General features: G+C 70.8%; 102 protein-coding genes and 2 pseudogenes (2 of these 104 only partly in view). 45 read left to right on the top strand and 59 right to left on the bottom strand.

What is annotated here, in order from left to right:
• Positions 1–609, top strand: partial view of a GMC family oxidoreductase gene (locus ACO0M4_RS33380; protein ID WP_430374819.1) — the final stretch only. 975 nt of this gene lie to the left of the window's left edge; 609 of the gene's 1,584 nt are visible here — the last part of the coding sequence; the start codon falls outside the window, past its left edge; it ends in the stop codon at positions 607–609.
• Between the two features lie 24 nt (positions 610–633).
• Here ACO0M4_RS33380 and ACO0M4_RS33375 read toward each other — a convergent pair whose 3' ends face one another.
• Positions 634–2,613 (bottom strand): heavy metal translocating P-type ATPase, encoded by a 1,980-nt coding sequence (locus tag ACO0M4_RS33375; RefSeq protein WP_430374818.1) that lies wholly within the window; start codon positions 2,611–2,613, stop codon positions 634–636.
• Positions 2,614–2,720: 107 nt separating this feature from the next.
• On the opposite strand from ACO0M4_RS33375, the gene ACO0M4_RS33370 reads away from it, so the two are divergent.
• Complete coding sequence (locus tag ACO0M4_RS33370; RefSeq protein ID WP_430374817.1) at positions 2,721–3,104, top strand: ArsR/SmtB family transcription factor; 384 nt, start codon at positions 2,721–2,723, stop codon at positions 3,102–3,104.
• Between the two features lie 50 nt (positions 3,105–3,154).
• Here the strand turns inward: ACO0M4_RS33370 and ACO0M4_RS33365 are convergent, their stop codons facing one another.
• The 5 genes from ACO0M4_RS33365 to ACO0M4_RS33345 form a co-directional block, all read right to left on the bottom strand.
• The gene (locus ACO0M4_RS33365) at positions 3,155–3,949 is read right to left on the bottom strand and encodes a carbon-nitrogen hydrolase family protein (RefSeq protein WP_430374816.1); all 795 of its coding nucleotides are present in this window, start codon (positions 3,947–3,949) and stop codon (positions 3,155–3,157) included.
• Positions 3,950–4,148: 199 nt separating this feature from the next.
• The gene (gene aspA, locus ACO0M4_RS33360; protein ID WP_430374815.1) at positions 4,149–5,558 is read right to left on the bottom strand and encodes an aspartate ammonia-lyase; all 1,410 of its coding nucleotides are present in this window, start codon (positions 5,556–5,558) and stop codon (positions 4,149–4,151) included.
• A 53-nt stretch (positions 5,559–5,611) separates the two neighbouring features.
• Positions 5,612–6,712: an asparaginase gene (locus tag ACO0M4_RS33355; protein WP_430374814.1), complete on the bottom strand. Its 1,101-nt coding sequence runs from the start codon at positions 6,710–6,712 to the stop codon at positions 5,612–5,614.
• Positions 6,709–8,190 carry an amino acid permease gene (locus ACO0M4_RS33350; protein WP_430374813.1) on the bottom strand — a complete coding sequence of 494 codons (1,482 nt, stop codon included), beginning with the start codon at positions 8,188–8,190 and terminating at the stop codon, positions 6,709–6,711. The genes ACO0M4_RS33355 and ACO0M4_RS33350 overlap by 4 nt, the downstream gene beginning before the upstream one ends.
• Positions 8,187–8,948 carry a FadR/GntR family transcriptional regulator gene (locus tag ACO0M4_RS33345; RefSeq protein WP_430374812.1) on the bottom strand — a complete coding sequence of 254 codons (762 nt, stop codon included), beginning with the start codon at positions 8,946–8,948 and terminating at the stop codon, positions 8,187–8,189. Before ACO0M4_RS33345 ends, ACO0M4_RS33350 begins: the two co-directional genes overlap by 4 nt.
• A gap of 177 nt (positions 8,949–9,125) precedes the next feature.
• On the opposite strand from ACO0M4_RS33345, the gene ACO0M4_RS33340 reads away from it, so the two are divergent.
• Positions 9,126–10,580 (top strand): glyceraldehyde-3-phosphate dehydrogenase, encoded by a 1,455-nt coding sequence (locus ACO0M4_RS33340; protein WP_430374811.1) that lies wholly within the window; start codon positions 9,126–9,128, stop codon positions 10,578–10,580.
• Positions 10,581–10,807: 227 nt separating this feature from the next.
• Here the strand turns inward: ACO0M4_RS33340 and ACO0M4_RS33335 are convergent, their stop codons facing one another.
• A complete protein-coding gene (locus ACO0M4_RS33335; RefSeq protein ID WP_430374810.1) occupies positions 10,808–12,211 on the bottom strand; it encodes an NAD(P)-binding protein in 1,404 nt (467 codons plus the stop codon).
• Between the two features lie 398 nt (positions 12,212–12,609).
• Positions 12,610–13,281: a TetR/AcrR family transcriptional regulator gene (locus ACO0M4_RS33330; RefSeq protein WP_430374809.1), complete on the bottom strand. Its 672-nt coding sequence runs from the start codon at positions 13,279–13,281 to the stop codon at positions 12,610–12,612.
• Positions 13,282–13,322: 41 nt separating this feature from the next.
• Between ACO0M4_RS33330 and ACO0M4_RS33325 the strand changes: the two genes are divergently transcribed.
• Both ACO0M4_RS33325 and ACO0M4_RS33320 read left to right on the top strand, forming a co-directional pair.
• Positions 13,323–13,502 carry a CGNR zinc finger domain-containing protein gene (locus tag ACO0M4_RS33325; RefSeq protein WP_430374808.1) on the top strand — a complete coding sequence of 60 codons (180 nt, stop codon included), beginning with the start codon at positions 13,323–13,325 and terminating at the stop codon, positions 13,500–13,502.
• Between the two features lie 97 nt (positions 13,503–13,599).
• A complete protein-coding gene (locus tag ACO0M4_RS33320) occupies positions 13,600–15,213 on the top strand; it encodes an adenosine deaminase family protein (protein WP_430374807.1) in 1,614 nt (537 codons plus the stop codon).
• 66 nt (positions 15,214–15,279) lie between these two features.
• Here the strand turns inward: ACO0M4_RS33320 and ACO0M4_RS33315 are convergent, their stop codons facing one another.
• From ACO0M4_RS33315 to ACO0M4_RS33300, 4 genes are all read right to left on the bottom strand, one after another.
• The gene (locus ACO0M4_RS33315) at positions 15,280–15,897 is read right to left on the bottom strand and encodes an N-acetyltransferase family protein (RefSeq protein WP_430374806.1); all 618 of its coding nucleotides are present in this window, start codon (positions 15,895–15,897) and stop codon (positions 15,280–15,282) included.
• Between the two features lie 103 nt (positions 15,898–16,000).
• Positions 16,001–17,392 (bottom strand): pyridoxal phosphate-dependent decarboxylase family protein, encoded by a 1,392-nt coding sequence (locus ACO0M4_RS33310; protein ID WP_430374805.1) that lies wholly within the window; start codon positions 17,390–17,392, stop codon positions 16,001–16,003.
• A 65-nt stretch (positions 17,393–17,457) separates the two neighbouring features.
• The gene (locus ACO0M4_RS33305) at positions 17,458–17,637 is read right to left on the bottom strand and encodes an alpha/beta fold hydrolase (protein WP_430375346.1); all 180 of its coding nucleotides are present in this window, start codon (positions 17,635–17,637) and stop codon (positions 17,458–17,460) included.
• Between the two features lie 169 nt (positions 17,638–17,806).
• Positions 17,807–18,598, bottom strand: coding sequence for an alpha/beta fold hydrolase (locus ACO0M4_RS33300; RefSeq protein WP_430374804.1), 792 nt, complete (start codon positions 18,596–18,598; stop codon positions 17,807–17,809).
• A 157-nt stretch (positions 18,599–18,755) separates the two neighbouring features.
• On the opposite strand from ACO0M4_RS33300, the gene ACO0M4_RS33295 reads away from it, so the two are divergent.
• Positions 18,756–19,670, top strand: coding sequence for a LysR substrate-binding domain-containing protein (locus ACO0M4_RS33295; protein ID WP_430374803.1), 915 nt, complete (start codon positions 18,756–18,758; stop codon positions 19,668–19,670).
• 51 nt (positions 19,671–19,721) lie between these two features.
• Here the strand turns inward: ACO0M4_RS33295 and ACO0M4_RS33290 are convergent, their stop codons facing one another.
• Together ACO0M4_RS33290 and ACO0M4_RS33285 are read right to left on the bottom strand one after the other, a co-directional pair.
• The gene (locus tag ACO0M4_RS33290) at positions 19,722–20,414 is read right to left on the bottom strand and encodes a response regulator (RefSeq protein ID WP_430374802.1); all 693 of its coding nucleotides are present in this window, start codon (positions 20,412–20,414) and stop codon (positions 19,722–19,724) included.
• 55 nt (positions 20,415–20,469) lie between these two features.
• Entirely contained in the window at positions 20,470–22,137 is a 1,668-nt protein-coding gene (locus tag ACO0M4_RS33285; protein WP_430374801.1) for an ATP-binding protein, read from the bottom strand.
• A gap of 242 nt (positions 22,138–22,379) precedes the next feature.
• Here ACO0M4_RS33285 and ACO0M4_RS33280 point away from each other — a divergent pair, with 242 nt between their 5' ends.
• The 3 genes from ACO0M4_RS33280 to ACO0M4_RS33270 are packed head-to-tail and all read left to right on the top strand — an operon-like array spanning position 22,380 to position 25,150.
• Positions 22,380–23,195, top strand: coding sequence for an ABC transporter ATP-binding protein (locus tag ACO0M4_RS33280; protein ID WP_430374800.1), 816 nt, complete (start codon positions 22,380–22,382; stop codon positions 23,193–23,195).
• Complete coding sequence (locus ACO0M4_RS33275; protein WP_430374799.1) at positions 23,185–24,060, top strand: ABC transporter permease; 876 nt, start codon at positions 23,185–23,187, stop codon at positions 24,058–24,060. The genes ACO0M4_RS33280 and ACO0M4_RS33275 overlap by 11 nt, the downstream gene beginning before the upstream one ends.
• Before the next feature lie 55 nt (positions 24,061–24,115).
• Positions 24,116–25,150 carry an ABC transporter substrate-binding protein gene (locus tag ACO0M4_RS33270; RefSeq protein WP_390015519.1) on the top strand — a complete coding sequence of 345 codons (1,035 nt, stop codon included), beginning with the start codon at positions 24,116–24,118 and terminating at the stop codon, positions 25,148–25,150.
• Positions 25,151–25,191: 41 nt separating this feature from the next.
• Here ACO0M4_RS33270 and ACO0M4_RS33265 read toward each other — a convergent pair whose 3' ends face one another.
• The 7 genes from ACO0M4_RS33265 to ACO0M4_RS33235 form a co-directional block, all read right to left on the bottom strand.
• Positions 25,192–26,217 (bottom strand): hypothetical protein, encoded by a 1,026-nt coding sequence (locus tag ACO0M4_RS33265; protein WP_430374798.1) that lies wholly within the window; start codon positions 26,215–26,217, stop codon positions 25,192–25,194.
• Positions 26,214–27,284 (bottom strand): trypsin-like serine peptidase, encoded by a 1,071-nt coding sequence (locus ACO0M4_RS33260; protein WP_430374797.1) that lies wholly within the window; start codon positions 27,282–27,284, stop codon positions 26,214–26,216. The genes ACO0M4_RS33265 and ACO0M4_RS33260 overlap by 4 nt, the downstream gene beginning before the upstream one ends.
• A gap of 52 nt (positions 27,285–27,336) precedes the next feature.
• The gene (locus tag ACO0M4_RS33255) at positions 27,337–28,485 is read right to left on the bottom strand and encodes a trypsin-like peptidase domain-containing protein (RefSeq protein WP_430374796.1); all 1,149 of its coding nucleotides are present in this window, start codon (positions 28,483–28,485) and stop codon (positions 27,337–27,339) included.
• Positions 28,482–31,670, bottom strand: coding sequence for an ATP-binding protein (locus ACO0M4_RS33250; protein ID WP_430374795.1), 3,189 nt, complete (start codon positions 31,668–31,670; stop codon positions 28,482–28,484). The genes ACO0M4_RS33255 and ACO0M4_RS33250 overlap by 4 nt, the downstream gene beginning before the upstream one ends.
• Positions 31,651–32,766 carry a hypothetical protein gene (locus ACO0M4_RS33245; RefSeq protein WP_430374794.1) on the bottom strand — a complete coding sequence of 372 codons (1,116 nt, stop codon included), beginning with the start codon at positions 32,764–32,766 and terminating at the stop codon, positions 31,651–31,653. The genes ACO0M4_RS33250 and ACO0M4_RS33245 overlap by 20 nt, the downstream gene beginning before the upstream one ends.
• Positions 32,767–32,905: 139 nt before the next feature.
• Positions 32,906–33,883: a hypothetical protein gene (locus ACO0M4_RS33240; RefSeq protein ID WP_430374793.1), complete on the bottom strand. Its 978-nt coding sequence runs from the start codon at positions 33,881–33,883 to the stop codon at positions 32,906–32,908.
• Positions 33,884–34,099: 216 nt separating this feature from the next.
• A complete protein-coding gene (locus tag ACO0M4_RS33235; RefSeq protein WP_430374792.1) occupies positions 34,100–34,288 on the bottom strand; it encodes a DUF6381 family protein in 189 nt (62 codons plus the stop codon).
• A 264-nt stretch (positions 34,289–34,552) separates the two neighbouring features.
• Between ACO0M4_RS33235 and ACO0M4_RS33230 the strand changes: the two genes are divergently transcribed.
• The 3 genes from ACO0M4_RS33230 (at position 34,553) to ACO0M4_RS33220 (ending at position 36,837) form a co-directional block, all read left to right on the top strand.
• Complete coding sequence (locus ACO0M4_RS33230) at positions 34,553–34,723, top strand: hydrophobic protein (protein WP_430374791.1); 171 nt, start codon at positions 34,553–34,555, stop codon at positions 34,721–34,723.
• 10 nt (positions 34,724–34,733) lie between these two features.
• Positions 34,734–35,543 (top strand): VOC family protein, encoded by an 810-nt coding sequence (locus ACO0M4_RS33225; protein WP_430374790.1) that lies wholly within the window; start codon positions 34,734–34,736, stop codon positions 35,541–35,543.
• A gap of 193 nt (positions 35,544–35,736) precedes the next feature.
• Positions 35,737–36,837 (top strand): hypothetical protein, encoded by a 1,101-nt coding sequence (locus ACO0M4_RS33220; protein ID WP_430374789.1) that lies wholly within the window; start codon positions 35,737–35,739, stop codon positions 36,835–36,837.
• A 71-nt stretch (positions 36,838–36,908) separates the two neighbouring features.
• Here ACO0M4_RS33220 and ACO0M4_RS33215 read toward each other — a convergent pair whose 3' ends face one another.
• The gene (locus tag ACO0M4_RS33215; RefSeq protein ID WP_430374788.1) at positions 36,909–37,661 is read right to left on the bottom strand and encodes a TetR/AcrR family transcriptional regulator; all 753 of its coding nucleotides are present in this window, start codon (positions 37,659–37,661) and stop codon (positions 36,909–36,911) included.
• Positions 37,662–37,831: 170 nt separating this feature from the next.
• Here ACO0M4_RS33215 and ACO0M4_RS33210 point away from each other — a divergent pair, with 170 nt between their 5' ends.
• Positions 37,832–39,289, top strand: coding sequence for a serine hydrolase domain-containing protein (locus ACO0M4_RS33210; RefSeq protein WP_430374787.1), 1,458 nt, complete (start codon positions 37,832–37,834; stop codon positions 39,287–39,289).
• A gap of 55 nt (positions 39,290–39,344) precedes the next feature.
• Here the strand turns inward: ACO0M4_RS33210 and ACO0M4_RS33205 are convergent, their stop codons facing one another.
• The 3 genes from ACO0M4_RS33205 to ACO0M4_RS33195 form a co-directional block, all read right to left on the bottom strand.
• Positions 39,345–39,581 (bottom strand): hypothetical protein, encoded by a 237-nt coding sequence (locus ACO0M4_RS33205; protein ID WP_100601615.1) that lies wholly within the window; start codon positions 39,579–39,581, stop codon positions 39,345–39,347.
• Positions 39,582–39,704: 123 nt separating this feature from the next.
• The gene (locus tag ACO0M4_RS33200; protein WP_430375345.1) at positions 39,705–40,220 is read right to left on the bottom strand and encodes a DUF6328 family protein; all 516 of its coding nucleotides are present in this window, start codon (positions 40,218–40,220) and stop codon (positions 39,705–39,707) included.
• Positions 40,221–40,253: 33 nt separating this feature from the next.
• Positions 40,254–42,836: an ATP-dependent Clp protease ATP-binding subunit gene (locus tag ACO0M4_RS33195; protein WP_430374786.1), complete on the bottom strand. Its 2,583-nt coding sequence runs from the start codon at positions 42,834–42,836 to the stop codon at positions 40,254–40,256.
• 931 nt (positions 42,837–43,767) lie between these two features.
• Here ACO0M4_RS33195 and ACO0M4_RS33190 point away from each other — a divergent pair.
• Positions 43,768–43,944 carry a hypothetical protein gene (locus ACO0M4_RS33190; protein WP_430374785.1) on the top strand — a complete coding sequence of 59 codons (177 nt, stop codon included), beginning with the start codon at positions 43,768–43,770 and terminating at the stop codon, positions 43,942–43,944.
• A gap of 243 nt (positions 43,945–44,187) precedes the next feature.
• Here ACO0M4_RS33190 and ACO0M4_RS33185 read toward each other — a convergent pair whose 3' ends face one another.
• The 3 genes from ACO0M4_RS33185 to ACO0M4_RS33175 form a co-directional block, all read right to left on the bottom strand.
• On the bottom strand, positions 44,188–44,553 hold the full coding sequence (locus ACO0M4_RS33185; protein ID WP_430374784.1) for a hypothetical protein: 366 nt from the start codon (positions 44,551–44,553) through the stop codon (positions 44,188–44,190).
• Positions 44,554–44,664: 111 nt separating this feature from the next.
• Positions 44,665–44,880, bottom strand: a complete 216-nt coding sequence (locus tag ACO0M4_RS33180) for a hypothetical protein (protein WP_430374783.1) — start codon at positions 44,878–44,880, stop codon at positions 44,665–44,667.
• Positions 44,881–45,175: 295 nt separating this feature from the next.
• Positions 45,176–46,174, bottom strand: a complete 999-nt coding sequence (locus ACO0M4_RS33175; protein ID WP_430374782.1) for a PLP-dependent cysteine synthase family protein — start codon at positions 46,172–46,174, stop codon at positions 45,176–45,178.
• Between the two features lie 327 nt (positions 46,175–46,501).
• On the opposite strand from ACO0M4_RS33175, the gene ACO0M4_RS33170 reads away from it, so the two are divergent.
• Positions 46,502–47,125, top strand: a complete 624-nt coding sequence (locus tag ACO0M4_RS33170; protein ID WP_430374781.1) for a hypothetical protein — start codon at positions 46,502–46,504, stop codon at positions 47,123–47,125.
• A 120-nt stretch (positions 47,126–47,245) separates the two neighbouring features.
• Here the strand turns inward: ACO0M4_RS33170 and ACO0M4_RS33165 are convergent, their stop codons facing one another.
• The gene (locus tag ACO0M4_RS33165; protein WP_430374780.1) at positions 47,246–47,470 is read right to left on the bottom strand and encodes a hypothetical protein; all 225 of its coding nucleotides are present in this window, start codon (positions 47,468–47,470) and stop codon (positions 47,246–47,248) included.
• Positions 47,471–47,578: 108 nt separating this feature from the next.
• Here ACO0M4_RS33165 and ACO0M4_RS33160 point away from each other — a divergent pair, with 108 nt between their 5' ends.
• On the top strand, positions 47,579–48,373 hold the full coding sequence (locus ACO0M4_RS33160) for a HipA family kinase (protein ID WP_430374778.1): 795 nt from the start codon (positions 47,579–47,581) through the stop codon (positions 48,371–48,373).
• Complete coding sequence (locus ACO0M4_RS33155) at positions 48,370–49,008, top strand: TetR/AcrR family transcriptional regulator (RefSeq protein WP_430374777.1); 639 nt, start codon at positions 48,370–48,372, stop codon at positions 49,006–49,008. Before ACO0M4_RS33160 ends, ACO0M4_RS33155 begins: the two co-directional genes overlap by 4 nt.
• A 285-nt stretch (positions 49,009–49,293) precedes the next feature.
• Here ACO0M4_RS33155 and ACO0M4_RS33150 read toward each other — a convergent pair whose 3' ends face one another.
• From ACO0M4_RS33150 to ACO0M4_RS33130, 5 genes are all read right to left on the bottom strand, one after another.
• On the bottom strand, positions 49,294–50,340 hold the full coding sequence (locus tag ACO0M4_RS33150; protein ID WP_430374776.1) for an NAD(P)-dependent alcohol dehydrogenase: 1,047 nt from the start codon (positions 50,338–50,340) through the stop codon (positions 49,294–49,296).
• A gap of 23 nt (positions 50,341–50,363) precedes the next feature.
• On the bottom strand, positions 50,364–51,632 hold the full coding sequence (locus ACO0M4_RS33145) for a cytochrome P450 (RefSeq protein ID WP_430374774.1): 1,269 nt from the start codon (positions 51,630–51,632) through the stop codon (positions 50,364–50,366).
• Positions 51,633–51,692: 60 nt separating this feature from the next.
• Entirely contained in the window at positions 51,693–53,096 is a 1,404-nt protein-coding gene (locus ACO0M4_RS33140; protein WP_430374773.1) for an NAD(P)/FAD-dependent oxidoreductase, read from the bottom strand.
• Positions 53,093–53,311, bottom strand: a complete 219-nt coding sequence (locus ACO0M4_RS33135) for a ferredoxin (protein WP_430374772.1) — start codon at positions 53,309–53,311, stop codon at positions 53,093–53,095. The genes ACO0M4_RS33140 and ACO0M4_RS33135 overlap by 4 nt, the downstream gene beginning before the upstream one ends.
• Positions 53,312–53,809: 498 nt before the next feature.
• Positions 53,810–55,198 carry an IS1380 family transposase gene (locus ACO0M4_RS33130; RefSeq protein WP_430374771.1) on the bottom strand — a complete coding sequence of 463 codons (1,389 nt, stop codon included), beginning with the start codon at positions 55,196–55,198 and terminating at the stop codon, positions 53,810–53,812.
• Between the two features lie 331 nt (positions 55,199–55,529).
• On the opposite strand from ACO0M4_RS33130, the gene ACO0M4_RS33125 reads away from it, so the two are divergent.
• On the top strand, positions 55,530–56,336 hold the full coding sequence (locus tag ACO0M4_RS33125; RefSeq protein ID WP_430374770.1) for an SDR family oxidoreductase: 807 nt from the start codon (positions 55,530–55,532) through the stop codon (positions 56,334–56,336).
• Positions 56,337–56,372: 36 nt separating this feature from the next.
• A complete protein-coding gene (locus tag ACO0M4_RS33120) occupies positions 56,373–57,257 on the top strand; it encodes a helix-turn-helix transcriptional regulator (RefSeq protein ID WP_430374769.1) in 885 nt (294 codons plus the stop codon).
• 1,486 nt (positions 57,258–58,743) lie between these two features.
• Here ACO0M4_RS33120 and ACO0M4_RS33115 read toward each other — a convergent pair.
• The 4 genes and pseudogenes from ACO0M4_RS33115 to ACO0M4_RS33100 all read right to left on the bottom strand — a co-directional run bounded on the left by ACO0M4_RS33115 (position 58,744) and on the right by ACO0M4_RS33100 (position 62,930).
• A pseudogene (locus ACO0M4_RS33115) lies at positions 58,744–59,445 on the bottom strand (IS5 family transposase).
• 79 nt (positions 59,446–59,524) lie between these two features.
• A complete protein-coding gene (locus tag ACO0M4_RS33110; protein WP_430374768.1) occupies positions 59,525–59,962 on the bottom strand; it encodes a hypothetical protein in 438 nt (145 codons plus the stop codon).
• Between the two features lie 227 nt (positions 59,963–60,189).
• The gene (locus ACO0M4_RS33105; protein ID WP_430374767.1) at positions 60,190–61,059 is read right to left on the bottom strand and encodes a S1 family peptidase; all 870 of its coding nucleotides are present in this window, start codon (positions 61,057–61,059) and stop codon (positions 60,190–60,192) included.
• Between the two features lie 485 nt (positions 61,060–61,544).
• The gene (locus tag ACO0M4_RS33100; protein WP_430374766.1) at positions 61,545–62,930 is read right to left on the bottom strand and encodes a M14 family zinc carboxypeptidase; all 1,386 of its coding nucleotides are present in this window, start codon (positions 62,928–62,930) and stop codon (positions 61,545–61,547) included.
• Positions 62,931–63,191: 261 nt separating this feature from the next.
• Here ACO0M4_RS33100 and ACO0M4_RS33095 point away from each other — a divergent pair, with 261 nt between their 5' ends.
• Together ACO0M4_RS33095 and ACO0M4_RS33090 are read left to right on the top strand one after the other, a co-directional pair.
• A complete protein-coding gene (locus ACO0M4_RS33095) occupies positions 63,192–63,395 on the top strand; it encodes a hypothetical protein (RefSeq protein ID WP_430374765.1) in 204 nt (67 codons plus the stop codon).
• 103 nt (positions 63,396–63,498) lie between these two features.
• Complete coding sequence (locus ACO0M4_RS33090) at positions 63,499–64,524, top strand: phosphotransferase (RefSeq protein ID WP_430374764.1); 1,026 nt, start codon at positions 63,499–63,501, stop codon at positions 64,522–64,524.
• 130 nt (positions 64,525–64,654) lie between these two features.
• Here the strand turns inward: ACO0M4_RS33090 and ACO0M4_RS33085 are convergent, their stop codons facing one another.
• A complete protein-coding gene (locus ACO0M4_RS33085) occupies positions 64,655–65,797 on the bottom strand; it encodes a PP2C family protein-serine/threonine phosphatase (RefSeq protein WP_430374763.1) in 1,143 nt (380 codons plus the stop codon).
• Positions 65,798–66,138: 341 nt separating this feature from the next.
• Positions 66,139–67,128, bottom strand: a complete 990-nt coding sequence (locus ACO0M4_RS33080) for a phospholipase D-like domain-containing protein (protein ID WP_430374762.1) — start codon at positions 67,126–67,128, stop codon at positions 66,139–66,141.
• Between the two features lie 1,176 nt (positions 67,129–68,304).
• Here ACO0M4_RS33080 and ACO0M4_RS33075 point away from each other — a divergent pair.
• On the top strand, positions 68,305–69,072 hold the full coding sequence (locus ACO0M4_RS33075; RefSeq protein WP_430374761.1) for a hypothetical protein: 768 nt from the start codon (positions 68,305–68,307) through the stop codon (positions 69,070–69,072).
• A 194-nt stretch (positions 69,073–69,266) separates the two neighbouring features.
• On the opposite strand, the gene ACO0M4_RS33070 is transcribed toward ACO0M4_RS33075, so the two are convergent.
• On the bottom strand, positions 69,267–69,668 hold the full coding sequence (locus ACO0M4_RS33070) for a carboxymuconolactone decarboxylase family protein (protein ID WP_430374760.1): 402 nt from the start codon (positions 69,666–69,668) through the stop codon (positions 69,267–69,269).
• 125 nt (positions 69,669–69,793) lie between these two features.
• On the opposite strand from ACO0M4_RS33070, the gene ACO0M4_RS33065 reads away from it, so the two are divergent.
• Together ACO0M4_RS33065 and ACO0M4_RS33060 are read left to right on the top strand one after the other, a co-directional pair.
• A complete protein-coding gene (locus ACO0M4_RS33065) occupies positions 69,794–70,681 on the top strand; it encodes a LysR family transcriptional regulator (protein WP_430374759.1) in 888 nt (295 codons plus the stop codon).
• Between the two features lie 285 nt (positions 70,682–70,966).
• The gene (locus tag ACO0M4_RS33060) at positions 70,967–72,139 is read left to right on the top strand and encodes an FAD-dependent oxidoreductase (RefSeq protein ID WP_430374758.1); all 1,173 of its coding nucleotides are present in this window, start codon (positions 70,967–70,969) and stop codon (positions 72,137–72,139) included.
• 85 nt (positions 72,140–72,224) lie between these two features.
• Here ACO0M4_RS33060 and ACO0M4_RS33055 read toward each other — a convergent pair whose 3' ends face one another.
• Positions 72,225–72,965 carry an SOS response-associated peptidase gene (locus ACO0M4_RS33055; protein WP_430374757.1) on the bottom strand — a complete coding sequence of 247 codons (741 nt, stop codon included), beginning with the start codon at positions 72,963–72,965 and terminating at the stop codon, positions 72,225–72,227.
• A gap of 345 nt (positions 72,966–73,310) precedes the next feature.
• Between ACO0M4_RS33055 and ACO0M4_RS33050 the strand changes: the two genes are divergently transcribed.
• The 3 genes from ACO0M4_RS33050 (at position 73,311) to ACO0M4_RS33040 (ending at position 75,636) form a co-directional block, all read left to right on the top strand.
• Complete coding sequence (locus ACO0M4_RS33050) at positions 73,311–74,249, top strand: heavy metal-binding domain-containing protein (RefSeq protein WP_430374756.1); 939 nt, start codon at positions 73,311–73,313, stop codon at positions 74,247–74,249.
• 69 nt (positions 74,250–74,318) lie between these two features.
• Positions 74,319–75,152: a heavy metal-binding domain-containing protein gene (locus ACO0M4_RS33045; protein WP_430374755.1), complete on the top strand. Its 834-nt coding sequence runs from the start codon at positions 74,319–74,321 to the stop codon at positions 75,150–75,152.
• A 49-nt stretch (positions 75,153–75,201) separates the two neighbouring features.
• The gene (locus ACO0M4_RS33040; protein WP_430374754.1) at positions 75,202–75,636 is read left to right on the top strand and encodes a hypothetical protein; all 435 of its coding nucleotides are present in this window, start codon (positions 75,202–75,204) and stop codon (positions 75,634–75,636) included.
• A 45-nt stretch (positions 75,637–75,681) separates the two neighbouring features.
• Here the strand turns inward: ACO0M4_RS33040 and ACO0M4_RS33035 are convergent, their stop codons facing one another.
• The 3 genes from ACO0M4_RS33035 to ACO0M4_RS33025 form a co-directional block, all read right to left on the bottom strand.
• Positions 75,682–77,217 carry an MFS transporter gene (locus ACO0M4_RS33035; protein WP_430374753.1) on the bottom strand — a complete coding sequence of 512 codons (1,536 nt, stop codon included), beginning with the start codon at positions 77,215–77,217 and terminating at the stop codon, positions 75,682–75,684.
• On the bottom strand, positions 77,214–77,843 hold the full coding sequence (locus tag ACO0M4_RS33030) for a TetR/AcrR family transcriptional regulator (protein ID WP_430374752.1): 630 nt from the start codon (positions 77,841–77,843) through the stop codon (positions 77,214–77,216). Before ACO0M4_RS33030 ends, ACO0M4_RS33035 begins: the two co-directional genes overlap by 4 nt.
• Positions 77,844–78,071: 228 nt before the next feature.
• On the bottom strand, positions 78,072–78,518 hold the full coding sequence (locus tag ACO0M4_RS33025; protein ID WP_430375381.1) for a hypothetical protein: 447 nt from the start codon (positions 78,516–78,518) through the stop codon (positions 78,072–78,074).
• Between ACO0M4_RS33025 and ACO0M4_RS33020 the strand changes: the two genes are divergently transcribed.
• Positions 78,399–79,388: a DUF2218 domain-containing protein gene (locus ACO0M4_RS33020; RefSeq protein WP_430374751.1), complete on the top strand. Its 990-nt coding sequence runs from the start codon at positions 78,399–78,401 to the stop codon at positions 79,386–79,388. The two genes, ACO0M4_RS33025 and ACO0M4_RS33020, sit on opposite strands and share 120 nt — an antisense overlap.
• A 122-nt stretch (positions 79,389–79,510) precedes the next feature.
• On the opposite strand, the gene ACO0M4_RS33015 is transcribed toward ACO0M4_RS33020, so the two are convergent.
• Positions 79,511–79,921 carry a Fur family transcriptional regulator gene (locus tag ACO0M4_RS33015; protein ID WP_430374750.1) on the bottom strand — a complete coding sequence of 137 codons (411 nt, stop codon included), beginning with the start codon at positions 79,919–79,921 and terminating at the stop codon, positions 79,511–79,513.
• Positions 79,922–80,552: 631 nt separating this feature from the next.
• On the opposite strand from ACO0M4_RS33015, the gene katG reads away from it, so the two are divergent.
• A complete protein-coding gene (gene katG, locus ACO0M4_RS33010; RefSeq protein ID WP_430374749.1) occupies positions 80,553–82,769 on the top strand; it encodes a catalase/peroxidase HPI in 2,217 nt (738 codons plus the stop codon).
• 170 nt (positions 82,770–82,939) lie between these two features.
• On the opposite strand, the gene ACO0M4_RS33005 is transcribed toward katG, so the two are convergent.
• Both ACO0M4_RS33005 and ACO0M4_RS33000 read right to left on the bottom strand, forming a co-directional pair.
• Positions 82,940–83,665 carry a DUF6333 family protein gene (locus ACO0M4_RS33005; RefSeq protein ID WP_430374748.1) on the bottom strand — a complete coding sequence of 242 codons (726 nt, stop codon included), beginning with the start codon at positions 83,663–83,665 and terminating at the stop codon, positions 82,940–82,942.
• Positions 83,666–83,870: 205 nt separating this feature from the next.
• Entirely contained in the window at positions 83,871–84,314 is a 444-nt protein-coding gene (locus ACO0M4_RS33000) for a MarR family winged helix-turn-helix transcriptional regulator (RefSeq protein WP_430374747.1), read from the bottom strand.
• Positions 84,315–84,480: 166 nt separating this feature from the next.
• On the opposite strand from ACO0M4_RS33000, the gene ACO0M4_RS32995 reads away from it, so the two are divergent.
• The 5 genes from ACO0M4_RS32995 (at position 84,481) to ACO0M4_RS32975 (ending at position 89,985) form a co-directional block, all read left to right on the top strand.
• Positions 84,481–85,518: an SMP-30/gluconolactonase/LRE family protein gene (locus ACO0M4_RS32995; protein ID WP_430374746.1), complete on the top strand. Its 1,038-nt coding sequence runs from the start codon at positions 84,481–84,483 to the stop codon at positions 85,516–85,518.
• A gap of 148 nt (positions 85,519–85,666) precedes the next feature.
• Positions 85,667–86,134: a hypothetical protein gene (locus tag ACO0M4_RS32990; protein WP_430374745.1), complete on the top strand. Its 468-nt coding sequence runs from the start codon at positions 85,667–85,669 to the stop codon at positions 86,132–86,134.
• Positions 86,135–86,586: 452 nt separating this feature from the next.
• On the top strand, positions 86,587–86,964 hold the full coding sequence (locus ACO0M4_RS32985; RefSeq protein WP_430374744.1) for an SH3 domain-containing protein: 378 nt from the start codon (positions 86,587–86,589) through the stop codon (positions 86,962–86,964).
• Between the two features lie 543 nt (positions 86,965–87,507).
• Complete coding sequence (locus tag ACO0M4_RS32980; protein WP_430374743.1) at positions 87,508–88,275, top strand: Pr6Pr family membrane protein; 768 nt, start codon at positions 87,508–87,510, stop codon at positions 88,273–88,275.
• 297 nt (positions 88,276–88,572) lie between these two features.
• Positions 88,573–89,985: a DEAD/DEAH box helicase gene (locus ACO0M4_RS32975; RefSeq protein ID WP_430374742.1), complete on the top strand. Its 1,413-nt coding sequence runs from the start codon at positions 88,573–88,575 to the stop codon at positions 89,983–89,985.
• 361 nt (positions 89,986–90,346) lie between these two features.
• Here ACO0M4_RS32975 and ACO0M4_RS32970 read toward each other — a convergent pair whose 3' ends face one another.
• Positions 90,347–90,898: a GNAT family N-acetyltransferase gene (locus ACO0M4_RS32970; protein WP_430374741.1), complete on the bottom strand. Its 552-nt coding sequence runs from the start codon at positions 90,896–90,898 to the stop codon at positions 90,347–90,349.
• Positions 90,899–91,126: 228 nt separating this feature from the next.
• Between ACO0M4_RS32970 and ACO0M4_RS32965 the strand changes: the two genes are divergently transcribed.
• Genes ACO0M4_RS32965 through ACO0M4_RS32955 form a run of 3 tightly spaced genes read left to right on the top strand, consistent with a single transcriptional unit; the run spans position 91,127 to position 94,028 of the window.
• Positions 91,127–91,771, top strand: coding sequence for a TetR/AcrR family transcriptional regulator (locus ACO0M4_RS32965; RefSeq protein ID WP_430374740.1), 645 nt, complete (start codon positions 91,127–91,129; stop codon positions 91,769–91,771).
• Positions 91,768–92,484, top strand: coding sequence for a VC0807 family protein (locus ACO0M4_RS32960; protein WP_430374739.1), 717 nt, complete (start codon positions 91,768–91,770; stop codon positions 92,482–92,484). Before ACO0M4_RS32965 ends, ACO0M4_RS32960 begins: the two co-directional genes overlap by 4 nt.
• 8 nt (positions 92,485–92,492) lie before the next feature.
• Positions 92,493–94,028: an FAD-dependent monooxygenase gene (locus tag ACO0M4_RS32955; RefSeq protein WP_430374738.1), complete on the top strand. Its 1,536-nt coding sequence runs from the start codon at positions 92,493–92,495 to the stop codon at positions 94,026–94,028.
• A 244-nt stretch (positions 94,029–94,272) separates the two neighbouring features.
• Here the strand turns inward: ACO0M4_RS32955 and ACO0M4_RS32950 are convergent, their stop codons facing one another.
• The 4 genes from ACO0M4_RS32950 to ACO0M4_RS32935 all read right to left on the bottom strand — a co-directional run bounded on the left by ACO0M4_RS32950 (position 94,273) and on the right by ACO0M4_RS32935 (position 99,126).
• Positions 94,273–94,800, bottom strand: a complete 528-nt coding sequence (locus ACO0M4_RS32950; RefSeq protein WP_430374737.1) for a hypothetical protein — start codon at positions 94,798–94,800, stop codon at positions 94,273–94,275.
• Positions 94,801–94,938: 138 nt separating this feature from the next.
• A complete protein-coding gene (locus tag ACO0M4_RS32945; RefSeq protein ID WP_430374736.1) occupies positions 94,939–96,771 on the bottom strand; it encodes a protein kinase domain-containing protein in 1,833 nt (610 codons plus the stop codon).
• Between the two features lie 196 nt (positions 96,772–96,967).
• Complete coding sequence (locus tag ACO0M4_RS32940) at positions 96,968–98,095, bottom strand: haloacid dehalogenase-like hydrolase (protein WP_430374735.1); 1,128 nt, start codon at positions 98,093–98,095, stop codon at positions 96,968–96,970.
• 194 nt (positions 98,096–98,289) lie between these two features.
• Positions 98,290–99,126 (bottom strand): N-acetyltransferase, encoded by an 837-nt coding sequence (locus ACO0M4_RS32935; protein ID WP_430374734.1) that lies wholly within the window; start codon positions 99,124–99,126, stop codon positions 98,290–98,292.
• A 453-nt stretch (positions 99,127–99,579) separates the two neighbouring features.
• Here ACO0M4_RS32935 and ACO0M4_RS32930 point away from each other — a divergent pair, with 453 nt between their 5' ends.
• The gene (locus ACO0M4_RS32930) at positions 99,580–100,995 is read left to right on the top strand and encodes a M64 family metallopeptidase (RefSeq protein WP_430374733.1); all 1,416 of its coding nucleotides are present in this window, start codon (positions 99,580–99,582) and stop codon (positions 100,993–100,995) included.
• 84 nt (positions 100,996–101,079) lie between these two features.
• Positions 101,080–101,247: pseudogene (locus tag ACO0M4_RS32925) on the top strand (transcriptional regulator); the annotation flags it as partial.
• 22 nt (positions 101,248–101,269) lie between these two features.
• Here ACO0M4_RS32925 and ACO0M4_RS32920 read toward each other — a convergent pair.
• Positions 101,270–101,590, bottom strand: a complete 321-nt coding sequence (locus ACO0M4_RS32920) for an NIPSNAP family protein (protein ID WP_430374732.1) — start codon at positions 101,588–101,590, stop codon at positions 101,270–101,272.
• Between the two features lie 108 nt (positions 101,591–101,698).
• On the opposite strand from ACO0M4_RS32920, the gene ACO0M4_RS32915 reads away from it, so the two are divergent.
• The gene (locus ACO0M4_RS32915) at positions 101,699–102,004 is read left to right on the top strand and encodes an ArsR/SmtB family transcription factor (RefSeq protein ID WP_430374731.1); all 306 of its coding nucleotides are present in this window, start codon (positions 101,699–101,701) and stop codon (positions 102,002–102,004) included.
• Between the two features lie 113 nt (positions 102,005–102,117).
• Positions 102,118–103,287, top strand: a complete 1,170-nt coding sequence (locus ACO0M4_RS32910) for a RimK family alpha-L-glutamate ligase (protein WP_430374730.1) — start codon at positions 102,118–102,120, stop codon at positions 103,285–103,287.
• Here ACO0M4_RS32910 and ACO0M4_RS32905 read toward each other — a convergent pair.
• Positions 103,250–104,041 carry an SDR family NAD(P)-dependent oxidoreductase gene (locus tag ACO0M4_RS32905; RefSeq protein ID WP_430374729.1) on the bottom strand — a complete coding sequence of 264 codons (792 nt, stop codon included), beginning with the start codon at positions 104,039–104,041 and terminating at the stop codon, positions 103,250–103,252. The two genes, ACO0M4_RS32910 and ACO0M4_RS32905, sit on opposite strands and share 38 nt — an antisense overlap.
• 242 nt (positions 104,042–104,283) lie before the next feature.
• On the opposite strand from ACO0M4_RS32905, the gene ACO0M4_RS32900 reads away from it, so the two are divergent.
• Positions 104,284–104,790 (top strand): SRPBCC domain-containing protein, encoded by a 507-nt coding sequence (locus tag ACO0M4_RS32900; RefSeq protein ID WP_430374728.1) that lies wholly within the window; start codon positions 104,284–104,286, stop codon positions 104,788–104,790.
• Positions 104,791–104,804: 14 nt separating this feature from the next.
• Here ACO0M4_RS32900 and ACO0M4_RS32895 read toward each other — a convergent pair whose 3' ends face one another.
• On the bottom strand, positions 104,805–105,419 hold the full coding sequence (locus tag ACO0M4_RS32895) for a GOLPH3/VPS74 family protein (RefSeq protein ID WP_430374726.1): 615 nt from the start codon (positions 105,417–105,419) through the stop codon (positions 104,805–104,807).
• Positions 105,420–105,642: 223 nt separating this feature from the next.
• Here ACO0M4_RS32895 and ACO0M4_RS32890 point away from each other — a divergent pair, with 223 nt between their 5' ends.
• Positions 105,643–106,791: a hypothetical protein gene (locus tag ACO0M4_RS32890; protein ID WP_430374725.1), complete on the top strand. Its 1,149-nt coding sequence runs from the start codon at positions 105,643–105,645 to the stop codon at positions 106,789–106,791.
• A gap of 51 nt (positions 106,792–106,842) precedes the next feature.
• Here ACO0M4_RS32890 and ACO0M4_RS32885 read toward each other — a convergent pair whose 3' ends face one another.
• From ACO0M4_RS32885 to ACO0M4_RS32875, 3 genes are all read right to left on the bottom strand, one after another.
• Positions 106,843–107,259, bottom strand: a complete 417-nt coding sequence (locus ACO0M4_RS32885; protein WP_430374724.1) for an SHOCT domain-containing protein — start codon at positions 107,257–107,259, stop codon at positions 106,843–106,845.
• 210 nt (positions 107,260–107,469) lie between these two features.
• A complete protein-coding gene (locus tag ACO0M4_RS32880; RefSeq protein ID WP_430374723.1) occupies positions 107,470–107,667 on the bottom strand; it encodes a hypothetical protein in 198 nt (65 codons plus the stop codon).
• A 134-nt stretch (positions 107,668–107,801) separates the two neighbouring features.
• Entirely contained in the window at positions 107,802–110,471 is a 2,670-nt protein-coding gene (locus ACO0M4_RS32875; protein WP_430374722.1) for a LuxR C-terminal-related transcriptional regulator, read from the bottom strand.
• A gap of 537 nt (positions 110,472–111,008) precedes the next feature.
• On the opposite strand from ACO0M4_RS32875, the gene ACO0M4_RS32870 reads away from it, so the two are divergent.
• Both ACO0M4_RS32870 and ACO0M4_RS32865 read left to right on the top strand, forming a co-directional pair.
• The gene (locus ACO0M4_RS32870) at positions 111,009–111,719 is read left to right on the top strand and encodes a hypothetical protein (protein WP_430374721.1); all 711 of its coding nucleotides are present in this window, start codon (positions 111,009–111,011) and stop codon (positions 111,717–111,719) included.
• Between the two features lie 98 nt (positions 111,720–111,817).
• Positions 111,818–112,824 carry the 5' portion of a glycoside hydrolase family 15 protein gene (locus ACO0M4_RS32865; RefSeq protein ID WP_430374720.1) on the top strand. The gene runs 856 nt beyond the window's last position, so 1,007 of the gene's 1,863 nt are visible here — the first part of the coding sequence; it begins with the start codon at positions 111,818–111,820; its stop codon lies off the right edge, out of view.

Raw genomic sequence — 112,824 nt, 5'->3', positions numbered from 1 at the left:
CAGTGGTGGGAGATCGGCGTGTTCTACGACACCGAACCGGGCCTGGACCGACCGGACTTGATGTTCCACTACGGCCAGGTGCCGTTCGACATGAACACCGCCCGGCACGGCTACCCGACGTCCGAGAACGCCTTCTGCCTCACCCCGAACGTCACCCGGGCCCGCTCCCGCGGCACGGTCCGGCTGCGCACCCGCGACTTCCGCGACAAGCCGAAGGTGGACCCCCGCTACTTCACCCACGACCACGACGTCCGGGTGATGACCCGCGGCCTCCGCCTCGCCCGGGAGATCGCCGCCCGACCGGCCCTCGCCGCCTGGGCCGGCGCCGAACTCGCCCCCGGCCCCGACGTCACCACCGACGACGAACTCCTGGACTACATCCGCACCACCCACAACACCGTCTACCACCCGTCCTGCACGGTGAAGATGGGCGCCGACGACGATCCGCTGGCCCCACTGGACGCCCGCCTGCGGGTCAAGGGCGTGCAGGGTCTGCGGGTCGCCGACGGCTCGGTGATGCCGGAACTGGTCAGCGTCAACCCGTGCATCACCACGATGATGATCGGCGAGAAGTGCGCCGACCTGATCAAGGAGGACGCGGTCCGCTGAGCGCCCCGGCCGGGCCGCAGTCCGTCACCCGGCCCGGCCGGCGGCCCGCCGCCACGCCGCCTCGCGCAGCAGCCGCAGCCCGTTGAGGCCCACGATGACCGTCGACCCCTCGTGCCCCAACACGCCGAGCGGCAGCGGTAGTTCACCGACCAGATCCCAGACCACCAGCCCCGAGATGAACACCGAAGCGATCACCAGATTCTGTACCACCAGCTTCCGCGCCGCCCGGGAGAGCGTCACCACCGCCGGCACGGTGGCCAGTTCATCCCGCACGATCACCGCATCCGCGGTCTCCAACGCCAGATCCGACCCGGCCCGCCCCATCGCGACGCCGGTGTGTGCGGCGGCCAGCGCCGGGGCGTCGTTCACGCCGTCGCCCACCACCAGCACCTTCCGTCCGGCCCGCTCCTGCTCCCGGACGGCGGTGACCTTGTCCTGCGGCAGTAGCCCGGCCCGGACGTCGTCGATCCCGGCCTCCGCGGCGAGCCGGGCGGCGGCCCGCGGATTGTCGCCGGTGACCAGCATCGGCGTCTGCCCGGTCAAGGTCCGCAGCGCGCCCACGGTCGCCACCGCGTCCGGCCGTAGCCGGTCCGTGATCCCCAGCACCCCAGCCGGGGCGCCGTCCCGCACCACCAGCACCGTGGTGTGCCCGGACTCCTCCAACTCGTCCACCAGCGCCAGGACTTCACCGTCCACCGGTCCGCCGCCCGCCAGCAGTCGGGTCGGCGCCCCGACCTCGACCAGGACATCGTCGACCCGGGCGCGGACGCCGGTGCCGGGAGTGGCGGCGAAGTCCTCGGCGCCGGGAAGTGCGCCGTCGCGGTCGCGGGCGGCCCGTACGATCGCCCGGGCCAGTGGGTGCTCGCTCGGATGCTCGGCGGCGGCCGCGCAGGTCAGCAGCGCGTCCTGGGACAGTCCGGCGCCGGGCAACGGCCGGATCGCGGTCACCCGGGGCGTGCCCTCGGTCAGCGTTCCGGTCTTGTCCAGCGCGACCGCGTCCACCTGCCCGAGCCGCTCCATCACCACGGCCGACTTGACCAGGACCCCGTGCCGCCCGGCGTTGGCGATGGCTGACAGCAGCGGCGGCATGGTCGCCAGCACCACCGCGCACGGCGAGGCGACGATCATGAACGTCATCGCCCGCAGCAGCGCACCGGTCAACTCCGCCCCCAGCAGCAGCGGAACGGCGAACACCGTCAGGGTGACGGCCACCAGGCCCACCGAGTACCGCTGCTCGACCTTCTCGATGAACAGCTGGGTCGGCGCCTTGGTCTCGGACGCCTCCGCGACCATCGCCACGATCCGCGCGAGGACCGAATCCCCGGCGTCCCGCTCGACCCGGACCCGCAGCGCGCCCAGGCCGTTGAGGGTGCCCGCGAACACCTCGTCGCCGGGCTCCTTGAGGGCCGGCAGCGGCTCACCGGTGATGGTGGCCTGATCGACCTCACTGGCCCCCGCCAGTACCCGGCCGTCCGCGCCGATCCGCTCACCGGGCCGCACCAGGATCGTGTCGCCCACCACCAGATCGGCGGTAGCCACCGTCTCCTCGCCGTCGTCGCCGGTCAGCCGGGTCGCCGTCGCGGGCGCGAGGTCCAGCAGCCCGTGCACCGAGTCCTGGGTCCGGGCGGTGGCCAGCGCCTCCAGGGCGCCGGAGGTGGCGAAGATGACGATCAGCAGCGCACCGTCCATCAGCTGGCCGATCGCCGCCGCCCCGAGCGCCGCGACGATCATCAACAGGTCGACGTCGAGGGTCCGCTCCCTGAGTGCGCAGAGCCCGGCCCAGGCCGGCTCCCAGCCGCCCGCCGCATAGGCGACGGCGTACAGCGGGCTCCAGGACCAGGCGGGGGCGCCGGTGAGCTGGAGCGGCAAGGCGACCAGGAACGCGAGGGTGGCCAGGGCGGCCCAGCGGGCCTCGGCCAGTGCCCATACGCGGGTGCGCCGCGGGGTGGTCCGGGGGGCGGCGGTGACCGGTGGTGGGGGTTGCAGGGTGGTGGCTACAGGCATGACGGAACGACCCTTCGCGGGCAGGAACGGGCGACGCCATCACCGTACAGGAATGAATGAACAACTCTTCATTCATTCTGGTGACCGGGATCCTTAGGATGGCTCTCATGGGCCACGGAATTGATGACAAGAGCAGCGCCACCACCCGCGAACGCCTGGACGCCGTAGGAGCCGCGGACGTCGCCGCCACCCTCCAGGCCCTCTCCACCCCCTCCCGGCTGCGCATCCTCGCCCGTCTCCAGGAGGGACCCTGCTCGGTGGGGGACCTCGCCGCCGCCGTCGGCATGGAACAGTCCGCCTGCTCCCACCAGCTCCGCCTGCTGCGCAACCTCGGCCTGGTCACCGGCGAACGCAACGGCCGCTCGATCGTCTACGCCCTCTACGACCACCACGTCGCCGAACTCCTCGACCAGGCCCTCCACCACGTCGAGCACCTCCGCCTCGGCCTGCGTGACATCCCGTCAACCACCCAGGAACCACTGGCCGGTTGAACGACGCGGGCCCCGGCCGGATCCCTCCGACCGGGGCCCGCGCGGCCCGCCTACAGCCGCCGGTTGTCCAGCACGGCCACCGCCCGCCGGACCCGCTCGGCCTCCGCCGGGTCCACCTCGCCCAGCAACAGCCCCGGCGCACCGCCCAGCCGCGCCCGCACCGTCCCGTCCGGGCCGACCAGCGCACTGTGCCCCACACCGGTCGGCGCCTTGGTGGGCGCCTCCGGATCGACGTCCTGGTCCGGCGCCGCCTGGCCCACCGCCGCCAGCCACACCGTCGCGTCCAGCGCCCGGGCCCGCACCAGCAGGTCCCACTGCTCCCGCTTGCCCGGCCCGGCACCCCACGAAGCCGGCAGTACCGACACCGTCGCCCCGGCGTCCGCGTGGGCCCGGAACAACTCCGGGAACCGCAGGTCGTAGCAGGTCGCCAGGCCCACCCGGACGCCGTCCACGTCGATCGTCACCACCCGCTCGCCGGACGCGACGGTGTCCGACTCGCGGAAGCCGAAGGCGTCATAGAGGTGGATCTTGTCGTAGGACTCCTCCACTCCGGGCCCGGTGGCCAGCAGGGTGTTGGCCACCCGGCCGTCCGGTGCCGGGGTGAACATCCCCGCCACCACGGTCACCCCGGTCTCCCGGGCCACCGCCCGCACCCCCTCGGCCCACGGCCCGTCCAACGGTTCGGCGACCAACCCGAGCGGCGCCCCGAAGCGCACCATCGCCGCCTCCGGCAGCACCGCCAGCCGCGCGCCCTCGGCGGCGGCCCGGCGCACCAGGTCCGCGACCTGCGCGAGGTTCTCCTTCGGTTCGGTCGAAGAGGTCATCTGGCACAGCGCGATACGCATCGGAGCCTTCTCCCGTCGTGTCCGGTCCCGCGGCCCGCGCGGGAATCGTGCGGGCCGCCTTGACCAGGACGGTACGCCGTGCGGCCGCCGCGCCACAGCTTCCCCCCGCCAGGACGCGGAAGCCCGGCCCGCGACGGACGCGGGCCGGGCTTCCGACGGGGAACCGGGGTGACGGGCGGCCGCCTCGGCCCCGGCCGGATCAGGACAGGGTGCCGCTCGCCCCGGCGATCTCCTCCGGGCGGAGCAGTGCGGCGAGCCGCTCCTCGGGCAACAGCCCCCGCTCCAGCACCAGTTCGGCGACCCCGCGCCCGGTGGCGAGGGCTTCCTTGGCGATCGCGGTCGCCGCGGTGTAGCCGATGTGCGGGTTGAGGGCGGTGACCAGACCGATGGAGTTCTGCACGCTCGCCCGCAGGGTCTCCGTGTTGGCGGTGATGCCGGCGACACAGCGCTCCGCGAGGGTGCGGCAGGCCGCTCCCAGGTGGGTGATGCTCTCCGACAGGGAGTGCAGGATGATCGGTTCGAAGGCGTTGAGCTGGAGCTGCCCGGCCTCCGCGGCCATGGTGATGGTGACGTCGTTGCCGATCACCTCGAAGGCGACCTGGTTGACCACCTCCGGGATCACCGGGTTGACCTTCCCCGGCATGATGCTCGAACCGGCCTGCACCGGCGGCAGGTTGATCTCCGCGAGCCCGGCCCGCGGGCCGGAGGAGAGCAGCCGCAGATCGTTGCAGCTCTTGGAGAGCTTGACCGCGATCCGCTTGAGGACGCCGGACAGGTGGACGAACGCCCCGCAGTCCTGGGTGGCCTCCACGAGGTTGGCCGCGGTCACCAGCGGCAGCCCGGTGATCTCCGCCAGATGCCGGCGGGCCACCTCGGCGTAGCCCTTCGGCGCGTTGAGCCCGGTCCCGATGGCGGTGGCACCGAGGTTGATCTCGTGAATGAGGGTGACCGCCTCGGCCAGTCGGCTCTGGTCCTCCTCCAGCATCACCGCGTACGCCGAGAACTCCTGACCCAGCGTCATCGGCACCGCGTCCTGGAGCTGGGTGCGGCCCATCTTCAGGACGTCCCGGAACTCCTCGGCCTTGGCGGCGAACGCCTCGCGCAGCACGGTCATCGCGGCCAGCAGCTCCCGCACCGCGTACACCGTGGCGACCTTAACGGCCGTCGGGTAGACGTCGTTGGTGGACTGGCTGAGGTTGACGTGCTCGTTGGGGTGCAGTCGCGCGTAGTCGCCCTTGGCGTGGCCCAGCAGCTCCAGCGCGCGGTTGGCGATCACCTCGTTGGCGTTCATGTTGGTCGACGTTCCGGCGCCGCCCTGGATCACGTCGACGATGAACTGGTCGTGCAGTCGCCCGTCGCGGATCTCCCGGCAGGCGGCGGCGATCGCGTCGGCCTGCTCCGGGGCGAGGAGGCCGAGGTCGGCGTTGGCGCGGGCGGCGGCCTCCTTGACGGCGGCCAGCGCGTCGATCAGGTGCGGGTATCCGGAGATCGAGGTGCCGGTGATGGGGAAGTTCTCCGAGGCGCGCAGGGTGTGCACGCCCCAGTAGGCGTCGGCGGGTATCTCGCGGTCGCCGAGCAGGTCGTGTTCGCGGCGGTGGCCGGACGTCATGACGGGAGGTTCCTTCGTGCGGTGGGATGAGGGGTGAGGGGGAGGGGGGTGTGTCACGCGGCCGGCTGCCGTGGACGGGGGTGGTCGTCGTAGGGGCGGACGGGCGGCGAAGCGATCGCCCGGAGAAAACCGACCTCCGTCCCGCCGCCCAGGACTGGGGTGGTGGCGAACGGAGCGAGCACCGTGGCGGGCACACCGCAGCGGGCCAGTGCCGCGGCCGTCACCGGCATCCGGGCGCGGTCCGCGCCGTCGGCGATCTTCACGCCGACCGCCCGGCCGTCCGGCAGCGCCGCGATCTGCACGCCCTCGAAACCGTCCTTGGCCAACAGCCCGGGCAGCGCCCGGACCAGCCGGGCGACGTCGCGGTCATGGCCGGAGACCATCTCCGGGTGGCTGCGCACGGCGTGTGCGACCCGGCCCTCGTCGGTGTCCGGGGCGGCGGTGGCCAGCCGGGCCGCGGCCCGGGTCAGACCGAGCAGCGAGACCGCGAACAGCGGTGCGCCGCAGCCGTCGACGGAGACCCGTGCGATGCCCTGCCCGGTGAGCTCCTCCACGGTCGCGGCCAGCTCCCACTGGAGCGGATGCCCGGGGTCGAGGTAGGTGTCCAGCCGCCAGCCGCGGCTGCGCGCCGTTGCCAGCATGGCGGCGTGCTTCCCGGAGCAGTTCTGGGCGAGCCGACTGGGACCCAGACCGCGGGCCAGCCAGGCGTGCCGTTGGGCGGTCCCGTAGGGCAGGTCGGGAACGTTGCCCAGGTCGTCCTCGGTCAGGCCGGCGTCGTGCAGGATGCGCCGGGCGGTCGTCAGGTGACGCTCCTCGCCGGAGTGACTGGCCGCGACCAGGGCCAGCGCCGCGTCGTCCAGCGGCGGCAGCCCGGCCCGCAGCAGACCGACCGCCTGGAGCGGTTTGAGCGCCGAACGGGGGTAGAACGCGGCCTCGGCGTCGCCCTGTTGGTACGCCACGGTGCCGTCCGCCGCCAGCACCACCACCGAACCGTGGTGGACGCCCTCGACGAGACCGTCGCGGACGACCTGGGCGACCGGGACGTGGTGTGGAGTGCGCAGGGGCGGCGGATCACCCGCGGCCCGCCCCGCGACGGCGCCGCCGGAAACCGTGCCGCCGACCGTTTCAGCGGTGGTGCCGTGCCACGTGCTCATGCGCCACTCCCGGGCCCGGGCTCGGCCCCGGCCTGGAGGGCGGCGACCCGGCGGCGGACCAGGAACCAGCCGCCGACCAGCGCGGCCGCGATCACCGGCAACGACAGCACGGTGGTCCGACCGGCGCCACCGTCGGCCCACATCAGCACCAGCACCAGGGCGAGGAAGACCAGCGTCACCAGCTCGGTCCACGGGGAACCGGGCAGTCGGTAGCCGGGGCGGATCAGCTGCCCGGCCCGGGCCTTCCGCCAGAACAACAGATGGCAGATCATGATCATGGCCCAGGTGCTGAGGATGCCGATCGCCGCGAAGTTCAGCACGATCTCGAACGCCTGGCTCGGCACGAGGTAGTTGAGCCCCACTCCCAGCACGCAGAAGCCCGAGGTGAGCAGGATCCCGCCGTACGGCACCTGGCTGCGACTCATCACGCCGGTGAACCGCGGCGCGGACCCGGACAGCGCCATCGAGCGCAGGATGCGCCCGGTGGAGTAGAGACCGGAGTTGAGGCTGGACATCGCGGCGGTGAGCACGACGAGGTTCATCACCCCGCCCGCGGCCGGGACCCCGAGCCGGGAGAGCACGGTGACGAAGGGACTCTCGCCCGACGAGTACGCGTTCCAGGGCAGCAGCATGGTCAGCAGCACCACCGTGCCCACGTAGAACAGGGCCACCCGCCACATGATCGAGTTGATCGCCCGGGGCACCACCTTCGCCGGCTCGGCGGTCTCGCCGGCCGTGACCCCGACCAGTTCCACCGAGGCGTAGGCGAAGACCACCCCCTGGACGACCAGCAGCATCGCCAGCGAACCGGTCGGGAAGAACCCGCCGTTGTCGATGATCAGCGAGGGCCCGGGGGAGTGCCCGTCCACCGGGTGGTGGGTGGCGAGCAGATAGATGCCGATCAGCATGAACAGGGTGAGCGCGCCGACCTTGACGATCGCGAACCAGAACTCCAGCTCACCGAAGATCTTCACCGAGATCAGGTTCACGGTGAGCACCACCGCCAGCGCGATCAGTGCGATCACCCACTGCGGGACGTCGGCGAACATGCCCCAGTAGTGCGTGTAGGTCGCCACCGCGGTGATGTCGGCGATCCCGGTGGTCGCCCAGTTCAGGAAGTACATCCAGCCCGCGACGAACGCCCCCTTCTCGCCGAGGAACTCCCGGGCGTAGGAGACGAACGCGCCGGACGACGGCCGGTACAGCACCAGTTCGCCCAGGGCCCGGACGACGAGGAAGGCGACGACGCCGCACAGCGCGTACGCCAGGGCCAGCGACGGTCCCGCGGTGGCGAGCCGGCCGCCCGCCCCCAGGAACAGGCCGGTCCCGATGGCGCCGCCGATGGCGATCATGTTGATGTGCCGGGAGGTGAGCGACTTGCGGTAGCCGGCGTCGCCGGCGTCCACGTGCCCGCCACCCGTAGGAGGCCGCCGCTCCGCGCCCGATGGATCCGTCTCGCGTACCGAGGGCTCGTTCATCCGCGCTCCTCGCCTTCGGTGCCGTCCGTGGTGGGGGCCGCACGGTGCGCCGTCCCGACGATGGTGGACAGCGTCGACTCGACCCGCGCGAGGTGGTGCTGCATCGCTTCGACGGCGTCCTGCTCGGAGCTGTCGGCGAGGGCCTCCACGATGGCCCGGTGCTCCCGGTTCGCCTGCTCGCGGCGCCCGCCGACGTCGTTGAGGAACGCCGACTGACGGGCCAGGGCGTCCCGGATCTCCTCGATCACCCGCCGGAAGACCGGGTTCCGGGCAGCCTCGGCGACCGTCAGGTGGAAGAGCGTGTCCATGGCGACCCAGGCGGTGGTGTCGGTCTCCCGCTCCATCCGCTCCAGGAGGTGGGTCAGGTGGTCGAGGTCCTCCGGCGTCCGACGCACCGCCGCGTACCCGGCGACCGGGACCTCGACGTGGCGACGGACCTCCAGCAGGTCACTGGCCGTGTAGTCGCCGAAGGTCGGATCGGCCACCGCGCCGTCCGAGACGACGAAGGTGCCCTTGCCCGTGCGGGAGACGGTGAGCCCCATCGTCTGGAGCGCGCGGAGCGCCTCGCGGAGCACCGGCCGGCTGACTTCGAGGCGGCGGCACAGCTCGGCTTCGGAGGGGAGCTTGTCCCCGACGGCGTAGTCGCCCCGCTCGATTGCTCCGCGCAGATGGCTCAGCACGGCCTCCATCGCGCTCACGCGGCGGGGGACGGGGGCGGAGGGTATGTCGCCAGCTGTCTGGCTGTCTGACAGGTTCACCCGGGGATCGTCGGCCGCGGGCGGGGGAGCTGTCAAGGGAGGGGACGCGACGGGTTCACCCCGAGCGCGCGGAGCGTTCATTCGGCGGGCGCTCCCCTCGGGGGCACCCCTTGGAGGGGTCGAACTGGAGTGGGGTTAGCATATGAGCACCGCCTAGCTCGATCGAGAGATAAGCCTGTGACTGTCAACGACGACTCGTTCACCAACTGGAAGAACCGCGAGGAGATCGCGGAGTCGATGATCCCGATCATCGGGAAGCTGCACCGGGAGCGGGACGTCACCGTCCTCCTCCACAGCCGCTCCTTGGTGAACAAGTCGGTGGTCAGCATCCTCAAGACCCACCGCTTCGCCCGGCAGATCGCCGGCGAGGAGCTGTCGGTCACCGAGACGCTGCCGTTCCTCCAGGCGCTCACTGCGCTCGACCTCGGCCCCTCCCAGATCGACCTCGGCATGCTGGCCGCGACCTACCGGTCCGACGACCGCGGTCTGTCGGTGGCGGACTTCACCGCCGAGGCTGTCGCCGGCGCCACGGGCGCCAACAAGATCGAGTGCCGCGAGGGACGCGACGTCGTCCTCTACGGCTTCGGCCGCATCGGCCGCCTCGTGGCCCGCCTCCTCATCGAGAAGGCCGGCTCCGGCAACGGCCTGCGCCTGCGCGCCATCGTCGTCCGTGGCGGCGGCGGCCGGGCCGACGAGGACCTGGTCAAGCGCGCCTCGCTGCTGCGTCGGGACTCCATCCACGGCCAGTTCCAGGGCACGATCACCGTCGACGAGGCGAACAGCACGATCATCGCCAACGGCAACGCGATCAAGGTGATCTACGCCAACGACCCGACCGAGATCGACTACACGGCGTACGGCATCAAGAACGCCATCCTGGTCGACAACACCGGCAAATGGCGCGACCGCGAGGGCCTGTCGAAGCACCTGCGCCCCGGCGTCGACAAGGTCGTCCTGACCGCCCCGGGCAAGGGCGACGTGCCCAACATCGTGCACGGCGTCAACCACGACATGATCAAGCCGGACGAGCAGATCCTGTCCTGCGCCTCCTGCACCACCAACGCGATCGTCCCGCCGCTGAAGGCGATGGAGGACGAGTACGGCGTGCTGCGCGGCCACGTGGAGACCGTCCACTCGTTCACCAACGACCAGAACCTGCTGGACAACTACCACAAGTCGGACCGCCGTGGCCGTTCGGCGCCGCTCAACATGGTCATCACCGAGACCGGTGCCGCGTCCGCCGTCGCCAAGGCGCTGCCCGACCTCAAGGCGAAGATCACCGGCAGCTCGATCCGGGTCCCCGTGCCGGACGTCTCGATCGCCATCCTCAACCTCCAGCTGGCGCGCGAGACCACCCGCGAGGAGGTCCTCGACTACCTCCGTGACGTGTCGCTGACCTCGCCGCTCAAGCGCCAGATCGACTTCACCAGCGCCCCCGACGCGGTCTCCAACGACTTCATCGGCTCGCGCCACGCGTCGATCGTCGACGCCGGCGCCACCAAGGTCGACGGCGACAACGCGATCCTCTACCTCTGGTACGACAACGAGTTCGGCTACTCCTGCCAGGTCATCCGCGTCGTCCAGTACGTCTCCGGGGTGGAGTACCCGACCTACCCGGCGCCGGTGGCCTGACTCCGGCTCTAGGATCCGCAACTCCGCCACCGACGAAGGCTGTTCGTCAGCAGCGGCTTGGGATCCTCTTCGGGGGTTCATTGGCTCAGCTAGCGGTCCGCGCTGCCCGCGTTCCGTACCGTTCCCGATATGGCGGTACGGAACGCGGGCAGCCGCCGCTGCACAGGCACGCCTCCCCTGCTTGGAATCGGCCGTGGGATGACGGCGTGCGGGGGGGGCGGAGGCGGTCAGCCGACCGCCGCGACCGCGTTGGCTTGCTGGAGAAGTTCCTCCAGCTTCAGCTTCTGGGCCTGGAACATGGGCAGGAGCGCGGTCCACTGCTCGGGCGAGAGCTCCGGCATCCGCCGGCCCATGAGCCTGCATGTGCCGAGCCATTCGACGAGTGCCGGGTCGGCGGTCCACCGCTTGAACCGCTCCTGGATGTCGCTGAAGAACTGAATCCAGTCCAGGGCGGAGTTGGGGTGCGGCGAGGGTGCGCACAGCGCGTTCTTGGTGTCGTCGTCGGCGTAAGCCGCCTCGACGTGGGCGGTGAGTGCGGCGCTGAACACCTGCTGGCAGGGAACGACCGCCTGCAACGTGATGCGCGTTTGGTCGAACACCGGTACTTCCGGGCGTCGTTCCAGGCCATCGGCGGTGCAGTCGATGTAAAGGGTCCCGGCCTCGGCGGGCAGGGTGGCCTGGTCGAGTTCGATCGCGTGCTCGTCGATGCGCTTGACCCTGCCGTGGCGGACGACGTCGTCGAGGCGGCGTAGCTGCGCGAGTTCGGCGCGGGCGACGGTCGCACAGCGGAAGGCGGTCGGCTCGATGTCGGGCGACAGTCGCAGCAGCAGGCCGCTGTCCTCCAGCCGTGCGAACAGGTCTTGGACCGTCTGGGCGTCGGCCACCGCCTTGAGGCGAGCCGCGTCCGCTTCGCCGCCGAGATTCCCGGGCTGCCAGTGGGCGCGGTCGAGCAGCCAGGAATCGCGGGGCATGATCCAGGTGATGTCGGACGGATCGGTGCCGCGGCTGAGCAGCCAGAGGCAGGCGTCGATGCCGGTCTTTCCCGCCCCGACGACGGTGTAGTGGGACGGCTGGTCCTGGAGGGCGGGCAGCTGGTTGGGAGTGATCAGGCGGACGCCGGAAGCGACCTCGTACGTGGGCGGCACCATGGCCGGCACCGTGACGTTCATGTAGGTGGCGTCCACGGTCCGCCGTTTGACGGTCACCTCGAAGCCGGCCCCGCTGACGATGGAGTGGAAGCGCTGGACGTCGGGCCGCTGTGGATCCGGGCCGTCGTAGAACGACTTGGGGAAGTAGGAGACCCGGCCGGTCGGCAGGAGCGTCTTGTGCATCACCTGGTCGAAGTAGGCCAGGATCTCGCTGGCCGAGGCCAGCTCGTGCAGTCCGGCGTTCCAGCCGTCCTGGTCTATCGCGCCGCTGCCCAGCTTGCGGGAGTTGACGCCGTAGAAGGCCGAGGGCTGGTGCAGGCGCACGAAGGGGTAGGCGACCGTCCAGTGACCGCCGGGCTGGTCGTAGCGGTCGACGATGGCCACCGTCGCGTCGGTTTCGGCGATGAGGGTGTCGGCGAAGGCCATGCCCATGGCCCCGGCTCCGACGATCAGGTAGTCGACCTCAAGAACTGTCGGATTCAACGGATTTGGTCCTTTCCTTGGTTGCTTCCTTGGGTGCTTTTCGAAGGTGGGGAGCCGGCCGCACTCGGTGCGGCACGCAGTTCTCCGACGGATGCCTGCGGCACCTCCAGGGAGGGGAAGCGCCCGCCTTCGTCCAGGCCGTTCCACTACAGCGAGACGTTTGAGTGCGACGGAGCGAACGCCGCGGTACGCCACGGCGTGTGAAGATCTTTCGGGCGTGCGAAGTCCAGCCGGCAGGCGCAGCACGCCAGCCCGCCGCGCGCAGGCATGACAGCAGGGGGCCTTGACCGCACGCGGTGTCTCACACCGCTGCGGTCACGACTGCGTGCAGATCAAGGCCCCTGCACAGGGCGAGACATCGGAACCCGCATGGAGCACCACGGGGTTGGCGAGAACGCTCAGGAACTGGCGGGGTTCAAGCCGGCAACCTGCTCTTCCTCGGTGGTCGTGAGGGCGACCACCGGCATGTCCGTCAGCCCGGGGCGAACGCGCAGACCGTCCAGGACGATCGTCAGGTAGCGCCTCCACACCGCGTTCGAGACCGGCTGGGTGTGCTGAATCGCGCAGCTCACCATGTAGAAGATCAGGGGCAGGTCGGTCGTCGCCAAGTCCGCGCGCAGCGGGCCGGCTTCCTGGGCGCGGCGCATGACCGCGTCGGCTGCGGGCACGAACTTGCGGCGGGCATGTGCCACCTGGGGGCGGCCCCCGACCTTGGAGAACACCACTTCTCGCAGTCCGCGATCGGCTGCCATCTGCTCCAACGTCATGGTCAGCAGGCCGACGAACCCCTCCCAGGGGTCGTCATGCGTCAGAGCCTGCTCGGCGCACGCCACCAAAGCATCGACACGTTCTTCGAACAGCTCGTTGATCAACGCCTGCTTGTTGCCGAAAAGCCGGTAGGAAGTCGCCACTCCGACTCCGGCATGGCGAGCGATGTCGTCGAGGTTCACCCCCAGCCCGCGTTCGGCGAACACCTCCCGAGCGGCTTCGAGGGTGCGCTGCCGATTGGCCTCGGCATCGCGTCTCAGGCGCCGTGCGCCACGGGGCGCGGATGAATCCGTTCCGTCCATGACCTGACACTAGCACTATCTGGAGTTGCCAACTCCAGATAGTGCCGCGCCGGGCACGCGAGGGAGGGCGTGCGGAAGGTGCCGCCCTGTCCGCGGGTGCCGGCGACGGGCTGTTCGTGGACACCAGTCGCGGCGGACGGCGCCGCTGGTGCTCCATGGCGACCTGTGGGAACAAGGTGAAGAAGGCCAACCTCAAGGCGGCCCGGACCTGCTCCGACTGAGCATCGGCGCAGGTCGGCGGCCGGCGTTGCCGGCCCGTCCGCCGGAATTGCTGAAAAGTGCCTGGCCAGAACTTCGTCGGAACGTGACGATGCGAACGTGAAAAATGATCACCCTCGTGCCACGCGCCGTCGCCGGATTCTCCGGACCACTCTGGCCGCCCTCAGCGTATTGCCGTTGATATCCGCGCTACCCGCGGCCGCGCAGTCGCCCAACGCCCCCCTCCCGCAGTCGCCTTCCGCCCGACCGCTGACCACGGCCGAGGCGCGCACCGCCGCCTACCTGGAGTCCGTCCGTCAGGATCCGGCGCGGCTGGGCAGCTTCTTCCGGCAGCTGCCGAAGGGCGGCGACCTGCACAACCACCTCTCCGGCGCGGTGCCGACCGAGTACCTGATCACCCTCGCCGCCGAGGACGGACTGTGCATCGACGAGAAGACGATGACGGCGGTTCCGCCGTCGTGCGGACCGGGGAAGCGGCCGGCGGCGGACGCCCGGACCGACCGGGCCTTCCATGACGCCCTGGTGCGGGCCTGGTCCATGGAGGACTTCCCGGCGGGCGAGTCGGGGCACGACCACTTCTTCGACACCTTCGGCAAGTTCGGCGAGGTGACCTGGCGCCACCGCGGCAAGTTGCTGTCGCGGGTCGCCGACGGCATCGTCGGGCAGAACCAGTTCTACCTGGAGACGTTGGTCACCCCCGCCTCCGAGGAAGCCAAGAAGGTTGCCGACGCGATCGGTTGGCACGGCGACTTCGACCGTATGCACCGGGCACTGGTCGCCGACGGCAAGCTGGACCGCCTGGTGGCCACGGCCCGCAAGGAAGCGGACGACGCCGACGCCGAGTTCCGCAAGACCTCCCGCTGCGGCACCTCCCACCCCGCGCCCGGGTGTCGGCTGACGGTGCGGTGGAACTCCCAGGTCTCCCGGGGCAGCACCCCCGAGCGGGTCTTCACGCAGATGGAAGTCGGACTGCGCCTGGCCGAGCAGGACCCGCGGTTCACCGCGGTCAACTTGGTCCAGCCCGAGGACGGCGAAAGCGCCCTGCGCGACTACAGCCTCCAGATGCGGATGCTCAACTACCTGCACGGCACCTATCCGCGCGCCCACATCACCCTGCACGCCGGTGAGCTGTGGCCGGGCCTGGCCAAGCCGGCAGACCTGAAGTTCCACATCAACGAGGCCGTCAACGTCGCCCACGCCGAACGCATCGGTCACGGCGTGGACCTGGTCCACGAGGACGACTGGCAGCAGTTGGCGCGGACCATGGCCGCCCGCCAGGTGGCCGTAGAGGTCCCGTTCACCAGCAACGCCCAGATCCTCGGGGTGAAGGGCGCCGAGCACCCCTTCGCGACCTACCGCGCCTACGGGGTGCCGATCGTGCTGGCCACCGACGACCCGGGCATCTCCCGCATCGACATCAGCCACGAGTACCAGTACGCCGCCACCACGTACCACCTCGGTTACGGCGAGCTGAAGGACCTGGCCCGGGCCTCCCTCCAGTACTCCTTCCTCTCCGGCCGCAGCCTGTGGCAGGGCAACCCGACACGGTCCGGCTACCACCCGGTCGCCGCCTGCCGCGGACAGCTCCCCGGCAGCGGAACCCCCGGTCTCGCCTGCCGGCACCTGCTCGCGTCCAGCCCCAAGGCGGCCGTCGAGTGGCGGCAGGAGGCGGCCTTCGCCTCCTTCGAGGGGAGCGTCACCGCCCGCCGCTGAGTGGCGTCCGCCCCTGGGCCCCGGCGCACCGTGTACGACGGGGCGCCGGGGCTCCGCGCTGCCCGCTCAGCGGGACGCCTCCGAGCCGGTCGCCTCCGGGCCGGTCGCCTCCGAGCGGAAGTCGAGCAGGTAGAAGACCTTGTCCCAGCGGCGCTCGCCGATCGCGACGAAGCCGGGGAGCCGGCCGTACTCCCGGAAGCCCAGCGACCGGTACAGGCGCAGGGCGTGCGCATTGTCGGCACGGGCGTCCAGGGTCAGCACCTCGATGCCGGCCTGCCGGGCGTCGTCGATCAGCGCGGCGGTCAGCGCCCGGCCGGTGCCGCGGCGGTGGGCGGTGCCGGCCACCGCGAGCTTCTCCAGATCGGCGTGCGGGCGGTTGGTCGGGCGGCTGTAGCGCAACCAGTAGCCCAGGCCGATCAGGGTCCGCCCGGCGTAGGCGGCCCGCAGCGCCCCGTCGCCGGACGTGGCCGCGGCCAGCGCCCGCTCGACCAGTGCGGCCACCTCGTCGCGCCCGGGCGGGTCGACCCAGCCGAGCGGCGCGCCCTCGGCGACCAGGTCGGCGAGTATCCGATGCGCCGACTCGGCGAAGCCGGCGGCCAGTTCGGGGTCGGCCAGCACCGCGTGGGCGTCCAGGACGACGGGCTCGGGGGCGTTCTCGGGGTCGTTGATCATGAGGGGTCGCATGGGCGGCAGCTTAGGGCCTGTCCGAGGGATCGTGCCGGTGTGTCGGACGGGGGCGAGTGGGGCCCGCTGTCGGCTCGTGTCCACTGTCCAACCTGGGGTTCCGTCACGGCGTCGGCAGCTTCCGCACCGTGGTTTCCAGGGCCGTGACGATCCGCCGGACGTCCTCGGCGGTGGTCCGCCAGTTGCTGAACGCGGCGCGGAGGGCGGGCACTCCCGCATGCACGGTGGGGGTCAGGAAGACCTCGGCGGCCAGGGCGTCGGCCAGGGCGGCGAGGCGTGCGGCGGTGGGGGAGTCGGTGAGGGTGAAGCAGACGACGTTCAGGCGGACCGGGGCGAGCAGCCGCAGGCCGTCGAGGGAGGCGACCGCCTCGCCCAGGGTGCGGGCGCCGTCCGCGCAGCGTTCCACGATGTCGCGGTGGCCATCGCGCCCGTAAGCGCGCAGCGTGAACCAGGCGGGGAGGGCCCGTAGTCGGCGGGAGTTCTCCGGGGTCAGATGGACCAGATCGGGGGTGTCGCCCAGCGGGCCCAGATAGGCGGCGGCGTTCTGGAAGACCCGGGCCTGGAGGTCACGGCGCCGGGTGAACTGGACCGCGCTGTCGTACGGGACGTTCAGCCACTTGTGCAGATCGACGCAGAGCGAGTCGGCCAGGTCGAGACCGTTGGCCAGGTGGGCGTGGTGCGGGGAGAGCGCGGCGAAGGCGCCGAACGCGGCGTCGACGTGCAACCAGCAGCCGTAGCGGTCGCGGAGCGCGGCGAGGGCGGGCAGGTCGTCGAAGTCGACGGTGTTGACGGTGCCGGCGTTGGCGACGATGACGCAGGGGCCGTCGGCCTCTTGGAGGGCGCGTTCCAGGGCGGCCGGGTCCACCGCCTCCCGATCGGGGAGGGTGGGGACGGTGACCAGCGCGGACCGGCCGAGGCCGAGCATCGACAGCCCCTTGGCCACGCTGGAGTGCGGGGCGCCGGAGAGCACCCGCACCGGGCCGAGCGCGGCCACCCCGTCCTCGGCCGGGGAGACGCCGCGCCGCTCCCCGAGCCATTCGCGGGCGATCGCCAGCCCGACCGTGTTGGACATGGTGGCACCGCTGACCAGCGCGCCCTCATGGGCGTCGGACAGCCCGAAGAGCGTGCGCAGCCAGCCCACCGTCTCCCCCTCCAGATGCGCTCCGGTGGCGTCCAGGGACGACATGGAGTTCTGGTCCGCGGTGGAGGTCAGCCAGTCGCCGGCGAGGGCCGCCGGGGTCACGCCGCCGGTGACGAAGCCGAGGTAGCGCGGGCCGGCGCTCGCCGACAGCCCGGGTTGCCAGCGCGCCCGGAAGTCCTCCAGCGCGTCCCGGAGTCCGGTGCCCCGCTCGGGCAACGGCCGCGGTTCCGGGGCCGGCCGTGCGGGGACGACCGGCGCGTCGGCGAGCCCGTCGAGGAGGGCCGCGGCCTGCTGCCGGGTGGTCTCCAACAGGTCGGGCAGCGTGGCGAGGTCGGCGGCGAGAGGGGGATGCACAGTGCGCTCCGTTCGTCGTTTCGGGACCGTTCGCGGCCGACGCTAGCGGGGGGTGCGTCCCCGCCTCATGGTCCAATGCGGGAAAAGTGGACCGAAATCGGGGGCGGGGGAAGGGTGAGCGGGCCGCCGTGGTCGATGGTGCCGCCGGAGCCCGAGTAGTCCGGCGCGACCACCGTGAAGCGGTCGGCGACGGCCTCGGTCAACGGGAGCCACTGCTGGCGGGTGGCGCCAGTGCCGTGGACCAGTTACCAGTCCCGGGCCGGTCCCGGTCGGTCGTACTCGACGCTGGCCGCGCCGCCGCTGAGGGGTACCCGTGTGACGGGCATGGGAGGTCTCCTTCTTGGGTGGGTTGTGCGGACCGCCTGCCCGGACCGTCCGTGCGGGGGCCCGGGCAGGCGGGGGTGGGGCGGGTGTTCAGGCGGTGGCGTGGGTGGCCGGTGCGATCCGGGCGAGCGCGGCGCGCAGTGTGGCGTTGAACTGGTCGGGGTCTTCTTGGTGGGGCATGTGGCCGGCGCCGGTGATGACGGTGAGTTCGGCGCCGGGTGTCAGGGCGGCGCAGGTCCGGGCCACTTGCAGGGGGATGGAGGTGTCGAGTTCGCCGTGGATGTAGTGGATCGGCACCTGGAGTGCGGGCAGGATCGGCCGCGGGTCGTAGCTGCTGGCGGCGATGAAGTGCTGGTCGATGTGGACGCCGGAGTCGAGGATCTGACGGACCGTCCAGTCGATGAGGGCGGGGGAGGTGCCGGGTGCGTACCATCCGGGCACGCAGTCGGCGAGCGTGCCGGCCCGGTCCAGGCGCAGACCTTCCCTCAGCTCCGCGATCGGCATCCCGGTGGACGGCCAGTACGCCGGCCCGTCCACGGCGATCACTCCGCTGATCAACTCGGGTCGGCGGACGCCCAGTTCGGTGGCGAAGGTCGCGCCGATCGACGAGCCGACAACCACCGGTCGGTCCAGTCGCAGCGCGCCGATCAGGGCCACCAGGTCGTTGACCACTCCGGCGGTGGTGTTGCCGCGGACCGGGCGGGCCGACCGCCCGCAGCCGCGCCAGTCGACCGTGACCACCCGGTGGTCCCGGGTGAAGTCGGGCAGCTGCGCGCCCCAGGTCCGGGCGCTGGTGCCCCAGCCGTGCAGGAACAGCAGCGCGGGGCCGCTGCCCTCGTCCTCGTAGTAGAGGGTGGTGTCGTTGACGTCCAGGTGCGGCATGGCGGCCTCTTCTCGCTTCAGGGGTCCGGGAGGGCCCGTGGTTCGTGATGTGCCAAGCCAACCGCGATCAGGTCCGCCGACCAATGAGCGATCCGCGCCTACACTGATCGCGAACAGTGATCAATGCCGGTCACGGCGAACAGGGGGACCACGGGCCATGGAGCTCCGACAGCTGCGCTACTTCCTCACCGTGGCGGAGGAACTGCACTTCGGCCGGGCCGCCGAGCGGCTGCACATCGTGCAGTCCGCGGTCAGTCAGCAGCTGCGCCGGCTCGAACGCGAACTGGGCACGGAACTGTTCGCCCGCTCCACCCGCGTCGTCCGCCTCACCGAGGCCGGCGACCGGCTCCTCCCCTACGCCCGGGAGATGCTCGCCCTCCAGGCCCGCGCCCGGGAGGCCATCGACGAACTCCGCGTCGAACAGGCCGCGACGGTCCGGCTCGGCACCAGCTCCGGACTGGGCGCACGGCTGGACGTCCTACTGGCCGCGTACGCCCGGCTCGCCGGCCACGCCCCCCTGGAACTCGTCACCGGCAGCACCGAGGAACGCCTCGCGAAGGTGCGTACCGGCGATCTGGACGCCACCTTGCTGCGCGGCGAACGGACCGACCCCGACCTGGAGTTCCTGCCGCTGTGGCAGGACGCGCTGATGGTGGCGCTGCCCGCGCGCCACGAACTCGCCGCGCGGGAGACCGTCGAGCTGGCCCGGCTCGCCGAACTGCCGCTGCGCATCTCCCCGCCTGCCCGCAATCCCGCGCTCCACGACCTGGTCATGCGCTCCTGCCGGGAGGCCGGCTATGAGCCCCTCCAGGGACCGGAGTTCACCAATGCCCAGGACACCCTCGCCGCCATCGGCTACGGCAAACCGTCCTGGACGGTCTTCTACGCCCCGCACGCCGACCAACTCCCGGTCCCCGGCGTGGTGTTCCGCCCCCTGCGCGAGCCGACGCCCACCATGCGGGCCTACCTCGCGGTGCGGTCCGGCCCGCCGCGGGCCGGTCTGCGCGCCCTGATCGAAGCCAGCTACGCGGCGGCCGACCGCGACGACGACCCAGCCAGTGCGAGCCGCTGACGACGCCCGGCGGCCGTGGGCCCGCCCGGGCGTTGACCCACCGGACAAGCCCTAACTCGCCCGCGCCCAGGCGTACCGGTGTTCCGGACGCCCGGTGTCGCCGTACTTCAGGGTGAGGCGGATGTGGCCGGTGCGTTCGAGGTGCTTGAGGTAGCGCTGGGCGGTGGAGCGGCTGACCCCGGCGCGCTCGGCGACCTCGTGGGCGGAGAGCGGCAGCCCGGCCTCGTCCAGAATGCGGCGGATCAGGTCGACGGTCGCCGCCGAGTGGCCCTTGGGCAGTTCGGAGTGCGGGGTGTCCGGGGTGCGGAGCGCGGCGAAGATCCGGTCCACCTGCTCCTGGCCGGCCTCGCCCCGACCGCCGACGCCCTCGACGGTGCGGCGGAGCGCGGCGTAGCCTTCCAGCTTGGCCCGCAGCCCCGCGAAGCCGAACGGCTTGACCAGGTATTGCAGGGCGCCGTACCGCATCGCCGCCTGCACCGTGGCCACGTCCCGGGCCGCGGTCACCATGATCACGTCGGAGTGGTGGCCCATCTGGCGCAGCCGCCGCACCAGGGTCAGGCCCGTCTCGTCCGGCAGGTAGTGGTCGAGCAGGACCAGGTCGACGTGGTGGCGCTCCAACGTGGCCAGCGCGTGGGCCGCGGTGTGGGCGCGACCGACGACCCGGAAGCCGGGCACCTGGGACACGTACGCGGCATTGATCTCCGCGACGCGGAAGTCGTCGTCCACGACAAGGACATCGATCACGGTGACTCTCCTGTGGCCGTGAGCTGACGAATGGGCGAGCCGGCGCGAAGCGCCGTCATCTGGGGGTGGAGGTCGGGTGGCGGGAGGGCGAGCCGGCGGGTAGCGCCGTCATCTGGGGGCGCACCAGGCGTTCGGGTGCCAGCGCTTCGGGCAGGACGACGGTGAAGACCGCGCCGCCGCCCGCACGGGCGGTGACCCGGGCCATCCCGCCGTAGCGCTCGGAGAGTCGGCGCACCAGCGCCAGGCCGATGCCCCGGCCCCGGGACGCGACGGTGGCGCGCTTGGTGGACCAGCCCTCGGCGAAGATCTGCTCCCGCATCTCGGGCGGCACACCGGGCCCGGTGTCGCTGACCCGGACGACCGCGGTGGTGCCCTCGGCGCGCAGCTCCACCTCGACGAACGGTTCGACGCCGCGCCGCTCGGCGGTGGCGTCCAGCGCGTTGTCGATGAGGTTGCCCAGGACGGTGACCAGGTCGCGCGGGTCCACCACCGTGTCCGGCAGCAGCGTGACGGGCGATACCCGCAGGGAGACGCCGCGCTCGGCGGCGATCGCCGCCTTGCCGACCAGCAGCGCGGACAGCAGCGGGTCGTGCACCCGCTCGGCGATCTGCTCCGCGGACGCCCGGTGGGCGCTGGCCACCTCGGCGACGAACTCCACCGCCATGTCGTACCGGCTCAGTTCGAGCAGCCCGCGCACCGTGTGCAGCTGGTTGGCGTGCTCGTGGTCCTGGGCGCGCAGCGCGTCCAGCAGGCCCTGAGTGCTGTCCAACTCCCGGCCCAGCAGCTCCAGTTCGGTGCGGTCCCGCAGGGTCACCACCGCGCCGCCGTCCCGGGTCGGAACGCGATTGGCCACCAGCACCCGGCCGCCGCTGATCGCCAGCAGGTCGCTGCCGGCCACCCGACCGGCCAGCACGTCGGTGGTGCGACCCGGTGGCAGCACGTCGTCGAGGTCCCGGCCCGCGGCGCCGGCGTCGAGGCCCAGCAGCCGCCCCGCCTCGTCGTTGACCAGTCGGATCCGGCCCCGTCGGTCGAAGGCCACCACCCCTTCCCGGATGCCGTGCAGCATCGCCTCCCGCTCGTCCAGCAGCGCCGAGATGTCCGCGGTGGCGACGCCGTGCGTACGGCGGCGCAGGCTCCGGGCGACCACCACCGCGGCCAGTACCCCGGCTGCCAGCGCCGCGCCCGCGTACCGCAGCAGCCCCGGGATGGCGCTCAGCAGCAGCCCGTGCACGCTGTCGTAGGCGATGCCGACCGAGACCGCGCCGACGATCTCGCCGCTGTCGTCGCGCAGCGGCACCTTCGCGCGGGCCGACCGGCCCAGGGTGCCGGTGTCGATCTGGCGGACCTCCTGGCCGGCCAGGGTCCGGCTTGGGTCGGTGGAGACGTGGTGGCCGATCTCGGCGATGTTGGTGTGCGACCAGCGGACTCCGTGGGTGTCCATCACGACGATGTACAGCGCGCCCGTCGCCCGCCGGATGCGCTCCGCGGTGGTCTGTACCGGGCCGCGCGGGGCCGGCGTGGTGGCCTCCACGTTGCGGGCCAGGTCCGGGTCGGCGGCCGTGGTCTCGGCGATGGCCAGGGCCCGGCGCATCGCCTGGTCGTCCAGGGCGTGGCTGAGCGGGGCCAGGAACAGCCCGGTGGCCAGCACCATCACGCCGGTGGTGATGGCCAGCTGGGCGGTGAGGACCTGCGCGAAGACGCGACGGGGCCAGTGGATCCGCATGCGGTCCCCCTTGTCTCGGCGGCCCTCTGCACGATGCGGAACCGACACTGCCTGTTTGTGGTGCTGCCTGTTGATCTGGCGTTAACGCAACGTAAGCCGCCGAGGCCCGGCTGCCCAGCCCCCGTCGAACTTTTGTTGTTCTAGCGTGAGCAAAATGGGCACAACAGGGTTTGCGCGCAGAAAGACAGCTTGCGCCCACAAGGCTGCCGCTGTGGCCCGGCTCACTCCTAGCCTCCCGGTCCATGAACAGCCACACGAGCCCCGCCATCGAGCTACGGGGGGCGAGCAAAACCTTCCGCACCCCCTCGGGCGGACTGCACACCGCCGTCCGGGACCTGGACCTGACCGTCGGCCGCGGCGAGTTCGTCGCCGTGGTCGGGCCCACCGGATGCGGTAAGTCCACCACCCTGACCCTGGTCAGCGGCCTGGAGGAGCCCACCGAGGGCGAGGTGCTGGTGGCCGGCGAGCCGGTCCGCGGCATCGGTGACAAGGTCGGCTTCGTCTTCCAGCAGGACGCCGTCTTCCCCTGGCGCACCGTGCTCTCCAACGTCATGGCCGGCCCGCGCTTCCGCGGCGTCCCCAAGTCCGAGGCCAGGGAGCGGGCCCGCGAATGGCTCGCCCGGGTCGGACTCGCCGCCTTCGAGGACCGCTATCCGCACCAGCTCTCCGGCGGCCAGCGCAAGCGCGTGGCACTCGCCGCGACCTTCGTCAACGACCCCGAGATCCTGCTGATGGACGAGCCGTTCTCCGCGCTCGACGTGCAGACCCGGGCCCTGATGTCCGACGAACTCCTCGACCTGTGGTCCGGCACCGGCGCCTCCGTCGTCTTCGTCACCCACGACCTGGAGGAGTCCATCGCCCTCGCGGACAAGGTCGTGGTGATGACCGCCGGCCCCGCCACCGTCAAGGAGGTCTTCACGATCGACCTCCCGCGGCCCCGCCGGGTCGAGTCGGTGCGGCTGGAGCCGCGTTTCATCGAGATCTACCGGGAGATCTGGTCCTCGCTCGGCGAAGAGGTCCGGATCACCCGCGAAAGGGGTGCCGCCCATGTCGCCTGAGACCGTCACCGCACCGGCCGCCACCACCAAGGCCGGCCCCACGGGGGAGCGCAGCCAGGCCCGCGCCCGCGCCGCCCGCAACCACAAGATCCTCGTCTACGTGAGCCGGGCCGCGCTCCTGGTCGGCCTCCTCGCCCTGTGGGAGGGGCTGGCCCGCGCCGCCGTCATCGACCCGTTCAACTTCTCGATGCCGTCGAAGATCTGGGACCAGATCACCCAGTGGGCGCTCAACGGCACCCCGCAGGGCACCCTGTGGGAGCAGGTCTGGTACACGCTCTACGAGGCGCTGCTGGGCTGGATCATCGGCGTCATCGGCGGTGTCCTCCTGGGCATCGCGCTCGGCCGGGTCCGCTTCCTGGCCGATGTCCTCGGCCCGTACATCAAGGTCCTCAACGCGCTGCCGCGGATCGTGCTGGCCCCGATCTTCCTCATCTGGTTCGGCCTCGGACCGGCCTCCAAGGTGGCCTCCGCCGTCGTCCTGGTCTTCTTCCCGGTGTTCTTCAACGCCTTCCAGGGCGCCCGCGAGGTCGACCGCAACCTGGTGGCCAACTCCCGGATCCTCGGCGCCAGCAACCGCCAGGTCACCCTCCAGGTCGTCATCCCCTCCGCCACGTCCTGGATCTTCACCAGCCTGCACGTCAGCTTCGGCTTCGCCCTGATCGGCGCCATCGTCGGCGAGTACATCGGCGCGACCAAGGGCCTGGGCCTGCTGGTCTCGGCCTCCCAGGGCACCTTCAACGCCGCCGGTGTCTACGCCGCCATGGTGATCCTCGCCGTCGTCGCCCTGCTCGCCGAAGGACTGCTGGCCTTCCTCGAACGGCGGCTCTTCCGCTGGAAGCCGGCCGACAGCGGCGCCGACCGCTGACCCCGCTGCCGCCCCCCACCACACCCGCACCGCCCCACCTCACAAGGACGTGACCATGCGTACCCCACTCAAGATCTCGGCCGCGGTCGCCGCCACCGCGCTCGCCCTGACCGGTCTCACCGCCTGCGGCGGCGGTTCCACGGGCGGCTCGTCCGCGGACGCCAAGGACGGCAAGCTCCAGATCATGGTGGGCGGCCTGGACAAGGTCATCTACCTGCCGGCCCGACTCACCCAGCAGCTCGGCTACTTCAAGGCCGAGGGCCTCGACGTCACCCTGCTCACCGAACCCGCCGGAGTCCAGGCCACCACTTCCCTGGTCTCCGGTGACGTCCAGGGCGTCGTCGGCTTCTACGACCACACCCTCGACCTCCAGGCCAAGAACAAGCAGGTCGAATCGGTGGTGCAGCTGGCCCACGCGCCCGGCGAGGTGGAGGTGGTCTCCAACAAGGCCGCGTCCGAGCTGACCTCGGCGAAGGACTTCAAGGGCAAGAAGCTGGGCGTCACCGGGCTGGGCTCGTCCACCGACTTCCTCACCAAGTACCTGGCGGTCAAGAACGGCGTCCAGGTCAACGAGTTCACCCCGGTCGCGGTCGGCGCCGGCCAGACCTTCCTCTCGGCGCTGGAACAGGGCTCCATCCAGGGCGGAATGACGACCGACCCGACCGTCGCCCAGGTCGTCAACAAGAAGATCGGCAAGGTGCTCGTCGACATGCGCACCCCCGAAGGCTCCCAGCAGGCGCTGGGCGGCCCCTACCCGTCCTCCAGCCTCTACATGAACACCGACTGGGTGAACAGCCACAAGGACACCGTCCAGAAGCTCGCCAACGCCTTCGTCAAGACCCTGAAGTGGATGTCCACCCACACCCCCGAGCAGATCGCGGAGAAGATGCCCGCGGACTACGCGCAGGGCGGCAAGGAGCTCTACGTCCAGTCCATCAAGGACACCCTGCCGATGTTCACCAAGGACGGGGTGATGCCGGCCGACGGCCCCGCCACCGTCGAACGCGTCCTCAAGGCGTTCAACCCCACCCTCAAGAACGCCACCATCGACCTGAAGAAGACCTACACCACCGAGTTCGTCAAGAAGTGACGGTGCATCAGAAAGCGTCGCCGGCGTGAACTCCGCCGGGATCAGGTGCCAAAGCCCATGTGCACGTGGTCCCGGTGGGTGTCGTCCGAGAAGAACTGGCCGGCCGTCCCGCCCGACAGCAGGTACGGCCCACCGACGTTGTACGACCCGGCTGCCGCCGCCGCACGCATCAGCGACTCGACGAGCCGCCGCGGCGTCGCCGGATCGACCACCGCACGCCCGTCGATCCGCCACACGTCGACCGCCCGCCCCCGCGGATGGTCGCTGGGCCGGTCGGTCCCGAACACCGTCAACGGATGCCCGGACCGCACCACGCTCACCCCCAGCCGGTGCTTCCGCGCCAGCTCCAGCAGCGCCTCCAGCACGCTGGTGTGCACCGCACCGCTGCGCACGTCCGCCGCGGCCGCCGGTGGCAACTCGATCGCCGGAGCCGCCGCCAGCACCCGCCGGGCCGCCTCGCCCGGCGCCGCCGACGGCGCACCGGGCGCCGCCGGACGCAGCGCCGTCACCACCCACCGCGGCCGGGCCCGGCGCAGCCGGACGTCCACCGTCGTCCCGCCCGCCACCACCGCCCCGTCGGCCCGCCGCACCCACTGCCGGCACACCACCAGCACACTCGCCGCGTCCGCCAGGATCCCCCCGTACTGGGCGTCCACCACCTCCAGCACCGCCTCCGTACCCGCGGGCCGCAGCGGCCCCGCCTGGTCGACCAGCGACGGTGCCAGCCCCAGTGCCCCGACCCGCGCCCGCGCCGCGCCCCGCTCCCCGGCCGGCCACGCCCCGATCGCCCGGACCAGCCCCACGGCCCGCACCTTCACCTCCGGCCGCACGTCCCCCGCGCTCGGCCGCCACACCCCGACCTCCGGCAACCGGGACACCGGCCCCGTCGTCGTCGTACGCGGCCGCGCCGACGACGGCGCCCCCGCGGAACCCCCGCCCGCACATCCCTCGACGCCCCACAGGACGGCCGGCGCCACCTTGAGCAGGGCCCGCCGGCGGGGCCGCACCCCACCGGGCACCCCGTCCGTCCCGGTTGCCCCGTCCGCGTCTTCCCGCAGGACGCTCATACGAAGTTGACCTCTCCCCGTACCAACAGTGGGTCCTCCACCAACTGCCACAGCGGCACCGCATAGTTGCCCAGTCCGTAACGGCCGCCGAAGTGCAGGCCGAGGACGCGGTGGTCGGTGAGGTCGATGACCGGTGAGCCGCTGTTGCCGCCCAAGGTGGAACAGTCGTGGCGCATCACGTTCCCCTCCGGTTCCAGGCCGGTGGTCATCCCGGGCTGGAGCCGCTTGACGTTGTAGACGTCCATGAAGATCCGGCGCATGGACTCCGGCTCGTTGCGGCGCCCGTCCCAGGCCGGATAGCCGACGCAGTACACCGGGTGCCCCGGAAGGTCCGGGGGCGCGTCCGCCGCGACCGCCAGGGGAGCGGGCAGCGCACTGCCGCCGAGGTACGGGGCGATCCGCAGCAGCGCCAGATCGACGTCCTCGTGGATCCCCAGGACCTCGGTGACCTCGTACGACGGTCCGCCGTCGGCGGGCTCCGGACCGGATCCGTACTCCTCGCCCAGGTCGAGGGCGGCGCTCAGCCCCTGCTGGAAGGTCCAGCCCTCGCCCGCGGTCCGGGCGAACTCCACCGCCACATGACGATTGGTCATCACCGTCTCCGGTCCGACCAGGAACCCCGTCCCCAGCCAGTCCAGGCTGAGGTGCCCGGAGACCTCCACCCGGCCGACCCGGGCCAGGGATTCCCGGATCGCCGCCCGGTGGGCGTCCAGCAGCGCCCAGTCGCCCTGCTGCGGCGCGAAGTCCTGGTGCCGGACGAGGATGGCCGGCCGCCCTTCGAGCAGGACGATCGCCTCCATCCCGAAGGACTCGTCGTCGCTGATGTCGTCGGCCCGTCCCTCGGCGAGCTTCTCCAGGCCGATGGCGCCGGCCGACAGCACCCGGGTGCGCTCCTGCCGGGCGTACTGCGAGATCTGCCCGGCCGGCAGCTCTTCCGCGGGCAGTTCCACGGCGGACTCGGGCTCCTCCCAGGACAGTTGGTCCCGCACCCGCGCCGCCACCGCGCGCAGATCGGAGAAGACCCGCTCGGGCCTGGTCGCCACCGGTGATCGGCTCCGCTTGTCCATCTCGTCCTCCTCGGTCGGGTCGGCGGGGCCGTGCGGCGGCCCGTCGGCCGGCTCAGCCCCCGCCGCCGCCCTGCGCCGCGGTGATCTCGGCGTGGACGTCCGGGGCATGGGTCTCCAGGTGATGCAGCACGCTGGTCATCTGGGTGCCGACGTTGACGAACGCGGTCGTCCGCCCCTGGAACAGCACGTCCTCCACCCGCCGGGTCCCCCGGTGCAGCGCCACCACCCGCCAGTCGTCGGTGAGGACCGGGGAGCCGGAGGAGCCGCCACGGGTGTCGGTGAAATAGCGGACGTCGTGCTCGTCCGCCTCGTAGACCAGGTTGTTGCGCAGTGCCACCCGCTTGGGTTGGCCGCCGGGGTGCTGGATGATGTTGACCGCCACGTAGTCGCCGTCCGCGACCCTCAGCGGTCGCCGGGCCAGCTTCAGCACCGGGCGGTCGGGCGGCGTGGACAGTCGCAGCACCGCGTAGTCCAACTCCTCGTCCACCGCGGCGAGTTCGGTGACCTCGGCCTCCTCCACGCCGGTGTCGTCGGGGTCGCCGGACTCGCTGTCGTACCCGAACCGGGCGCGGGTGTGCCGGGCCTGGAGCCGTAGGTCCTCGGGGGCCGCCAGGGGCCGTTCGGCGCCGGTCCCGGTACGGGCGTTGACCACGTGGTGGTTGGTCATCAGGAGGGTGGGGGCGATCAGCCAGCCGGTGCCGGCGTGCGGGAAGCCGTTCGGCTGGAGCGGGGCGCCGTCCTCGTACGGCGGCACCTTGAGCCGGGCGACCGCGGTGCCGGCCAGCTCGCCGCCGCGCAGGAAGCCGATGGGGACGGTGTCGTCGCGGTGGACGATCTGTTCCTTGAGCTCGGGGGCCGGGCGGTCGGCCAGGACGTCGGGTTCGCCGCCGGCGTGCCGGGCCACCTCGTCCAGGGCGCGCTGGAAGACCTTCAGCGGCTCGGCCTCGGTGGTCTGCGCCACCGCGTTGCGCAGCCAGATCTCCAGCGGGACCGAACCGTCCACCAGGCGTTCCACCTGGTTCATCTGGGCCAGGTCGGAGTGGAGTTGACGCATCGGCGCGGCCAACATCGGCAGCGTGCCGCGGTACTTGGGCATGATGCCGTCGAGCAGCAGCGGGCGCACGGTGGGGTCGGTCAGTCCGCTCTCCAGTGCGGCGTCCCGTAGGTGGAGGATCTCGTCCTGGGAGAGGTAGCAGGTCATCGGTGATCAGGCCCGGCCGGGCCGCTCCCTTCGTCCGGCCGGTGGCACCCGGCCTGTGGTGCCGCGGCCCCCTGCGGTGTCGTCCGGCCGTGCGTCCCCACGCCCATCGCCGCGGCCACCCCGGACACCAATTCGCCGCTGCGGTCGGGGACGGCCAGCAGCCGGCGGGCGAGCGCGTTGAGGGTGCCGCGGTCGCGCGCCAGACGCAGGATGCCGGTGATGCCGGTGGGGTGGGAGGCCGGTTCCGGGGCGGGGTGGGTGGGGGCCGCGGCGCCGGCCTGCATGCCTGCCCCCGCCCCGAGGCCCGGCCGAGGCGGAGGCGGGCCCGGAGGCGCGGGATTCGGCGCCGCCGGTTCGGCCCACGGGGGTGGCCCCGACGGCCCCGCGGCCTCGTCCAGGATCTCCATCACCGACCCCAACAGCGCCGGCTGCCGGCGGGTCGCCCGACACATCGCGGCACCCAGCGTGTCCAGCGTCCCGTCGTCCGTCGGCAGGCCCACGACGTCCAGGGCGTGGGTGAGCGCCCCGGGGTCCTGACCGTAGATCTGTGAGGCGACCGCACGGACCAGCGCCGGCTGATCGGCCAACACCCGGTCGGGCAACTCCCTCAGCTGCGTGGCGAGTTGGTGGCCGGCCTGGACGCCGGAGCGGGCGGTGTCGCCGGTGGCGGCCGGCAGTCTGGCCCGCGCCAGCCGGGCGCCCATCGCTTCGAGGTCCTGCCCGAGGTCGACCGCGACGTCCTCCGCCACCCGCAACTGACGGTCCGCGTCCGCCAGATCACCGGCCTCCTCGGCCAGCCGCGCGGCGAGCAGCAGCAGTTCCAGCCGCCGCTCGGCGCACCCCGCCCGCTCCGCCTGCCCGACGGCGTCCGCCACCGTCCGCCGGGCCTCGTCGCGCCGCCCGAGCCGGTTGAGGGCGTCCGCCATCAGGGAGTGCAGCGGGCTGCACGGCGTCCACGGCCGCCGCTGCCCCAGCCGGGTCAGCGCCGCGTCCGCGAACCCCTGCGCCAACAGGTCCTCCGCCTCGCGGGCCGCGATCCGCTCCCAGTCCTCCTGGTCGGCGCCCGCGGCCACCCGCTCTGGCGCCCCACCGCCGAGCCGGGCGGTCAGCAGCCCCGCGGCCCGGGGCGACATGTCCTGCTGCGCCCCGGCCAGGAACCGTTCCACGCCGGGCAGCCAACGTTCCTCCACCGACCGCGGATCCTCGTCCAACCGCAGCCGGTGGTAGATCTCCTCGGCGCGCGCCTCCACCCCGTCCCGTGCCGCATAGTGCGCCACCGCCCGCCGCTCGACCTCGCGCATCACCTCGGTGCGGTCCCCGCCGGGCAACCGCAGCATGATGGCGCGGACGTCGCCGCGGTAGCGCACCGTCTCCGGTCCGGTCGGCTCGACCATGTCCAGCCGGCTCAGCTCGGCGAACAGCCGGTGCGCCGCCTCCTCGGTCGCCACCTGCAGTCCGCACGGCCCGGCCAGCACCTCCCGGATGATCTCGGGGCTGATCACCCGCAGCGCCAGCCCCGGATACGCGAGCCGCCGCACGTCCTCGTTGGCGATGTGGCTGAGGATCCGGTCGTAGAGGATGCCCTGGACCAGCATCTGGTCGACGCGGTGGAAGACCTCCTCGCGGCGCTCGGGCAGGCTGCGGATCAGGTCGCCGGTCCGCTCGGACGCGCTGCCGGCGAGCGTCGCGGCCCGGGCGGCCAGCCGCAGGCTGAGCGGATGCCCGCCGACCCGCTCGGCCAACGCCCCGGCCACATCGGGGTCGTCGACGCCCAGGGAGCGCAGCAGGGCGACCGCGGCTGGCCGTTCCAGCTCCCGCAGCTCGATCTCGCCCAACGCCACGGTACGGGACGGGTGGCCGACCGGCGCCCGCCCGGAGACGAGCATCCGGAACCGCGGATAGCCGCTCTGGAGCGAGGTGCAGATCGCCCACATCCGGCCGAGAACCGGCGAGCCGCGGTACTGCGCCGCCTCGAAGGAGTCGACGGCCAGGACGAACGGCGGATCGTGCTGACCGGCCGCGGCCACCGCGCGGACCAGGACGTCGGCCACCCGCCGGACCAGCCCGGTCTCCCGCTCGGTGGCCAGCAGTTGGAACTCCTGCGACGAACTGCGGCCCAGCACCCGAGTGGTGGCCAGCTGGCGCAGCTGGGCGCACCGCTCCTGCTCCTCGCGCTGGGTGGCGGCCGCCTGCTGGCACTCGTCCGCCAACGCATCCAGTTCGGCACGGAACGACGGGTACTGCACGCCGAGTTGGCGCGCCGCCTCGGCGATCAGGGTGACCGGCTCCTGGATGGAGAGGGTGGGCCGCTCGAAGTCGATGTACGCGAACGGGAACGCGGCCGGCCCGCCGTACGGGGGCCCGCCGGCCGGCCCGGCCACGTCGTCCAGCAGGAACTTGGCCAGCAGCGTGCTCTTGCCCATGCCGCCCGGCCCGTGGATGACCAGCGGCGGTACGAAGGCCGCCCGGGCGTCCGTGCCGCGCGGCCGGTCGGCCGGTGCCGTCCCCCCGTCGGCTCCGGAGGCGTCCATGTAGTCGATATAGGCGCGCAGTTGGCTCAGTTCGCCGGAACGGCCCTGGAACGGCGACGCCACCAGCCGCCGGAGCGGCGCCAGTAGCCGGGCCCGTTCCAGTGCCGCCTGGAGCTCGGCGGGGTCCGGCAGGCCGCTGACGCCGGGGATCCGGGAGAGCCACAGCACCGCCTGGAGGGTGTCGGCCAGTTCGTCGGCGGACCAGTGGGCCGGGCGGTCGGCCGTCGGGGGCAGGTTGCCCTGGAGGTAGGCCAGGCAGAGGGCTTCCGGGCCGCCGGGTGCGGTGGGGAACTGCTCGCGGTTGGCCTCCAGGGCGTGCCGGGCGACCGCCGGCCCGGACATGCCGCCCAGCGCGGTCTCCCTGACCTCGGGCTTCAGCGCCCACCTGGTGTGATCCCAGACGCCCAGGGCGGTGCAGTCGTCGAGCAGCGCCAGCACCGCGCCGCCGCTCGGGCGGTCCTCACCGGGCAGCCGCAGCCGCCGCGGGTCGAACGAGGCGAGCAGGCAGGCCGCCTCCCGGTAGGCCCGACGGGCGTCCGGGACGGCCTTCGGGGTCGGCTCCTCGGTCCGCAGTTCCCGCCGCAGTCGGGCGCCGAACTCCTCCCGCAAGCGGGAGCGGGCGAGGCGGTCGGGGTCAGAGGGAGCGGAAGACATGGATGGCCTTCTCCGTCGCCGTGCAGACCCTGCGCATATAGCTCTCGCCGTCGTCGTCCCGGGCATGCGCGGCGTGCAGCACCTCCGTCACCGCCTCCTCGACGAGTCCGGAGATCTCCGCGGGGTCGGCGTCGTCGAGGCGGGCGGGCGGCGCCTCGCGGAAGAGTTGGTCGAAGAAGCTGTGCAGGTCCTGCGGTTCGACGATCCGGGCGGTGTCCCAGCACAGGCTGCCCCGCAGGTCGTAGGGGAGTTGGCGCATCGCCCGGCCGTAGCCGAGCAGGACCAGGCGGGGTGCCTGGTCGCCGCGGATGGCGGCGTGTTCGTAGATCGCCAGCGCCAACTGGCCGATGAAGTCCCAGACGTCGGAGTGCGGATCGAGCTTGTCGCACTCGTCGAGGACCAGCCAGTAGCGCTCGTCGGCGGCGGTGGCCCGACCGACCACCCAGTGCACCGCGTCGCTGAGCGACGGCAACGGATCGTTGAGCGCGGTGGGGTCGAACGGCTGGGTCCCGGAGTGCGCATCGGTGACGAACTCCGCGAGCCGCGCGAGCACCTGCCGGGCGGTGGAGGTGCGCGACAGGGTGACCCGGGCCGGGCGGAACCCGTTGTGCTGCCCGACGTGGCGCAGGAAGTGGTAGGTGTACGACCGTCCGCTGTCCGGTTCGCCGTCCACCAGCAGCACCGACTTCTCCGGGTCGGCGAGGAAGCGGCGCAGGGTCTCCCGCAGGTCCTCGCGGTCGATGAACGCCTCCGTACCGCCCTTGAGGACACAGGTACGGAAGGTGTCCTGAGTGGCGTGGACCCGGGCGTCCTCGCGCAAGCGGCTCAGGAACTCCCTCGCCCGTCGGATCTCCGGGCGGACCACCAACTCATCGATCGTGCTGACCACCTCGACGAGCTTCACCTGCCGCTGGATGGTCCGGCGCGAGGCGTACACCAACGACCGGGCGTTGTCCCCGCTGACGTGGGTGAGGGGGAGGGCGCCGATGAACTCCTCGGAGAACCCGTACTGGACGAGTTGGGTGTGCGGGTCGACGGTGTTGAGGAGATATCTCTCCAGCCACATCGTGACGAGTTCCCATTCCGTCTCGCTCAACGGCATGCCGCACCTACCCGGCCGGCTCGCGGGAGAGGACGTCGGGCCGCTCCCTGACTCCCCGTCCATCGTCCTGTTTGTCATGCTTACATCCGGTCTACCCTGGTGCAAGGCGTGGCACGGAGTCGGAAGTCCCCGCTCAGGCAAGCTGGCCGAAGGTGCGGTCGACGGGTTCCCGGACCGCCGACTGCGCCAGGTACTGGCTGATCCCGTGGTGGTTCTCGCTGTTGTTGGTGACCAGCGCATCGGTGATCAGCTCCGACGGGGTGTACTCCGGCCGCAGGGTGTGCCCGAGCGCCACCAGGTCCCGCAGGTCCGACACGTTGCGCCAGGCCCGCACCCCGTCCGGCACCGCGGGCGGCCGCGCCAGCTGGTCCTGCACCTCGGTGATCGCCAACGGCGACCCCACCGTGACCAGCAACTCCACCTCCCGCTTGTGCTCCCGCAGCACCTCGTAGGCGGCCACCGACCCCAGACTGTGGCCGATGACCACCAGCGGCCCGTCCGCCGGCGGCGGCAGCGCCTCCTCGACCACCTGCCGGATCGCCGGCCCCTTGCCGCCGAAGAAGTACGCGTGGACATCCTTGAAAGTACGCCGAACCAGCTCCCGGAACGCCGCCGTCCGCAACGGCCGGGGCAGCGGCAGCACCTCCAGCGGCAGCGCGCCGCGGTCCCCGTTCTCCGCGGTGCCACCGCCGGTCTCCGCCTCGCCCAGGGTCTCCGCGAGATAGGTCATCTCCCGTAGCCAGCCGACCAGCGCGCCCTGGACGGCCACGTCGTGCGGGCCCTCGGGGGTGCGGCCCTCCAGCCCCGCGGCGCCGGTTTCCCGCCAGGCTTCGCCGACGGTCCGCGTCACGAACTCCTCCGGTGGGTCGAACATCCCGGACGCCGCCGCGGTCGCCGATTCCCCCTCGATCACCGGCCCGCCGTCCAGCGCGTCCACCTGGAAGTCCGGCAGCGGGTGCGCGTACTGCAACGCTGCCCAGTACGCCATGCGGGACGTGTCCGCCATGTCCCGGCCGAAAAGCGCCTGGTCCCATTGCGACTTGAGCAATCCCGAACGGACCTTGTTCCCGTTGCCGTGCACGTAGACCACGGTGGGCCGCCTGCGGTGCATTTCCGCCTCCTGCCGCCGTTCCTCCGCCGCACCTCCTTCCCGGTGGTGCGGGTGGCGCACCGGCACCCGTCCGTAAGCCACTCGAACAGCCGGGTGCGGCGCGCGGCCGGCGGCGCGGTCAGTCGTCCGGGAGCCCGGCCGCCTTGCGGGACCGCTTGTCCCGCACCGGCTCGATGCCCGCGCCCCGCCGGCCGGGGACCGGCACCGGGCGGGGGATCACTCCGAGGGGTAGATGTCCCCGCTCCGCATGGCGCTCTCCTGCTCGCTCCGGCTCTGTAGCCGGCGGGACTTCTCCTGGAGCCGCTGCCGTTCCTTGGGATCGCTGGTGCGCTGCGCGGCGTCGGCCAGCTCCTTGGCCTTCTCCCGCATGTGCTGAAGGCGTTCGCGTGTCTCTTCCGATCCCATGACCGTTCCTTCTCGTCCCGTGCCGGTGCCCGGCGTGCCGATACCCGGCGTTCCCGGAGGTGCGTCGTGGCCGGCGCCCGCCCGGGAAGCCGCTGCTACCAGCCAAACAGGGCCCGCTGCCGTCGGCACCTCGAAGCGTCACGCTGCGCCGTCCGCCCGGTCACGGAGACCGGACCGGGTGGGGTCCGACCCTGAGAGGGGCGGACCGCGGAAGCGCATAATGGTGGCCAGGTAGGGAACCAGCCCGTCCGGAGGTGGGTCCCGATGGCCCCTCTGCTCCTCGTCCTGCTCCTCGTGCTGCTCTTCGCGGGCGCCGCTTTCGCCATGAAACTGCTCTGGCTCGTCGTCCTCGCCCTGGTGGCCGTCGTGCTGATCGGCTTCCTCCGCCACTCGTCGGGCCCGCGCGGCACCCGGGGTCGCCGCCACCCCGGGTAGGCGCAGTCCGATGCCTGCCACCAAAGCCCGCAACACCACTGCGGCCATCGGCGGCGCCCCGTGCTGGGTGAGCCTGATGACGCACGACCCGAAGGGCGCGCAGGACTTCTACGGGCGGGTCCTCGGCTGGCGCTTCCGCCCCGGCACCCTGGAGGCCGAGTTCGCCATCGCCCTGGCCGAGGGCCAGCCGGTCGCCGGGATCGGCGCGCTGACCCCCCAGTGGCACGTTCCCATCGCCTGGACCCCGTACTTCGCCGTGGAAAGCGCGAACGAGACCGCCGCCCGGATCCGCGAGCGCGGCGCCACGGTCGCCGTCGGCCCGCTCGAAGTCGGGAAGGGACGCGCCGCGCTCGCCGCCGACCGGGACGGTGCGGTGTTCGGCCTCTGGGAGGGCCAGACGCTCTCCTGGGCCGTCGGGCAGGGCGGGGCACCCATGTGTCTGGAGCTGCGCACCCGCGACGCCTTCGAGTCGGCGATCTTCTACGGGGAGGTCTTCGGCTGGGCCCCCGACCGGCCCGGCGGCTGCGACATCACCTATGAGCACGACGAGGTGGTGGTGCGCGACGACGGCGGGCACACCGTGGCCGCGCTGCGCGGCGGCGCCGTCGAAGCCGCCCCGGACCCGCACGTCCGCCCCCGCTGGCACGTGTACTTCCCCGTGCACGACATCGAGAAGGTCACCACGGCCGCCGTGGCCGCGGGCGGTCTCACGCTACCGGTGACCCCGATGGTGGACGGCGGCGGCTGCGAGGCCGTGATCCGCGACCCCCAAGGCGGTCTCTTCACCGTTGCCACCGCGCAGGGCTTCTCCCAGAGCTGATTCCGCCCCGCCGACACGCCCGGTCGTTCCCCTGGCCCGCGGCGTGTCTCCACCGGATGGCCCGCCAGCGTTGGCGCCCGCGGCCAAGAGGGACGTTGGCTAACCACAGCAGGCACAACCAGCATGCACAACGCCCGATGAGCGCCGGCACCTCCGGTGCGGACGCTCCCACCTAGTTCAGTGGAGTAGCTACATGTCACCTGAACCAGCTCCTCGTGGGGGCCAAGCCGATCTGTCCCCGACGGAGCACGGCGCATACGTTCCGCCCACCAGCCAGGAGAACGTCTCGTTCCGCACCCTCGTGTGGACGGCGGCCACCACCCGACCCGTAGAGGAAGTCGCCGCTCTCGTGGAGCTGCTCAAGCGCAGTGGCGACGACCCCAACCCCGGCGACGAAGCGCTGCGGGTGGCGGCGATGACCCGCCCGGTGAGCGAGGTCGGGCCGCTACTCGCCCTGCTCGGCGAGGCCCCGCACACCGCGGAGGCCAGCTACGAGGCGCTGCGGGCCGCGGCCGTGGGCAGATCCGTCGACGAGGTCGCCGAGCTGATCAGGCTGTTCGACCGGGCCCAGGACGGCCACGTCCCGACCGCGGAACCCTCGGACGGCGACCACTTCCCCGACGGCCACGCCGACACCGCGAGCATGGCCACCACGACCCTGCCCTCGCTCAGCGACCCCTACGCCGATCCGTACCCCGACCCCTACGGCCACCCGGGGGCCGACCACGGCTATGCCGCCCACGGGTCGGCCGCTCCCGGTGAGCCGGCGATGCGGGACGCCACCCACTGGGACGCCCCGCCGCGGCCCCAGCGCGCCCCCTGGCCGGGTGCCAACGCGCCGCAGGGCGGCGGCTGGCAGACGGCCGGGGCGCCCGCACCGCCCGCTCCCGCGGTCGGCGGTGTCCTGCGGTCCGCACTGCGCTGGCCGGCCGCGGCGACGCTGGCTCTGTGCGGGCTGAGCCACCTGCCGGTGGGGGCCGCGGAGACCCAGGGCGGCGCGTCGGACGCCCTCTCGATGGCCATCGCCGTGGTCTACCTGCTGCTGGCCGGCTGCCTGGCGATGCGCGACACGGCGGCCGTCTGGACCGCGAGCGCCGCGGCCGCGGTCACCGTGATCATCCTGCACGCGCTGTCCCGGGCCGGCGTCCTGGTCCAGCTGCGCAGCAGCCTCGGCGGCGCCTCGATGTGGCCGGAGCTGCTGGCGGTCGGGCTCGCGATCCTCAGTGCCGGCCTGGCCGGTGCCGCGCTGCTGCTGCGGCCGCGCCGGGTGAGCCCCGCGACGGCCGGTGCGTGAGCGGCGCGCGGATGCGGCGGCCGTCCCTTGGGGGGCGGCCGCCGCATCGCGTGTCCGGACCGGTCGCCCGGCTACACGGCCCGGTTCCCGACCGTGCCCGCCAGACCGTCCAGCACGCGCTCCAGTCCGTAGGCGAACTTCTTGTCGCGGATCGTGCGCGGGTCCTGGTCACGTAGCTCCGCGTACCGCTCGCGCAGCTCGGGGTGGTCCGCGGCGGCCTCCTCGGCGGACGGCCACAGGTTCGCCACCCATTCCCGCTCGCTCTGGCCGCTGCGGGCGACCGTGGTCAGCCAGGACGCCTCGTTGATGCTCATCCCGATGACGTACGCGGTGAGGGTGGAGACCGCCAGGTCGGCCTCGTCCGAGGGCAGTCCGGCGGCCTTGAAGAGGCCCAGCATCCCCTCGGAGACCTGCATCAGGTTCGGCCCGAGTTGGGACATGCCCACCTCGCCTAGCACCGAGGCCATCCACGGGTGCTTCAGGATGGTGGCCCGCAGGCTCTGCGCGCACTTGGCGGTGTCGGCCCGCCAGTCGGTGGGGGTGTCGGCCGTCGGCACCACGATCTCGCCGTAGACCTCGTCCACGACCAGTTCGATCAGCTCGTCCTTGTTGGCGACGTGCGAGTAGAACGAGGTGGCCCCGGCGTTCAGCCGTGTTCCCAGGCGCCGCAGGCTCAGGGCGCCGATCCCCTCCTCGTCGAGCAGTCGGACGGCCTCCGCGACGATCTGACTCCGGCTCAGCGCGGGCTGGTCGCGCTTGCGCCGCTCCGGGCGCGTCCACACCGACGGGACGGGCTGCTTGTTGTTGGCCTTGCTGGCCGCCATGACCGGCTCCTCTCTTCGGGGACCAGGGTAGCCCGTTCTCCGTACGACGTGCGTACTTGCGAACAGCGTTCGGTGTCCGTACAGTGTTCGACAGAACGAGCGGTGCTCGACAACGACAGACCGTCGTCGTCGGATCGCCGTCACACCGACGCCACAGTGGGGGAGAAGCCATGTCGAAGAACCTGAGCCGCGAAACGGTCGAGCGCACGGACCGTGAGGTCACCGAGTCGAAGGAGACCGCGACCGCGTTCGACGGCGCCCGGTGGCAGGCGCGCCTCGACGCCCTGCTGAACCGCCACCGCGTCCCCGGCGCCACCCTGGCCGTCCTCGTCGACGGGGAGATCCACGAACTGGCCAGCGGGATCCTGCACCGCGAGACCGGCGTGGCGACGACCACCGACTCGGTCTTCCAGATCGGCTCGGTCAGCAAGGGCTACACCGCCGCCCTGGTGATGCTCCTGGCCGACGCCGGCAAGCTGGACCTGGACGCACGCGTCATCGACATCCTGCCGGAGTTCGCCATCGCCGATGCGGAGGCCACCCGCACGATCACCGTCCGGCAGCTGCTCAACCACACCAGCGGCATCCAGGGCGACCACGTCGAGGACACCGGCCGCGGCGACGACTGCCTCGCCCGCTACATGGCAAGCGCCCGGACCGTGGGCATGACCAACCCGCCCGGCGCCACGATGTCCTACTCCAGCACCGGCTACAACGTCCTCGGCCGCATCGTCGAGGTGATCACCGGCACCACCTGGGACGAGGCCCTGAAGGACCTGATCTACCAGCCCCTCGGACTGGCGCACACCATGACCCTGCCCGAGGAAGTGCTGCGGTTCCGCGCCGCCATGGGACACATGGGCGAACCGGGCGAGCACCCGGTGCCGACCCCGAAGTGGGACATGATGCCCCGCTCGGCCGGCCCCTACGGCGGGATCAGCGCCACCGCCGCCGACGTGGCCCGCTTCGCCCGGCTGTTCGTCGACGGCGGCACCGCACCGGACGGCACCCGGGTGCTCTCGGCCGAGGCCGTCGAAGCCATGCTGGCGCCCGAGGTCGAGATGCCCGACAAGTGGTTCCTCGGCGCCCACTGGGGCCTGGGCTGGGGCCTGTTCGAGTGGGACGGCGTCCGCGGGTTCGGCCACGACGGCAGCACCTTCGGACAGCTCGCCTACCTGCGGGCCCTCCCGGAGAAGGGCCTGGCGATCGCGCTGCTGACCAACGGCGGGGCCGCCGCACCCAAGGTCTTCGAGACGCTCTGCCGCGAACTCACCGCCGAACTCGCCGGGGTCACCATGCCGGAGTTCGGACCGTCCCAGGAGCAAGTGTCCGTCGACCCGCGGCCGTTCACCGGCGGCTACCGCCGCGAGGGATTCCTCATGACCGTCACCGACCGCCCCGAAGGCGAAGGCGTGCTCCGGCTGACCTACGAAGGCGCCGACGGCCTGGCGGGCACCTTCGACCCGCTCCACTGGAACCTCGTCCCGGTCTCGGACACCCCGACCAAGACCGTCTTCGCCGGCCGCCGCAACGCCGATGACGGCTGGATCCCGGTCGTCTTCTACGCCCTCGCGGACGGCAGCCGGTACGTGCACTTCGGAGTGCGGGCCACGGCCAAGTCCTCGTAACCGGCCAGGAAGGACGGCGGGGGTCCGGGCGGCAGTCGCCCGGACCCCCGCATCGTCACGCCACGCTGTCGGCCAGCTCGCTGACCCCCCGGATCCGCGCGCAGTGCGCACAGCAGAAGGAGCGGCCGCCCGCCTCCAGCCCGTGCCCGAGGATCCGGCACTGGCAGTTCTCGCAGGTCGGCGCGAGCAGATGCGCGGCGCACTCCACACAGTCGAAGGCATGAACCTCGCTGTCGATGTGCACTTCGAAGCCCCGCGCGTAGTCGTTCCCGCAGACCTCGCAGACCGTCATGGTGATGCCTCCATTCCGCGGCTCCGTGGGAGGCGCCGGGCCCGCGGAGCCGCCCGCCGGCCCACCGGCGCGCCCCACACCCCTCCTCCATCGTCGCACCGCCCCCGCCGGCCCGCAGGGCACTCACTCCGACGACGAGTAGTGGCGCAGCACCCAGGCGGGCAGCACGAACCAACACACCACGAACCACAGCACCAGACCCGTCACCACCCATGGCGCGGCGCTCCCGCTCAGCGCCAGCCGCAGGATGAGCAGCAGCGCCGACGCCACCGTGCCCAGCAGCAGTACCACCCCGACCAGCGCCAGGCGCGACGCCCACAGCACCGTCTGCGGCTTGAGCCGGTGCCCGGCCACCATCCGGTGGAAGGTCACCGTCCCCACCAGCGCACCGGTCGTGGACGCCCCCAACAGCAGGGTGATCACATAGAGCGTCCGGTCCGCCGCGCTCAGAGTGGCGAACCGCTGGGTGAAGACGACGGTGAGCAGGAAGCCGAACAGGATCTGCACGCCGGTCTGGATGACCCGCACCTCCTGGAGGAGTTCGTTCCACCGGCGGTCGGCGCGCTGCTCCTCGGTCTCGTTGCGGCCACGCGGCCAGATCAGCTCCGACTCGCTGCCGTCATCCCGCTGACCGTTCAGTTCAACTCCTCCGGGTCCCCGCGGCCGCGCCGCTCACTTCGTCCGCTCCACCGGGCCGGCCCGGAACGCCAGCTCGTCGTCCGTGACGTCCACCTGCACCCGGTCCCCGGACGACAGTGCCCCGTCGAGCAACATCCGCGACAGCCGGTTGTCGACCTCGCGCTGGATGGTCCGGCGCAGCGGCCGGGCCCCGTACTCGGGCTGGTGCCCGCGGCGGGTGAGCCAGTCCACGGCGGCCGGGGAGAAGTCGACGGAGATGTCCTGGGCGTGCAACCGGCGGCGGGTGCCCTCCAGGAGCAGGCCGGTGATCTGGTGCAGCTGCTCGTCGGTCAGCTGGCGGAAGACGATGATCTCGTCCAGCCGGTTGAGGAATTCGGGCCGGAAGTGCCCGCGCAGAGCGCCCAGCGCCCGCTCCCGGGCACCGTCGTCCACGCCCGCCTCCGCCGGCCCGAAGCCCAGCACCCCGCGGCCGCCGCTCAGCGCCTCCGAGCCGAGGTTGCTGGTCATCACGATCACGGTGTTCTTGAAGTCCACCGTGCGCCCCTGAGAGTCCGTCAGATGCCCGTCGTCGAGGACCTGCAGCAACATGTTGAAGACGTCCGGATGCGCCTTCTCCACCTCGTCCAGCAACAGCAGGGAGTACGGGTGATGGCGGACCGCCTCGGTGAGCTGACCCGCGTCCTCGTGACCGACGTATCCGGGCGGCGCACCGATCAACCGGCTGACCGTGTGCCGCTCCTGATACTCACTCATGTCGAGCCGCACCATCCGGTCCTCGCTGCCGAACAGCGCCTCGGCCAGCGCCCGCGCGAGCTCGGTCTTGCCCACCCCGGTCGGGCCGAGGAAGAGGAAACTGCCGATCGGCCGGTCCGGATCGGCCAGGCCGGCCCGCGACCGCAGCACCGCCTCCGACACCGCCGTCACCGCGTCCCGCTGCCCGATCACCCGCGTCTGCAGCCGTCCCTCCAACCCCAACAACCGGTCCTTCTCCTCCTCCGTCAGACTGCTCACCGGCACCCCGGTCTGCCGCGACACGATCTCCGCGACGTCCTCGGCGGTGACCTCCACGATCCGCCCGTCGCCGCCCACCGGTCGCTCGCCCTGCGCGTCCTGGACGGTCTTGATCTGCTCGCTGAGCGCGGTGATCCGGTCCCGCAGCTCGGTCGCCCGCTCGTACTGCTCCGAGGCGACCGCCTGGTCCTTGTCCCGGACCAACTGCTCCACCTCGCGCTCCAGATCGCGCACGTTGGGCGTCTTGGTCGCCGACCGCAACCGGACCCGGGCACCCGCCTGGTCGAGCAGGTCGATCGCCTTGTCCGGCAGGAACCGGTCGGTGATGTACCGGTCCGACAGCTCCACCGCCGCCAGCACCGCCTCGTGCGCATACCGCACCTGATGGTGCGCCTCGTAACGGTCCTGGAGCCCGCGCAGGATCTGCACCGTGTCGGGCACGGTCGGCTCGGGCACCAGGATCGGCTGGAAGCGTCGGGCCAGCGCGGCGTCCTTCTCGATGTACCGCCGGTACTCCTCCAGCGTGCTGGCCCCGATGACGTGCAACTCCCCGCGCGCCAGTGCCGGCTTGAGCATGTTGCTGGCCTCCAGCGCACCGCCGTCCCCGGTGCCACCACCCGCCCCCACCACGGTGTGCAACTCGTCGATGAAGACGATCAGCGAGTCGGAGTGCGCCCGGACCTCCTCGATGATGTTGTTCATCCGCTCCTCGAAGTCACCGCGGTAACGGGTCCCGGCCACCACCGCGGTCAGGTCCAGCGCCACGATCCGCCGCCCGGCCAACGTCTCGGGAACGTCCCCGTCGGCCAGCCGCTGCGCCAGCCCCTCCACGATCGCGGTCTTCCCCACGCCCGCGTCGCCGACCAGCACCGGATTGTTCTTCCCCCGCCGCGACAACACCTCGATGGTCTGCTCGATCTGCTCCTCCCGCCCGATGACCGGATCGATCCGACCCGCCCGGGCCAGGTCCGTCAGATCCCGGCTGTACTTGTCCAGCGTGGGCGTCTCGTGATGCGGTACGGCACCGTGCTCGGCGCTCGACCCCGACGGCTGGTGCGCGCCCACCCCGCCGTGCCCGCCCGTCGCCGCCTGCGGATCGAAGTGCGCGAGGTGCAGGATCCGCCCCGCCGCCGAATCCGGATTCGAGGCCAGCGCTTCGAGCACGTGCTCCGGCCCGATGTACGACGCCCCCGTGCCCCGCGCCAGCTCGTGCGCCCCCAGCAACGCACGCTTGACCGCCGGGGTCACCGCGACGCTCTTCTGCAACGGCCCCGACCCGGCATTGCGGTCGATCTCGGCCGCCAGCACATCCGGATCGGCCCCCGACTGCCGCATCAGGCTCCGGGTCGGCTCGGAGCTGAGCGCCGCCCGCAACAGGTGCTCGGTGCCCAGCTCGGGACTGCCGTGTTCGGCCGCGTACGCGGCGGCGGAGGTCACCAGGTCCCGGGCCGGCCCGCTCATCAGCCGCGCGATATCGGCCTGCCGCGGCATCGAGGTCCCTCCCTCCTCACCGGGCGACTGTGCCGAACGCCCGAAGAACCGCGCGAGAAAGTCACCGAACGAGTCCGGGCCATCACCCTCCGGACCCGTGAATCCGTTGCTCATGTGCGTCCGTTCCGCTGTCACGACGGTGCCGCGACACGCTGCCTCGTCAGGTGCGCAGTGCTCATTCCCTGTGCCGTCGCCCGGTGCGTCGTCGCCGCGACGTGCGACACCTCTGCTTCAGGATCAATGCCACCGGGACCGTTCGCACCTCCGGCACGTCCCCGCCCACCCCCGACGGCCGACCACGGAACCCGCCCCGCACAAGCCATCCCACTGCGCCACCCCCGCACGAGCCGCCCGCCCACGCCCCTCGAACGACTCCCCCGAATGGCGCCCCCGGCCCCGACCGACTTGGCTTGCTCCCACCGTCACCCGAGCGCTGCACGGCCGCGCACCGGAGCCCACCACAGCGGCCCACCGACGGGTAACCGTCGTCGGCACGGCACCGGAGGGGGAGCGGCGGGCGGAAGAGGGGGTACGTCCCGGCCGGAGACGGGCAACGCCTGCGCCTGGACTTCCTGCCGGAATTCCACCGAACGGCCCCCACCACCCTGCCCGCCCTCACGACCGCTACGGCCTGTGCCTGTGCCTGTGCCTGTGCCTGGGCTTGGGGTTGGGCTTGGGGTTGGGCCTGTGTCTGGGCTTGGGCCTACGGAGGGTCTCCCGCTACGTCGTCGTCCACCTCCAACAGCACCAGCCGCCCACCCCCCCCCATGACCGGCGGCGAGCAGTTGCCGGCCGACTACGCACTGGCCGGCCGGACCTCCCGCACGCTCGCCCTCCGCGTCGACGAGCCGCTACATCGCCGCGTCGAGGCCCAGATGGCCGTCGACAACCCCCTGGGCCGGTACGGCTGCACCGGCCAACACCATCCGCGCCCCCGCTCGCCCGGCCGTTCGCCACTTCGGGTTGCTGCGGGCGGAAAGGCATTCAAGGGCCCGATCGGCCCGCTATCTTTGTCAGCTTCACAATCCCGGAATGGGAGGAAGGTATGAGCACCGTGCCATGGACCATCGAACGTATTCGTGAGGCGCTCGCCAGCCCGTCTCTCGCCCGGCGATTCGACGCGGAGCTGGGTCGGGCGCCGGCCGACGAACTGCTGGAGGTCTTCGCGAAGTGGCAGCGGATCGCGGGCGGCCTACGGGCCCAGGCGACCACTGAGATCTGAGGGGCCGGGTGTCCGCGGAGGCCGAGCGCATCCGCGGACACGAGGGGCACGCCGACCACCCCGACGCCTGTCGGGGACGTACGACGGGCCCAACCACGGCGACGTACGCCCCCGACCTCACCCACTGGTCTCCCGGACCAACTGGCTTCCAAGACCAACGCAACACCGCCCGAATGGTCACCGTGCCCCCGGGCCCGCACCGACGCAGCGCCCCGCGCTCCGAGCCTTGCCCAGCACCCTGTTTCACTGTCTGTCAGCAGCCCGGAGTAGCGGAACCGCGGTCGCCACCACGAACAGGCCGAAGAGGGTGAGGGGGAGCAATCCCACCGGGCGCAACAACCAGGTCGGATCCGCAAGCAGCTGCGGCCAGTTGACGATCCAGTTCGCGAGGACGTCCAGGGTCATCACGGCGGCCGCCAGGCGGATTCCTTCCGAACGCACCAGTCCCACCAGTACGACGGCCAGCGGATCGAGCACCGTCAAGCCGACGAAGAACACCTGCAACGGCACCGTGGCGAACGCCGCGTAGACGTGGATCCCACCGCGCGCAAGATCCAGGAAATGCGCGCAGGCCCCTTCGGAGAACCCGAGCACATACGCCGCGAGCACCCATCGTGCCCACCGCGGAAGCACCCGCCACCGCTCACGCGGTCCGCCCGGCCACCCACTCCGTAGTTCACCCCTCATCGGACGAACCTATATCGGACGTCCGGTCGGAGGTCAGGCGCGGCAGCGCAGCATCTCCAGCGGGGAGTTGGCGAGGAAGTCCGCCCAGAAGTCCGCACCGAACTTGCGCACGCCGGCGTCGGGCACCTCCAGCGGGACCCAAGTCAACTCGCCGAATCCGGCCGTCCGCAGACACTCTTCGTAGACCTCGTGGCGCGGGAGAGTGGTGACGAACCCGATCGGCGGGGCGAGCAGCGCCGTGATCCGCACGCGCGGTCCGGTCTCGGCCTTCCCCGCACCCGGGGCACGCCACGGCCTCTGGCGGGCAGTCTCTCCGCACCCCGGCAGACCGTCGCACTGGCAGAAGCCACAAAGATGCGGACAGCGTCCCGGGCTGTCCGCTGTCCGCCGCCCGCTGCGGCGAATCAGGCGAACTCTCGGCCCCCTCATCCAAGGAGTGCGAACGATGCCCGCTCGTGCCACTTCGCGCCGTCATGCACCATGAGGTCAACTGACGCGGCCCGGGACGTGAAGCGGCATGCTGCCATCTCGGAAGTCCGGCCTGTTACGCCCCGCCGGCCGGCAGGTCGTCGCCGATTTGCTCGCGCAGCCACTCGTCGTCGTACACCTTGCTCAGGTAGTTGCGGCCGGAGTCCGGAATCACCACGACCACCAGATCGTCCGGACCGAGCCCGGCGGCGACCCGGAGTGCCGCGGCCACCGCGGTCCCCGCCGACGTGCCCACCAACAGCCCCTCCTCGCAAGCCAGTCGACGGGCGGTCAACAGCGAGTCGCGGTCGTTGATCCGCTCGAACCGGTCCACCACATCGGTGTGGAACGACTCCGGCCAGGAGTCGTCGACCGTCTCGGGATGACGGAACAGGCCGATGCTCTCCACCGCGTACGCGGTGCCGGGCCCGCCCGAGTAGACGGAAGCCTCCGGGTCGGCGCCGATCACCCGGACCCGGCCGCCGCTGACCTCCTTGAGGTAGCCGCCGGTGCCGCTGATCGTGCCGCCGGTGCCGACGCCCGCCACCAGATGCGTGATCCGTCCCTCGGTCTGCCGCCACAGCTCCGGGCCGGTACTGCCGTGGTGCGCACGCGGGTTGGCGGGATTGTTGTACTGGTCGGCCAGCCACGCGCCGGTAGTGGTCCGGGCGATCCGCTGCGCCGTCGACCGGGGGTGGTCGGGGTGCTCACGGGGCACGTCGCCGGGGCAGACCACCACCTCGGCCCCGTAGGCGCGCAGCACCGCCACCTTCTCGGCGCTGCTCTTCTCCGGCAGGGTGAACACACAGCGGTAGCCGCGCTGCGCCGCCACCATGGCCAGGCCCACCCCGGTGTTGCCCGAGGTGGTCTCCACGATGGTGCCGCCCGCCCGCAGCAGCCCGGCGTCCTCGGCGGCCCGCACCATGGACAGTGCGATGCGGTCCTTGACGCTGCCGCCCGGGTTGACGTACTCCAACTTCGCGTAGACCGGCGCGGAAAGGCCCACGGTGATCCGGTTGAGCCGTACCAGCGGGGTGTTGCCGACCATGTCGACAAGGGATTCGTAGACGTCCATCGCAGCAGTCTGCCGGAAAGGCCGAAGCCCGCGGGCCACGTGTCGCAGGGTTCGCTGGGGGCGGTCCACTGCGATCAGCGGCGCGACTGGAGCGAGCCGCGACCAGGCTCGCGACCGGAGCCGCGACCAGCCGGGCGGCCGGAGCCGCGTCGGTGCCCGGGCTTGCCGGGTGACCGTGCCTGAGATGCCGTCGGCGGTAGGCGCGTTGGGTTGAGTTGATGCGCCGATGCATAGCCATTAGTCGTCCGTTAGTAGAACGCCAACCAGCTCCTCGAAGCTGATTGTTGTCCGGGAGCGAGACGAGAGAACAGAGCAACGGGAGACCAGATGAACACCGCCACCAACCGCCTCCGCGGCCGCGCCGGCCGCCGTATTGCCGCCGCCCTCGTCACCGCCGCGGCGCTGGGCCTGGGGGTCACCGCCTGCGGGCAGGGCTCCGGGCCGGCGGCCGCTGTCAGCTCCTCGCCCTCGACCCAGCCCACGAGCAGCTCCGCTTCGAACGACTCCGGCGCGCAGGGCCAGAACGGCGGCAAGTCCGCCACGGCGCCGTCCACTGCCCGGGGCGCGGGCCACGGCGGGGGTTCCGGGACCGGCGGCAGCACCGGCGGCAAGTCGGCCTCCGGCGGGGGCGGCGTCGCGCACGCGGGTAACCACCGCACGATCGTCGGCACGCTGCAGTACCTCGCGCCCGGCAAGCTGATCGTCAAGCCCCAGGGCGGCGGCATGGAGCAGGCGTTCTTCGTCGCCAACGCCACGCGGATCCTCGGCGCGGCCGCGATCTGCTCCGTCGACGACGGCCGCGTGACGATCGGCCACGACGGCTACGGCACCTCGAAGTGCACCGTGGACCAGCTGGAGAAGGCCGCGAAGACCAGCAGCGTCACCGTCCGCGTCACCATGAACCCCAAGTCCGGTGCCGCCGAGACCGTCGAGGAGAAGTACCACCCGTAAGCCCCCGCACCCCCCGCACTCTGCGCGCCCGGTGGGCCCTTCGCCCCACCGGGCGCGCGAGCCTGCGATCTCCCGGGCCGGGCCGGGCCCCGTGCCGGGTGATCGCAGGACGGTCCGCGCCTATGCGGACGGCGAGTTCTTTCCGGCGTGGCGGGCACGTGCGTGCTCCAGGGCCGCGTCGAAGTCGCGCTGGGTGTCCTCACACCAGTGCAGCAGGTCGGCGAGGACGTGCTGCAGGGTCTCGCCGGGACTGCGGCGCCAGCCGTCGCCCGAGAGCGTGTACGTCTCCAGAGCCGCGTTGGCTCGTCTCACCGCGGCATCGTGCCCGTCCACCGTCATCGCCATCGTCCCCTCCCGTGGAAGCTCGCAAAAACTATAGCGCGCTGTATATTTGCAATGCATTTCACTTTTAGGCGAGGCGGGCGCGAGCCACCGGGGCAGAGGCAGGAACGTATGGAGACACCCTCGGACGGGCTGCGCACGGTGACGGCCGTCCGGTATGTGACCCCGCTGCGGGGCGGCGGCTCCGTCCCGGGTGTCGTCGAGGCCGACGACCTGGGGACGTACGTGGTCAAGTTCACCGGCTCGGCACAGGGGCGCAAGGCGCTCGTCGCCGAGGTCATCGTGGGCGAGCTGGCACGTCATCTCGGGCTGCGCGTACCGGAGTTGGTGCTGGTGAACTTCGACCCAGCGGTCGCCGCCGAGGAACCGCACGAGGAGGTGCAGGACCTGCTGCACGCCAGCGCGGGACTCAACCTCGGCATGGACTACCTGCCGGGAGCCGCCGACTTCACGCCGGGCGTGCCGGACGTCGACCCGGTGGAGTCCGCCAGGATCCTCTGGCTGGACGCGTTCACCGCGAATGTGGACCGCACGGTGCACAGCTCGAATCTCATGACGTGGCCGACCTCCGGCCACCAAGAACCCCGTCTGTGGCTCATCGACCACGGCGCGTCGCTGGTGTTCCACCACCGGTGGGAAAGCGCGGCGGACGCGGTCGGCAAGGCGTACGACTTCCGGTCGCACGCGCTCGGCTCGCCCGGCCTCGACATGGCAGCGGCAGACGCCGAGTTGGCACACCAGGTGACCCCGGAGCTGTTGCGCCGGGTCGTCGCCGCCGTACCGGACGCCTGGCTGGCCGATGAGCCAGGGTTCGGCACCCCGGACGACCTCCGCGACGCCTACGTGACCCACCTCGCCTCCCGCGCACGGGTGTCCGCCCGATGGCTCCCCAAGGAGATGCCGTGACTGAAGGGCTGCGGGAACGGAAGAAGCGGCAGACGCGGCAGCGGATCTCCGAGGCGGCCCTCCGCCTGTTCGTGGCGCGAGGCTTCGACAACGTCACCATCGTCGAGGTCGCGGCGGCGGCGGACGTCTCGGTCAACACCCTCTACAACTACTTCGAGGCCAAGGAAGACCTCGTCCTGCCGCCGGACGAGGCGTCCCCACAGCGGCTCGCCGACATCGTGCGCACCCGGCAGCCCGGCGAGTCCGCCGCACGGGCGGTGCTCGGCCGGCTACGGGACGAACTGCGGCGCCGTGACCGGAAGGTGGGCCTGACCGCGGGTTTCGGCCCCGTATTCGAAATGATGCGGGCCGCCCCCACACTCACCGCCCGCCTGGAGGACCTCGGCCGGCAGATGACCGACGCACTCACCACGGTCCTGGCCGAGGAGGCCGGAGCCGCGCCCGACGACCAGACACCGCGCGTGGTCGCCAGCCAGATCGGCTGGTTCCACTCGCTGGTCTATGGCGAGATCGGCCGGCGCATCGTGGCGGGCGAGAAGCCCGCCACGATCGCCGAAGCCCTCCTGGAACTCCTCGACGTCGTCGAGGAGACGCTGGGCGAACGAGCGCTCGGCTACGCCACCCGCGAGGACTGACACCGCCGGTCCGCCCGCCACCGACGACAGGCACAACGCCTGCACAACCTCTCCCTCGGCGACTGACCGCGCACGCCCGAACACCGCTTCAGCCAGCGTGAACACGGCCTTCTGCAACACCCGGCGGCCAGAATGGGAAGACGAACACTGCTGTTACTACGCCCGCTGCTGACTGTGTCGTTGGCCACCGGCCCGGTCCAGCGATCGCACCGGTCACCGTCTCCATGACGTTTCCTCCGACAGTTACGGCCTGCGGCACCGGCCCGGTCACGTTGAGGGCAGTACTCACGGGTGGGGGGTGATGACGGCGCGTCCTTGGATCTTGCCGTCGTGCAGGAGCTGGTATGCCTCGTTGGCGCGTTCCAAGGGGAAGTGCTCGACCAGCATCTTGATCTTTTGCTGCTGGGCGAGAGTGATCATTTCCATCAGTTCGGGAAGGGAGCCCCAGTAGGGCGAGGCGACCGAGCACTCGTGCGGCGGGCTCGCGAAGTTGACGGGCAGGGCTCCGCCGCCGAGACCCACGATGGTCAGGTGGCCAAGCATCCTGGACACCTGAGCAGCCATCCGCAAGGTCGGATCTATGCCGACCATGTCGAGCACGAGCTGAGCGCCCTGTTGTCCTGTCATGTCCTTGATGCGTGTGACCGCCTCCTCGCCCGAGAGCAGAGCCTCGTCCGCACCCATGCGCTTAGCGGTTTCCAACTTGCCGGCATCGGTGTCCACGGCGACGACGGTGGTCGCCGCGCTGAGCGCTCGGACCATCTGGATGGCCATCTGGCCCAGCCCGCCCACCCCGATCACCACCGCGGTCGAACCCGGCCCCAGCAGGTGCACCGATCGCTTGACGGCGTGATAGCTGGTCAGCCCCGCGTCGCTGAGCGGGGCAGCCTGGCGGGGGTCGAGGGTGCCCAGTGGAATCAGGAATCGCGCCGCCGGGACCATCAGGTACTCGGCCATTCCGCCGTCGTGACCGCCACCCAGGCCCCCGCCCTGGCCACTGGCCTTCTGGCAGTAATTCTCCCGGCCCTCCCGGCAGTTGATGCACGTCCCACAGCCCCAGGGACCGTAGACCATCACAGGGTCTCCGGGCGCGAACCCAGTGGCCCCCGGCCCCAGGCTCTCCACCCATCCCGCATTCTCATGGCCGAGCGTGAAGGGCAGTTCTGTGGCGAACCCAGGTGGTGGTCCGGGTGCCTCCATGATGTGCAGATCTGAGTGGCACGCCCCGGCACCCCCGACCTTCACCAGGACCTGCCCCGGCCCGGGCTCGGGCACCGGCACCTCGCGCAGCTCGGGCGGTTGCTGCCATCCGACGAGTTGAAAAGCCTGCATAGCGATCCCTCACGCACGCTGATTCAGTCGCGGATCCCGTCGATGTCGACCAGGACGTGGCGCGGGCCACGGAAAATCTGGTTGTGGCGGTACGGCGGTGGGTCCTCTACGAGCCGGGGATTCTCCACCCGGCGGACGAACTCACTGACCGCGACTTGGACTTCGAGCCGCGCGAGCGGAGCGCCGAAGCAGAAGTGGATGCCCTGGCTGAATCCGAGGTGCTGGTTGTCCCGGCGTTCGAGGTCAAGCTCGTCAGGGTTGGCGAACCGCTTCGGGTCGCGGTTCGCCGAGCCGTATGCCAAGAAGATCGGCGCGCCCTTTGGGATGGTGGTGCCTGCGATGTCGATGTCTTCCACGGCGGAGCGGGTGTGCCAGAACTGGACCGACGACTCGAAGCGCAGCAACTCCTCGACCCCGGGCACGATCAGCTCGGGCCGGCGGCGCAGCTTCTCGAGCGCCTCGGGGTGCCGTAGCAGGGTGAGCACGCTGTGGGCGATGAGATTGACCGTGGTTTCGTGCCCGGCGAAGATCAGGAGCAGGGTGTTGCTCGCGAGCACGCCCTTGGACATCCGTCCCTCCGGGCCGTCCTCGTTCACCATCGCCGAGAGCATGCCCGAGCCGGGCTGCTGGGCGTACCGGTCGAGCAACTCAGCTGCGAACTGCCCGAACTCCTGCACGGCCTGCTGCCCTCCGGCCTGTCGGCTCCGGATCTCTTCGGAGGCGGCCTCGGGGCCGAAATCCAAAGCGTCCAGGGCCGTCTCGATCCAGCTGTGGAAGCGTGGCTCGTCTTCCAGTGGCACGCCCAGGATTTTGCAGATCACGGTCACCGGCAGGGGGTAGGCGAACTCGTCGACGGCATCGATCCGGGTCTTGCCCTGCATGCTGTCCAGGAGGCCGTCCACGATGCGGCGGATCTCGGGCTCCAGGTCGGAGATCAGGTGAGGTGAATGGGGAGGGCCGACGAAGTGCGGCATCATCATCCGGCGATCTCGATCGTGCTCGGGCGGGTCGCAGGTGATGATGGTCGGCTCGGTCAGCGCCTCCCTGATCGGCTCGGCCACCGGCTCCGCGGAGCCCTCTGCCTGGGCCGCGACCGGGACGGGACACTTTCTTGGATCCGAACTGACCCGGGGGTCGTGGAGCAGCGCGACGACCTCCCGGTAGGTGCTGACGACATAGGTTCCATCCGGCTGCCGCGCCACCGGTGTCTTACGCAGTTCCTCGTAGAAGGGGTACGGATTGGCGCGGTTGGCGTAGCGGAGGGCCTGCTGCCAGGGGGTTTCCTCGACCACGAGGCTCCCCTCCTTCTTCCTGTCGATGCTGTCCGCTTGCACGCCCATCCGGCGGGCGCGTCAACGAGGGCGTGGCCGGAACTCGGCCCTCCGCTCGCTCGGGTCGTGGCCGGTCAGGACGACGTCGGGGATCGCCGTCGGGACGCCGGGTTGCGGGAACTCGGCTGGCATCGGCTTCATGTCCGGAGGCTGGTCCCAGCCTGGCGGCGGAGGCGGGAACGGACCCGATCGCTCGATCAGGTTCCCGTAGTGCTCCAGCCACTTGCCGTGATCGAAGGTGACGGCGGCGACGATGCGGCCGCGGCGGCCATAGGCGGCCGCGAAGCGGCGCTCCTTGATGGACCCCTGTGTGAAGACGATCTCGTCAGCGAAAGGCGGCACGCCGACGGACTTGATGTTGACGCCGAACTGACCGGACCAGAAGCCGGGCAGCAGCAGATGCGGGCGATAGAGGGGCTCGAGGTTCACCATGTTGTGGGCCGCTACCTCGGCGCCGAAAACGGCATTGTCCCAGTGCTCCATCGCGAGGAACTGGTACTCGTAAAGCACATGGGGCGCGCGCGCCACGTCCCCTGCCACGTAGATGCTGTCGGTGACCACGCCGTTGACGTCGAAGGCGCGACCGCCGGCGTCGCAACCTACGCCCCAGAAACCGGAGGCCAGCCCGGCGCCCTCCAGCCATTCCACGTTGCGGATCGACCCCAGCGAGGCCACCACCACGTCGGCTTCGATGGTGGTTCCGTCCGAGAGATGAGCACGCCGCACGTGTCCGCCGGAGTCGCCCTCCAGCGACGACACGCCCAGCCCGCAGCGCAGGTCCACGCCGTGGTCGCGCTGCATCTCCGCGGCAATCTCAGCGATCACCCCGCCGAGCGCGCCGACCAGCGGCGCCGAGCCCCGCTCCACGACGGTCACCGGGAGATCGAGTTCCCGGCAGACCGAGGCCACCTCCGACCCGATGAACCCGGCGCCGATGACCAGGACCCGCGACGGCGGTGCGGCCAGCGCCTTTTGCAGTTGGGCGGCATCATCACGCGACCGAATCGTGTGCACCCCGTCCAGGGCTGCCTCGTCCGGGTTCGGCCACTGTCGCGCCCGGGTGCCCGTGGCGATCAGCAAGCGGTCGTACGGGATGTGCTCGCCGTCGGCCAGACGCACCTGCTTGGCGGCCCGGTCCAACCCTGTGGCTGCCACCCCGAGCCGCCATTGCGCATTCACTTCTCGCAGGCGGGGCAGCTTGGTGTGATCAGCCGGCACCCAGCCTTTGAGCACCTGCTTGGACAGCGGGGGACGGTCGTAGGGCTCGTACGGCTCGTCCCCAATGATGGTCAGAGATCCGGTGAAGCCCTCCACACGCAGGGCTTCAGCGGCCCGCAGTCCGGCCAGGGACGCACCGACGATGACAATCCGGCCATTGGCCCTGAACTCGCGCACCAGCTCTGCGACCGTCGCCCGCACGGTCATGACGTCTCGCTCTCGTCTGCGCCGTCCAAGCGGTCGATCACGATCGCCTGCACGGGACACGCCGCAGCGGCTCGCTCAACCTGCAGGCGCCGCTCGTCATCGGGGTTCGGCTCGTAGGTGAGCGCCTCCTGGCCAGTCAATCTGAAGTCCTCGTGCGCCAAATACACGCATTGTGCGTATCCCTGGCACCGATTCAGGTCCACGGCGATCCGCATGGGCAGACTCCTTCCGACTCTGCCGCCCAGCTGGACAGCCCACCCGTCGCCCCCGGCTGAGCACCCGTATGTTTCGATCTTCTCCGCCACGGCGGTGCATACGGCCGGTGAGCGTCACGGTCCGAAGGTCGCGGTCCGATCCGATGGCATCGGCATCAAGATTGCCCCGCCGTTCGCCTAAAAACATCCTTGCCCCGTCTTCCGACGACCGCAAATTCGCTGTTCCGGAAAACACCTCTCAGGTCAGCTGTAGTTCTTGATCTCTGGCTGTGCCGTGCAGGCCCAGGGGGCTTCCGAAGTGCTTGCCCGCCCTGGAAACGGTCACCGTCATTATGAGCCCGGATCCACCGGCTTGATTCCCGGTTGATCGTTTCGGGGTCGTGCAGGCCGTGTTGGGGCTGAGTTGCGGATTCGGGCGTGGGGTGGCCGCTGGTCTGCCCAGCTCTTCCACTTTGTCCACAGGTCTCGGGCCCTTTCGGGCAGGTCGGTCAGGGAGCGTCAGAGGGCCGGCGGCGCATGCACCGTGCTGAACAGCTGGGTGAAGTCCTCGCTCCAGGGCCAGCGTTCGGGCAGGTGCAGGGTGAGGCGGCGGGCGGAGCGGGCCAGGCGGGCGGGCACGTTGATCAGGCGGTCACGGATGGTGGCGGTGGTCGCCCTGGCGTGGAACGCGGAGGCCAGGGCGCCGGCGGCGCGGGTCAGGTTGTGTGCCAGGGCCGCCAGGGCGAGCCACGCGGCATTGGCCTGGAAATGACCGGACGGCGCGTGGGCGAAGCCGCTGTTCTTGACATCGGCGATCACCTGCTCGACGACAGCGTGCCGGCGGTGATCACGCTCGGCATCCCTCAAGGCGAGCGGGGAGTCGGTGAACGCGGTGTGGTAGCGCCAGGTGTCGAAGAGCGTGCCCTGCCCGGCGGGGACGGTACCGGCGCTCAGGCGCTTGACGCGGCGCACGATCAGTCGGGCGGTGACCTGCTGTTTCTTCGGCTTGGAAGTGAAAGCGGTGTAGAGGATCTCGGCTATCTCGGCGTCGGAGATCCAGCACTGGCCCTCCTCGTCCCAGACCGCTTGGGGATATTTGATCGGTGTCCAGGCGTCCTCGTCGATGCGGGCGTTGGTGGCCTTGGCGGAGGCGTTCATCCGCATGGTGATGGAGAAGCGGGCACCCAGGGCCCGGCAGGCGTTGATGACGTCGGCGCCGTAGAACGCGGAGTCCGCCCGCAGCACCAGCAGGCCGCTGGCGCCGCAGGCGCGTGCGGTGCGGATGGTCTCAGCGACGAACGCCGCCGCCCCGCGCGCGGAGTTCGAGGGTCCCTTGCGCAGCCTGGTGGCGGCGATCACGGGGGCGGACAGGGGCGTGGAGACGACGCCGAGCAGCGCATTCAGGCCCTTGACCTTGCTGTATCCGTAGCCAGCGCCCTGTTTGGCGTAGCCGTGGGTGCGGCGGATGGTGTCGTCGATGTCCACGTATGCGGCCTGGTCCGCGCCGGGCAGCAGCGGGGTGTGACGGGCCAGTTCGGGCAGGAACCGGCGGGCCACGGCGTGCAGTTGCTTCACATGCCCGTGGGTGAAGGAGCGCAGGAACGACCCCAGCGTGGACGGGGCCCGCACTCCGGAGAACAGGCGGCCCATCGCACCGTGCCGCAGCCGGTCCATGTCGTCGATGCTGTCGGCGCCCGCAGCCATGCCGCCCACCAGCGACATCAGTTTCGCCGCAGGGAAGGCGCCGGTGCCGTCCTTCGAGGCGGGCAGCCTGACGTGCTCCCCGACCAGCGCGGGCAGACCGCACCGCTCGGCCAGCCGCACCACCGGCTCCAGCCCGCCGTACGCGATCAGGTTCGGATCATCGAACGCGGATGAGACCGCCGCCGCGGCATGGGAAGATTGCATCTCGGAAGTGCCTTGCCGATCGTGCCTGATGTGGTCCTAGAGAAACCCCATCATCGCAGGTCGCAAGGCACTTCTTCGTTTCTGGAAGAACCATCCACGGGCATCAAGCCGGGTGATCCGGACTCAGCGCACCAGGCAAGGGGGTTCTGACAGTACCTGGATCACCAGGGTCTCCCAGACGTCCAAAACGCCTGTCAACCTGGTTGAGTCGAAAGCACCGACAACACTCCATGGACACGCACTGCAGCTTTACCTCCATCAGTTCAATTCAGCTGCCCCGAATGCGCGACCGTGTCGGCGCATTGTTCCACGGCAGAAGGGACGGAGATCAATGGCGGACGCCCAATTCACCACTCGCACAGAACTTTTCGATCTGAGTGGGAAGTACGCCCTTGTCACTGGCGGCACCAGGGGCATTGGGATGATGATAGCGCGCGGCCTTCTCCAGGCGGGCGCCCGCGTTGTCATCAGCTCACGCAAGGCAGACGCGTGCGCGGAGGCACAGCATCTACTGTCCGAATTCGGCGACGTTCAAGCAATTCCCGCCGACCTGTCCAGGCACGACGAGTGTCAGCGCCTCGCTGATCTTGTCAAGGTCGACTCGGAACGCCTGGACATCCTTGTCAACAACGCGGGAGCGATGTGGCGCGAGCCGCTGGCGACGTTCCCGGACGAGGCCTGGGACGCAGTGATCGACCTCAACCTCAAGTCGCCGTTCTGGCTGGTGCAGGCGCTGCTTCCCGCACTTCGCAGGGCGGGCACCGCCGGTGATCCCGCGCGGATCATCAACATCGGCAGTATCGCCGCCATCCACGTCGCCCAGTCGCCCAACTACTCGTACGCCAGCAGCAAAGCGGCACTCCATCAACTCACCAGAGTGCTTGCCAGAGAGCTGGGCCCACAGCATGTCACGGTGAACGCGGTAGCACCGGGAGTGTTCCCGTCACAGATGATGGCGTCCACGCTCGATGCCATCGGCGACACGATCGCGGCGGCGGCCCCTCTGCGCCGGCTCGGCCGCGACGACGACATGGCAGGTATCGCCGTGTTTCTCGCCAGCCGGGCCGGGTCCTACCTCACGGGCACCATCATCCCGGTGGACGGCGGCATCGCGACGACCGCAACGGGTACCCCGTAGACTGCGGAACGGGCTTACGGTGAGGGGACTGCCACGATGGATCTACGCACCGAGATCCGGGAGTTTCTCAGCTCGCGTCGCGCCCGCATCACACCCGAGCAGGCGGGCCTGCCCGCTTACGGCGGCAATCGTCGGGTCAAAGGTCTGCGTCGCGAGGAGGTAGCGCTACTGGCGGGGGTGTCGGTCGACTACTACGTGCGCATGGAGCGCGGCGGCCTCGCCGGTGCCTCCGATGGCGTGCTCGACGCGTTGGCCTCTGCCTTGCAACTCGACGAGGCCGAGCGCGGCCACCTGTTCCGCCTCGCGCGCCGATCCAGGGCGCCCGGCGGCCCACGTCGGCGCAGGCCTGCCGTGACGGTGCGCTCGACGCTGCAGCAGGTGCTCGACGCGATCTCCGATGCGCCGGCCTGGATCTGTAACGGACGTTATGACGTGCTCGCCATGAATCAACTCGCCCGCGCGCTGTTTTCACCGGTGCTGGCCGACCCGCGACGGCCCGCGAACACGACGCGGTTCGTCTATCTAAACCCCGAGGCGGCCAGGGATTTCTTTGTCGACTACGACCAAATTGCCGGTGACGCGGCCGCGAAGCTACGCATGGAAGCCGGCCGCAATCCGCACGACGAGGAGCTGATCGCCCTGGTCGGCGAACTGTCAACGTGCAGTGAGCTATTCCGGCAGCGGTGGGCGTCTCAGGACGTGCGGCTGCACCGGTCCGGACGCAAGCGGGTGCACCATCCGATCGTGGGCCGGCTCGACTTGGACGTCGAGTCCCTGGAACTGCCCGCCGAACCCGGCCTGCACCTCAACGTCTACACCGCACCCGCGGGCACGCCGACCGCTGACAATTTGGCGCTCCTGGCGTCGTGGGCGGCCACCCGACAGACGCTGGCGACCGAGCTCGAAGCACACAACGGATAGTCCAACCCCTTCAGCCGTACTAGGGTCCGTCTCCCCGACCAGCGCGGGCAGACCACACCGGTCGGCCAGCCGCACCACCGGCTCCAGCCCGCCGTACGCGATCAGGTCCGGATCATCGAACGCGGATGAGACCGCCGCCGCGGCATGGGAAGATTGCATCTCGGAAGTGCCTTGCCGATCGTGCCTGATGTGGTCCTAGAGAAACCCCAACATCGCAGGTCGCAAGGCACTTCTTCGCTTCTGGGTGAACCATCCACGGGCATCAAGCCGGTGGATCCGGGATGAGCGTTTGCGGAGGCAATACAGCCCAGCCGCCCGAGCAGGCTGAAGCCGCTGCGCTGATCATGCCCTGATACGCCCGGTCGCCGCCCGGAGATGTTGTGAGCTTCAACGACGCTCTACAGAGGGCGTCCGCTCCGCGTACGCGGAGATGCTCCGTGGTCGCCATTGATCTGGTGATTCTGGTTCTCCGCGCACGCTTTCAGCGCCTCATGACCAGCATGCACCTTGTTAGCCCGCAGGGTTGCTTCATCCCGCAAAGCCCGGCGTCGAGTCTCCCGGGTCGGCTCGCCAACGGCCAGTAAACGAGTGAAACCTGGGCTTTATCGGCCTCGCTGCCGCCCTGTGCTGCCAAGCACCTCATGCGCCTCACCACATAGGACACGGTCTTAGAAGCGTTAACCACATATCGTGGTTGACCCTGTGCGCGCAAGGTTTGATCCTCGATCCAACTCTCCTCGCGGTGCAGAGATGGTTTTCGATTGAATCGGGCATGGTCCCTCTTTCGCGAGGGCGGTGTTAATTCCCTCTCGAAGGGAGGTCTAGCGGTTGCTCCTTGGGGCGTGTCTCGCTGTGGCTTGTCCACGATGGCTTGCCGCTGATCCTCTCGGCTTGCGTCGTCCGGATAGGACACGTGCCGCCAGCCGGTTGCCGAGATGAAGAACGTCACGCCCAGGGCGTATACGTCAGCCTCAGCCGTCGGTACCGCGGTACCGATCTCCAAGATGCTCTGAGAGGGCGGTTCGTTAAGTGATGTCCCTTTCCAGGTGATGCTTGGGGCAGGGGTGCTGGCCGCGGCGCCGGCTACTGCTTCCTGGTGAAGTTGCCGGTGTCGGCTTCGGTGAGGATGCCGAGTTTGACCAGGCGCTTCAGCTTCGCCCGGGTGCCTTCGACGTTCTTCGGCAGCACTTCGTGGCCGAGGGCCTGGCATACGTCTCGGGCCCGCAGGGGGCCGGTCGCCTCGTTGAAGACAGCGAGGATGCGCGGGTAGTCCGGGTGCTCTGGTGTCTCCGGCGGGGATGCGGGGATGCGGGGAGCCGGTCGGCGAGGTCGGTGACGGTCTTGCGGGTGATCGCGAGGCGCTCAAGGCGTGTCTCGGCCTCCCGCAGCCGGGCCCGCAGGTCGTCGACCTGCGCGCGAAGGTCGACGGCCAAGGCCCGGGCGGCGTCCTCTTGGAGGTCCAGTGCCTCCAAGAGGGAGCGAATGTTCATGCGCTCACCGCCTCTTCGCGCCAGGTGGAGGTGTTCGCACCGGTGAGGCGGCGGATCATGACGTGGGACTTCGCCCAGTAGACGCGGGAGGCGGACGAGGCGGTGCGGTGCTCGTAGTAACGGGCCAGGAAGCCCTGGTCGACCAGGGCTATGCGGACGATATCGCCCGTGCACTCGGCAACCTGGTCCAGCAGGACGATGCCCGCGGTGTTGTCGTGGATGTTCGCGGCGAGGACGACGACCGCGATGACCAGGCCGAGGACGTCCACGGCCAAGCCGCGCTTGCGGCCCGACACACGCTTGGCCGGATCGTGGCCGGTCGTGGAGGCGGGGACCCCGACGGCCGCGTGGACACTCTGCGTGTCCAGCACCACCAGGGTCGGGTCCTCTCATCGCCGGGCGCGTTCACCGACCTGGCAGCGCAGGAGCTCATGAATGACCTGGTCGGTTCCGTCGTCCCGCCAGGCGGCGAAGTAGTAGTACGTCGCACTCTTCTGCGGCAGGTCGTGCGGGAGGTAGGCCCACTGGCAGCCGGTCCGCCCCTGGTAGAGGATCGCGTTCACGGTCTCCCGCATGTCGTAGGCGCCCTGATGACCGCTGACCGAAGGGTGCCGGTCCTTCCACGCGGTGATCACCGGCTCGATCAACGACCACTGCTCGTCCGATAAGTCGCTGGGATACGGCTTCCGTTCACTCACCCCGCCAACCCCAGCAGACCTGCACCGCGGACCCACAGACTCCACCAAACCCCACACCATCAGGCGACCACAGAGCGACTCAAAGACTCACGAACCGCCCTCTCAGGGTTTCGTCTGGCCGCGGATTCCCCTGCTCCAGGCGCTTGACCTGTCCGTGAACCCGGGTCAGCGTCTCGTTCACCTCCTGAGCCGGGGCAACCACAGCGTTAGGGGCGATCATCAGGGCCTCGGACCAGCGGTTGCGGTAGGTGTCCTTGGATTCTCCCAGCGCCCGAATGTCCTCGTCCGCGGGCGCACGGTCTCGCATGACGTAAAGGTGACGACTGAGGGCCGTGGCGAACTGCCGTGCATCCCGGTGCAATTCCGAATAGCAGCTTCGTCGCAGCTCACGGTTGTCGCGGGCCTCCTGGATGGCTTGGGTCATCGCCAACTCGCGCCTCTTCGCCCGGTCGGCACCCCGTTGGGTGAGCAACGCACCCCCGAGCGTCCCCGCTACACCAGTCACCGCGATCAGCACCGCCCCAACGTCCATGTGCCACCGTAGACCGCACCCTCCGGTGGCACATGGAGAGGGGCGCAGCTCGCCACCGGTACGGATCCGCGGAGACCCGGTAACGGCGGTACGGTCCCGTGCACATGGCGTACGTGGAGCACCTGGTGCACGGGACCTGGTTCCTTGCGGCGCGCGTCAGCGGTGTCCGATTAATGGTTCACGGACAACGGCTCACGGCAAGCGGCTTGCGGTCAGTGGCGGACGCCCGACGGCTTGGGCAGGGTGCAGCCCGCGGCGTTCAGGTCGAGCTTGTTGCCGGTGCCGAAGCACTTGGGGATGGTGTAGGTCTCCTGCGCGTACCCGATGCCGTTGTGGACGGTGACGTTGCCGCTCTCGTCCACCTCGCACGGGTTGTTGAGGGTGCAGCGCTCGCCGTTCTCGTTGATGGTGTTGTTGATGGCGGTGACCTTGCCGGTGGAGTTGTCGACCACCGGCGACCCGGAGGTACCACCGATCACCTTGCACTCCGGGGTGTAGCGGACCGAGTCCTTCCAGGTCCAGTCGCCCTCCTTGAGGGTGGGCGCGAACCCGTCGATGCTGCAGGTGTAGGTCTTCTTCCAGTAGCCGGAGACGACCGTGATCCCGGCACCCTTGGTGGGGTGGTCGGTGGACAGCTCCAGCGGCTTGATGCCGTACTTCTGCTCGATCTCCGCGTACGTCGAGCCGGTCTCGTACAGCGTCACGTCGGTGTCGGTCATCGTCGCGTAGGTAACCTTGGTGGCCTGGATCGTGCCCAGGTCGCCGGCGGCCTTGTCCAGGACGGTGAAGCTGCGAGTGGACGGCTGGTCGACTATCACCTGGCCCGCGGACGGCATCCCGCTCTCCAGGCAGTGCCCGTTGGTCATCACCAGCGCCGGGTCGTTCGGCTGCGAGGTGGGCATCTTGACGATCGATCCGGAGCAGTCGTCCAGCGCGACCGTGCCGGCGAAGTCAACGGCCTTGGTCTGCGGGGGCTTGGGCTTGTGGTGCGCCGGGGCGGCGCCCGCCGGGGTGGCGGCGGTCACCAAGGCGGCGGCTCCCAGTACGGCGGTGGCCAGGGTGCCGACGAGAGGTCGATACATGTGGGGGTCCTCTCAGCTCTGTGTCCGGATTTCCGCGGCGTCAGTTCTCTTCCGCCGCTCCGGATTTGTCATGCGCATTGTGTGCCGGAGGGCGCCCCACGGCAATGAACTTCGGAGAACGATGAGAAATTGTTGCGGAGATCGCGACGGGCCGGCGGCTTCCGCGCCGGAGTTCGGCGGATGCGAATTGAATACCCGTCAGTTCTCCTTCCTTGCACTGTATACCGGGCGATGCGGATGGCCAGATGGCTGCGTGGGGGAGGGAAAGAGGGAGAGCGGGAGAGCGGGAGAGCGGGAGAGCGGGGTTGGGCAGTTCGATGTCGCCCCGGCTCCGCCTGACGGGCGCTCCGCCCACCCGCGGGTACGACCGTCCCATGATGCGGGACCGCCCAGTCTGGATCGACTGTCAAGGCATGGCCCGGCAGGAGCGCGCGCACGGCACAGCGTGCCGGTGACGTCGCGCTCCCCGAACCGGTGTGGGCTCTTCAGCGACCCTGGACCGCGGTCCGATACGGCGCCGCGGCCTGCTTCGCCGCGTAAATGAGCGTGGGCTTCAACTTCGGCCAGAAGTAGCTGTCCTGGCACGAGAACGCCGGGGTGAAACCGGAGCAGTTGCGGCCGTCGCTGTCACCGATTTCGATGGTGAGACTGGCCAGTCCCAGCTTGTCGTACGTCCAGTCGTCGGTGCCGCCGGACGCGTCGTAGAGGATCTCACCGGCCTGCCCGGACTGGTAGCCGGTGAGCTTGCCGAGCTGGCCGGCGAGGGCGCGCAGCGCGGCGTCGTTGCCGGTGTGGATGGTGTGGTCGGCCTCCCAGGGGAGCAGGACCATGCTCGCATCGCTGTGCAGGCTGATCATCAGGCCCTTGGCGGTGGCCGGCGCCGGGTCGCTGTCGCCGGTGCCCGTGCGCACGGCCGGGTACAACTGGCGGAACAGGCCCTCCAGCGCGGTGTTCTCCGGCTCGGAGTCGGCGGCGGGGCCGAGGTAGATCTCGCTGCACGGCTCGGTGGAGGTGCCCGCGCCGCCCCAGTGGGTGCCCGCGTTCCGGTTGAGGTCCACGCCGGTCTGGCCGTCCGCGCCGCAACCGCCGCCTTGGGTGTCATCGGCGTTCTTGCGCTGGAGTATGGGGTTGTCGCCGCCCTGGGCGACGATGTCGACGCCGTCCGGGTTGGTGATCGGGACGACCCACATCTCGGTGGAGTCCATCAGCGCGGTGATGTCGGGGTCCTTGCCGTAGTCGTTGGTCAGGGTGTCGATCCAGCGCCAGGAGACCTCGCCCGTGGTGAGCTCCCGCGCGTGGATCTGGCTCATCAGGAAGAAGCGCGGCTTGGTGGAGTTGGGGTCGAGCTGGCAGTCGCCCTGCTTCATCTTGGTGATGCAGACGGCCTTGAGATCGTGGCCGCCGCGTCCCTTCTGTTTGAGCCAGGACTGCCCGTAGGTGACGACCTTGGCCATGTCCGGGTGTTGGGCGGCGACTTGGTCGAGGTGGGCGTAGTGCGCGTCAACGGTGTGGTAGCCGCCGTCGTAGGTGTCGTCGACGCCACCGGACGGGCGGGCCGTGCGCGGCTGGTGGGGAAGCGGTTTCTGCGTCGTCTCGACGGCTGTGGGGGCGAAGCCGAGCCGGCGCAGCCCGGCCGCTGTCGACGGGTCGCCCATGACGAACAGGTCGTCGCCCTGGCGCCGCTCGATCAGGTCGTATCCGGAGGAGATCAGCTTCTGCGCGTCCCGCCCGTCGTGTGTGGGGACGCGGTAGACGACCACGGTGTGCCGGCCGGACGCGTCGGTTCTCTGCGGCGCCCGGGCGAGGGCGGACGGGGACATCGGGGACAGGGCCGTGAGCGCCAGGACCATCGCTGCCGCAGCCGTGGTCACGAGGGCTTTCCGGGGCATGACATGGCCTTCCGTGGGGGGTGGGGATTGGGCCAATCGGAGGCATGATGCCCTGCACATGCCCTGTCGAGAAGGGGGGTTCCCGGACAACATCCGCGGGGTCGAAGTCAGTTGATCTGTAAGGGAGTTCGGCGGGGGCGACGCCTGCCGGACCTCGGCATTGCGGCCGGCACGGCCCTCCTCGGGCAGCGTGGAGGGACGGAGGGGCGGAGGGACGGATGGAGGGATAGCGCGAATGGAGGGATGACGGCCACGGCGCAGAGCGCGGCCGTCACCGTCCGGCCGGTGACGGAAGTGACGCTGAAGCGGGCGGAGACGATGGACGACCCACCTCGGCTCGCTCGACCCAACCTTGTCCCGCTCGTTCCGCTTTTCCCGTTCGTCCGTGCGGGGGCCCGCTTCGAACGCGGTCAGCTGGTCGAACGCCCCGAGCCGGTCGCCGCATGAACCAGGTCAACCAGACACCCGCACCCATCGGCCGCGCGGGTCAACGTTTCGTTTCAACTCCCTTGAAAATCAACAGTGTTCATACACCTGAAAGAATGAAGTCATGTGGTCAAGACTGCCGTTCGGGGAGAAGCTGCGGGCCGAGTTCGGCGCACCTCGGCGGAGTCGCCGACTGGCCAGCAGCCCGCGGTCACGGGTATGGCGGGCCGAGCTGTCCGGCGCATCAGTGGTGGTCAAGCAGCTCATTGACGGGCCCGAGGCCGCCGAAAGGTACGCACGCGAGGTGGCCGCGCTGAAGCTCGCATCCCGGGTCGACCCGCCCGTGGCGCCGGCCCTCCTCGGCACCGATCCGGGGGAGCGGGTCCTGGTCCTTGAGCACCTGGACCACCAGCGGCCCCGCGAGGACTGGGTGGTCGACTATGCCTCGGCGCTGGCCCGACTCCACGCGGCCACCAGCGCCGACGATGCAGGCATGCTCCCCGCCTGGTCCGGCCCGACCCAAGACGACATCGACTCCTTCCTCGGGCTCGCCAGGATGCTCGGCGTGGCGGTGCAGGCCGGAGTACGAACCGAGCTGGACGACCTCGTGAACCGCCTGCTCGCCGCACCGGGCCATACCCTCCTGCACGGCGACCCTTGCCCCGGCAACGACATGCACACCCGCAGTGGCGTTCGGTTCATCGACTTCGAACAGGCCGCGCTGGGCAACGGGCTCGTGGAGCTTGCCTACCTGCGCATCGGCTTCCCGACCTGCTGGTGCGTCACCGCCCCGGCCCAGCCCGTGCTGCACGCAGCGGAGACCGCCTACCGCGCGACGTGGCGCAACGCGACGGGCACGGAGGCCCAAGGCGACCTCACCGACGCCTGCGTCGGCTGGCTGCTACGAGGCGACGCGCTGGTCCAGCGCGCCTACCGCGGAACCGCCGACCCCTTGGCCGAGATCCCGAACCGGGACTGGAAATGGGGCACAGCAACGGCCCGGCAGCGACTCGTTCACCGACTCGGAACCGTCAGCCAAATGACCGACGGCAGTGAGCTCAACGGCCTGGGGCAACTCGCCGTGGCCATCCGGCAGAGCATGCTCACCCGATGGCCCGCCCTTCAACCGCTGCCCCTACGAAGGCGTTAGGGGAACCCTTCATCCTGCGACCCGGTTGGTGACGACCTCGGGCCGCAAGCCTTGGAAGTCCGACATGATCACGCGGGAACCGTGGGCTGCGAATGTCTCGGCCTGGTCGTGGCACAACCACAACGTGGCGTCACCGTTGATGCCGTGCGAGCCCGTGAGCCCCGCCCCTCGGTGCGGCCGTTGTGCGGGTGACCGCGAGCAGCGCCAGGTCGTCGGTGACGCGGCCAGCGGTGTGGCGGTTCACCTTGGTGAGAAGGACGTCGAGCAGCGCATCCGGTTCGGAAAACTCGACCCCGGTCAGTCCGGCTGCGGGGTCGTAGAAGTCTCCGGCACGGTTTCGCGCCTCGTTCAAACCATCGGTGTACAGCAGGAGAGTGGCCCCTGAGGGGAAGGGCACTGTGTCGGTCCGGTTCTGGTCGGCGCCCAGCTCCGCCAGTCCCAGGGGAAGGGCCGGTTCGGACGGTTCCGCGCTGTGCACCTGGCCGGCGTGCAGCAGCAGCGGCGCCGGGTGGCCTCGGTTGATCAGCCGCAGCTCATCGTCGCAGGGCGGGATCTCGACGAGAACGCTGGTCACGAAACCCTCGGTGCGCTCGGGCCCCGTCCGCCGCGCCCTCTCCCGCAAAAGCGCCCGCTCCAGCCTGGCGGCGACCCCGACGAGCGTGGGTTCCTCCTCGGCGGCCTCCCGGAACGCCCCCATGGCCACGGCCACCACCTTGACCGCGTCCAGGCCCTTGCCCCGTACATCGCCCACCAGACAGCGCACGCCGTACGGAGTGTCCTGCGCGCTGTACAAGTCACCACCGATCTGTGCGTCCTTGACAGCTGCCTGGTAGCGCACCGCAATCCTCAGCGGCCCGATCGAGGACGGTGGCTGCGGCAGTACGGCGCGCTGGGCGGCGAGGGCGATTCTGCGGGCAGACTGCAACCTCAGGTAGCTGTAGTGCATGAGGCGATTGACGACGACGGCAAGGGCCGAGACGGTCACGACCGCCGCCAGCTCGCTCCACCCACCGGAATCCCCGATCAAGCCGAAGTGAGTGAGCAGCGCGATATCGGTGACACAGGCTCCGATGCCCGCCAGCACGGTCGCACGCAGTGACAACAGCGCGGCAGCCGTCATCGGCGCGGCCGTATAGAAGGCTTCCGCGCTGACGTGCGGAGAAGTGAAGTAGTCGAGGAGAGCACCCCCGACGAGCAGGACGACGGGGAGCAGCTGAAGGTGGCGCAGACACCAGCGTCCGAGGGCGGCGCGCACCGCACTCGGCGCCCTCACGTCCCCGCTCCCGCACCCGCTCTGTCGCGCTCTCCCACACCTCAAGCATCCTCGGGCCGGATGGTGGCTGCCAGTCGTGGAACGGGCGTGGGGGCACGTGCGGTATCACCGTATGCGTACGCGCGGTAACGAAGGAGGGGGAGTGGGGGAGTGGTGGTGGGTGCGGCAGGGTGAGGCCGCCGCCGTTCGGCAGCACGTAGGGCGTACCGGGGGGCCGACCGCGGCGCCCCTTCCGTGCCGGGTGAGGACAGGGTCCGGCGGGAGGCGGCGGCCTCATGCGGAAGTGCCTGCCCCTGCCGGCCGGGGAGGGGCACACGGCCGGCGAAGGGGGTGGTCAGGCGTCAGGCTGTGCCGGAGCTCTTGTTGAAGTCGGCGTTGAATGCCTTTTCGATGCCATTGATGACCGCGGAATCGCTGACGATGAGGCCGAGTTCGCGGTTGTGGTTGAGCGAGTTGTCGGAGAAGTTCTCCGAGCCGGCGAACACCTTCGCGGCGGACGTACCGTAGTCGGCGACGATCGCTTTGGCGTGGATGTAGAAGCCCGTGGAGCTTGTGTACGTGGTCACCTTGCCGCCGGCAGCGGTGACTTTCTTCAGCTGCTTGCTGTACTTCGAGGACTGGTTCTCCGCGACGACGCGTATGGTGACGCCGCGCTTGGCGTCCGCGACGACCGCATTCACCAGCGCGGAGTCGCCGAACTCCTCCTGCTGGATATCGAGGGTGTGCTTAGCCCCCTTGACCAGAGCCAGCAGATGGCTTTGCGAGTCGGTTGGCGACCAGACCAGGTCGGTGCCGTCGGACGGGGTGACGGAGGTCTTCGCGTAGTCGGCGTTGAAGACCTTCTCGATTGCCGCGACATCGGCTCTGTCGGAGTCGAAGACGCCGTAGTCACGCGAGGTCGAATAGTATTTCGTGTCGAAGTTTCCGGTGCTGACGTACGACGTGGCGCCGTCGACGGTGATGGTCTTCTGGTGGGTGTACACGTACGCCGAGGAGGAGTACGTCACCCCGGCGCCGGCGGCGGACAGCGCCTTGTAGGCGGCGCCGTCGATGGCGGAGTGCTGGGAGTCGAAGACCACCCGGACCTTCACGCCCGCCTTTTGCTTCTTCACCAGGGCGTTGACGAGGGTGGTGTCACGCAACTCATAGATCGTCACGTCGACCGACTTCTTCGCGGAATTGACGAAGTCGTAGATCGCGCCTTCCTTCTGATCCGGAAGGATCACCAGGGAGAAGGTGCTTTTGGCGTGGGCGGTGGCAGGAACGAGGGCACCTACGGCGGCCAAGGCGCCTGCGGCCAGGGCAGGTACGAGACGGCGGGTGGGGCTCACCGGGACTCTCCTGACGTAGTGGGGGAAACACGCAACGCGCGTAGCGCACCCAGTAAGGCACAGCCCCGAAGCGCACTGAAGCCCAGTTGAGTGAACAGCAGGGCAGCGTTGTGCAAAGCGTCACTCCACTCGAATACTAATCAACTCACACAAAATTCCGGGCAGTTAAAGATCGCTTCACCTCGGTGATAGCGCTTGGCGCGAGGGTCGGCCTATCGCCAAATCCAGGGGCGGTCCACGATCGTTTGCCGACGAGGCCGATCGCCGCAGAATGCGCCGAGTCCCTTGAGTGTGGTCGTGGCGTACGGCGTCGAGGTGGGCGCTACGGCGTCGAGGGGGTGCCAGAGTCGATGGCCCTCTCCGAAAGGGGTTCTGGTTCCGCCATCTTCTCGCCGCCGTACCTGCCCGCGCCGCGCCGCGCCGGGCCCGTGCCGCCCCGAGCACTGCGGGCCCAAGCCCTCGTCCCATGCAGTGCAAGCCGAAGCCGCCGCGAGGGGTCCCCGTCCACCCCGGCGGAGCCTCCCTGTCGGTGCTTCACCGAGACTTCATCGGCATTTCAGCGCTTCCCACGAGGCTTGGGAAACCACATCCAACAACCAGTCGCGCATCCGCGTCCTCGACGCGTATCCATGGGTGCGCGCACGTAATGAGTGAACGGGGCCCCAATGGACGATCTGTTGCACAAGCTGGTTTCCGGGGCCATAACCGCCGGGCTGATTGCCTTGGTGGGTGCTCTGAGCGTGGCCGCACGCAGGCGGCGGGCCGCCCGAGAGGAGGCCGCCGCGCAGGCGTCGGTCGAGGGGCAGCCGAACACTTCGGCGTCAGATCCCACAGGTGGGCGACAGGCGCACTGAGCCGACCATTCGGCGGCGGTAGGCGGTCTGCGGTAGGCGGCAGACCGCCTACCGCTGGCGTCAGACGGCAGAAGGCCGGCGGCAGTAAGCCGCGCGACTTGGTCCGAGCCTGGCTCAACCTGACCTGACCTGACCTGACCTGACCTGACCTGGCCTCGCCTGGCCTGGCCTGGCCTGACTCGGCCCGGACTGGCCGTCAGGCGTAGCAGCAGGCGCAGAGTCGTTGCGTACCTGTCACGACCTTGATGCCGAAACGTCGAGGCGAACGCGCTCGTCGTCGCTAGTTTGGGCTCGCTACGGGTCCCCAAGGAAAGGTGTGTTCATGGCCAAGCTGATGGTCCTGCTCATCGGCATCGCCGTGATCTTCTCGGTGATCGCCTTCAAGGGCGGCAATCCGTTCGTGGGCGTCCTGTTCGCCGTGGTGGCGGCCGCCCCGGTCATCTACCTCGGGTACGCCGTGGCGAACCGGGGCAAGGCCGGCGGCGCGCAGCACCCGCCGCAACAGCGCAGGCAGCGGACGCTGCTCCTGCGGGCGACCGCGCTGGTCATGGTGTTGGCGGTCGGCTACGGCGTCTACTGGGTGATGTTCCAACCGAAGGCCAACGACAAGGCGCTCAGCCGCGTCTCCGACTTCGAGACCGGCTGCGGCGACGGCATCGCCCGCAAGTACTTCCCGCAGGCGGCCGACCACACCGGCGCGGGCCCGCACCCGATCGCGATGTTCACCATCAGCGAGTCCGGCTCCTCCCAGCAGGTCTTCCCGACCTCCGGCACGGCGGACTACTGGAGCGGAAACACCCTTGACCCGCACCGGGTCCAACTCATCGCCTGCCTGGACTCTCCCGACGAGGGCGAGTTCCTGACCGACTGCAAGTTCACCACGGACAGCATCAAGCTGTACCGCGGCGTGTACGACGTCACCGTGTACGAGGCCAGGACGGGCAAGGAGGTCGGCAGCGAGCAGTTGCGCGGCTCCGGGAAGCCCAACTGCCCGGGGATGGTCTACCTCAAGAGGGGCACCGACAAGCTCCACACCGAGCCGGAATTCGCCGACTACCAGGCCGTGCTGCGCAAGTACGTCGACAACTAATCCCGTTAGACCCGTTAGACCCGTTAGATCCGTTAGACCTGTTAGGCCCGTTAGAACCGTTGAACCCGTGGATCGCCTCGCTGGTCCACGCGCTGGGCGGGTTCCTTGGGCGGATGCCTGCCGAGCGGAGTGCCGCAGGCGTCCGCCCGGCGGCACTCTCCGCGTCCAGCTGGTCGACGCCGGCGCCGGGAGGGTCAGCCGAGGTTGGTGAGGGGGAGCAGGCCGCGCTCGGCGAAGACCTTCTTGGCGACGAGCGTGGCGTTGATCGACCGTGGCATGCCGCAGTAGACGGCGGAGTGCAGCAGGGCCTCGGTGATCTCGGTAGGGGTCAGGCCCACGTTGAGTGCCGCGTTGATGTGTACGTCGAGCTCGATTTCGCAGCCCCCGAGGGCGGCGAGAACGCCAAGGGTGACCAACTGCCGTTCCCGCGGCGTCAGTTCGGGGCGGGAGTACATGTCGCCGAACGCCCACGCCACCACCTGGTGGCCCAACTCCGGCGAAGTGTCTGCGAGTGAGTCGACGATGCGTTGTCCCGCTTCGCCGTCAACCTGCTCCAGCACCTTCATGCCGTACTCGTAGCGCTCTTCGCGGTTCATGGAGTCTCCTCAGGTCAGGTAGTCGCTCCGATCGGCCGGTGCGATGTCTTCAGCCTGGCCTGAAAACCGTCTGAACCTGCTCCGTGGGCATTACTGGCTATACTTCCCATGCCTGGGAGGTATGGATGGAGCTACGGCTACTCGGCTATGTGGTCGCGATCGCGGAAGAGGGCAGCATCAGCGGCGCGGCGCGACGACTGCATCTGACGCAGCCCACACTCAGCCGCCAACTGCGCGAAATGGAACGGCAGTTGGGTGCCAAGCTGTTCATCAGGGAAGGACGCGGGCTGACGCCGACGCAGGCCGGACAGGTTCTGGTGCGGCGTGCGGTCACCGTGCTCGCCGAGGCGGAGGCCGCGCTGAACGATGTGCGGCTGGCCGCGCAGGGCATGACCGGACGGCTGACCGTGACCTTCGCCGGTTCGGGCATCAACGGGCCGCTCGGTGGCGCGCTGAGCCGGGTGCGGCGTGAACTTCCCCGCGTGGACCTCCAACTGGAGGAGAGTTTCAACGACGCCGAGATGTCGACCGGTGTGCTGGAGGGCCGTTACGACCTCGCGGTCCAGCGCCTCCCGATGCGCGATGCCCGGCTGTCCACCCAGGTCTGGTGGCGTGAACCGCTCACCCTGTTCCTACCGGCCGGCCATCCGTTGGCCTACCCCTCCGAACCGGCCCCGCTCGCGGCACTGGGCCAGATCCCCCTGGTCATCTGGCCTCGGGAGGTATCACCCCGCTCCTACGACGAGATCATCGCGCTCTGCCACGGCGCCGGTATCGTGCCGCGGATCAGCGCAGAGGGACGCAGCGTGCAGACCCTCCTGGCCCTGGTTGCGGCCAAGTTCGGCGCCGCGGTACTCGCCGACTCGCACCGTGCGCTGCGCCGCGTCGGCGTGACCCCCCGGCCACTGGCCGATACCTCGACCACCCTGCACCTGGTCTGGCGGGCCGACGACACCAACCCGCTCATCGAGCGGCTCCGCGGCGTCCTCACCGACGCGCTGGGCAGTGTGTGACACGCAGCCGCTCAGCCGGAACACGGCCCCTGAGTACGTCCTTGAGTCCGTTCTTCCGGAGTACGTCCCCGAAGTACGTCCCTGAGTATGTCCCAGGAGTACGTCCCGGAATTACGTCACGTTCCGCAGGTCAGCGGCCTTCGTTGGTTGCGCGGCGGACGGACCGGGCCTCGTCCCACTCACCGGGGCAGCCCCAGCCGGCCAAGGTCCATCATTGGTCTGAACGCCTGAGGGGATCTGCGATCTGAACGCCTGAGGGATCTGCGCACAAGAGTGGAGTGGAACGTGACACGCATACTGGTCATTGGCGGCGGGATCGCCGGTACGGCGACCGCGATGGCGCTGTACAAGGCAGGATTCGATGTCACCGTGCACGAGGCGCACCCCGACACGGCCGAGGACATCGGGGCGTTCCTGACCTTGGCGAGCAACGGTATGCGCGCCTTGGCGCAGCTCGACGCCTCGGATGCGGTCACCGCGATCGGTTTCCCGTTGCGCACCATGCGGGTGCTCGACGACCAGGGCAACGAGGCGGCCCACGTGCCACTGGGAGAGGCCGACGACGTACTCCTGCGGTACCGGTGCCTGCGCCGGGGCGAGTTGAACGCCGCGTTGCAGGCCGAGGCGATCCGCCGGGGCATCAGGTTTACGCACGGGACGCGACTGGTGTCCGTTGAGGACGGCCCGGATCAGGTGACCGCGCGTTTCGCTGACGGCAGCGTCGCGACCGGAGATCTGCTCATCGGCGCGGACGGCCTGAACTCGACCATCCGGCGATCGATCGCCCCCGGCACAGAGCCCGTCTACGCGGGACAGTGCGTCTTCTACGGCTACACGCGCAGCACCCCGGTGATGGAGGACACGGGCCACATCACCATGGTGCGGGGCAGCACCGCCGCCTTCGGCTACGCCCTTTCGCCGGACCGGGAGACCTACTGGTTCGCCCGCGTCAGCGGTCGGGTCATCTCCGCCGACGAATTCGCACACCCCACGCCCGCCCTCTGGCGCCAGCAACTCGTCGAGCTGCTGAGCAAGGACACCACCCCCGCGGCGACCATCGTCGCGGCCTCCACCGACGACATCATGGCCACCAACGCCACTGAACTACCGCCCGGCGCCCCCTGGCGCTCCGGACGGACGCTGATCATCGGTGACGCCGCACACGCGGCATCGCCAGCGACGGGCCAGGGCGCCTCGATGGCGTTGGAGGACGCCGTCATCCTCGCCAAGTCCCTCCGGGACACGCCCGACCTGGACAGTGCGTTCTCCCTCTACGAGGCGCACCGCCGCCCACGCGTGGAGCACAACACCACCGTCAGCGGGCAGATCTCCCGCGGCACCCGCACCCCGCCGCGCACCAGCCGGGGACCCGCCCCCCAGCGCCCCGGTGACGACACCCTGGTCCCTCAACTGGCATGGGACATCGATCTGCGCACCGTGTCCGGCAGCGCGGACTGAGGGGGCCCGGGTGGCGGGCCCGTCGGCCTGATGCGGCCGGTGGTGGTGCCGTGCGGGATGGCGGCGTTCGCGCGCGGCGAGGCTGTCAGTCCGGGGGGAGGGCCGGGTCGAGCAGGTGAGGGCCGTTGTTGCGGACGCTGTTGACCGCGGTGCCGACGGCCCGGGTGTTGAGGTTCCCGTTCGCGGGAGTGGTCAGCAGAGCCCGGAGTTCGTCGCTGTTGTGGTGCGCGGGGTCCAGCCATGCGTCGTAGTGGCCCGGCGCGATGGCCAGGGGCATGCGGGGGTGGATGCGGCCGGCGGCGTCGGTGGCCTCGGTGGTGATGATGGTGCAGGTCGCCCACCAGGCCGCAGGATCGTCGTCCGACGCCACACCGGGGTCGCGCCAGAACTCGTACAGGCCCGCCAGCGCCATCACCTGCCCGTCCTCGGGGCTGATGAAGTACGGCTGTTTTCGAGGCTTCGCTCCCTCGCGGGCCGGGACGGCCTGCCACTCGTAGAAGCCGTCCGCCGGCAGCACACAGCGCCGCTTGGCGAATGCGCGGCGGTAGGCCGGCTTCTCGTGCACCGTCTCCACCCGTGCATTGATCATCTTCGAGCCGACGCTCAAGCTCTTCGCCCAGGACGGCACCAAACCCCACCGCAGCGCCCGCAACTGCCGCTCCACAGCCCCCGTATCGCGGTCCAGGCGCTCCAGCACCGTCCACACGTCATCGGTCGGCGCCACGTTCCAGCTCGGAGCGATGATGTCCGCCGGATCCCACCGGGTGATGTGGAAGAGGCCGGTCAGGTCCTGTGGGTTGCGGGTGGCAACGAATCGACCGCACATGGCCTCACCTTGCCATGCACAAGGCGTTTGGCGCGGATGACTCTGCGCACGTAGGACAACGTGGGGAACGTCGACGGCCTGTACCGACTCTCGCCCGGCAGGAAACCGACCGCTGACACGGCCTCGGTCAGACTTCCCCGCCACTTGGTGTCGGTTCACATCGGTTCATGTCATTTCATGTCGGTTCACGCAGGGACGGCCGACGGCCGGTGCTCGGCCCGGCAGCTGCGTACGGCGGCCCGGGGGGAGTTCTTCCCTCCCGTCACCCCCCCTGCTATCAGACCCGCGCCCTAGACTCGTTTTGACAGGGCTCGTCCCGGGGGGAACGGAGTGGGGTGGGTGTCCATGAGCGGGGAGTGGATCGCAGGAGGGCTGCCGCCGGTGGCGGCGGCGCGCACGGCCGAGGCACGGCGGCGGGGCACCTGGTCTTCGGCGCTGTCGACGGGCGAGTTCGCCGCGATCAGATCCGTGGGCTTCGAACCGGTCGGGCAGGTCCTGGGCACGGCCGTGTACCACGTGGCCGGCAGCGGGATCTCCCGGCGCTACTACGACTGCGGCTACCAGTCCGCCCGTTGGTCCGGGCGCGGCGCGGCGCCCGCACCGGTCGCCGTCTCCGGACAGGGCGCCGCCTCCAAGTCACTGGTCGAAGTGCTGCTGGCGGCCCGGCATGCGGCGCTCGCGCGGATGACGGCGGAGTGCACCGTACTGGGCGGCGACGGCGTGGTCGCCGCCGACCTCACCATGGCGCCGTTCCCGTCCGCTCCCAACTGCTTCGAATTCCAGGTGATAGGCACCGCCGTACGGGCACAGGGGGAGGTGCGGCCGAAGCGTCCGTTCACCACGCATCTGGACGGTCAGGGCTTCGCCAAGCTGATCGCCGCGGGCTGGGTGCCGGTCGAGCTGCTGGTGGGGCTCGCCATCGGCACCCGCCACGATGACTGGACGACACGGCGACAGAACTGGTTCGGGGCGGGAAATCAGGAGGTCACCGGCTGGAGCAAGCTGGTCGCGGCGACCCGCCATGACGCTCGCGAACGGATCGGCGAGCAGGCGTGGCACACCGGGGCGGACGGCGTGGTGCTGGGCGACAGTCGCCTGCGGATATGGCAGGAGAGCTGCGTCAGAGCGCGCAGCGGCAACAACGACTCCGACCAGAAGGACCATGTCGCCGAGGCCACCTTGGTCGGCACCGCGGTGGCCGGGTTCACCGTGCGCCAGGAGCCGCCGCGCACGCTGACCATGATGTCGCTGGATCCCAACCGGCGCCGTGCGCGCGCTACGTGACGTACCGCTGCATGCAGCCCATCACCGCCCGCCCGTCATCACCAGGCACTTCCACGAGGGGAACCGCTCATGACCGCCACCGACCCGACAGCCCAGGGCGTACCGGCCGATGCGATGCGGCGGCTGGCCGAACTCCAGCCGGGCAAGCCGGGGTCGCTCTTCACCAGTGACCTGTCGGTCAACGAGTTCCTCCTCGTGCGCGAGGCGGGGTTCCGCCCTCTCGGCCTCGTACTGGGCAGTTCCATCTACCACGTGGGCATCCAGCTGGGCCGGTGGGGGAAGAACCAAGAGCTCACCACGTTGAGCCAGGCCATGTACCACGCCCGGGAGTTGGCCATGACGCGGATGGAGGCCGAGGCGGCGCAGCTCGGCGCGGACGGCATCGTGGGCGTGCGGCTCTCGGTCGAGGCGCGGGAGTTCGGCAGCGACATAGCCGAGTTCATCGCCATCGGCACCGCGGTCAAGGCCGACGCGCCCGCGCCCGGCGACAACGGCAGCTGGCGCAACGCCAAGGGAGCGCCGTTCACCTCGGACCTGAGCGGACAGGACTTCTGGACCCTGGTCCGTGCCGGGTACGCCCCGCTGGGCATGGTGATGGGCACCTGCGTCTACCACATCGCCCACCAGAAGATCGGTTCGATGTTCTCCAACATCGGCAAGAACGTGGAGATCGAACCGTTCACGCAGGCCCTGTACGACGCGCGGGAGCTGGCCATGGAGCGGATGCAGCGGGAGGCGGAGGAACTGCACGCAGAGGGCATCGTCGGCGTCCAACTCAACTCGCACAACCACCGCTGGGGCGGGCACACCACGGAGTTCTTCGCCATCGGCACGGCCGTGCGGCCGCTGCGCGACGATCATGTCATCGAACGTCCGACGATGGTGCTGAGCCTGGACGGCTGAAGCACGGACCCCTGATGCCCCCGGACCGCAACGAAAGGCCGCCACGCTGATGTCCTCCCACCACCCCGTGCCGTCCGAGCCCGGCGGCGATCCCGCCTCCGTCGAACTCCTCGCCGCCGCACTGCGCCGGGACGCCGCCGATCTTGAGGTGTACGCCCAGGTGCTCACCGGGACGCTGGCGGACGCGCTGCCGCCGGGATCGGTGGCGGTCGAGCGCAAGCGCGGCATGGCCGACCGGCTGGCCGGCCGGGAGGGCAGGGTGGCTCGGTTGGACGTCTCGCTGGGCGAGCAGCGGCTGGTGCTCAACCTCTCCGGCGGCCGCCCGAGCGGCGAAGTCTGCAAGGAGGTGCGGGGTGTGATCCTTTCCCGGCGTCCGGTGGCCCTGGACGAATGGGTGCGGGAGCTGGCGGAGGCCATCGCCGCCCGCGCCGAGTCCGACGCCCGGGCCAGGGCAGCGCTGGAGAGGCTGCTCCTGGGCGGCTGATGCCGGGCACTCGTTCCGTCGGGCCTGCAACGCGTTGCCCGGCCCTCAACGTTCAAGCTTCCCCGGCTGCGGTGCACCGCGGGCGCCAGCGTGAGCGGACCCGGGGGAATGCCGTGGCCAGGCGGTGTTCACCGGTGGCTCGCCCACCCCAGCAGGGGGCGCGGGCTGCTGCGAAGGCAGGAGGGCAGGCAAGGGGGAAGACAGAGGGGAAGGCAGGAGGAGTGCCGGAAGCAGAGCCGTGCCCGTGAGAGCAGCCATGATGAGCATGGGCATACCCATGGCGGCCACGGCGGCCCCTGTGGCCGTCTGATGCGAACCAGCGGCGGCCACCGCGGGTGGTACGACGCCGGCGACCATCGCGATGCCGAGCGTGGAACCGATGTTGTTGGCGGTCTGTTTGAGGCCACCGACGGCTCCGGCGTAGTGCGCGGGGGCGTCGCCGACGGTGGTACTGGTGGCGGTGACCATGACGGCCGCGAAGCCGGCCCCGATGGCGGTGAAGCCCACTGGGCCCACCCATCCGCTGGACGGACTCAGGGCGGAGAGGACGGCGATACCGAGCGCCGTCAGGAACACCCTGCCCACGGTGGTGCGGCGCGCCCCGATGCGGCTCAACGCAGCGCCCGCGAGAGGGGCGCCCACGAGCATGGCCCCGGTGAGCGGGAGCGCGCGGAGGCCGCTGGCGAGGGGATCGAGACCCAGTTGGCCCTGAAAGTAGAAGGTGGCCGCGAACAGGGTGCCGAAGACTCCCGCCGCGGTGAGCAGCAGCACCGTGGTGGAGGCGACCACGGTCCTGGACCGGGTCACCGCGCGGGGCACGATCGGCTGGCCTGCGCGCCGTTCGTGGCGCACCACCGCGACGGCGACGCTCGCGGTTGCGGCGCAGCCCAGCAGGGTGGACGGGGCCGTCCAACCGCGGGACGGGCCCTCGGTGAGCGTCGCGACCAACGCGGCGAGCGCCAGCGCGACCAGCACCGCACCCGTCAGGTCCAACTGCCCCTCCTCCCTTCGGCGTGTGACGGGCGGGATCCGCGCCGCGCGGCACAGCGCGACGGTGCCGAGCGCGAGGGGGACGTTCACCAGGAACACCGAGCGCCAGCCCAGCTGCGCTACGAGAGCCCCTCCGAGGACCGGGCCGAGCGCCGAGGCGATGCCGATGGCGGCGGTCCGGACGGCTACCGGCCGGGCGAGCCGGTCCGCCGGGTAGGTCGTGCGCAGCAGCGCGAGCGTGGCCGGCTGGAGCAGCGCGGCGAAGACGCCCTGGAGGGCGCGCAGGCCGATCACCCATCCGATGGAGGGGGCGGCGGCAATGCCCGCCGAGGCCACCGCGAAGCCCAGTAATCCGGTGATGAGCGTGCGTTGGTGTCCGTAGCGGTCGCCCAGGCGTCCGGCGACGACGAGGAGTGCGGCGACCGCAACCAGGTAGGCGGTGCTGGCCCACTGAACCTGCGTCATGCTCGCCGCCAACTCGCGCTTCAGACGGGGTTGCGCAGTCATCAGCACGGTGCCGTCCAACGCGACGACACATGCCCCGGCGACGCTGGCTGCCAGCGCGAGACGGGGGCGTGCGGAGGCAGTCATCTGAGGGCCGGCCCGAGGTGCGCGTCCAGTGCCGCGCCGACGAGCTCAGCGAGGCGGTCCGGGTCGCGTGGTGGGGCGTCCAGCATCAGCGGGAGACTGCCCCACGCCCACAGCTGGGCGATGCCGTGCACGTTCGACCACAGCGCGGCGGCGATCACGGCAGGCTCACCGCCTTCGCCGACGCGGTCGACGGCATCGTGTGCCTGGTGCCGGGCGACCAACGCGACGAGCTCCCGGAACAACGGCAGTGTCGTTTCCCGCAGTTGTGGCTGGTCTGTTGCCTGGCCCTCACTGTTGAGCAGGTCGTGCCGGAACATCAGCTCGAACATGCCGCGGTTCTCGACGGCGAAGGTCACATAGGCCGCCGTGAGGGCTGCCAGCTGTTCGCGCGGTGTGGCCGGGCCCTGGACGGCGGCGTCGAACCGGGCCTGCAGTTCGGTGTAGCCGCGTCGGGCGATGGCGCTGAGCAGCGCGTGGTGGGTGGGAAAGTACCGGCGCGGCGCCCCGTGCGAGACGCCGGCCCTGCGGGCGATCTCCCGCAGTCCGAGCGCGGCGCTCCCCTGGGTGGTCACCAGTTCCACGCCGATGTCGACCAAGCGCTCGCGTAGGGAGTTTTCGGATTCCATAGACAGTGTCTACCACGGGGGGTAGACACTGTCTATCTGGAGAGGGCCCCGCCCAAGGGGGGCCGAGGGCGGGGTCCTCGGTAGGACCGCATCCGGAACGAGACGTCTTTGACCGCCGAAGCTTCCACCCTGGGAGCCGTGCGCACTGCCGAGAGTGCGCCGCAACGCCACAACGTCACAACGCCGCAACGCGGAGCGTCCCGCGAGGGGACTGGGGAGCGCGGTCGGTCAGTGGGCCTCGTCGGGGGCCTCGTCGGGGGCCTCGTCGGTGTCGGGTGCGGGTGCGGGGGTATCGCGATCCAGGGTGGGGATGTCTGCCGGGAAGAGGCTGACCAGGAGGCCGTACGGTTCGCCGCGGGAGCTGTCGACCGTGTGCGGCTCGGCGGCCAGTTCGCGCAGTCGGGCGGCCAGTGCGTGGGCCTCGTCGTGGGAGAGCCAGAGATGGCGCAGTGCGGTGTGGTCCGCCTGGCCGGGGTGGGCGGGCAGCATCTCGCCGAGCGCGGCATTGATCAGGAACTGGGGGCCGCCTTGGACGTCTTCGTCGAAGGTGAAGGCGTGGCTCACCAGTGCGAAGTACTGCTCCGTGCCGCCGCGCACGTGCCGGGTTTCCGACAGGCGGACGAGGCCGGCCTCACGCAGTACCCGCACGTGGTAGCCGATCGTCCCCTTGGCCACAAGGCCGCTACCCAGCTCACCAGCGACAGCCGGGGAACCGTCCGGCTCGACACCGGGACCTGCGTGCTCCGTGCCACGCCCGACGGGCTGAGCCTGCTCGCCACCGCCGCAGACACCGATGCGCTGGCCCACGTCCAGCACGTGATCGCCCGCCACCTCGTGCGCTTCGCCACCCAGGAGGACCTGAGTGTCGACTGGGCCGAGCCTGCGAGGGGAGAGGACCTGACAGTCCTCGACCCGGTGGCGGAGGACTACCTACTGGCCCACTGCACCCCGCCCGATGAGGTGCTCCAGGAACTGGCCGTCACGACGCGGGAGGCCACCGGGAACGCGTCCGCGATGCAGGTCTCGCACGACGAGGGGGCGCTACTGACGATGCTGACCCGCCTGGTGAACGCCCGGTTCGCCGTGGAGGTCGGCACCTTCACCGGCTACTCGGCCCTCTGCATCGCGCGGGGCCTGGCCGATGGCGGCCGCCTGCTCGCCTGCGACGTCAGCGACGAGTGGACCTCGGTCGGCCGCCCGGCTTGGGAACGGGCCGGCGTGGCCGACCGGATCGACTTGAAGCTCGGCCCGGCCATCGACACCCTGCGGGCGCTGCCGAAGGAGCCGGTCATCGACATCGCCTTCATCGATGCGGACAAGGCGAACTACCCCACCTACTACGAAGAGATCATCCAGCGGATGCGCCCGGGCGGCCTGGCCGTGCTGGACAACGTCTTCCTCGGCGGTCGGGTCTTCGACCCCGCTTATCAGGAGGAACGCCATGTCGCGATGCGCAGGTTGAACGACCTGATCGTTGGCGACGAGCGCGTGGAGTCGGTGATGCTGCCGGTACGGGACGGGGTGACGCTGGCGCGCAAGCGATGAACGACCGCCGACGTGCGAGCACCCCACCGCACGCCAGGGTTGTGACGCGTCCATGCGATGACGAACCGCCGGTGATCAACGGGGGAGTAGCGGAGTAGGGGAGCTAGGGGGCGCGGGCCGGCTCAGGCGCAGTCGGGGCACAGACCCCGGTAGGTCACCTCGACACCGGAGACGGTGAAGCCGTACCGCTCGGAGGCGGGCAGATCGGCCAGGGGGTCCCCGTCGGGGCGGACGTCGCGAATGGCGCCGCAGAGTGAGCACACCAGGTGATGGTGCGGACGGTGTGCGTTCGGGTCGTAGCGTTTGGCGCGGCCGTCGGTGGTCACCTCGATCACCTCGCCGAGCGCGACGAGCTCACCGAGGGTGTTGTAGACGGTCGCCCGGGCGATCTCCGGCAGCCGGGCGGCGGCGCGCGCGAGCACCTCGTCCGCCGTGAGGTGGACGTGCTCGCCGTCGAGAACCTCGGCGACGACGCGGCGTTGGGCGGTCATCCGCCAGCCGCGTCCGCGAAGCCGTTCCAGCAGGTCACTCATGCGCACCAGCCTCACAATGCAACGTCCGGCGAAAGAATTCGTACGGATCTGGTCGCCATATTGACTTGGATCTGGTCCATCGTAGGATCGGTTCTGGCGGTAGCCAAGGGACGAGACAACCGCAGGGAAAAGCACGTGACGCTTCACCAGAGGGGTCCGCTCACCACCGAATCCCGTTGTGCCGGTCGCGGACAGTCACCACAGCGAGCCGGCGACCTTCGGCGGCCCGAGCACCTCGCCCACGCGTGCGGCGCCGGCGCCTGGACGGTGACCACCTCGGCGTCGAGGCGATCGCCTCCGGGGTATGCGGTCACGTAGGCCATGTCTGCCGTCAAGCCCCTTACGGGCCCGCCACCCGCTCGCCGCGGCCGGACCCCTCCGCCGCATCGAACCGGCTGGTATCCAACCGGCCGACACCGACCCGGCCGACATCGACCCGGCCGCGACGGCGTCGATCGCGCGTTCGGTGCGGTCCCTGCCCGACCGCACCCGACGACAACGGCCTCCCGGTCGACGAGACCGTTGACGAGACCAAGGTCGTCCAACTGGGCTCTGCGCCCCGAATGTTCCCGACTGTTCCACTGCCGGCGGTTGCTGAGCACGGTGATCCGCCTCATCCGGAAGGGTTCCCATGTCTGAGATCAATGACGCACAGGCCGTAGACGCCACCACAGAAGGCGCAGGCGGCTGCCCGGTCGTTCACGGGCGCGCCGCGCACCCGACCCAAGGCGGTGGAAACCGCCAGTGGTGGCCGGAGCGGCTCAACCTGAAGATCCTCGCCAAGAACCCGGCCGTGGCGAACCCCCTCGGCGCGGAGTTCGACTACGCCGAGGCGTTCAAGAGCCTGGACCTCGCGGCCGTGAAGCGGGACATCGCCGAGGTGCTGACCACGTCGCAGGACTGGTGGCCCGCCGACTTCGGCAACTACGGCCCGCTCATGATCCGGATGGCCTGGCACAGCGCCGGTACGTACCGCATCAGCGACGGTCGTGGTGGCGCCGGTGCCGGTCAGCAGCGCTTCGCGCCGCTCAACAGCTGGCCGGACAACGCCAGCCTCGACAAGGCCCGCCGCCTGCTGTGGCCGGTCAAGAAGAAGTACGGCAAGAACATCTCCTGGGCCGACCTGATGGTCCTCACCGGCAACGTCGCGCTGGAGACGATGGGCTTCAAGACCTTCGGCTTCGCCGGTGGCCGTGCGGACGTGTGGGAGGCCGAGGAGGACGTCTACTGGGGTCCCGAGACCACCTGGCTCGACGACCAGCGCTATACCGGTGACCGGGAGCTGGAGAACCCGCTCGGTGCGGTCCAGATGGGCCTCATCTACGTCAACCCCGAGGGGCCCAACGGCAACCCGGACCCGATCGCCGCGGCCCGCGACATCCGTGAGACGTTCCGCCGCATGGCGATGAACGACGAGGAGACCGTCGCCCTGATCGCCGGCGGCCACACCTTCGGCAAGACCCACGGCGCCGGCCCGGCGGACAACGTCGGCCCGGACCCCGAGGGCGCCCCGATGGAGCAGATGGGCCTCGGCTGGCAGAGCTCGTACGGCACCGGCGCGGGCGCCGACGCGATCACCAGTGGCCTGGAGGTCACCTGGACCAGCACCCCGACCCAGTGGGGCAACGGCTTCTTCACGAACCTCTTCGAGTACGAGTACGAGCTGACCCAGAGCCCCGCCGGCGCCAACCAGTGGGTGGCCAAGGACGCCGAGGCGATCATCCCCGACGCGCACGACGCGTCGAAGAAGCGCCTCCCGACGATGCTCACCACCGACCTCTCGCTGCGCTTCGACCCGATCTACGAGCCGATCTCCCGGCGCTTCTACGAGCACCCGGAGGAGTTCGCGGACGCCTTCGCCCGCGCCTGGTACAAGCTGACGCACCGTGACATGGGCCCGGTCGCACGCTACTTGGGCCCGGAGGTCCCCTCCGAGGTGCTGCTGTGGCAGGACCCGCTGCCGGCGCGCACCGGTGAGCTGATCGACGCCGCGGACATCGCCTCCCTCAAGGAGCAGATCCTCGGCTCCGGCCTCACGGTCTCCCAGCTGGTCTCGACCGCCTGGGCCTCGGCCTCCTCCTTCCGCGGCAGTGACAAGCGCGGCGGTGCCAACGGTGCCCGGGTCCGCCTGGAGCCGCAGCGCAACTGGGAGGTCAACAACCCGGACGAGCTGGCGCAGGTGCTGCGCACGCTTGAGGGCATCCAGGGGTCCTTCAACTCCGCGGGTGGCAAGCAGGTCTCGCTGGCCGACCTGATCGTGCTCGCGGGCGGCGTGGCCGTCGAGAAGGCGGCGAAGGACGGCGGCTTCGACGTCGAGGTGCCGTTCACACCGGGCCGCGTGGACGCCGCCCAGGACCAGACGGACATCGAGTCGTTCGACGCGCTGGAGCCGGCCGCGGACGGCTTCCGCAACTACGTCGGCAAGGGCAACCGCCTGCCGGCCGAGTACCTGCTACTCGACAAGGCGAACCTGCTGACGCTGAGCGCCCCCGAGATGACCGTCCTCGTCGGTGGTCTGCGCGTCCTGGGCGCCAACCACGGGCAGTCCAAGCACGGGGTCCTCACCGACAACCCGGGCACGCTGACGAACGACTACTTCGCCAACCTGCTCGACCTGGGCACGACGTGGAAGTCGACGTCCTCGGCGCAGGACGAGTTCGAGGGCTGCGATGCGAGCGGTGCGGTCAAGTGGACCGGTACCCGCGCCGACCTGGTCTTCGGCTCGAACTCCGAGCTGCGGGCCGTCGCGGAGGTCTACGCGAGCGACGACGCGAAGGAGAAGTTCGTGCGCGACTTCGTCGGTGCGTGGGACAAGGTGATGAACCTCGACCGGTTCGACCTCGCCTGATCACCCGGTCACGTCCAGGTCGGCCGATGCGGGCCGACCTGGACGTGGCCAGTTCCGGGGACGTTGGTCAGGGGAGTGCGCCGGGCCCGGAGGATTGCGGGGCGGTGGCGCGAGCGGCCGGTGATCGTCGGCGAAGCCTCGCCGCCACGCCGCTGTCGTGGCCGGTCCGCTCACTCCCGGTGCCAGACATCTTCGATGGCGTCCTGGGTGTCCTCGGAGCGGGTGACCTTGAAGACGGACACCGTCAGCTTCTCGCTGGCGAGGGGGACGTGGAGGCCGCAGGCGAGGGCGTTCACGTAGTCGCTCCAGATGAAGTTCTCCAGGTCGTAGCGGGAGATGTCCGAGGTGGCGGGATCTCCGGGAGTGATCCCGATGGCGCTGAGGGTTCGCGTGGGGTCTCCGGTGAGGTCCATGTCGTCCCAGCCGTCCGCGCTGACGCGGGGGGCACCGGGGACATGGACGAGGTACTTGGCGTAGGTCTCGGAGAAGGACATCTCGCAGACGCCGATGACGCGTGCGTCGGGATGGCCTTTGACCTGTGCGTCGAACTCGATGTCGAGGTTGAAAGACGTGATGCCGTCCTCACCGAGTGCGGGGTCGGTGATCTGTACCGCGGTCCCCCAGCAGCCGACGGCCACGTAGTCCAGGTCTTCCAGGAGCCGCGGGTGTCCGATGTCTGTGCGGCGCACCGGAGCAAACTCTTCCACCACGCCGGCGACGGTGCTCAGTTCGTTCACGACCTGCCGGGCGCGTACGGGGTCGTGGGCGGGTGCCTGGGTGATGGTGTGCCGGTCGTAGTGGGCCGGAACGGGCGGGTGTATGCGGGTGATCTGGGTGACGGACTGGCGCACGCGGGTGATGCGGGCCGGGTCTTCGCCGTAGGGCAGGGGGCTCATACGGGGAGCCTAGGACAGGGTACTGACAGGCAACGTCGGCCTGCCGAGTCTCAATATGCCTGTCCTGGCGAGGAGTTGAGGTCCAAGGCTGCCTGGCCTGCTGCGCCGCCCCAGTCGAAGGGCGCACCGACGGCTACCTCAACACCCGTTACCTCAGAGGGCAGTGGCCCCGCGCTGTGGACTCCAGGTGCGTTGCGCGAGTACCTCAGGCCGGCCGCACGGAATCGAGCAGGGTGGCGCACCGGCCGAGCAGGTCGACCAACGCCGCCCTTTCCTCGTCGGTGAACTCGGCGGCCAGCGCCCGCTCCACCCGCACCGCCCGCGCGTCGGCGTTCTCCATGACGGCGCGGCCCTCGTCGGTGAGCCGGATCTCCAGGATGTTCTTGTGCCATTCGTGCGGAGTGCGTTCGACGAGGCCGCGCTCCTGGAGGTTCTTCAGCACCGTGTTCATCGTGGGCGGTGTCACTCCGCACGCCCGCGCCAGAGCGGCGGCCGAGATGCCGGGTCGCTCGGAGCTGTGCAGCAGGGCTGCGTACTGCGGGACCGTCAGGCCGGCCGGCTTCAGCGCCGCGTGCTTGGCGCCGTTCAGGGCCTGCTCGGCGCGCTTGATGGAGGAGCCGAGGCGCTCGGACACGGGCATGGACGTCATCCCCGCATCGTAACGGCCATATAGCAGGGAAGACCTTACTCGGCAATGAGTATCCATGCGAAGATTAGTGTCTTGACGATCATTAGAGTTCTAACTTAAGTTCGTGCTCATTCGATCGCCTGGGGGGGCACACCCGCAGGCGCCGTGAACGGGGAGGCACCCACCCATGTCCCAAACGATCACCCGCCGCGCCCTCGCTTCGGCCGCCCTGGCCCTGACGGCCGTCGTCGTGCCGCTGGCCGCCACCGCGAGCGCCCGGCCCACAGACACACCACCGTCCGCGGACACCGCCGCCAGGCACGAGTCCCGCGCCCGTGTCTCCACCGCATACGACCTGCCCGGCGACCGCGCCTACCCGGAAGGCATCGCAGCCGACCCGCGCACCGGCGACATCTACGTCGGCTCGTACGCGACCGGCGCCGTCTACCAGGCGACGCCCGGGCACCACGCCGCCCGGATCTTCCTGCCGTCCGGCACCGACGGGCGCACCACCGCGAACGGTCTGAAGGTCGACCGGGCCGGCCGGCTGTGGGTCATCGACTCGACCGCCGGCGTCGCCGTCTACGACCTGCACGACCGTAAGCTCATCGCCCGCTTCGATGTGACGGGGAGCGCCAAGTCGTTCGTCAACGACCTGGCGATCGCCCCGGACGGCAGCGCGTATCTGACCGACAGCTACCGGGGTGTCCTCTACCGCGTCACGCCCGGGCAGTTGACGCGGGCTGCCGCGCACGGCGGACGTGCCGAGCTGACCGCGGCCTACGACCTGACCGGTGTACTCCCCGCCGCCCCGGCCGGCACCGTCACGCTCAACGGCATCGTGGCCGACCCCTCGGGCCGCTACCTGCTCACCGTCGACATGACCGCAGGCACCCTCTATCGCGTCGACCTTACGTCCGGCGCGGTCCGCCAAGTCACCCTGCACGGTGGGGACGTATCGCACGGTGACGGACTCGAAATGCGGGGCAACACCCTCTGGGTCGTCCACAACATGACCAACACCATCAGCCGGTGGAAGGTCGGCGGCGACGGCGGGTCCGCCCGTCGGGAGCGCAGCATCACCGACCCGACGCTCCAGATCCCCACCACGATCGTCCACGGCGGCGGCCGAACGCTCGTCGTCCGCTCCCAGTTCGACAAGGGCGGCCCGATGGGCCAGGGGACGCCGCAACCGTTCACGGTGGCCGAGGTGGACGGCATCTGAAGCAGGGCTGACGCACCACCGCTCGCGCAAGCGGACCGAGGAGGCACGGCAGGCTTGGCATAGACACGCCAAAAATCATGAGTTGTCTGCCTTGTTCTCTTCGGGGGTGCGTGCCTCAATGGGCACCCCCTCACAAAGGCGGACTCCCATGAGACACGGCAAGCTCGGCATCGGCTCGTTACTCGGCGTCGGCATCGCCCTCGCGGGCACCCTCGCGATGGCGCCGGCGTCGGCCGCGGTGACACCGGATACCGCGACCCTCTCGTTCGACTGCGGTAGTTACGGCTCCGGTACGGCCACGCTCACCGCCACCCAGAACGGCACGGACGCGACCATCAGCGTGTCCACGTCGGCGATCACGTCGCCCATAGACCTCGGGGCGAACTCGGTCACGTCGCAGCTCACGCTGACCAAGAACGGCTCGGACACGACGGTGTTCAGCGGCAGCTCCAACCCGGCGATCCCGGCCGGTAGCGCGGTCTCCACCGGGCCGCTCACCGGCACCGTCGCGCCGGGCGACCAACTGGCAGGCTCGTCACTTCAGGTGGTGGTGCTGGGCATCACCGCGACCTGCAACGCCACATCGCCGCAGTCCCCGGGACCGTTCGTGTTCTGACGGCGGGACATGACGGCACGGTCCGACGGTAAGACACGGTAAGACACGGTAAGACACGGAAAGAGGGGCCGGCGGGCGGCAGCCGCCGGCCCCGCGCCTCGTCGACGTCGATCCGGTGACTCGCCACCGGTTTCCGCGCGCTGTACGGGACGTCGGCGCGGGAGTACCACCGACGTCGCTTCCTGGGCCGGGCTGCGGCTCCGCTCGTCACCATGGACCGGACCGGTGAGTAGCGGAAGCCAGAAGCCCGTTGCGACTACGGAGAGTGCCTGGCCCTGTCGGATGCCTGTGCTGTGTGCCGTGTGCCGTGTGCCGTGATCGGAGAAGGTCATTTGTTCGCTACATCCGTCGTGATGATGAATTCGGCGAATGATTCTGGTCTGGGTGGTCTGTTTCGTGAAGTCTGAATTTCGCACCGAACAGCCATATCTGTGATCGGGAGGAAGGTCATGATGTACCTGTCTCAGATCCGCCGGAGCGCCGCCGTTCTGGCCAGTGCCGGGCTCCTCTGTGGCGTCCTCGGCAGCGGCACGGCCGTCGCCGCAGGACCGGCTTCGGCCACCGAGGCCAGTCATGGCCCCTACAAGGGCCGCGTTGTCGCCAGGACCGGTGCGCCAGTGCGCACTGGTCCATCGACCCACTTCAAGGTGGTGGGCGAACTCCGTCACGGCAGGGCCGTCACCATCGTCTGCGAGGTGAACGGCCAGAACGTCCGGGGCAATCCGCGCTGGTACAAGCTCCGCGATGGCCGCTACACGTGGTCACGCAACATCGCCAACATCGGGCCGATTCCCCGCTGGTGCCACAGGCATCACCGCCGAACTGTATGACGTAGTGCCCCAGGCAGCTGCCTGGACCTGCGACGGTCCGACTCGGAACGCAGCTGACCTGCGCAGACGTGTCTCTCAGTGTCTTTCGGGCACTTGCCGCGTCGGGCAGCCGCTCCTCCCCGCACGCTCCCCAGCAGCCCAGTTACTCCCCAGATTCTCCGTGGGGAGGGCGGTCGTCTCGGGGCAGTGGTGAGGCGGAAGCCACCGCAGCGGCAGGCACACCAAGTGACTGCCGCGGCGGTGGACCTTGAATTCGGCCGACGCCAAGGCCGGTTGTTCTGGAGGAGATAGCCCAGGCGGGCCGGTGACCTGCCGCAATGGGCGGCCACGCGGGCTGACTGGGTCCCCAGACGCATGGGAAGTCGTAGCGGAGGAACCGGTCGTCGCCTGGCCGGTCCCGATGACCGTCGGTGGATCGGGCGACGTCAGTGTCGATGGATCAAGTGCCCCATCCCATCGCCTTCTTCGACTGCTGGTGGTAGACGAGCTCCGTTCCGGCAGTCCCGATGAGGTCGTCCCAGAGCACCGCCGTAGGGTGATCCGATGCTCGATTCGACACCCTCCACGACCTCCACGGCCTCTGCTGCCTCCGCAGAGCCCGCGGCCCGGCCCCGCCGCCCCGTCGCGGCGGCCTTCCGTACGCTCGCCGCCCTGACCGGGGTCACCGGCATCGTTCTGGACGTGATTGCCTCCCACGATCTGGGTCGGCTCTTCAGCTACTTCACGATCCAGTCCAACATCCTGCTGGCCGTCGTCTTCGCCTGCTCCGCCCACCGTGCCTGGACCGGGCGTCCCGCGCTCTCCCCGCGGATCACCGGCGCGGCGCTGCTCTACATCTGCATCACGGGGCTCGTCTTCCACTTCGTGCTGTCGAACGACTCCAGTGGCTTCGCCATGACCAGCCACCGAACCCCCCTCGAAACGGCCGCCAGCCAGCTCCTCCACACCGCGACACCCCTCGCCGCCGTCCTCGACTGGCTCGTCCTCACCGCCCCCGGCGCGTTCCCGCTCCGCTACGGCTGGCAGTGGCTCGCCTACCCCTTCCTCTACCTCCCCTTCGCCCTGATCCGCGGCGCCCTCCTCGCCCCCGGCACCGACGGCCGGTACCCCTACCCCTTCCTCGACGTCGACCTCCACGGCTACGCCGGCATCGCCACCAACACCGTTGTCTTCGGCCTGGCGTTCTACGTCCTGGCCCTCGTCCTCGTCCTCCTCGACCGCATACGCCCCCACCTGCGCGTCTCCCGCAACCGGACGTCGGCTAAGGTCTCCGACCGCCTGGATGGCGGGCGCACGACGAATCGTTCGTAGGCGTGGCGGTGCGGGCGGCGCATGGCCCGTCCGGTGTCCAGGGCTCGGGTCAGCTCGCGGCGGAGCTCCCGCGGCCTTGGACGTAGAGGGCCCGGTGGGTCGCCTCGTGGGTCGCGTCACCGATGCGGGCGGAGCGATCAGCACCACAGCGTCGGGGCGAATTGTCACTTTGTGTTAGCCTCAAACGTTTGGACGGCCGTGACGGCTGGCGATTCCGTCCATGCGGTTCCCCTAGTTCGTCGGCTGCTCATCCCTGCCGGGCCTTCCTCGGCACGTTCCCCATGCGGAAGGCTCTTCATGAACCACCCGGACCGCCTCGGCACCTCGCACGGCGACCTCGCCCGGCCAGTGACCCCCACTCCGACGGTGTCCCCGGTCGCCTTCGCCGACATGGAACTGCCGGCCGAGGTGTTGCGGACGCTCACCGAGCGCGGCGTGCGCGAGCCCTTCCCGATCCAGGCAGCCACGCTGCCCAACGCCCTCGCGGGACGCGACGTCCTGGGGCGCGGGCGCACGGGATCGGGCAAGACGCTCGCCTTCGGCCTGCCGCTGCTCGCACGGACGGCCGGGCGGCGCGCGGAGTCGAAGCAGCCCCTCGCCCTGATCCTGGTGCCCACCCGGGAGCTGGCCCAACAGGTAACCGAGGCGCTCGCGCCGTATGCCGACGCGCTCCGGCTGAGGATGGCCACGGTCGTCGGCGGCATGTCGATCGGCCGGCAGGTCGCTGCGCTGCGCGACGGGGCCGAGGTCGTTGTCGCCACGCCCGGCCGTCTGCACGACCTCATCGAGCGCAGGGCCTGCCACCTGGGACGGGTACGGATCACCGTTCTCGACGAGGCCGATCAGATGTGTGACATGGGCTTCCTGCCGCAGGTCACCGAGGTGCTCGACCAGGTGCACCACGACGGCCAGCGGATGCTGTTCTCGGCCACCTTGGACCGCGACGTCGACAACCTGGTCCGCCGCTACCTCCACGACCCGGTCGTCCACTCGGTCGACCCGTCCGCGGGCGCCGTCACGACGATGGATCACCATGTGCTGGTCGTCCACGGCCCCGACCGGTACGCCGTCACCACGGAGATCGCCGCCCGCGACGGCCGCGTACTGCTGTTCCTGGACACCAAGCACGCGGTCGACCAGCTCACCCGGCATCTACGGGCCAGCGGAGTGCATGCCGCGGCCCTGCACAGTGGCAAGTCCCAGCCGCAGCGCACGCGGACCCTTGCACAGTTCAAGAATGGGCAGGTCACCGTCCTGGTGGCGACCAATGTCGCGGCCCGTGGTCTGCACGTCGACGACCTCGATCTCGTGGTGAACGTCGACCCGCCCACCGACCCCAAGGACTATGTGCACCGTGCGGGCCGCACTGCCCGGGCCGGTGAGTCGGGCAGCGTCGTCACGCTGGTGCTGTCGGGTCAGCGCCGGGAGATGAGCCGGCTGACAGCCGAGGCCGGCATCGAGCCGACGATCACCAAGGTGCGCTCGGGCGAGGCGGAGCTGAGCCGGATCACCGGGGCCAGGGCTCCCTCCGGCATTCCGCTCGACGGCGGGCCCGCCACACCCCGACCCAAGAACACCAACGCCCCCTTCCGTGGCCTGGGCACCAGCAAGGACGCTTCCCGCGGCACCGGCGGCAAGTCCCGCAAGGCCAGTGAGGCCCGCATGCTCGCCGAGGCCCGCAAGGCGGCCCGGGTGCGGCGCGGCGACTGAGAGCCACTGCGGCTGCCAGTAGCGGTATCAGCTGGGAGGCGTCGTTGCGGTTGCCGCCGGTCGACGTGATGGCCAGGGCGATGCCGGTGTGGCGGACGAACAGGATCCCGCACAGGACCTTCGGTCTTCCGGCACCCTCTTCCGGTCGGGAGCTGGCGGGCGGGGTGGTCAAGGGGCTGTCGGACGGGTTCGGGTGGGGCGCGGGCCGTTTCGAGCGGCTGTGTCCAGGCGTGCTGTCAGGGCCAGTTGTGCGGTAGGTGCATGGTGATGCGGCGTGCGGAGCGGGCGATCCGGGCGGGGACGTGGACCAGGTGGGCGCGGATCGTTGCGGTGGCTGCGGGCTTGAGGCCGTCGCTCGGTATTAGAGCGGTGCCAGCATCATCAGGACTTCGTCGCGATCGTCCCCGGGGGCGAGGCGAAGGGCGCCCGGCCAACGGCCGATCTCCTTCCAGCCGAGGCGGCCGTAGAAGTCCTCCAGCCCGACGCCACCGCGTGCAGCCAGGTGAAGTTGTTCGAGCCCCATCTCGTCGCGGGCGATCTCGCGAACGTGATGCATGAGGGCGGCCCCGATGCCGCGGCCTCGCAGACTCGTCCGCGTTTGGACGTGGTGGAGCGTCCCCCAGTGCGCTATGAGCTCAAAGGGATCACGCCGAACATTCAGCCACCCGGCGAGGTCGCCGTCGATCGATGCGATCACGAGGCGGCTCGTCTCACGAGCAAGGCCCGCGACGAGGGAGTCGACGGCCGGCGCGGCCTGGCCCGCGTCGATGGGCGGGAAGGGGAATCCTGCTGCCCCGCCGGCGTTGGTGACCTCGATCCAGCATGCGGTGAGTGCTTGCCTCAGCTCCGCAGTGACGTCATCAGGAGCTGTGATCTGTCGCAGGTGGAGGGGGCAGAGGGGACCACTGTTCATACGGGCGATCCTTACATCTGCCACTGACAGTGCCGGGTCGCCGGGTCGCCGGGTCGCCGGGGTGCCGGGTCGCCGAAGAGCGCTGAGGTGCTGGGTGGTCGTGCTTTCGGCAGGAGGCGATCGCGTCGGTGCGGGAGGTGCGAGCCGCGGGGGCGGGCCGCGCCGTACCGGGGACAGTCGCGCCATCACTTCTTGCTCGGGTGAGCAAATCGCGCTACCGTCTTGCTCATGCAAGCAAGGGATAGTGCAGCCAAGCAAAAGGCGGGACGCAGGACCAAGCCCTCCTTCACGGAGACGGGCCGTCGCGCCCAGATCGTTGCCGCGGCTATCGACGTCATCGCCGAAGTCGGGTACCACCGGGCCTCGTTCGCGAAGATCGCGAAGCACGCCGGGCTGAGCAGCACGGGGATGATCTCCTACCACTTCGACGGGCGGGACGACCTGATGAGCGAGGTCGTCACCGAGGTGCTGCGGCTCGCTGAGGGGTACATCCGTCCCCGCATCGAGGCCCACGAGAGCTACGCGGGCCGCCTGCGCGCCTCCATCGAGGGCAACCTCGACCTGTTCGCCGAGTACCCGAACCACCTCGCGGCGATCACCGAGATCCTCTCCAACCTCCGGGGCAGCGACCCCGGCATGGTCACCTTCCTTTCGGCGACCGAGGCGAACCTCGCCGTCCAGGTGGAGCAGATCCGCAAGGCGCAGCGCGCGGGCGAGTTCTGCGACTTCGACCCGTGGGTGATGATGCGGGCGATCCGCGCCGCCATCGACGACGTGGTGCGCCGCGCCACCCACGATCCCGATCTCGATGTGCGGGCCGCCGGCCGCGAGTTGGCCGACCTGTTCGACCGCGCCACCAGGAGCACGTCATGACCACAGCAGACACGGGGGAACACATCATGGCAACGCACCGGGCACCACAGACCGACACGGACGAGGCCGCCGCCGCAGCGCCCGCCCGCCGCCGCACCGCGGCGCTGCGCCGTCGGCTCGCCGCGCAGCTGCTCTTCGAGCTCGTCCTCCCGCTCGGCTCCTACTACGGACTGCGTGCGGCCGGGGCCGGCCAGTGGCTCTCGATGATCGTCGGCGGCCTGCTGTTGCTGCCGTGGATCGCTTACGGCATCGTGCGGCAGCGGCGCGTGGAGGCGATGGCGGTGTTCACGCTGAGCCTGGTGGTGGTCGGGACGCTGCTGACCCTGATCACCGGCAGCCCGCGGGTGCTGATGATCCGGGACAGCTGGCTGACCGCCGCGATCGGACTCTGGGTGCTCGGCACACTGCTCACCAGGCGTCCGTTCATCATGACGGCCTCGCGCGGCATCGTCATCGCCAAGGTCGGCGAGGCCGGACTCGTCGAATGGGAGGCGCGGTGGGACGCGGAGCCGACGTTCCGTCACCACCTCCGGCTGGTCACGGCGGTGTGGGGCGCGGTCTTCCTGCTCGACGCGATGCTGCGGGTGGTGCTGGCGTACACGATCCCGGTGGACTCCTTCCCGCTCACCAGCACCGTGCTCTGGCTGGTGATGCTCGGCGGGCTGCTCGGGTGGCACAACTGGTACATCACCCGCCACGGCATGAAGCTGTAGGGGGAGCCGTGGACACCGACGTCGAGGTGCTCATCGCGGGGGCCGGCCCGACCGGTCTGCTGCTCGCCAACGAGCTGGGCCTGGCCGGGGTGCGGGTGGCCGTCGCGGAGCGGCTGCCCCACCGGACCGGCCAGTCCAAAGCACTCAACCTGCAGCCGCGCACCGCCGAGGTGCTGGACTGCCGAGGCTGGTTGGAGCCGGTCCTGGACCGGTCGCTGGCCCTCCTCCCCGCCGGCCACTTCGCCGGGCTGCCGCTTGACTACGGCGCACTGGACACCGCGTTCCCGCACCAGGTCGGCATCCCGCAGGCCCGGGTCGAGGAGTTCTTGGAGGACCACCTCGCCGAGTACGGCGTCCCGGTGCTGCGGGGCCGCGAGCTGACGTCGTTCCGGCAGGACGCGGACGGCGTTACCACCACCCTCCTCGGGCCCGATGGCGCGGAGTGCACCGTCCGGGCCGGATACCTGGTGGGCGCGGACGGCGGACGCAGCGCGGTGCGCCGCATCCTGGGCATGCCCTTTCCGGGGCGGGACGGTCGGGTCAGCATGGCCGTCGCCGACATCGAACTCGCCGCCGTGGAGCCGGAATCCAACGACCCCGGCACGTCCTGGCGCCTCCCCGACCTCAGCCCGAACCCCGAGGGTGTCGCCTTCCTGCTCCCGCTCGGCGACGGTGTACACCGACTCATCCTCGGCGGCCCCGAGCAGCAGGGCATCGACCGCGACGCCCCGGTCACCGCGGACGAGGTGCGCGCGGCACTGGCCCGCTGCCCCGGCCCGCCGCGCGAACTGCGTGCCGTCCGCTGGGCGTCCCGCTTCACCGACGCCTCCCGGCAGGCCGAGCGGTACGCCGACGGCCGGGTGCTGCTGGCCGGTGACGCCGCCCACATCCACGCCCCCGCCGGTGGGCAGGGCCTCAACCTCGGCATGCAGGACGCGTTCAACCTGGGCTGGAAGCTGGCCGCCGTGGTCCGAGGGTGGGCCCCGGACGGGCTGCTGGCCACCTACCATGCCGAGCGCCACCGGGTCGGCGCCCGGGTGCTGGCCAACACCCGGGCTCAGATGGTGCTGACGCTCCCCGACCCGGACGCCGTGGCGGTGCGCGACCTGCTCGCCGACCTGCTCGCCGCGCCGGAGGCCAACCGCCGCGTCGCCGCCATGATCGCCGGCACCGACATCCGCTACCCGATGCCCGGCGCGCCCGAGCACCCGCTGCTCGGTGCGCGGGCGTCCGGAGTCCGGCTGCCGTCCGGCCGCGGAACCCTGCTGGCCGACGCCGCGTCAGCGGTCGCCGCCGCGAGGGATGGTTGGGCGGATCGAGTCGACCGCCTCGACCGCCTCGACTGTCTCGATCGCAGCGACAGTCTTGACCGTCTTGACCGTCTTGACCGTCTCGATCGCGGACCCGCGGCCGACGGCGACGAGGCGTTGCTGGTCCGGCCGGACGGGCATGTCTGCTGGGCCGGTCCGGAGGGCGACGCGGACGGCCTGCGCGCCGCGCTCACCCGTTGGTTCGGCGCGCCCCGAACCCCAACCCGGCTCTGAGGTCGCCTTCCAGCGCACTGCCTGGCAGGGCCGTGGCCCGGCACGGCGTCGGCACCCTTCTGGTCCTCGGCAGCCAAGTCAACGGCTGGCAAGCCCCATTGCCCCCGAGTCGGCAGCGTTGTCAGTAGCACGATCAGCCTTCTGACACGGCGGTCCGCCCCACCCACGAGGAGGTCAACAGCCATGCAAAGGAAGTGACCGTCGAGCGGAATTGCCCAGCGGGCTCCGCTGGTGAGCGGCAGCTCTAGCCCACCCATTCCCGCAACAACCGCTCCCGCACTGTCCCCCGAGGCGACCCGCCCTCCCACGCGCGGCCCCACTTCGACATCGCCGCCAGCGTCGTGGCCATCGTCGCGGCGCCCTCCGTGAGGCGGGACAGGAGGGCTTGGGAGAGGTCGACCTCTGTCGGGGAGTAGCCGACGGCCGCGGCCGCGTAAGCCGTCAACTCGTGGTCGCCGTCGGGTGATGCCACGCGCACCGTCAGCATCGGCGGAGCCTCCCCGGTCCGGCCTGGGCCCATGGTCAGAGCCAAGTTCAGCACCGTGTCCAGCGCCAGGTCCTTGACCGCGCTGACCTGCCGCTTCAGGGATTTCACGGGGACGCCCGCCACCGTCACGGCATGCAGGTCCTCCCACAGGTAGAAGCCGGACTGTCCGTCGCCGAGGGCCATCACGCCCTCGGGAGCCAGGCGTACCCCGGGAGCCAGACCGGACGGCTTCGCGCCCACGTACACGTCGCCTTCGGCGATCCAGAACAGGCCCACCATGGCCATGGGTTGCTCACTTCTCCCGACGACGGCACCGCCGTCGTGTCACACATCAAACGATCAGGTCGTCCCCGCAACGCGCGAAGGAGCCAAAAAATTCCCGTTTCCGGCCGCACACCCGTGGCCCGAGCGGGGAGACGTCCCCTAGTCCAACGCCGCGACCCGGTCCGCGGACAGGGCTTGGTCGAAGACCTGGACGTTCTTGATGCCGCCGGTGAAGAAGTCGGCGGGCCGGCCGTCGAAGGTGGCGCGGCCGATCATGAGGGAGCCGGCGGTGGTGGCGGGGCGGGTGTCGCTGGCGGTGCCCTGCTGGGTGCCGTTGACGTACAGGTGGAGCCGCTGGGCGGCGGCGTCGCAGACCCCGACCAGGTGGGTCCAGGTGTTCATGGCGGGCGGCTCGGCCGCGAGTGTGCGGACGCCAGGCCGGGAGAACGCCCATCGATGGTCGGCGCCCGAGTACTGGAGGTAGAAGGCGCTGCTGTCGGCGGAGCCTTGGCTGACGACGGTGGCGAAGCCGTTCGCGCTGGTGAGGTAGACCCAGGCGGAGACCGTGAAGCTGTGCCCCGGGGCGGTGTTGAGCACCGGGCCGCGCGTGGTGATCTGGCTGCTGACGCCGTTGAAGAGGGCGGCGCCGCTGTTGCCCGTGCCCCAACGGACATCGGACGCGGTGCCGTTGTGGGTGCCGGTCGTGTCCGCCGCGTACGTGCCGGACCGCTCGTCGAGTCGCCATGCCCCGACCGGTTGCGGGCTGGTGGGCAGGGTCGGTGCGGAACTCCGGGCGGCGTCGTGGCTGAGTGTGAGGGCCACGGGGACACCTACCGCGGCGACGGCCACCGCGGCGGCTGCCGAGATCAGGAGCGTACGGCGGGTGGTGCCGCGCCGGACCGCCGGGGCGGCCGGAACCGGACGGGGCGTTGCCGGCCCCGGCGGGGGAGTGGCGGACGCCTCGTGGTGGGCGACGGCCGTCGGCCCCACCCCGGGGGTGCCCGGCACCGTCCGAGGGTGGGCCGGCACCGGAGTCCGGGAGCCGGCCGGGCTTCCGGCGTTGGCTCCGGCGCCCCGGTCGAATATGACTCCGGGCTGCTGACCGGCCGGTGTGGTGCCGTGCGGCGTCCCGCTGCTGCGGTCGGTCGCGGGCGGTACGTCATCGCCCACGACCGGTGCGGCTGCCGCGGCACCCGCAGCGCACCGGGCCAGGAGCTCCCGCGGCGTGGGGCGCCGGGCGGGGTCCTTGGTCAGGCAGTCGGCGATCAGGGCGCGCAGCGCGGGGTCGGTGACCGTGTCGAGGTCGGGGGTGTCGTGGACGACCCGGTAGAGGAGGGAGGCCAGGTGGCCGTTGCCGAACGGGTTGCCGCCGGTGGCCGCGTACGTCAGGACCGTCCCCAGGGAGAAGACGTCGCTCGCCGGGCCGATCTCCTCGCCGTTCACCTGCTCCGGCGACATGAAGCCCGGGGAGCCGAGCGCGTAACCGGTCACGGTGAGGGAGCTGCCCTCGACGACCCGGGCGATCCCGAAGTCGATGACCCGCGGGCCGTCCTCGGCGAGCAGCACGTTGGAGGGCTTGAGGTCGCGGTGGACGAGGTGCGCGCTGTGGATCGAGACCAGCGCCTCGGCGAGCCCGGCGGCCAGGGCGAACACCTGCGGCGCGGGCATCGGTCCGCGGTCGGCGACCGCCTTCTCCAGCGACGGACCGGCGATGTAACTGGTGACCAGCCAGGGCGCGGCCGCGTCCGGGTCGGCGTCGATCACCGGCGCGGTGAACGCCCCGCTGACCGCGCGGGCGGCCTGTACTTCCCTGCGGAACCGGGAGCGGAAGTCCGGCTGGTCGACCAGCGCGGCGTGCACCACCTTGACCGCGACCTGCCGGCCGCCCGGCGAGCGCCCCAGGAAGACCCGCCCCATGCCGCCCACGCCCAGCCGCCCCAGCAACTGGTATCCGCCGATGGCACGTGGGTCGTCCGGATCCAGCGCTGCCACAAACCCCTCCCGCGTCGTCGCCTCGGTCAGATTCGGCCGGGCGGCCACCAGCATAGGGGGCGGCCGGTGGGCCGGCCGGTGCGACCTCCGCCGCGGCAGTCGGCCTGACCTGTCGTCATGACCGGGCGGGGGAACGCCGACACGGCGGAGGCGCGGCCGGCCGCGGCCCAACTGCGGGGTGGACCGGGGTGACGGTTCAGTCGATCTGCGCGGGTGTCACCGTCAGCCAGTGCTTGTCGGCCGTGACCTGCTGCCCAAGTTCCTTCTGGCGTTCGGCGTTGGAGCGCTTCATCTCGTCGAGCTCCTTCATGGAGCTCTCCTTGCGGTTCACCCAGACCCGGACGCCGCCGTTCTGCACGTCCGTGGAATGGAAGAGCATCGGGCCGTCGCTCTTGGGGGTGTCACCCGCCGCGAGGATGGGCTTCTTCCACTCGTCGATATACGTGTTGATCGCCGCCGGCTTGCCCTCGTACCAGGTCAGCGGGGCCCACAGGGTCGGGGTCAACTCACGGTCGGCGAGCTTCGCGGGGTCGAAGTGGCCGGCCGCGATCTCCTTGCGGGAGCTGGTGACCTCGCCGGTCTTGCGGTTCTTGAGGAGCATGGAGACGCCGATGACGTTCTCCGGCTTCACGTCGTACCCGTACTGGGGATCGCTCAGCACCATGCGCACCAGATCCTCGGAGGCCGCACTCACCACGTACACCTCCACCCCGTGCCTGCGCAGTGCCTTGTAGAGCTCCTGCATGCCCCGGTAGAAGCGAGGTGCCTGCACCTCCGTCTTGGTCAGCTTCCCGTTCTCGTAGTACTCGGCGGGGATCGGCTTGCGGTACGCCAGGAGTTCGTCCACGTACCCCTTGAGCTGCTTCAGGGTGAAGCCCGAGAAGATCTGCGCCGCCCAGGGGTAGCAGACCTGGTCGTCCACCTCGCACAGGCGGTTGTAGTAGCTGTAGAGGCTTTCCTTGTGGGTTGCCGTGTCCTTGAAGGGGATGACCTTCAAGGACGGTGCCATGGTCTGGCGGGTCAGGACGCCCTTCCTCTCCAAGAAGGGGAGCAGGGCCTCTTCCAAGTCATTGCGGTACGTGGTGTTGTCCGCGTCGAAGACCGCGTACGCGCCCTTGTGGTCGTGGTCAGTGATGACCTTGCCGAGCTTCTCGGCCACCGGCGCGGGCCAGTGCTTCAGCTCCACCGAGGCGACCCGCGACGACGATCCGACGGCCTCGGCCTCGCTGCCGCCCGGCCACAGCGCACTGCTCGCGAAGACCGCGGCGGCCAGTGCTCCCACGGTGCCGAAGAGCGCAAGCCTGCTTTTTGCCCGTACTGCCATGGTTTCCGTTCCTTTGAGAGCTGCCCGCCCCGTCCGGAGCGGCGGGCCATGCTACGAGGCCGGGCAGGGATTGCCCATGATCGATGTCACCGCGAACGGGACGTGTGGGGTGGCCGAACAGGGGTAACCCTGCTCGTCGTCCAGCGGTGACCGACCGGCGGGCGCACGGCCATCCCGCCCCGATCTGCGGGGGCCTAGGAACAAGGGATATCCGGCCGCACCACGTGGTGCCGGATCCATACGTTCGGTTCGACGTAGACGGCGTGGTCGTGTGCGGTGTTGCAGTGCACCGGGACGAGGGCGCCCGGGACTTCGAGGTGTCCGTCGCGGTCGAAGGGCAGGCCGGTCCACCGCCGCCACTGTGTCAGGGACCCGCTGACCGTCATCGATGCCGGGGCGATCCTTTCGATGGTGCCGCCGGCCCGCACGTGCACGCGGAGCCACGGGTCGGTCGGCAGCCCGTCGTCGCGCCGCCGACGGACGTAGTCGGCCATGGGGACGCGCGGTTCACGGTGTTTGGCGGTGGGGCGCACGGGGGCCAGCAGTGCGTCGTGCCCCTGTTGGCCGACGGTGTGCCGCAGCGCGGCCAGTAGGCGGGAGGAGAGCCCGCGCCCGAGGTATCCGGTGTCCACCGTGATCTCCAACGCACTGGCGGTGCGGGGTGTGGGGCAAGGCCCCCGGTGGTGGCCGTGCCGGTGCACGCCGTCGTACCCGTTGCAGCCGTTGCACCCGTCGCGCCGATCGCGGTAGGCCCACGTCAGGACCTGGTTCCACCCCCGGTCCGGCAGCTCCTCGCGACCGTCGGGCGTGGCATCGAACGGCACGCTCAGCCCGCGGGCCACGACGCGGTCGCCGTCGGTCGCCGCGACGCAGTACTGGGGGAAGTCCTCGGGGACCCGGCCCAAGAAGGCGGTCGCGACCGGATCGTGCGGTATGAAGGCCGGCCAGGTCTCGGCGATCTCGTAGAGGCGAGGGATCAACGACGGCCGCTCGGCGAGCGTGGTGATCCGGATGCTGTCGATGTCTGTCACGGCTGGGCACCCTGTCAGGGGGCGGACCGGGCGGGCCAGCGGTTTTGCGAGAGAGGTGAGAGCGGCCGTGACGGTGCGGTCGCGGGCCCCGTTCCGAAGGTTGGCGCCGAGACAAGGGCGAGGCGGGTGGTCGGCGGGCACCCCCTGTGAAATTTCCAACGTGCGGCGCCGGACCGCTCGTTCGGCGCCCGCGGGCCGCTCCCGCGCGCCGCTCCGTATTCACACTCCGACCCCGGATTCACAATTTCGCGCTGGTGGGCGACGACCACGGCGCGGGTAGGGGCGTCCCGTGCCATCGTTGCCTGGCGTTCCGGCCGGTTCGCGTCCCGTTCGCATCCGGTTCGCATCATCCGGCTCGCACCCGGAACGCACGTGGCCCGCCCTTGGCTCATCCCTATCCACCTATCCACCTATCCAACTCTCCGTCAATTTGCCTACATTGAGGAGTACTTCGTGCACATACCCAGGCGTCGTACCAGACAGATGGGTGCCGTCGTGGGGGCCTGTGTGCTCGCGCTCGCGGGCCTTTCCGGCCCCGCCGAGGCCGCGCCCAACCCCCAGGTCCGCGTGGAAGTCCCCGGCCCCGCCGGTGGCCTGGCGGGATCCGGCTACCGGGACGTCCCCCGCAGCTTCCCGCACGCCCCGGGAGCCGTTGCGTCGGCGCCCGCCCACGCGGCCGACGGTCAGGTCACCAAGGTGATCGACAACGGCGACACCAAAGACCGCCTCGACGTCGTCGTCATCGGTGACGGCTACACCGCCGATCAACTGGACCAGTTCCACACGGATGCCAAGAAGAAGTGGAACGACTTCCTCGGTGTGGAGCCCTACCGCACGTACCAGAAGCTCTTCAACGTCTGGACCGTTGACGCCGTCTCCGCGGAGAGCGGGGTCAGCGGCGACCCCGGCAAGGACGTCACCCGCAACACCGCCCTCGGCGCGCACTTCTGGTGCGATGGCCTGGAGCGGCTGCTCTGCATCGACCAGCAGAAGGTCGACGCCTACGTCGCCAAGGCCCCACAAGCCGATCTGGTGCTGGTGCTGGCCAACAGCAGCAAGTACGGCGGCGCCGGCTACAACGAGGCCAGTCCGACCCTCGGTTACGACGGCATCGCCACCGCCGCCGCCCACAACCAGGATTCCAGTCAGGTCGCCGTCCACGAGACCGGCCACTCCCTCGGCAAGCTCGCCGACGAGTACTTCTACCCCGGCGTCCCCGAGTACGAGCAGTACACCGGGCCCGAGAAGCCCGAGGCCAACTCGTCGGTGCTGAACGCGGACGGCATGGCCGGCACCCGCGCCAAGTGGTACCGCTGGCTGGGCGAAACCTCACCCGACGGCGGGACCGTCGGGGCGTACGAGGGCGGCAACTACTACGTCAAGGGGCTGTACCGCCCCACCGACGACTCCCTGATGCGCACCCTCGGCAAGCCCTTCAACCTGCCCGGTGCGGAGGCCATGATCGCCGGCTTCTACCGGCACGCCACCCCCGCCGCCCCGACCGACCGCGCCCAGGCATGGCACACCACGGCCCGCCTCGCCCTGCCTCGGACGAACGACGCCGCCCACGGCAAGGTGACCGTCCGTTGGTTCCTCGACGGGCGCGAACTCCATCGCTACCGCGATCGCGACCGGGTGCCGACGCGCGGGTTGGCGCTGGGACGTGGCGCCCACCGGCTGACGGCGAACGTCACGGACGGCACCACCGCGGTCCGCGACCCCGCCCTCCGCACCCTCCTGACCGGCTCCACCGGCTGGACCGTGCAACACGGATCCGGCTCCGCCGCGGACCGCACCGCCCCGGTCGTGGCGAAGCCGGATGCCGTGCCGTCGCTGGCCGCGGGCGGCGCGATGGCCCCTGCCGGGTGAGACCGGCAGGACCACGACCGTCCCCCACCCGGGAACCAGGGGTCGCCCCGGTCCAGGCATCGGACCGGGGCGATCATGCCGGCCCCGCCGCGCGCTCCGCTGACGCTGGACTGCGACGTGCTCACGGTGGCGGGCAGCGACCTGCGCATCATGGTCCACACGGCCGAGCCCGGCACCGAGGACGCCGAACGCCTGGCCCTACTGACCGTTCTCGGCACCCAGTCCCTCGGCACCCAGTCCCTCGTCGGCTAGGCCCTGTCGGTGAGGGCGTTCATCACTGAACCGGGGAGAAGTCGGTTGGCGCGAGGATCCGGTTCTCCGCGCTCAGCAGCAGGCCCGCCCGCTTCATCTCGGCGAGGTACGCCTGCCATTCCGGGTCGGCGTAGAGCGCGGCCCTGCGTCGTTCCCGGTCCGCCTGGTCCTCGTAGGCCCACAGGTGAACGACCTGGTCGAGCCGGCCCTCGACCGGGACGTACCAGCCCACGCACCGGCCGAGGTGCCGTTCCTGGAGCGGGTATCCCTTCTCCCGGTAGAGCGCCACCCAGTCCGCGACGCGGGTGGGCTGGACGGTGTACACGCGATGGTCGACGATCATGACGTTCCCCTGTCGTCGTGCTCGGTCTTCGTCGAAGCCTCCGGGCTCCCTGCCGCCCACCATACATCGATATTCGTCGATAATCGATGGAGTGCGTACACTGGCGCCATGCGCGCACTCGACCACCCGCAGCTCTCCTCGGTGTCGCTCTCCGACGCCCTCGCCGCGCTGGCCGATCCGACCCGCCGCGCCATCGTGCGCGTGCTGACCGACAGCCGGGAACACCTGGCCGGCGACTTCGACCTCGGCGTCGCACAGTCCACGCTCAGCCACCACATGAAGAAACTCCGGCAGGGCGGCATCACCCGCAGCCGACCGGAGGGCACCCGCTGCTGGGTCTCGCTGCGCCTCGAATTCGACGAGCGCTTCCCCGGCCTGCTGCACACCGTGCTCAGCCTCGACGAGGGCGCCTGAAATACCTGAAGCACCTGAGGCGTCCGGGACGCCTGCGGTCCCCTCACGACATGCATGGCGTTGCGCGTCACCGCTACCCTCGGGGGCGGGTCAGTTACGGAAAAGGAGCGTGGATGCCGTCGGCGATCGTCAATCCTGCCGAGGTCTGGGTGCTGGCGCGGGAACACCCTGCGCCGTTGATGAGGGCAACCCGCGCACTGAGCCAAGCACTGGAGCGGGCCTATGGTCCGCGGTTCGCCGTCTGGCATTCCGACGAACTCCTCTTCGGTGTCCGGGACGGCCGGTTGGTGTTGCAGACCCTCGGCGGCCAGGACGTGCCGCCGCCCAAAGTCGTCCTGGTGCGGCAGACGCCCGGCTCCATGGTGCAGAACCGTGAACTGACGCTGCTCCGACACCTGGAACGGCTGGGTGCGGTCCTCATCAACTCGGCAGCTTCCCACCACCTGTGCGGCAACAAGGTCTGGCAGCTACAGGAACTGGCCGTGGCCGGACTCCCGGTGCCCGACACGCTGTCGTACGCCACCGCGCCCCTGGCCGGGGTGGTGCGCAGTCCCCAGGTGGAGACGCCGTGCGTGGTGAAGTCGGTCAACGGACGCAACGGCGCGTCCGTGTTCCTCGTCCCCGACACCGGGCTGTTGCAGGCGGTGTCGGGCAGCCTCGCCCAAGAGGTGCCGCTGATCTTCCAGGAGTACGTCGCCGCCTCCCACGGCCGGGACCTGCGGGTGGTCGTCGTGGACGGCGAACCGGTGGCCGCCCAGATCCGCGCGTCCCGTGACGGGGCGTTGGTTTCCAACCTCGCCCGGGGAGCCTCCGCCGAACTGTGTCTGGGCCGCTATCCGGAGGGCGAAGCCCTGGCGGTCCGGGCCGCCGAGACGCTCGGTCTGACCATCGCCGGGGTCGATCTGCTCTTCACCGCCGACGGTGGCCACACCCTCTGCGAAGTCAACGCGGTGCCCGGCTGGCGGCCCCGCATGACCGCGGTGATCCCCGCGATCACCGCGGCCATAGACAAGCGCCTGGCCGACACCAACAGCGGTACCGAGACCAACAGCTGTACCGACGCCAACAGCTGTACCGAGACCAACAGCTGTACCGAGACCAACAGCTGTACTGACACCAACTACGGCACTGATGCCAGCAACGGTGCCAATGCCAGCAACGGTGCCAATGCCAACAGCGGTACCCATAACGATGGCGATGCCCGCATCGGCATCGATGCGCAGCCCCTTGGCGAGGGGAGTCGGATCACCGATGCCACAGATAACGTCCGAGGGCCCGCCTGAGGGGTCGGGGCGTGAAGGGGAGCAGCGCGGCCACGGCCTTGTAGGGCACCCCGGGCACGCAGCGCCGGGTGCCGGCCGCGACGGCCTTGAGTCCGGCGGCGGCGACCCGGTCCGCCTCCAGCCAGAAGAACCCCGGCATCGAGGCGGGGGTGAGGCCGTTCGACGCGAAGTAGTCGGTCTTGGTCAGGCCCGGCAGCAGCACGGTGACGTGGATGCCGGAGCCGCGGTTCTCGATGGCCAGGTCTTCCGAGAAATGGGTGAGGAACGCCTTGGTCGCGGCATAAGTGGCGAGCGAGGGCGACGGCAACTCGCCCGTCAGAGAAGACACGTTGAGGATCCCGCCGCGCCCTTCGGTGCGCATCCGTGACAGCACGGAGCGGGAGAGCCGCACCACTGCCTGGTTGTTCAGCTGGAGCGTGGCCTCCTCGCGTTCCACCGGGAGGTTGGCGAAGACGCCGGACGCCCCGGAACCGGCGTTGTTGACCAGGAGCTCGACCGGCCGGGCCGGATCGGCGAGCCGGGCCTCCACCTGTGCCGTCTGGCCGGTGTCGGTGAGGTCGGCCGGCAGCGCTTCCACCTCGATGGTGTGTTGGGCGCGCAGCTCCTCGGCGAGGTCCCGCAGGAGTCGTTCCCGGCGGGCGACGAGCACCAGGGAGACGCCCCGGGCCGCCAATTGCCGTGCCATGGCCGTTCCGATGCCGCTGGAGGCGCCGGTGATCAGCGCGGTTCGGTAGGGATAGGGTCGGTCAGCCACAGGTGATCTCCCCACGCACGAGACTCGGTCCTGACCCGGCGCTCGTCGTGTGGGCCTGGGCACTGCACACACAGTGCGTCGGTCGAACGACGAACGTACCGCGCCGGACATCGCGCACGGCAGTGGCGCACGGGATCACGGGACGCCCGCGGTTGTGCGCCTCAGGGCCGTCACTGGTCCCCCTGGGACAGGGGTGAGGAATGCCGAGGCCCCCGACGGCAACGCCGCCCTAGGCTTGGCACATGTACGCGACAGAGGCGTCCCGCTACATCGGCGCCCCGCCCGCCGCCGTCTACCGGGCACTGCTCGACGCCCGGGCCATCGCCAACTGGCGGGTCCCGGACGGCATGACCTGCCGGGTGCACGAGTTCGACGTCCGCGTCGGCGGTGCCTTCCGGGTCTCGCTCAGCTACGACGACGGACGGCCCGGCGCCGGGAAGTCGGCGGACCGCACCGACACGTACCACGGGCGCTTCGCGGAGCTGGTGCCCTTCGAGAAGGTTGTCGAGGTGCTCCGGTTCGAGACGGACGACGCGTGCTTCGCCGGCACGATGACGCTCACCACCACGCTCGTCCCCGCCGGTACGGGTACCACCGTCGTGATGGTCCACGAGGGGGTCCCGGACGCCGTCCCCGCGGCGGCGAACGAGGCGGGTACGCGCATGGCGTTGGCCAACCTCGCGCGCTGGGTCGAAGCCGAAGCCGAAGCCGAAGCGGAAGCCGAAGCGGACGCGGAACCGGATCGGTGAGCCGGCTGGGCGCGTCAATCGCCGCGCCAGATGTTGTCGAAGGCGGCCTGTTCGATGGCCCGGCGTTGCCGCAGGGCCTCCAGCTGCATCAGCGCGTCGTGGACCGCGGCGAGCACGGTGTCCACGCCGTCGTCGTCCACGCTCGGGGAGTGCGCGGAGCCGTCCCCGTCCGCCCCGCGGATCCCCACCGCCGTCCCCAGGAAGGCCAGGATGGGCTCGTCCGAGGCCCAGCGGTGCGCCGCGGCGCGTCGGTCCGGGGAATCCGCCAGCACGATGTGACCGGCCCGGAAATGCACCCCGCGACGCGGTTGCCGACTGAGTACCCCGTCCGCTTCCAGGGTCGCCAGATAGGCCGCGGACAGGCCGCGGCCCCGGCGCCACAGCCAGTCGCCGACCGACTCGTACGGCGTCTCGCGGACCAGCGACGCCGCGGCCTGGTCCAGCAGGGGGTCGGGCGTGGTGGGGCGGTAGCCCGGCACGATGCGATCGTCGTCCAGCGCGATGGCCTCGGCCGCGAGGAGGTCGATCACCTCGGCCCCGGCGAGCGCGAGCGACAGGTCACCTTGTTCGACGGGGCGGTCGGGCGCCACGTCCAGGGCGGTGATCATCAAGTCCCGTGATGTGGTCATGGCTCAAGTTCGCCTCGATCGGGAGGGTCGACGGGGGCGCTCTCCTCGGCACGCCCGGCGGGCCCGGAGCGCGCGACGGCCCCCGCCCTCCAGCAGACCAGCTCCGGCCCGATCGTGCGCGCCGAGGACCGCCCTCGGCGCGCGGGGCGGTTCCCTTCGGGCTGTACTGGGGGAGGGGGCAGGACCAGGAGCGAGTGGGAACGTCGCTGAGGGTGGAGGCATCGTGGAACTGGCCTTCCTGAATGCGGTGTACGCGAGCGGGGGACCGTACGTCTGCGCCTATCTCGACACGTCACGCAACACCATGGAGCCGGACCGGGCGATGGCGCTCCGCAGACGGCGGGTCTGCGAGACGCTCGCGGAACAGGGCGCCGACGCCGCCACGGTGGAGGCCGTGGCCGCCGTCGCGGGGTGTGACCGGGACATCGCCGGCCGGCACGGACAGGCGATCGTCGCCAGCCATGGGCGGGTGGTCCTGACCGAGGAACTGCCCGAGCCGCCGGTGCGCGACGAGGCCACGTTCACCGCGCTGCCCGACCTGATGCCGCTGGCGGTGCAGCACGCGCCGGACATCCGCTACGTCGCCGCCACCGTGCACAGCCGCCCGGGCCCGCCGGCGGCGCCCCCGGACGAAGTGGAGGCGGCGTACCGCGACGAACTGGAGGTGGCGTACCAGGCCGGGACGTGGCCGAGCAGCGCCGTCGCGCCGGGCGTCTGCCACCGGATGAGCGGCCCCGCCGTGGGCTGGCTCGACGGGGCCGGGCAAGTCGCCGACGGCATCGCCGAACTGGCCCGTAGTACCGGCGCCGAGACGATCGTGCTCAGCGGGATCACCTGGGCCCGCAACGCGCTGGCCGACCACCTGTCCGTACGCTGGCGCAAGCGCATGGTCACCAGCGGTGGCGACGGATATCCAGCCCCGGAGGGCCGGGCGCTGATGGAGCACGACCTCTCCGCGGCGTTCCGGGGGCAGCTGCGGATGACGGACCGGGGCCGGCTCGACTTGTTCCGGGCCCGCCGGACCAGCCGGCACGGCGCCGTCGAGGGCCTGCCCGACGTCGTGGCCGCGCTGCGGCGTTCCCAGGTCGGCACCCTGCTGCTCAACGTCCCGCTGCGCTTCCCGGAGCAACTCCCGGTGAGCGCAGGGGCGACGCTGGTCGATCCGTCGGACACGGATCTGGAGCCGTACGGTGCGCTCGGCTTCCGTGGCGGGCCCGCTCGGGCCGCGGTGATCCGGGCGGCGGTGCGGACGGGCGCGGGGCTGGTCGTGGTGCCGCACGGGCAACTGGTGTTGGACAACGGGCTGGGCGCACTGCTGCGGTACGCCGGCCCGGAGCGCACCGGGTACTTCGCCCGACTGCTCCGCCGCTGAGCGGCCTACCCGACCAGGGGCGGGCCGCGGTGGTCGGTGCAGGGTCTTCGCTCAGTGCAGGATCTTCTCCTTGGCGCGGGCGAACTCCTCGTCGGTGATGTCGCCCCGGGCGCGGATTTCGGAGAGCTTGGCGAGCTGTTCCACTTCGCTGGTGCCGGCCCCGGCGCCCGCGGTTTCCCGGATGTACCGCTCGACCTGCTCCTGCTGGGCCCGGGCGTGCTGCCGTTCGCGGCCGCCCATCTCCCGGCCCCGGGCGATGACGTAGACGAAGACGCCGAGGAAGGGCAGCACCAGGACGAAGATGAGCCATCCGGTCTTGGCCCAGCCGCTCATCGTGTCGTCGCGGAAGATGTCCAACACGACGCGGAAGAGCAGGATGACCCACATGATCCACAGGAAGACCCACATCGCGGTCCAGAAGGCGCCGAGCACCGGGTAGTCGTAAGCCAGGTTCAGGTGACCGACCATCGCTCTCTCCTCTTCTCGGTACCGTTACGCGGAGGGGTGCCGCCCTCCGTCCTCCAGCACACCGCCCGGTGCCTCAGGGGGCACCACCTGATACGGGTGATTCGAGGCCCGGCCGCCGCGGCCGGGACGGCGAGCCGCGCCAGGACGGGGACGAGGACGACCGGGCCGACCACCGGCGGCCGGTCGCCGAGGAGCGTGCGCAGCGGACGGTCATTCCGGCAGTCGTCGCACCTCCTCGACGTGCAGGCCGAGGTCCTGGAACCTGAGCAGCAGGCCGTACAGGTGCGCCTCGTCGGAGACGGAGCCGAAGAGCACCGTCTGCTCCGGGACGGGCACCGTGTCCAGTTCGGGGAACTCCCCGGCCAGGGAGGGCGAGACGCGGCCGGTGACCCGGAACTCGTAGCGCATGCCGGATCACCCTCCTCCGTGGTCCGTAGCCCTTTCATGCTGGGGTCCGTGGGCCGGGCGGACATCACCCGTGCGAGGTGACGCGGGCGTCCGGCGCGACCGGACCGGGGCCGGCCGGCAGCGGGTCCGGGGCCTCACAGCAGATGGAGTTCCCGGCCACGGTCGACCGCCTCGCGGCGGCGGGAGACGCCGAGCTTGCGGTAGATGGTCTTCAGGTGCGTCTTGACGGTGTTGGGGGAGAGGCACAGCTCCTCGGCGATCTCGTCCGCGGAGAGCAGTCGCGCGGCACCGGCGAGGACCTGCCGCTCGCGGCCGCTCAGCGGTTCGACGAGGTAGGGCGCGCCCGCGGCGGTCCGGCCGTCGCCCCATCGGACGCCGAACCAGATGTGCCCGGTGGCCGACCCGGTCCGGTCACCGGTGCCGTCCAGGAGTACGCGCAGCCAGGGCCCGGCCTCGGTGAACGGGGCGCGCAGCTGCTCGGGCCGTGCGGCGTCCAGTGCCCGGGCGAGCAGCTCGCGGGCCGTGGCCGGTACCCCGGTCAGGACCGCGGCATGGGCCCTGACCAGCAGGGATCCGATCCGGTCGGGTCGGGACAGTGCCGCGTAGTCGAGGGGGTCGAGGTCCCGCAGGGCCCGGTCGGGGTGACCGGCGGCCAGGTGCGCGCGGGCCCGGGCGAGGGCGGCGGGGGCGGTGCCGCCGGTTCCGGTGGGTGCGACGGCGAGGGCCGCCGCGGTGTCCCCGCGTGCCAGCGCGACGGCGGACCGGGCCGCGGCCAGCCGCTCCGCGGACCATGCCGAGGGCGCCGGACCACCGTCGTCCAGCGCGCTCCGGGCGGCCTCCCACCGGCCGCGGACGAGGTGGCGGCGGGCCCGCAGCAGGGCGCACTCGACGTGCAGCGTCGGGTCGAGGCGGGTGTCGGGGCACTGCTCGGCGCGCGTGAGGTGCCGTTGCGCGTCCTGGTGGGCGCCGCGCCCGTGCGCCACGATGGCCAGCGCCAGGTGGCCGGCGCCGGAGCGGCGGTGCGGTGGAATGCCGGCACGGTCCGCGAGTGCCAGCGCTGCGGTGGCGTGGTCGGTCGCCGCCGTGAGCTCGCCGCGGAGGCCCTCGGTGACGGCGAGGAGGCCCAGTGCGGTGTGCCGCAACCGGCCGGCCCCGCGGTCGTCGTGCGGGCCGTCGTCGGGTCCGGTGGCCCGGGTGAAGTAGCGCCGTGCCGCGTCGAGTTCCCCGGTGCGCAACAGGACGTGGGCCAGTCCCGCACACCGCAGCGCCGCCAGCTCCGGATGCTGCTCGACCAGCGGCCGGGGTACCCGCTCCATCAGCGCGCCGACCTGCCGGGCCGCCTCGTTCGCGCGTTGGCGCAGCCCGCGGTCGTCCTGCCCGGGCGCGAGCGGTGCGCAGACCAGGCTGAGCAGGGCGTGGACGAGTGCGGTCTCCGGGGTGCGGCCGCTGCCGCCGCCGCCCATCTGGCGGGCGGCCGCGGTGAGCCGTTCGCGGCAGCCGGCGGCATCGAGCCGGTACAGGGCGCAGGCGCCCGCTACGAGGGCCGGGCCGGCGCCCGGCACGTCCGCGGGCATACGGGAGAGGAGCCGGTGCAGCCCCTCGCTCCCCGAGGCGGTGAGCAGTCGCCCGAGCAGCAGGGTCCGTACGGCCTCGTCGGCCCCGTAACGCCAGTCGCCGGCCGCGGCCGCATGACCGACGGCCCGGTCGGCATCGCCGGCGGCGGCGAACCAGCGGGCGGCGCGGTGGTGGAGCTGCGGGGCCAGGCCCGGGCGCCGGTGGTGCAGCTGTGCCTGGAGGACCTGGGCGAACAGCGGGTGGAGGCGGCACCACACGGTGCCCGGCAGCCGCGTCACGAAGACGTTGTGGCGGACGAGCCGGTCCAGCAGCTCGGCGGTGTCCGGACGACCGGTCAGGGCCCGGGCGAGGTCGGGGTGGACGTGGTCGAGGACGCTCAGCTGCAGCAACAGGTCGCGGAGGGCGGCGGGTTGGGAGTCGAGGACTTCGGTGAGGAGGTAGTCGGCGACGGCGTGCGGCGAGGCGGCGAAGGACCGGGCGACCGCATCCGCATTGCCGGACTGCTGCATGGCCAGGGCGCACAGCCGCAGCCCGGCGGCCCAGCCCTCCGTGCGGCGGGTGAGCAGGCCGACCGTGGCGGGCGTCGGGCTCAGCCGGTGCCGGTCCAGCAGCGCCGCGGCCTCGTACGGGGTGAAGGCCAGGTCGGCGGCGCGGATCTCGGCGAGCCGGTCCTCGGCCCGGTAGCGGTGGAGCGGCAGCAGGGGATCCACCCGGCTGGTCAGCACCAGGCGCAGCCCCGGCCCGGCGTGCGCCAGCAGGAATTCCAGGTCCACCGCCACCTCCCGGGCGTGCACCCGGTCGAAGCCGTCGAGGACCAGCACCGGGGGCCGGGGCAGCCGTTCCAGTAGCGCCGCGAGGTGGATGAGGCGGGAGTGCTCGACGCGGCCGGCCACCGGGAGACCGCCGGATCCCCGGTGGCCGGCGGGCTCCCGTGGCGTCGTCCGCAGCGTCCGCCGGAAGCCCTCCAGCACGTACGCCCAGAAGTCACCGGGAGCGCTTTCGCAGGAGTCGAGGGTGAGCCAGACGAGCGGGCCGGGGAGCGGGCCGGTGCGGGCCCAGGAGGCGGCGAGGGTGGTCTTGCCGGCCCCCGCGGGACCGGTGATCAGGGTGAGGGGACCGGTCGCGGCCGTCGCGAGCCGGTCGGTCAGCCGCTGCCGGTGGACGTAGGCGTGCGGGCGCTCCGGGGGCACGAACTTCGCGGTGAGGAGCGGTTCCCCGGCGTACGTCATCGGGGGCGCGGGGGCATCGGGGGGTGGTGACGCACGGGCGGTCGGCGGCCCGGACCGTGGCGGTCCGCCACGGTCCGGCACGGTCCCGAAGGCATCGGCCGGAGGCATCACGCTCCCTACCAGGACGGTCATCCCGCCGCACCGAGAGGCGGCCCGCGGCGCGGGGCTCGCGCCGAACCGGCGTCCGCCGGGACGGCCGGCACCTCCCAGCGTGGCAAGGCCGGCCCGGCACTGCCACACGAGGTCTCCGGCCCTCCCGTACGGCGCCGGGCGGGCCCGCACCGGGTGCGACGCGGCGGTTCCGGACCGTGCGCGCCGCCGCTGCCGGAGCGCGGTCGGGGTGCTCACCCGAGTGGCCCGGGTGAATCGGTGCGGTGCGTCGCCGGGTCGTACAACTGGCAGTCAGGCGTTTTCGGAAACTGCCGGTGCGCCGGTCGGTCCGGTGCGCCGGCCGGTTCGCTGAGCCGGTCGGCCCGCATGCCGTGCGGTCGTGCGGCCGTGCCGGGTGCAGCCAGTGACGAGCAGCGGGAGAACGTGATGCGAACGACCGACGGGGCAACGGCACCGGCCCAGGGGTTGCGGACGCCGCGGGTCGCGGCGGTGGCCGGGATCGTCTCCGCGGTGCTGCTGGGCGCGGCCATCCTCCTCGTGCGCCTGGCGGTGCCCGAGCACCCCGAGGAGGCCGTCGACTGGATCCGTGACACCTCCCAGCGCGAATTCCTGCGCACCGCACTGGCCCTGCTGCCGTTCGCCGGGATCTTCTTCCTGTGGTTCATGGGCGCGGTCCGGGACTTCGTCGGCGAGGCCGAGGACCGGTTCTTCGCGACCTTGTTCCTCGGCAGCGGGCTGCTCTTCGTGGCCATGCTGTTCGTCCTCGCCGCGACCGCCGGCAGCCTCCTGGCGGTGACGGACGTGTCGACCTCGGCCTCGGCGGCGGAGCGGGTGCTCTGGCAGTACGGACGCCACCTCGTCCTGGAGCTGCTGACCAGCTACGCCACGCGGATGGCCGCCGTGTTCGTGGTGTCGACCACGACCATCGGGCGCGGGCTCGGCATCTTTCCCCGCTGGTTGGTGTGGCTGGGCTATCTGGTCGCGCTGGTGCTGCTCTTCGCCGTCGGCGGCACCAGCCACCTCGAAGTCGTCTTCCCGCTGTGGATGCTGGCCGTCAGCAGCCACGTCTTCGTGGTCACGCTGCGCAGCAACCGGAACGGCGGCCCATCGGGGCCGGCCGCGGCAGCGGGGGCCTGAGCCCCACACGGGGCGAACCGGCCCGGGGGCGCCGCCTTCGCGTGCCCGTCGGCGGGGGCGGACAGTGGAGGTACGCGCCCCACGGAAGCGGGATGATCATGGAACGGTACCCAGCCATCGCGGATCACGGCGTCGTCGGGGACCTGCAGACCGCCGCGCTGATCTCGTCCGAGGGGGTCGTCGACTGGTTCGCGGCGCCCCGGTTCGACTCGCCGAGCGTCTTCGCCGCACTGCTCGACCACGACCGCGGGGGCCACTTCCGCTTCGCCCCAGAAGACCGGGGCAGCACCTGCAAACAGCTCTACTACCCGGACACCGCGGTACTCGTGACCCGGTTCATGTCCCCCGACGGCGTCGGCGAGGTTTTCGACTGCATGCCGCCGGACCGCACCGGCACGCCGTCCGACCGGCACGTGCTGATCCGAGGCGCCCGAGCGGTCCGCGGTACGGTCCGCTTCGTCCTGGAGTGCCGACCGCGCTTCGACTACGCCCGGGCCGCCCACACCTGCGACCTGCGGGACGGCACCGCCACCTTCCGGGCGCCGGGCAGCACCGCACACCTCCAGAGCACCTTCCCGCTGCACCGCGACGGCGCCGACGTGCGGGGCGCCGTCACCCTGCACTCCGGACAGCGGGCCGCGGCCGTCCTCACCGTCGACGCGTCACCGAACGCACCGGCCCCGCCGCCGCTGACCCTGGACGCCGTGGTGGAGCGCTTCTGGGAGGTCGTGGAGTTCTGGCAGCGCTGGGTGCGCACCTCCCGGTACCGGGGCCGGTGGCCGGGCGTCGTGCACCGCTCGGCGATCACCCTCAAACTGCTCACCTACGCCCCCACCGGGGCACCGGTCGCCGCGGCCACCATGGGGCTGCCCGAGCAGGTGGGCGGCGAACGCAACTGGGACTACCGGTACACCTGGGTCCGCGACGGATCACTGTCCGTGCGGGCCCTCCTCGACCTGGGATTCGTCGAGGAGGCGGCACAGTTCACCCGCTGGCTGGGGGACCGCCTCCAGCCCCCGGAGGGCGACTTCGGCGAACCGCTCCAGATCATGTACCGGGTGGACGGGGACCCCGACCTCCCCGAGGAGGTCCTGTCCCACCTGGA

The organism is Streptomyces sp. RGM 3693 (genome assembly GCF_050471125.1).
Taxonomy (GTDB): Bacteria; Actinomycetota; Actinomycetes; order Streptomycetales; family Streptomycetaceae; genus Streptomyces.
Note: the sequence above shows the minus strand (reverse complement) of the source record. Positions and strands in the feature narration are given on the sequence as shown.

Bases quoted from the DNA above. Each gene is read 5' to 3' on its own strand.
- ACO0M4_RS33170 (WP_430374781.1), top strand. From the start codon at position 46,502: ATGAACACCGCCACCAACCGCCTCCGCGGCCGCGCCGGCCGCCGTATT.
- ACO0M4_RS33065 (WP_430374759.1), top strand. From the start codon at position 69,794: ATGGAGCTACGGCTACTCGGCTATGTGGTCGCGATCGCGGAAGAGGGC.
- ACO0M4_RS32970 (WP_430374741.1), bottom strand. From the start codon at position 90,898: ATGAACAGTGGTCCCCTCTGCCCCCTCCACCTGCGACAGATCACAGCT.
- ACO0M4_RS33285 (WP_430374801.1), bottom strand. From the start codon at position 22,137: ATGCGGATCCACTGGCCCCGTCGCGTCTTCGCGCAGGTCCTCACCGCC.
- ACO0M4_RS32915 (WP_430374731.1), top strand. From the start codon at position 101,699: ATGCGCGCACTCGACCACCCGCAGCTCTCCTCGGTGTCGCTCTCCGAC.
- ACO0M4_RS33015 (WP_430374750.1), bottom strand. From the start codon at position 79,921: ATGAGTGACCTGCTGGAACGGCTTCGCGGACGCGGCTGGCGGATGACC.
- ACO0M4_RS33295 (WP_430374803.1), top strand. From the start codon at position 18,756: ATGGAGCTCCGACAGCTGCGCTACTTCCTCACCGTGGCGGAGGAACTG.
- ACO0M4_RS32900 (WP_430374728.1), top strand. From the start codon at position 104,284: ATGTACGCGACAGAGGCGTCCCGCTACATCGGCGCCCCGCCCGCCGCC.
- ACO0M4_RS33045 (WP_430374755.1), top strand. From the start codon at position 74,319: ATGACCGCCACCGACCCGACAGCCCAGGGCGTACCGGCCGATGCGATG.
- ACO0M4_RS33225 (WP_430374790.1), top strand. From the start codon at position 34,734: ATGCCTGCCACCAAAGCCCGCAACACCACTGCGGCCATCGGCGGCGCC.
- ACO0M4_RS33005 (WP_430374748.1), bottom strand. From the start codon at position 83,665: ATGAGCCCCCTGCCCTACGGCGAAGACCCGGCCCGCATCACCCGCGTG.
- ACO0M4_RS33160 (WP_430374778.1), top strand. From the start codon at position 47,579: ATGGAGACACCCTCGGACGGGCTGCGCACGGTGACGGCCGTCCGGTAT.
- ACO0M4_RS33105 (WP_430374767.1), bottom strand. From the start codon at position 61,059: ATGTATCGACCTCTCGTCGGCACCCTGGCCACCGCCGTACTGGGAGCC.
- ACO0M4_RS33125 (WP_430374770.1), top strand. From the start codon at position 55,530: ATGGCGGACGCCCAATTCACCACTCGCACAGAACTTTTCGATCTGAGT.
- ACO0M4_RS33205 (WP_100601615.1), bottom strand. From the start codon at position 39,581: ATGACGGTCTGCGAGGTCTGCGGGAACGACTACGCGCGGGGCTTCGAA.
- ACO0M4_RS32895 (WP_430374726.1), bottom strand. From the start codon at position 105,419: ATGACCACATCACGGGACTTGATGATCACCGCCCTGGACGTGGCGCCC.
- ACO0M4_RS33370 (WP_430374817.1), top strand. From the start codon at position 2,721: ATGGGCCACGGAATTGATGACAAGAGCAGCGCCACCACCCGCGAACGC.
- ACO0M4_RS33130 (WP_430374771.1), bottom strand. From the start codon at position 55,198: ATGCAATCTTCCCATGCCGCGGCGGCGGTCTCATCCGCGTTCGATGAT.
- ACO0M4_RS33095 (WP_430374765.1), top strand. From the start codon at position 63,192: ATGACGGCCACGGCGCAGAGCGCGGCCGTCACCGTCCGGCCGGTGACG.
- ACO0M4_RS33220 (WP_430374789.1), top strand. From the start codon at position 35,737: ATGTCACCTGAACCAGCTCCTCGTGGGGGCCAAGCCGATCTGTCCCCG.
- ACO0M4_RS32980 (WP_430374743.1), top strand. From the start codon at position 87,508: ATGCTCGATTCGACACCCTCCACGACCTCCACGGCCTCTGCTGCCTCC.
- ACO0M4_RS33330 (WP_430374809.1), bottom strand. From the start codon at position 13,281: ATGGACGGAACGGATTCATCCGCGCCCCGTGGCGCACGGCGCCTGAGA.
- ACO0M4_RS33150 (WP_430374776.1), bottom strand. From the start codon at position 50,340: ATGCAGGCTTTTCAACTCGTCGGATGGCAGCAACCGCCCGAGCTGCGC.
- ACO0M4_RS33035 (WP_430374753.1), bottom strand. From the start codon at position 77,217: ATGACTGCCTCCGCACGCCCCCGTCTCGCGCTGGCAGCCAGCGTCGCC.
- ACO0M4_RS33240 (WP_430374793.1), bottom strand. From the start codon at position 33,883: ATGCACCGCAGGCGGCCCACCGTGGTCTACGTGCACGGCAACGGGAAC.
- ACO0M4_RS33250 (WP_430374795.1), bottom strand. From the start codon at position 31,670: ATGTCTTCCGCTCCCTCTGACCCCGACCGCCTCGCCCGCTCCCGCTTG.
- ACO0M4_RS33190 (WP_430374785.1), top strand. From the start codon at position 43,768: ATGAGCACCGTGCCATGGACCATCGAACGTATTCGTGAGGCGCTCGCC.
- ACO0M4_RS33350 (WP_430374813.1), bottom strand. From the start codon at position 8,190: ATGAACGAGCCCTCGGTACGCGAGACGGATCCATCGGGCGCGGAGCGG.
- ACO0M4_RS33260 (WP_430374797.1), bottom strand. From the start codon at position 27,284: ATGGACAAGCGGAGCCGATCACCGGTGGCGACCAGGCCCGAGCGGGTC.
- ACO0M4_RS33270 (WP_390015519.1), top strand. From the start codon at position 24,116: ATGCGTACCCCACTCAAGATCTCGGCCGCGGTCGCCGCCACCGCGCTC.
- ACO0M4_RS33315 (WP_430374806.1), bottom strand. From the start codon at position 15,897: ATGCGACCCCTCATGATCAACGACCCCGAGAACGCCCCCGAGCCCGTC.
- ACO0M4_RS32880 (WP_430374723.1), bottom strand. From the start codon at position 107,667: ATGCGCTACGAGTTCCGGGTCACCGGCCGCGTCTCGCCCTCCCTGGCC.
- ACO0M4_RS32875 (WP_430374722.1), bottom strand. From the start codon at position 110,471: ATGACGTACGCCGGGGAACCGCTCCTCACCGCGAAGTTCGTGCCCCCG.
- ACO0M4_RS33000 (WP_430374747.1), bottom strand. From the start codon at position 84,314: ATGACGTCCATGCCCGTGTCCGAGCGCCTCGGCTCCTCCATCAAGCGC.
- ACO0M4_RS33195 (WP_430374786.1), bottom strand. From the start codon at position 42,836: ATGAGCAACGGATTCACGGGTCCGGAGGGTGATGGCCCGGACTCGTTC.
- ACO0M4_RS33255 (WP_430374796.1), bottom strand. From the start codon at position 28,485: ATGACCTGCTACCTCTCCCAGGACGAGATCCTCCACCTACGGGACGCC.
- ACO0M4_RS32920 (WP_430374732.1), bottom strand. From the start codon at position 101,590: ATGATCGTCGACCATCGCGTGTACACCGTCCAGCCCACCCGCGTCGCG.
- ACO0M4_RS32940 (WP_430374735.1), bottom strand. From the start codon at position 98,095: ATGGCAGTACGGGCAAAAAGCAGGCTTGCGCTCTTCGGCACCGTGGGA.
- ACO0M4_RS32910 (WP_430374730.1), top strand. From the start codon at position 102,118: ATGCCGTCGGCGATCGTCAATCCTGCCGAGGTCTGGGTGCTGGCGCGG.
- ACO0M4_RS33075 (WP_430374761.1), top strand. From the start codon at position 68,305: ATGGCCAAGCTGATGGTCCTGCTCATCGGCATCGCCGTGATCTTCTCG.
- ACO0M4_RS33265 (WP_430374798.1), bottom strand. From the start codon at position 26,217: ATGAGCGTCCTGCGGGAAGACGCGGACGGGGCAACCGGGACGGACGGG.
- ACO0M4_RS32975 (WP_430374742.1), top strand. From the start codon at position 88,573: ATGAACCACCCGGACCGCCTCGGCACCTCGCACGGCGACCTCGCCCGG.
- ACO0M4_RS32990 (WP_430374745.1), top strand. From the start codon at position 85,667: ATGAGACACGGCAAGCTCGGCATCGGCTCGTTACTCGGCGTCGGCATC.
- ACO0M4_RS33375 (WP_430374818.1), bottom strand. From the start codon at position 2,613: ATGCCTGTAGCCACCACCCTGCAACCCCCACCACCGGTCACCGCCGCC.
- ACO0M4_RS33030 (WP_430374752.1), bottom strand. From the start codon at position 77,843: ATGGAATCCGAAAACTCCCTACGCGAGCGCTTGGTCGACATCGGCGTG.
- ACO0M4_RS33300 (WP_430374804.1), bottom strand. From the start codon at position 18,598: ATGCCGCACCTGGACGTCAACGACACCACCCTCTACTACGAGGACGAG.
- ACO0M4_RS33365 (WP_430374816.1), bottom strand. From the start codon at position 3,949: ATGCGTATCGCGCTGTGCCAGATGACCTCTTCGACCGAACCGAAGGAG.
- ACO0M4_RS33135 (WP_430374772.1), bottom strand. From the start codon at position 53,311: ATGCGGATCGCCGTGGACCTGAATCGGTGCCAGGGATACGCACAATGC.
- ACO0M4_RS32985 (WP_430374744.1), top strand. From the start codon at position 86,587: ATGTACCTGTCTCAGATCCGCCGGAGCGCCGCCGTTCTGGCCAGTGCC.
- ACO0M4_RS33165 (WP_430374780.1), bottom strand. From the start codon at position 47,470: ATGGCGATGACGGTGGACGGGCACGATGCCGCGGTGAGACGAGCCAAC.
- ACO0M4_RS33275 (WP_430374799.1), top strand. From the start codon at position 23,185: ATGTCGCCTGAGACCGTCACCGCACCGGCCGCCACCACCAAGGCCGGC.
- ACO0M4_RS33210 (WP_430374787.1), top strand. From the start codon at position 37,832: ATGTCGAAGAACCTGAGCCGCGAAACGGTCGAGCGCACGGACCGTGAG.
- ACO0M4_RS33280 (WP_430374800.1), top strand. From the start codon at position 22,380: ATGAACAGCCACACGAGCCCCGCCATCGAGCTACGGGGGGCGAGCAAA.
- ACO0M4_RS33090 (WP_430374764.1), top strand. From the start codon at position 63,499: ATGTGGTCAAGACTGCCGTTCGGGGAGAAGCTGCGGGCCGAGTTCGGC.
- ACO0M4_RS32950 (WP_430374737.1), bottom strand. From the start codon at position 94,800: ATGGCCATGGTGGGCCTGTTCTGGATCGCCGAAGGCGACGTGTACGTG.
- ACO0M4_RS33140 (WP_430374773.1), bottom strand. From the start codon at position 53,096: ATGACCGTGCGGGCGACGGTCGCAGAGCTGGTGCGCGAGTTCAGGGCC.
- ACO0M4_RS33235 (WP_430374792.1), bottom strand. From the start codon at position 34,288: ATGGGATCGGAAGAGACACGCGAACGCCTTCAGCACATGCGGGAGAAG.
- ACO0M4_RS33120 (WP_430374769.1), top strand. From the start codon at position 56,373: ATGGATCTACGCACCGAGATCCGGGAGTTTCTCAGCTCGCGTCGCGCC.
- aspA (WP_430374815.1), bottom strand. From the start codon at position 5,558: ATGACGTCCGGCCACCGCCGCGAACACGACCTGCTCGGCGACCGCGAG.
- ACO0M4_RS32885 (WP_430374724.1), bottom strand. From the start codon at position 107,259: ATGGTCGGTCACCTGAACCTGGCTTACGACTACCCGGTGCTCGGCGCC.
- ACO0M4_RS33355 (WP_430374814.1), bottom strand. From the start codon at position 6,712: ATGAGCACGTGGCACGGCACCACCGCTGAAACGGTCGGCGGCACGGTT.
- ACO0M4_RS32870 (WP_430374721.1), top strand. From the start codon at position 111,009: ATGCGAACGACCGACGGGGCAACGGCACCGGCCCAGGGGTTGCGGACG.
- ACO0M4_RS32965 (WP_430374740.1), top strand. From the start codon at position 91,127: ATGCAAGCAAGGGATAGTGCAGCCAAGCAAAAGGCGGGACGCAGGACC.
- ACO0M4_RS33040 (WP_430374754.1), top strand. From the start codon at position 75,202: ATGTCCTCCCACCACCCCGTGCCGTCCGAGCCCGGCGGCGATCCCGCC.
- katG (WP_430374749.1), top strand. From the start codon at position 80,553: ATGTCTGAGATCAATGACGCACAGGCCGTAGACGCCACCACAGAAGGC.
- ACO0M4_RS33215 (WP_430374788.1), bottom strand. From the start codon at position 37,661: ATGGCGGCCAGCAAGGCCAACAACAAGCAGCCCGTCCCGTCGGTGTGG.
- ACO0M4_RS32995 (WP_430374746.1), top strand. From the start codon at position 84,481: ATGTCCCAAACGATCACCCGCCGCGCCCTCGCTTCGGCCGCCCTGGCC.
- ACO0M4_RS33230 (WP_430374791.1), top strand. From the start codon at position 34,553: ATGGCCCCTCTGCTCCTCGTCCTGCTCCTCGTGCTGCTCTTCGCGGGC.
- ACO0M4_RS33055 (WP_430374757.1), bottom strand. From the start codon at position 72,965: ATGTGCGGTCGATTCGTTGCCACCCGCAACCCACAGGACCTGACCGGC.
- ACO0M4_RS33175 (WP_430374782.1), bottom strand. From the start codon at position 46,174: ATGGACGTCTACGAATCCCTTGTCGACATGGTCGGCAACACCCCGCTG.
- ACO0M4_RS33070 (WP_430374760.1), bottom strand. From the start codon at position 69,668: ATGAACCGCGAAGAGCGCTACGAGTACGGCATGAAGGTGCTGGAGCAG.
- ACO0M4_RS32960 (WP_430374739.1), top strand. From the start codon at position 91,768: ATGACCACAGCAGACACGGGGGAACACATCATGGCAACGCACCGGGCA.
- ACO0M4_RS33050 (WP_430374756.1), top strand. From the start codon at position 73,311: ATGAGCGGGGAGTGGATCGCAGGAGGGCTGCCGCCGGTGGCGGCGGCG.